Raw genomic sequence first — 112,770 nt, 5'->3', positions numbered from 1 at the left:
CCGGTTCCCCGCGTACGCCACCTCCATGGGCAGGGTCCTCCTTGCTGGCCTGCCGCCGGCCAAGCTGGATGCCTACTTGGAGAGCGCCGAACTCAAGCCCCTCACTCCGCGAACCGTCGCCAGCGCGCACGAGTTGCGGGCCGCCGTCGAGCGTGTCCGGAAGCAAGGCTGGTGCCTGCTGGACCAGGAGCTGGAACTCGGCCTGATGTCCATAGCGGCGCCGGTTCACAACCGCAATAACGGCGATACCGTCGCGGCGATCAACGTGTCCCTTCAGGCGCAAGCGGTCGCCGCGCAGCCGGAGGACTACCTGGATTCTGTGCGGGAGGCGGTTGTGGCCACTGCGGATGCGATCTCGCAGGACGTCTCCGCCAAGCACTGACCCAAGGCCGAACAAGAACCTGGGCCAGCGCCAAGCCCTACTGCTAGAACAGTGCGGTGTATGTGCCCCACCCAGGTGACAGATTCTTCCGTGGCTTCCAGCTTCCGGAGTTGAACGGGTAGATCAACAGATCGCCGCGTTGGTCCACTGCGTACAGATCATTCCAGCCATCGAAGTCAGAGTCTCCGGCACTGCCAATGAATTTCATTGACGACCAGCCAGTCCCAATGATCCGAGAGCCGAACCAGCCGCTTCCTCCATTGGATGAGTAGAGATGCAATTGACCGTTCTTATCCCGAGCCAAGACATCCGGATGCGAATCACCGTCGAAGTCTCCGGGGGAAAAGACTTTGTCGAAGACATTCCAGCCTTGTCCGACCTGACGTGGTGAAAGCCATCCGCCGCGGCCGTTCCCCGGGTAGAGAATCAGTTTTCCTGAAGCGTCCTTTGCCAGGATATCCATTCGCTTATCGCCATCGAAGTCTCCGGGGGCGATGAGTTCGGTCATGCCTTGCCAGCCCCACCCGACCACACTGGCCGTCAACCAGCCCCCGTTGCCATCCCCGGGATAGAGCCACAGTTCTCCGTTGGATTTACGCGCCAGGACGTCAGGAAGGCTGTCTCCGTTGAAGTCACCCGGCGTGATCAAGAGGTTGAAGGCTCCCCACCCCCAGCCGATATAGGGCTGGGACTCATGCCTGTACTTGGAGATCGTGTAGTGCTGGATGAGGTCGCCCCAACTTGTCCGCGCGATTAGGTTGTTCGTTGAGCCCCCGCCGAAGTTCCGCTTTGGGGTGGGGTTCGAGACCGCGGGAGAGACGTTCAATTCGGGGTAATCCATGGTTGGGGCGCCTATCAGGCCGACGAGCCTGCCGTTATGGCGGATCAATGCCACCGCACGAATGCTGCGCCCGGCGTCCGACGCCTGGATGGTGTACGTGGAGCCGGAACCGATGCGTTCATGTGCTTCGTTGTACCAGTCGAACGTGATAGTCGGCTTAGCCGCCGCGGGGAGACCAAAGACGGTTGATGGGTCGAGGCTCGCCTTCAAAGTTTCGCCGAACCAAGGGTTTCCCGTGACCTTCGGGACAGGTGCACCGGCTGGAGTGAATTGGGCCGTGGAGAGGGTCACCGGCCTGTAGCCGGGTTTCAAGGTTGTGTACCTGACGAGGAGCGATTTCCCCGGAAACCCGTAGGCCACTACCGGGCCAGGGTCGTCTGTCCATCCGCCCTGCAACCATCCGCCGATGAACGGTTCCACATAGAACTTCGGGACGGGCTCGGACCATTGTCCGGGGTCCCTCACGACGTCGACTGCGCCAACCGTGCTCATGTCGTAGGTTTCCATGACTTCGACCGTGGGCGGTGACAGGTTGGTTAGTGTTTTCAGCGGCCGCGCCGGATTGTCCACGGTGAAGTCCACGTTCTGTATCCGGGAATCCCCGCCGCCGTCACGGGGATAGACAGCACCTGTGTCCCTGGAGAAGTAGGTTTGCATAGTCGCCGTTGTTCCGTCGGGCTTCTCCCATAGGTAGGAGACGATCACGAATTTGAGCCGCTGATTGCCGGCGTAGTAGGTGCTGTCAACTGCAGCGGTGGCAACGGCCGTGAAGGGTCCTGTTGTCCCGGAGCCCTCCCACACCACTGACCGCAGCTCTGCCAGCGAGTCATCTTGGTACTGAAATTCGACCTTCTGCGCCGGCAATGTGAGGCTGAAAGTGACTTTCGCGGTATCGCCCGTTTTCAGCACATTAGTAGCCGAAGACCATTTCGCGGACACCAGATCCGGTCGCGGTGGGTTGGCGGTGCCCACTGCCAGAGCTGGCGTCGCCGGTGCGGTAAGCGCCGACGCCAGCGCAATGCCAAGGACCATTGCAATCGTTCTTAGCGCCCTCGGAAGCGAGGATGCGGGCGTGTTTGAGTGGCGACGCAAGAGTTCCCCCAAGTTGTACGTCTCGAAGTCGGCGAGATGAGCCGATCCGTTTGAGGATACAGCCACTTTGGCCTACCTCAGAAGGCCCCGCCCTACTTCCGGATCGCCGCCAGCCGGGTCTCCAAGATCCGGCGCACCAACGAGTCGGGCACCGGATTCTCCGATGAAAACCGCAGCGTCCCCGGCGACCACGAGTACCCGCCCAGCTCCTCGGACATCTCCGGCAGGATCTGCCCGCTGAACGGGTACAACGCCAGGTGCTTCTTGGTCTCCTGAACGCTGACGAAGCCCTTGCCGTCAACGAGCAGTGCCGGCATTCCGTAGCTGGTGCCTTCCTCAACATCCGGCGCCAACTCCCGGGCAATCTCCACAATCCGCTCCAAGACAGGACGGTTGGTGGCGCTGACGTTCTCCAGGTATTCCGTCACGGTTCCCATGGGCCAATGCTGCCCCACGCTCCGAGGGAAGGCCAGTAACTCAGCGCTCCGGAATCACCGCAATTCCCTGGATCTCGATCATGGCTTCCTTCTGCCACAGCCGCGTGACTCCGATGCCCGCCATGGCCGGGTACTGCGAGCCGGCCATCTCGCGCCAGATGCGCCCGATTTCGCGGCCGTTGGCCATGTAATCGTCCACGTCGGTGAGGTAGATGGTCACGTTGACCAGATCCTCGGGTTGGCCGCCGGCTTCGCGCAGCGTGGTGAGGACATTGGAAAACGCCTGTGTGAACTGCTCCACTATCCCGCCGGGCACGATGTTCATGTTTTTATCCAGCGCTGTCTGCCCGCCCAGGAACACGGTATTTCCGGCGAGCATGCCGTGGGCAAATCCGGACGGCTTGGGCAGCGATTCCGGGTTGATGGTCTTGTGGCTCATGGTGGTCCTCCTCGGTTGTGGCAGTTGCGAAAACTTTTGAAAAGCCCCTATGCAGATCATTCCCGCCCTGCTACGTTGAGCATATGTGACGATCGTAAAAAAGTCGACACATCGAATATCTCGAAGGGAACCCAGCGATGAAACTAGCCACCCTGCGCGTTTCGGGCGGACGTACGACGGCGGCACTCGCCACGGGCGAGGGCACTTACCGAACGCTTCCGGCCAGTGATGTGGGCGCACTCCTGGCCCAGGACAATTGGCGGTCCGTGGTGGAAGCAGCCGACGGAGAAACCATCAGCAACCCTGACTTCGCTCCGTTGCTCCCCAATGCCGGCAAGGTGATCTGCTGTGGCCTGAACTACGGTGACCACATTCAGGAGATGGGCCGGGATCTCCCCGAATACCCAACACTGTTCGCCAAGTACGCGGACACGTTGGTCGGCGCGAACGATCCTGTAGAAGTCCACGGGAGTGGGCGCGTCGACTGGGAAGCCGAGCTGGCCGTCGTCGTGGGTTCCGAGCTGTACCAAGCGGACGAGGACCAGGCGCGCGAGGCAATAGCCGGCTACACCGTTGCCAACGACGTCTCCATGCGCGACTGGCAAAACCGGACGCTGCAGTGGTTCCAGGGCAAGGCCTGGGACCGGACCACTCCGGTAGGCCCGGTGCTGGTCACCGCGGACGAGGCCGGGGAACACTTCCAGGTCAAGGGCTACGTCAACGGCGAGCTCGTCCAGAACGGAAACACCTGCACGCTCGTGTTCGGACCGGCGCAACTGCTGTCCTACATCTCGCAGTTCACCGTTCTTCGTCCGGGCGACCTCGTCCTCACGGGGACGCCCGGGGGAGTGGGCATGGGCATGACCCCGCCGCGCTTCCTGCAGGACGGCGACACGCTGGTCACCGAAATCGACGGGATCGGCCGGTTGGAAAACCGCTTCGCGATCCACGCACCCGTCCACGCCTAAGAACACAGCCCAAACAAGAGGAGAAACCCATGAGCCAGGCCACCACCGAATACCGCCTCGAAGGCGACAACTCCATCTACGCCCAGCCGGACGGCAAGGTAGTCCCTGTCGTCACCCGTGCCGGCGCAGAGGACACCAACACGGCCCAGTCCGGCGACTGCATCCGCGTCTCCGGCGTCAGCATCCAGCACACCCCGGCAACCAAGATTTGGTTCGGCCAGGTCTCAAACACTCCCGGCTACCGCTCGCTGCCGCACCACCACGGCGAAGCGGAAACCGGCGGCTACGTTCTCCGCGGCCACGGCCGGATCTACTTCGGTGAGAACTACTCCGAGTTCATCGACATGAAGGCCGGCGACTGGGTATTCGTGCCGCCGTTCATGCCGCACGTCGAGGCGAACATGTCTGTCACCGAGGAACTTGTCTGGCTGACCGCCCGCACGCCGGAGAACCTCGTGGTCAACCTCGAGGACGTCCCTGACGAGACCCTCGCCGACTACCGCCGGGCATAGCCATGATCACGGGAACCCTGACATCGGAGACCTTCCTCCGCGCTGTTGAGCTGACAAAGACCGAACCCCAGGTCTTCGACGAAGCGTATGAGGCCACTACCCAGTACGTTCCGTGGCCCAAGGCTTACGGTGGAGACATGGTGGCCCAGGCCGCAGCGGCGATGATGCGCTCGGTGGATGCCGACCGGCAGCTCCACTCGATGCACAGTTACTTCATGCGTCCGGTGGATATCGGCTCCACGGTCCGGTACGAGGTTGAGCGCCTGCGCGACGGTCGCGGCTACTCCACCCGCACGGTCCGGGGTTTCCAGAACGGCAAGCCCGTGTATGCCGCGATGGGGTCCTTCCATGTTCCCGAAGACGGGCCGGACTTCCAGCCTGAGGCGCCTGCCGCCGTCGAGCCTGAATCGCTGCGCTCCGCAGCAGAGGCGCTCACCGAAAGCGAAGGCCCGGCCGCTGATTACTGGGCAGCCGGCCGTAGTTTCGACATGCGGCATATTCCCGGGCCGGTATATGTGGAGCTGGAAGGCGGAACCGCCCCGCAGCAGGCAATCTGGGTCAAAGCCTTCGACACCCTGCCTGATGACACCAACCTCCAGCGCACGGCACTGGCCTACGTCTGCGACTACACCATCTTGGAACCACTGCTCCGGGTCAACGGCCTCAACTGGTCCAGCCCCGGCCTCGCCACCGCCAGCCTTGACCACTCCATGTGGTTCCACCGCGACGGCCGGGTGGACGACTGGGTGCTGTATGCCCAGGAAGCCATCTCAGGCCAGAGCAACCGCGGCCTCGCCATGGGCCGCTTCTTCGACCGTCAGGGACGGCTCCTGGCAACCGTCGCCCAAGAGGGCATGATCCGCGCCTGACACCCCCATCCCCAGCCCCAACGACGCACCACTGAAAGGAACGGCCATGAGCATGTTGCCATCGGCCCACGTGGACACGTTCACCCGAGACCACCTGCCGTCCACCGATACCTGGCCGGCGTTCGAATTCCCCCTCCCCGAACTGAACTACCCGGACCGGCTCAACGCCGCCGCCGTGCTGATCGACGACGCTGTCGCCCGGCACGGCGCCGACCGCCCCGCCCTCCGCACCCCGGACGGCGTTGTCTGGACGTACGGCGAGCTCCAGACCCGCTCCAACCAGGTGGCCCAGGTCCTCACCGAAGACCTTGGCGTCGTCCCCGGTAACCGCGTCCTGCTGCGGGGACCGAACAACCCGTGGATCGTGGCTGCCTGGCTCGGCGTACTGAAAGCCGGCGCCGTGGTGGTGACCACCATGCCCATGCTGCGCTCCACCGAGGTCTCCACGATCATCGAGCTGACAAAGCCCGTTGTGGCGATTTCCGACCACCGCTTCGTGGACGAGCTCGCGGTGGCCGCAGGTGATGACGTCACGGTCCTGACGTACGGAAAGAACGACGACGGCGACCTCACCGCCCGCTGCTCGCGCAAGAGCGGGGAGTTCACGCCAGTGGACACGTCCTCGGACGACGTTGCCCTGCTGGGGCCGACGTCCGGAACTACGGGCGTGCCCAAGGTGACCATGCACTTCCACCGCGACATCCTCGCCAATGCGGACACCTTTGCCCGGTACATTCTGGAGCCCACGGCGGATGACGTCTTCGCGGGATCTCCCCCGCTTGCCTTCACGTTCGGCCTGGGCGGACTGGTGGTCTTCCCCTTGAGGTTCGGCGCATCGGCCTTGCTGACCGAGAAGGCCGGACCCGTGGAACTCGCTGAGCGGGCAGCAGAGGCCGGAGCCACGGTGCTCTTCACCGCTCCGACGGCCTACCGGGCCATCCTCAAGGAGAAGCGCGGCGATCTGCTCAGCGGTCTTCGGATCGCCGTCTCCGCGGGCGAACACCTGTCCAAGGAAACGTGGGAGGCCGTCCACGAGGCTACCGGCCTGCGTCTGGTCAACGGCATCGGCGCCACCGAAATGCTGCACGTATTCATCTCAGCCGCGGGGGACGATATCCGTCCCGGCACCACGGGCAAGGCCGTGCCAGGCTACCGGGCCACCATCCTGGACCAGGACGGCAAGGAACTCGGCCCGGGACAGTCCGGCCGCCTCGCCGTCATTGGCCCCACGGGCTGCCGCTACCTCGATGATCCCCGGCAAGCCAACTATGTGGTGAACGGCTGGAACGTCACGGGAGACACCTTCTCCATGGACGAGGACGGCTACTTCACCTACCAGGCACGCTCGGACAACATGATCGTTTCCTCCGGATACAACATCGGCGGACCCGAAGTGGAAGCAGCCATCGACCAGCACCCCGACGTCGTGGAAAACGCGGTCATCGGCATCCCGGATGAGCAACGCGGAAGTATCGTGTGCGCGTTCGTGGTCCTGCGTGAAGGCGTCACAGGAGACGCGGCCAAGCGCAAGGAAATCCAGGACTTCGTGAAGCAAACCATCGCCCCGTACAAGTACCCGCGCGATGTCCGCTTCGTCACCGAACTTCCACGCAATCCCAGCGGCAAACTGCAGCACTTCAAGCTGCGCGACCGCGTCCTCGCAGAAGAACCAGAGACACAGGAACTTACCGCCGCCGGCCAAAGCCAGGCGTAGCGGGCCCGAGAAGGAGCAACACCATGAAGATCGCAATCGTCGGAGGCGGCCCGGGGGGCCTGTACTTCGCAGCACTGATGAAGCAGTTGGACCCATCCCACGACATCACCCTCTGGGAACGGAACGCCGCGAGCGACACCTTTGGGTTCGGCGTCGTGTTTTCCGATGAGACCCTCGGCGGCATCGGCAACGCCGACCCCGTAGTGGCCGACTACATGAGCCGCCGCTTCGCCCGCTGGTCCGACATCGACATCCACTTCCGCGGCGAAATGATCACGGTCGGAGGCCAGGGCTTCGCTGCCATGAGCCGCAAGGAATTGCTGGAACTCCTCCAGCGGCGATGCATCGAACTCGGCGTCGATGTCCGGTTCAGCACCATGGCACCGGCCATCGAGGAGCTGGAAGCCAACCACGATCTGGTCCTCGCAGCAGACGGCGTGAATTCCCAGATCCGCGCCAAGTACGCCGACGCGTTCGGCCCTGACCTGGATCCGCGCACCAACAAGTACATGTGGCTCGGAACGGACCAGGTGTTCGAGGCCTTCAAGTTCTTTGTGAAGGAAACCGAGTGGGGTGTCATGCAGATCCACGGCTACCCGTACTCGGACGAAGGCTCCACGTTCATCGTCGAAATGCATGAGGACGTGTGGCACGCGGCAGGGTTCGACGAGACCGCCAATGAGGTGTTCCCTCCGGGTGTCTCCGACGAGAAGGCCATCGCCAAGATCCGTGACATCTTCGCTGAGGAACTGGCCGGCTACGAGGTCCTCTCCAACAACTCCAAGTGGCTGAACTTCAACACCGTCCGCAACCAGAGCTGGCGCAAGGGCAACGTGGTCCTGCTGGGCGACGCCGCCCACACGGCACATTTCTCCATTGGCTCCGGCACCAAGCTGGCCATGGAAGACTCCCTGGCGTTGGCAGCCTGCCTGCACGAGCACCCCACGGTGGAGGCAGCCCTGGAAGCCTATGAAACCGAACGGCGTCCCGTGGTGGCCTCTACCCAGCGTGCCGCGCAGGCTTCCCTTGAATGGTTCGAGCGCATCGGCCAGTACAAGGACCAGGACCCCACACAGTTCGCGTTCAACCTGCTCACCCGCAGCCGCCGAATCACCCAGGAGAACCTCCGCCTGCGCGACCCTAAATTCGCGGACGCAGTGGACCGGAACTTCGCCGAATCCCAAGGCCTCACCGAGGTTGCTCCGGCCATGTTCCAGCCCTTCAGCATCGGGGAACTGGAACTCAAGAACCGCATCATCGTCTCGCCCATGGACATGTACTCCGCCACCGACGGCATCCCCGGCGACTTTCACAAAGTCCACCTGGGTTCCAAGGCCCTGGGTGGCGCCGGACTGGTGATGACGGAAATGGTGTGCGTCTCCGAAACGGGCCGCATCACCCCCGGCTGCAGCGGCCTCTACACGGACGAACAGCGGGACAGCTGGAAGGAAATCGTCGATTTCGTGCACTCCCGTTCCACCGCCAAAATCGGTGCACAGCTGGGTCACTCGGGCCGCAAGGGCTCCACCAAGCTCATGTGGGAAGGAATCGACCAGCCACTCGACTCCGGCAACTGGACCGCCGTCGGACCTTCCGCCCTTCCGTACGGCCCCGGAAACCAGACCCCGCAGGAACTGGACCGCGCCGGCATGGACGCCATCAAGGCCGAGTTCGTCGCAGCAACAAAGCGCGCGGAGCAGGCAGGCTTCGACCTCCTGGAAATCCACGCGGCCCACGGCTACCTGCTCTCCTCCTTCCTCTCGCCGGTTTCCAACCAGCGCACGGACGAATACGGCGGCAGCCTGGAGAACCGGCTGCGGTTCCCGCTGGAAGTCTTCGACGCCGTCCGTGCGGCTTGGCCTGCCAACAAGCCGGTGACGGTGCGCATCTCCGCGACGGACTGGATCGACGGCGGCAACACCTCGGATGACTCGGTCGCCATCGCCAAGGCGTTTGTTGAGCATGGTGCCGCCGGGCTTGATGTCTCTACCGGCCAGGTCGCCAATGAGGAGAAGCCCGCGTTCGGACGCAGCTACCAGACCCCGTTCGCGGACCGCATCCGCCAGGAAGTTGCCGCTCCGGCAGGCGTGGCAGTGATCGCCGTCGGCGCCATCTCAAGTTACGACGACGTGAACTCGATCCTGCTCGCCGGACGTGCCGACTTGATCGCCCTTGGCCGCACGCACCTGTACGATCCCCAGTGGACCCTGCACGCAGCCGCGGAGCAGGAATACCAAGGCCCCGGTGCCGACTGGATCCCCCAGTTCCGTGCCGGGCGCCGCAAGCCGCCAAGCTCCCGCACGGACGCCGTCCGCCCGCGGTTGTCCCTCCTGAAGGAGCCCGATGCCGAACCACTCAACGCCCACCTCCGCTGGACGCCTGCAGCAGCAGCGTCAGCCTCAGCTTCGGTGCTGGTGAAGTAGCCATGGCCGCCGCCTCCGTGAACACCTGGAACGTCCCCAAGCGGACCACCGGTGTGGTGCTGTTCTGCTGCTGGCTTGCCATCCTTGCGGAAGGATACGACGTCGGCGTGCTGGGTGCCGTGCTTCCCGCACTCGCCGAGTACAAGGAGTGGAACCTTTCGCCGCTGGCCCTGGGTGGCCTTGGCTCATATGCCTTGATTGGCATGCTGATTGGTGCCCTGTTCATCGGGACCCTCAGCGACCTCGTGGGCCGGAAGAAAATGCTGCTCGCCTCCATGGCGATCTTCACGCTCACTCAGGCAGGAGCCGCCTGGGCTCCGACGCCGGAAATCTTCGGAATCTTCCGACTCATCGGCGGGCTTGGCATGGGCGGTGTCATCCCGGTGGCCGCTGCCCTGACCATCGAATACTCGGCGCCGAACAAGCGCTCCTACAACTATGGGTTGATGTATTCGGGTTACTCGCTGGGCATTGTGGCCGCGGCGCTGGCGGCACTGTTCGTCCTGCCGCTGGGCGGGTGGCGCGCGGTCATCGCGATCGGCGCCGTCCCTGTCCTGCTGATCCCGGTCATCTGGAAGTTCCTGCCCGAATCCCTGGAATACCTGGAGTCAAAGGGTCGCCGGTCCGAAGCGGAAGCGTTGGCTTCCAAGCTGCGGATCAGCGACTACCGGCCCACGGTTGCTGCAGCTACGCCGGGCTCCAAAACCGCTCCGGCTGATCCGTGGTGGAAGACCATCACCACCATGTTCTCCCTGAAGTACCTCCGCTCCACCGTGTTCTTCTGGATCTCGCTGTTCTGTGGCCTGGTGCTGGTCTACGGCCTCAACACCTGGTTGCCCAGCATCATGAAGAAAGCAGGCTACGACCTCGGGTCCTCCCTGACCTTCCTCCTGGTCTTCAGCCTCGCGTCGGCCATCGGCGGCCTGATCCTGGGACGTGCAGCAGACAGGTACGGCAAGAAGCTCATCCTGGTGGTGTTCTACATCCTTGGCGGCCTGGGCATCATGCTGCTCGTCTTCCCGAACACCATGGTGGTCAACCTGCTGTTCGTGGCCTTCGCGGGCATCGGATCCATCTCCACTTCACTGGTCCTCACGGGCTACATCGCCGACTACTACCCGGCGAAGGTCCGCGGCACAGCCACGGGCTGGGCCCTCAGCTTCGCCCGGCTCGGTGCCATTTCCGGTCCGTTGATCGGTGGGTGGATTGCGGGGTCCAAGCTCCCGTTCGAGGCGAACTTCGCCATCTTTGCCGGAATCGCCGTGGTGGCCGCGGCCGCCGTCGCGCTCATTCCCAAGCCGCAGCCGGAGCAGCCGGTGGCGGCAGCGAGCACCGACCCGGAGGCCGAGGACGCCAACGTCCCGGCCCGGTAAGGAAGGGCAGGTCATGGAGTTTTCGGAAGCAAGCGTCACCCGGACGGTGGAATGGGTGGACACCGACGCCTCGGGCCACCAGCACAACTCGGCCGTCCTGCGCTGGGTGGAAGCCGCCGAAGCCGAGCTCTTCCGGAAACTCCAACTGCCGGATTACTTCCCCCACGCGCCGCGCGTCCAGCAGGTGGTCAACTACAAGTCAAAGCTGTGGTTCGGCCAGCGCGTCACCGCGACGGTCAGGGTCCACCAGCTCGGGCGGACGTCGCTCACGTTGGGGTTCGAGGTGGTGGGCCACCCGCTCGAAACCTCCGCGGACAAGAACTACGACGGCGGTACCGACGACGGCGGCACACCGGCAGGCAGCGTAGTGGCCGCTTTCGGGACGGTCACCACGGTCCACGTTCCCAACGGAACCACCGCATCACAGCCTTGGCCGGAACATCTGGTCAGGGCTGTGCAGGGCCCGGTTTCATCCCCGCGAGATGGCACTTAATGACAGTCCGGGAGCCCGGGATTGTCATTAAGTGCCATCTCGGCGGACGGACGCGCGTGGGACGTCGCCCCGCCACCCCCCAAGGTGCGGGTGCCGCCGTCGTGATCTTCCAGGACCCGGCTTGCCGGCAACTTATGATGAACATGATTGGCGCCTGGACTCCGGCGCGGAAATGAGGAAGTTTCTATGTTCGCCGTCCCGGCACCGCCCGTCCGTCACCAGCAGCTCCTGGTGACGATCTTCGGCCTCTACGGGCGGAATGCGGGTGACGCCCTGCCGGTCTCGGCGCTGATCTCCATGCTCGGGACGCTCGGCTACGACGCCCCCGGAGTGCGGTCCTCGGTGTCCCGGCTCAAGGCAAAAGGTGTGCTGAAGAGCGTCCGTGAAGGCGGCATTGCCAAGTACAAGATCGCTGAGTCGATCAGTGACGTGTTCCGTGAAGGTGACCGGCGGATCTTCGCGCCAGAGCAACCCGCGCCGGTGGACACCTGGGTGCTGGCAGTCTTCTCTGTCCCGGAATCGATGCGGAACAGGCGTCACCAGTTGCGCTCGGCGTTGTCCGGACTTGGCTTCGGCTCCGTGGCTTCCGGGGTGTGGATCGCCCCCGCCCACAAGCTCGAGCAGGCACGGGAACGACTCACGGCCAGCGGACTGATCGAATTCGTGGATTTGTTCCGCAGCGACTACGTGTTTGACGGTCCCATGCGTCCCAAGATCTCCGAATGGTGGGACCTCAAGGAACTCGATGGCCAGTTCACCGCGTTCCTTGAGCTGTACCGCGGAGCCGGGCAGTTGTGGGCCGACCGCGTGGGCGGCGACCCGGATGCTGCCTTGGCGCGCTCCACGGAAGAACTGCGGCGGGACGCTTTCCGGTACTACATTCCCATGCTCACCATGTGGCGCCGGTTCCCTTACCGCGACCCCAACCTTCCTTCGGACTACCTTCCGCCGGACTGGCACGGCCCGGAAGTGCGCAGGACTTTCCAGGCCGTGCACCGCCTCGCCGCCCCGCTTGCTGCGGAGTACGCGCACGAAATCATCGCCGGGGCAATGGATCCGGCAGTGGTTTAGTTTTCGGCCGGGGCGACGGCGATGAGTCCAAAGACTTCCCCTTGCAGGCCCTGCACGATCGCCATGCGGCCGAACGGGCTGTCACTGACGGGCATGAGGAGCTTTGCCCCGAGGTGTTCGGCCAGCGCCGCCGTGGCAGCGACGTCGTCGCTGGCGAACCAGGTCAGCCAGTAGTCCGGTGTTTCCCCGGGGAGGGCGCTGTCCAGCTGGATGCCGGCCACTTCGCGCGCGTCCTTTGGGCGCAGGCACGTGGAGTACACCATGTCATGTCCGTCGATGTCGTGGTAGCTGAAGCCGAAGACGTCAGCGTAAAACGAGCGGGCCGCGGAGTAATCGCGGGTGTGGAGCTCATTCCAGCACAGGGAACCGTGCTCATTGACGCGTTCCGCCCCGATATGGTTGCCGGCCTGCCAGATGCCGAAGACAGCGCCGCCGGAGTCGGCCGCGACAGCCATGCGGCCGGCATCCATGACATCGGAGGGCGGTACCAGAAGCTGGCCACCTGCTGCCTTGACCTGCGCTGCGGTGGCCCCGGCGTCGTCGGAGGACAGGAAGGTGGTCCACGACGGCGGCAGCGCGGCATCATCCTTGGGTCCCAAACCGGCCACCGCATGCCCGTCGAGGTGAGCCAGCAGGTAGCCTCCGGCGGCGTCGTCGGAGGTGTAGCCCCAGCCGAAGAGTCTGGAATAGAAGTCCCTGGCCGACTCAACGTCATCGATGGACAGATCGACCCACATGGGTGTGCCGGGGGGCCATTTGGAGATTTTGGTGGTCATTCGTGACTCCTCAGGGTAGGAATTCCGGGCGTTACCGCTTCCCCGGGCGCCCTATGCGCCGGACCCCGGGGAAGCAGCCACCCATCCTGTGTGCTTCAGCCCTGATTCGTGTCACGAACCGGGGATTTAGTTCCCCAAATCCTCCAGGACCGCCATGGCCGCGTTGTGGCCTCCCAGTCCACTGACCCCGCCGCCCCGGCGTGCCCCCGCCCCGCAGAGGAACACCCGCGGGTGGCCGGTGCCGACACCCCAGCGCTCGGCCGGCGTCTTCCGGGGTTCGTCGTCTTCAAGGAACGGCCACTGGAGCTTGGCGTGGAAGATGTTGCCGCCGGTCATATTCAGGGCGTGCTCAAGGTCCAGCGTGGTTTTCGCTTCGATGCACGGATTGCCGTCGGCGTCAGTGAGCAGGAGGTCCTCCACCGGTTCGGCCAGGACGGAGTTGAGCGAGGAGAGCACGGCGGCCTGGAGCTCGGCGCGCATCTGCTCGTTGTTCTCCTCAGTGACCAGCCGGCCCGGTGTGTGGAGGCCGAAAATGGTGAGGGTCTGTGCGCCGGACGCGGCAAGTTCCTTGGACAGGATGCTCGGGTCGGTCAGTGAATGGCAATAGATCTCGCAGGGCAGCGGTGAAGGAATCCGGCCCTCGGAGGCAGACCGATAGGCCGCCTCCAACTGGCCATGGCCCTCGTTGATGTGGAAGGTGCCGCCGAAAGCTGCTTCGGGTGGCACAGACGTATCCCGCAATCCGGGAAGCCGGCGCAGGAGCAGGTTCACCTTGATTTGCGCACCCTCGGGGCGTTCGCCCTGGATGCCCGAAGCGTCGCCCAGGAGACGGCCGAGCACCCACGGCGACACGTTGGCCAGCACGCGCTCGCCGTGGAACTCCTGAACGACCCCGCCACGCTGGAACCGGACTGTACCGCCGTCGGAAATGTCCGTGACCTCGGCGCCGGCCAAGAGGACGGCCCCGGCTTCCCGGGCCACGCGCTCCAACTCCCTGGACACCGAGCCCATGCCGCCCAGCGGAATGTCCCAGTCTCCCGTTTCATTCCCTATCACGTGGTAGAGGAAGCAGCGGTTGGCGTCCAGGGAGGGATCGTCGAGGGAAGTGAACGTGCCGATCAGGCCGTCGGTCGCCACGAGGCCACGCACCAGGTCGTGCGATAGGCGATTCGTGACAACGGTGCCCAAGGGATTTTCGATGAAGTCAGCCCACAGCTGGTCATCGCCGAGCAGTTCGCGTGCTTCCGAGCGGCTGGGCAGTGGCCGGCATACCGTGGGAAACAAGGCGCGGGCCAGTTTCTCGGTGTCGGCGTAGAAGCCTTGGAGGGCATCGAAGTCCGTGCCGGCGCCCACCCGGGCGAAGGAACTGCGGCTTGCCTGAGCGTCGTCGCCGTCAATCAACAGTCCCGTCTCCACGTTGAGCGGGTTGGGTGTGTAGGAGGAATACCTGCGCCTTGCGAGCTTGATGTCCAGCCCCAGCTCACGAATGATCTGCTCCGGCAGCAGGCTGACCAGGTAGGAGTAGCGGGACAGGCGGGCGTCCACACCCTTGAAGGCCCCGGCCGAAACCGCGGCGCCACCGAAGTGGTTGTCGCGTTCAAGCACAGCCACGCTTTTCCCGGCCTTGGCCAGATAGGCAGCTGCCGTGAGTCCGTTATGTCCGCCGCCCACAATGACAGCGTCGAAGTGTGTGTTATCCATGCCGAGAGACTAGCCATGGCGTGGCGCTGCTTACCGGAATTGCTCCGTGACGTAAGCAACCCTTGGTCTCGCGGCACCCGCCCGGCGGGCAAGCGTAAGGTGCCTGCCCGCCGTCGTGGTTGCTCAGATGGTTCTGGTCGCCTTGGCGAGGTTCTCGCGCAGTTCGACGGCGTTCTGCCGCACCACGTAGGCGGGCCGGTCGCGTTCGACCCGCCAGCTCTCCTCAAGTGGCCCGACGTTGACGGTGTCGAAACCGAACTCGTCGTAGAGCCGGGTCACCAGTTCAACGGCCTCCGGGAAGTCGCTTGCAGTAGCCAGTGCCCGGCGGTTAGCGGTGCCGGCGGGGCTTCCGTCGGTGGTGATGTCCGCGGCGCCGATGTGGTTGAAGCCCTTGGCCACCTTGGAGGTGGGGAGGTGCTTTTGGAGCAGCCCGGACGTGGTGGCCTCACCCTTGTCGAGTTCGGGGATGCGACCGTCGCGCTCCCAGTAGTAGTTATTGGTGTCGATGACGATTTTGCCTTCGAGGGGCTCCACCGGGACGTCCCGGTAGGCCTTGAGGGGTACGGTCACGACGGCGAAATCGCCTGCCGCTGCTGCTTCGGCCGCCGTCGTGGCCCGGGCGCGGGGCCCGAGTTCGGCAACGAGTGCCGCGAGGGTTTCCGGTCCGCGTGAATTGCTGATGACGACGTCGTATCCAAGTTCCACGGCCTTGCGTGCGACCTGGCTGCCAATGTGTCCTGCACCGATGATTCCGATTGTTGTCATATCTACGGCAACAGGAAGTTGCAGACGCGTATTTCCAGCGTTACGCAGTATGTCGGCCCGCCTTGGGTCCCGGACGTCAACCGGGAGTTATATACTAAGTAATCTTACTAAGCAGGCGATCATCACGTACGAGGAGGTTGGGAATGGCTGGTCACTTGGAGTTGGTTGATGCTCCCGATGGGGGCTACCGCGTGCTGATGGTAGACGGCGAGGACTCGCTGGTGGGGTTGTCCAGGCGCTATTCATCAAAGGACGAGGCGGTCCGTGCCGTGGAATCGCTTCGGGAAGTCGCGGGGACGGGGCTGCTGCGGCAAGGTTCGGCGGAGCGGTATGCGTTGCTGGAGTCCGAAGAGTTCATGATGGACCGGGCGCTGGCCGGGGCCGCGCCCTTGCGCGCCGAGGTCCGGTAGCCATGTCCGGGTCTGTGCAAGGAGGCAAGCGGGGCGTTCTCTTCGATGTTGACGGGACGCTCATCGATTCAAGCTACTTTCACGCGTTTGCGTGGTGGCAGGCGTTTCGGCGGGAGGGCCTGGACGTCCAGCTCTCCAACATCCACCGCTCGGTGGGCATGGGCGGTGACCGGCTGATCCAGCATCTGGTTCCTGACTGTACTGAGGAGATGCAGGAGGAACTCAAGAACGCCCATGGTGCAGTTTTCTCCACTTTTTGGCCGTCCTTGAGGCCGTTCGACTCGTCACGGGACCTGCTGGCAGCCTGCTCTGATGCGGGTCTGGCGGTGGGGTTGGCGTCATCGGCCCAGGAGCGCGACCTGGACGTCAGCCGGAGGCTTCTGGATGCCGGGACGTCCATCGATGCATGGACGAGTTCGGCTGACGCCAAGGAGAGCAAGCCGGCTCCCGACATCCTGGTGGCGTGCCTGGAGAAGCTTGGAGTGGATGCGCCCAATGTGGTGTTTGTCGGTGACGCGGTCTGGGATGTGAAGGCGGCTGCGGCGATCGACGTTCCCGCCATCGCGCTGACCTGCGGCGGAATCAGCGAGGCTGAACTGCGCGACGCCGGTGCCGCGGAAGTCTACGACAATCCGCGGCACCTGCTGGAGAACCTTGAGGGCAGTGCGATCGGACGCCTGGCCTCGGGAATTCCGCGGCCTTAGCGGCTGACTTCCTTGTTGCGGCCGCGCCCGCGAACCGCCCAGATGATCAGCGCGATGACGATGATTGCGGCAATTGCCGCAAGGATCCACGGGGTGACGTCAGTGCGCGTCTGTTCCTGGGGCTCCGACTCGCCCGTGCCCGGGTTGGCCGGTCCGCTGCTGGCCGGGTTGGGAGTTTCGGAGGTACCGGCTGAGGGGCCGGGGTTGGTTGGCGTGGCCGTTGACGGCCCGGAGGGATTGCTGGGGCCCTGGGATGGCGTGGGACTGGTTGCGGCAACATGTGCTTGAACAGTTGAGGGCGTGGCGGCAGTGGCGGCCGCGCCCGTGGACAGCAACGCTCCGCCGAAGAGTGTCAGGGCTGCGGTGGTCAGGGCTAATCTGCGAAGCATCGTTTCTCCTGGGGGTAGGCGTGTTCGTGCATCCTCATGATAGTAAGCATACTGATTAAATCGGTAAAAGTGTGGGTGCCGCGTGCACTGCGCACCCGGCACCCACTGGTGTGGCTAGCGGGTGAGCTTGGCGGAATCCGGTTCCAGGTCGCCGATATGGCCCGGCGCGTTGGCGGCCAGGACGCGCTGGACGAAAGCGCTGTACTCCTCCATGTAGTGGCGCAACAACCCGGCGGTCCCTTCGTCCTTAACGGTGCCGTCGTCGTCGTACGCGTCCGCGACAAAGCGGATGTACGCCTCCGGGGCGTTCAGCTGCGGGGCATCCAGGAAGCTGAGCACGCTCCGCATGGAGGACTGCATCACCGCAGTGCCGATGCCGCCCGGCGAGGCGCCGATGATTCCGGTGGGTTTGCGGGCGAACGAATTGGTGCCCCACGGCCTGGATCCCCAGTCGATGGCGTTCTTGAGGGCGCCCGGGATGGAGCGGTTGTATTCAGGCGAGACGAACAGGATGCCGTCCGACGCGGCGATCGCGTCCTTCAGCGCTTTGCCCGCAGGCGGGAAGTCGGCGTCGTAGTCGGAGCTGTACAGGGGGAGATCCTTGATTTCGATCTCATGGAATTCGAGTTCGGGCGGCGCCACGCTGATGAGCGCCTTGGAGAGGGTCCGATTGATGGAGGTACTGGAGAGGCTACCCACGAAATAACCGATCTTGAATGTATCCATGGCGGCATTCCTTCCCGACGGCACGGCCGTGACCGGCGCGTCGACGTGCGGAGGCTGGTTGCCCCCAGCTCACGTTCGACCCTAGTTGAGAAACGGGTCCGGCGCAGCCCCCCAAGTCCGCGCCGGACGTGTAGCTTGTCGGGGCTAAGCCGTGATGGCGAGGTCTTTTGCGTGCAGCGCGTGGCGCAGCGGCTTGCCGCGGGCCACGCGCAGCGCCTCCTCGATGGTGCTGGCCGCCATCCGCCCCAGCTCCGTGCCGAGCGAGCCCGCCAAGTGCGGCGTGAGGAGGACGTTGGGGTGCGTGTAGAAGGCGGATTCCGGCGGCAGTACCCAGGGCGTGGTCACGTCCAGGACCGCGTAAACGTCGCCTTGGTGGATGCGGTCCAGGAGCGCATCCTGGTCCACCAGCTCGCCCCGGGACGTGTTGATGAACGTGGCGCCGTCCTTCAGTTTCGCCACCAGCCCGGCATGGATGAGGTTCTCCGTGGAAGCTAACGACGGCGCGTGGAGGCTCACGACGTCGGAGCTCGCCACGAGCTCGTCCAGGCTGACGCGTTCGACGCCGAGTGCGGCCGCCGCGGCATCGTCCAGATAGGGGTCGGAGACAACGATGTCCAGGTCGTAGGGAGCCAGGAGCCGGATCACGTGGCGGCCGATCTTCGAGGCACCGATGATGCCCACGCGCTTGCCGTAGTTGCCCATGTCCGGGAACATCCGGTCCGGGTCCACCGCAGATTTCTCGGTGTGCAACTTCCGTGCCACTTGGAGCACCCGCTTGTTGGCGAGCAGGATCATGGCCACGGTGTACTCGGCCACGGGGATGGCGTTGACCTCGGCAGCGGTGCTGACTTGGATTCCGCGCTCCCAACAGGCATCGGTCACGTGGTGCTTGACGGTGCCGCCCGCGTGCAGGATGTACCGGAGGCGGGGTGCCGCTTGGAGGACGGCTTCATCAATGGTGGCGCAGTTCCAGCCGGTGATGAGGATGTCGGTCCGGGCCAGGATTTCCCGGGACCTCTGGCTTGCGAATTCTTCCATCGGCTCGGGGCTGAGCAGCAGCAGCTCTGGAGCCAGCCGGGCCAGCATGTGCGGGGGGAAGATCCGGGGCGCAACGGCTGGCCCCATGGCCAGGGCCACGTTCAGGGGTGTGTGGTTCACTTGACGCTCCCTGCTGTGAGGCCGGACTTCCAGAAGCGCTGCAGGAGGATGAAGGCCACGAGCAGCGGGAGGATGGACAGGAGCGAGCCGGTGATGACCATGGGCGTGAACTCCGGTTGCGGCACGGAATAGCCCTGCCAGATGGAGATGCCGACGCTGACAGGAAGGAGCCGCTGGTCCTGGAGCATCACCAAGGGGAGCATGAAGTTGTTCCAGACTCCGACGAACTGGAAGAGGGCGATGGTGATGTAGCCGGGCATCATCATCGGCAGTCCCAGGGAGAAGAAGGAGCGGATGGGACCCGCGCCGTCGACCCGCGCTGCCTCGAGGGTTTCGCCCGGGACGTAGGAGGCTGAATAGACGCGGGCCAGATAAACGCTGAACGGGTTGCACAGGACGGGGATCAGGATGGCCCAGATCGTGTTGGTGATGCCAAAGACCGAGGCCAGCATGTACATCGGCAGGACCGTAGCGGTGTTGGGGATCAGTACGCCTACCAGGACGAATCCGAACAGGGTGTCCTTGCCCCGGAATTGGAATTTATCGAAGGCGTAGCCGGCCATGACCGAGATGAGGCCGCCAAAAACTGCCCCAACGCCCGCGTACAGGACCGAGTTGGCCAGCCAACGGAAGAAGAGACCATTGTCCTGCTGAGCCACCGCCGCGATGTTGTCGAACAGGGAGAAGCTTCCGAAGGCGTAGGCACTGGTTCCGTAGAGGTCCGCCGCGTTCTTGGTGGAGGCGAAGACCAGCCACAGGACAGGAACCACCATGTAGGCGCAGCCGATGATGAGCAGGCCGTTGACGGTGAGCTTGCTGGCTAAGCCGCCGCCCGCCGTCGTGCGTTTGGTGCTGCTGCCGCGGCGCGGAGCGGGCGGGTTGGCACCGTTCCGTTGGCGTGGCCTGGAGATAGTGGTGGTACTCATGACTTGTTCATCCTCGAGCTCAAGCGTGTGACAAGAAGGGAAAGGACCGCGGCGAGGCCGGCGATGATGATGGAGGCGGCTGCGGCCTGGTTCAGGTTGTGCCGGATGAAGGCGGCGTCGTAGGCCCAAAGGTTGGGGACCCAGGTGCTGGTGACGGACGCAGTGGCCTTGGAAATGATGGACGGCTCGGTGAACAACTGCAGTGAGCCAATGATGGTGAAGAGCATGATCACGCTCAGGGCGGGCAGGATCAGCGGGAACTTGATGCTGAGGGCGGTCCGGATTTCCCCGGCCCCGTCCACCCGGGCAGCTTCCAGGATTTCCCGCGGGACGGCCTGCAGCGCCGTGAACAGGATGATGACGTTGTAGCCCGTCCACTCCCACACGGAGATGTTCACGATGGACGGCAGGACCAGGTGCGCATCCAGGAAGTTGAGCTGGATGCCGCCGCCCTGAAGCACTTGGACCAGCGGGCTGATGCCCGGCGTGTAGAGGTAGGCCCAGATGAGGGCGGCGATGACGCCTGGAACTGCGTGGGGCAGGAAGACCAGGAGCTGGAACATTTTGCGTGCCCGGGCTGCCGTCGCGTCCAGCAACAGGGCGAAGACAACCGCTCCGCCCACCATGCACGGAATGTAGATGAGACAGTACAGGGCCAGCCGGCCGAGCCCTTCCATGAAGGTCTCCGACTGGAAGACCTGCGCATAGTTTTCAAGCCCGACGAAGACGGTCCTGGGTTCGCTGAACCCCAGCCCGGACTTCTGCTGCGCGTGGAGGCTTAGCACCAGCGAGTAGGCAACGGGGGCGATCATTGCGAGGGAGAAGACTGCGAAGAAGGGAACCAGGAAGAGGGCAGCTGTGGGTCCGCCTGTTCCTGCCAGTGCGCGACCGCGGCGGCGCTGGATGGGGGCCTGAATGGCCATGGGATTCTCCTAGCTGGTCGGGAGCCTCCGGAAGCGGAGGCTCCCGACGAATGTGGCTACTCGGTAACTGAAAGGCCCGACTGCTTGAGGCCTGCAACGGTTGCGTCCTGGGCGGTATCCACCGCTTCGAGGATGGTGCCGCCCGTGGTGAGCTTTCCGTACGCGTCCTTAAGGGCCGTGTTGGTGGAATCCCAGTTGGGGCCCCACTGCCAGCCCGGGGTGATGGTTCCGTAGGCCTTGCTGAAGACGTCGTAGATGTCGTTGCCGAAGTAGCTGGCGTCGTAGGCCTTCTGTGCCACTGGAGTCAGGCCGGGGAAAGCCAGGAACGCCGAGCCGGTATTGCCGCGGGCTTTGATTGCTTCCGGGTTGGTGGTGAGGAATTCAACGAACTTCGCAGCGGCGGCAGGGTTCTTGCTGCTCTTGGTCACGTTGAAGCTGGAACCGCCATAGAACGCGCCGGCCTTCGAACCCCAATGGGGGAGTTCCGCGGCAACCCACTGGCCCTTTTGTCCGCTGGCTTCAGTGCGCTTCTGGATGCCCGTGGCGCTCCAATTGGCACCGACGACGCCGGCCACGGTACCGCTGGCGAGATCAAGGCTCCACTCGTCGCTGTAGGCCTGGCTGACCTTGACCAACTTCTCGTCGATCAGCTTTTGCCAGAACGTCGCTACTTTCTGTGTGGCCTGGTCATTGATGCCAACTTTCCAGCTGTCGCCTTCGGTTCCAAACCATTTGGCGCCGGCCTGCCAGGCGAGACCTGCGCTCGCGGCTACTTCATTCGGGTTGAAGGAAGCCAGGTAGGAGCCGGGTGCCGCCGCCTTGAGTTTCCTGCCCGCCTCTGCGAACTCATCCCAGGTCCGGGGAACGTCGACGCCGGCCTTGGCCAGCATGTCCTTCCGGTACCACATGATCATCGGGGCAGCGTCGTATGGAAGGCCGAAGGTCTTGTCGCCGAAGTGGACCAGGGCCTTGGTTTCGTCGGAAAGTTTGTCCACGGTGGACGACCTGTCGATCAGCCCGTCCAGCGGGACCACCTGCCCGTTGCTGACGAACTGCGGCAGCTGCGGGTACTCGATGGTGGAGACATCCGGTCCGTTGCCGGCGGTGATGGCGGTGGACAGCTTGGCGTAGCCGCCGTTGGCACCATTGGGGATGGTTTCGAACGTGACCTTGATCTTGTCCTGGCTGGCGTTGAATGCCTCGGCCACCTTGTCCATGCCGGCCAAAGAGGACCAGAAGGTGATGGAACCGCTCGGATCCTCGGTAGGGGTCGGGGCGGCTGCGGGCGTTGGGCCGGAACTGCAGGCGGCGAGCAAGAGCGTGCCGGCAGCCAAGCCAGCCACTCCCGCGAAGAGTTGGCGACGCTTCATGGTGTTCTCCTTTGAAACTGACGATGCGAGAGGAGGGGCTGCGGTGGGGACCGCAGTCAGTTCATCCATGTAAGCGGCTCAGTTCGAACATCTTCAACAGTTCAAACATTTTCAAACAATTAATCGGGTGCTTCGCGATGGAAGGAGTGAGGCAACTTACGGAGTATTGCCATGCATCCGGTCGACTCTTTTGTTTGAACGAACAAATTTGCTGGACCGGAATCATCTCCTGCTGCTAAGAATTTCGGACATGTCCAACCCCCAACACCTCAGAACAGGGAATTCCATGGAGACTTCGAACATCAGCAGGCGACTCATCCTGCAGGCAGGCGGAGCAGCGTCGCTCGCCGCAGCGCTCGGTCTTGCAGTCGGCCAATCCGCGTCGGCCACCTCTTCCACCGGCCCCGCCGGGAAGGCGCCAGAGATCCTGGACCTGGGTCCCGCCGTCGTACAGTTCTCCCTGATGAGCGGTCAATTGGTAGGGGACACCCTCTACATTGGTTCCCGGAACCTTGATCCCGTGCGGATCATCGCGTTCCACCTCCCCAGCGGCAAAGTGACCGGCCAGACAATCCTCAGCAACGGGCATTCGATCCAGGCCCTCGCTGCTGACACCTCAGGCCGGTACCTTTATGCCGGCGTGCTGCAGAAGGACGCCGGCACCAAACCCAACCTGTTCCGCTGGGACCTTACCCGGCCCGGGACGGCAGCAACCGCGCTGGGGAACATTGGAGACCGCGATGTGCGGGACATCAGTGTTGCCCCCAACGGACGCGTCTATGCCGTGGGCGGCGGCAGTCCCACGGCGCCGGCGCTTTGGGAGTACGACCCCGCCACGGACAAGATTGTGAGCCTGGGCATCCCCGATCCCGGTGCCACACTGGCCCGTGCCGTGGCAGCCACTGACGCGACGATCTTTTTCGGCGCCGGCAGCACCCTCAACGGTGGCGGCAATGCCAGCCGGGCCTGCCTGTTCGCCTATGACTACGCCTCCAAGTCGTTCAGGAACGTGACCCCGGCCGAGATGCTGGCTGATCCGAGCATCCGGGACCTGGGCATTGTGGGGGACAAGGTGATCGTCAGCTCCGCAGGTTCAGTGCAGGACTCCAAGATGGCCGCTCTCAGTGTGGCTGATCCGGGCTCCTATGTGCTGGCCGCCTCTCAAGGGAAGACTGCCAAGAGCTTCGCGGCCCTTGGCGATACTGTTTACTTCGCCAATGAGGCCGGCCTTTTGGCGTACAACCCTGGGTCCAACACGATCGCTGCAATGCCCTACGAGGGGCCGTCCCTTGGCGAAATCTGGGGTGTGGATGCCAGGGCCGGGAAGCTGCTGGTCACCTCAGGCTATGGCTTCGTCGCAGAGATTGATCCGGCGACCGGTGCCACGAAGACGACGGACCTCGGCGAGGCGGGCGCACCGTCAGACCCGCAAACCGTCATGGGAATCGCCGCCGGGGCGGGCTATGTCTACGTGGGCGGTAACGGCGTCATTTCCCGGCGGTCGCTCACGGACGGCCGGGTAGCCAACCTCACTGCACCAGGCGAAGCGAAGGACGCTGTGGTGGTGGACGGTGTCCTATACACCGGGCAGTACAGCGGTCAGGGCATCTGGAGCTACGATCCCGCCACCGGCAAGCCAATATCCCAGGTGGCGACGTTCCCCAAGGAACAAAACCGGCCCCTGGACGTCTGCTGGGATGAGATCAACAAGCTGGTCCTGGTCGCGGTGCAGGCCGACACCGAGGGCGGCGGTTCGTTCTGGACGTACGATCCAGCCACCCGGAAGTCCGCGATTTTCGTCAACCCGATCGACAAGGTCCAGTTGATCCGTGCCGTTGCCTCGCGCGAGGGCGTGGCCTATCTGGGCGGTGGAAATCCTGGGCTCGACGGACCGGGAACGGTGGTGGCGTTCGATCCCCTGGCAGGCAAGGAACTCTGGCGCCTGGATGCCGGGAACGGTGCTGGGATTTCTGCCTTGGCCGTGCAGGGCAAGCACCTGTACGGCGTCACGCGCAAGGGCGGCTTGTTCGTGATCGACCTGCCCAAGCGCCGGCTCATCCACCGCGCGGACATCACCTCAGTAAGCCACGGCTTTGCTGCGTTGGTCACCAACCGCGGCGTGGTTTACGGCGTCTCCAACACGGACGTCTTTCGGTTCGATCCCAAGACTTTCGCGGTGGCGACGGTCGTGGCGGATATCGACGGCGGGTGGTACAGCGGAGCGCACATAAACAACGACGAGGACGGTTACCTGTACACAATGCGTGGCCGTAACCTCGTGCGGATCGACGACCACCCGCGGAAGTAAGCGTGTTGTGGGGTCTGCCTCGGGAAATCGCGTTGAGCGGGCCTCGCAACGGCGGCTGTCATTCGCTCATTTATGCTTGTTTGAACTTCCGGATGTTCGAAGTTCAAGCCTGATGGAAAGAGAGTCGGCATGCTCAGCGGGGAACGCCACGAGAAGATTCTGCGTGAACTCGAAATCCGCGGAACCCTCACTGTGAACGATTTCGCCGCCAAGACCGGCCTCTCCACCATGACCATCCGCCGGGACCTGACGCAGCTGGCCGCCCAAGGCCTCCTTCGCCGGGTCCACGGCGGGGCGGTCAGGAATCCTGCCGAACGCCCAGGGGAAGCCGAATACCGCAGGTCCCGGCAGCCCCTGGCCACGCTCGGGCTGATCGTCCCGACCACGGGGTACTACTTTCCCGAGGTCATCCGCGGGGCCGAAGCTGCGGCCAGGATCCTCAACGCGCGGCTGATCCTGGGAGTCAGCAACTACTCGGTGGAGGACGAACACCGGCAACTTCAGCGCATGGTGGCCAACTCCGTGGATGGGATCCTGCTGGCTACAGCGGGGCCGCTGGACCCAGGTTCGCCAACGTTCGTGCTCTTGGCGGGGTTGAAGATTCCGGTGGTCCTGGTGGAGCGGACCAGCCGGGCGTTTGAATCGGTCATGTCGGATCACAGCTACGGTGCCGAACTGGCGATTGAACATTTGGCGGCACAAGGGCATCGCAGGATCGGCTTGGCCATCGCCAGGAGTGCCACCGCTCCCTGGCTGCGCGAGGCTCACGCCTTGATGGTCAGCCGCCTGGGCCTGGAATCAGACGCGCCCATCCTCGAATACGAGCGCCTTGGACCTGGCCTGAGCAACAACCAAGCCGAGATGACGCAGTTCCTGGAGGACTGCCGGCGGACAGGCACCACCGCCGCCCTGGTGCTCCCCGACGAGGAAGCCATCACGCTGATCCATATCGCCGAGGAATCCGGGATGGACGTGCCACACGACTTCGCAATCGTGGCCTACGACGACGAAGTGGCAGACCTCGCGCCCGTTCCCCTGACCTCCATCGCACCGCCCAAGAGGGACGTTGGCCATGCAGCCGTCACTATGTGCATGGAACGGCTGTCCGGTAAATCGGGCAACGCCCTCTCGCCGGCCATGCGCCGGGTGAACCTGGCGCCGAAGCTGATCGTCAGGGAATCGTCGGGGGCAGAGGACTAGGGATTTGGCGTAGCGCCAGACGCTGCCCAGCTCGGTGATGACACTATTGCTTTCTCAAAAAAGCTTTAGTGTATTGACACTAATACTTTCGCGAGAGAGCATTAGTGCGTGGAAGGAATCAAAGGACTCTCAACGGCAGAAGTCGCGGAACGTCTTGGAATAACCCAGGTGTCAGTGCGCCAACTCGTCGAATCCGGACAGCTCACTGTCACTGGGCGAGTGGGCCGGTCCATCCTCCTCGACACGGCCTCCTTCGAACGACTGTCCGCAATCGGCACGCGCCGAGGCCGGGCGTGGACAGCCAAGACAGCTTGGGCGGCGCTGGCGCTCTTGTCCGGGCAGAACCCCACGTGGATCTCATCGTCGGAGAAGTCCCGGCTAAAAAGCAGACTGCGACGTCTCGATGCGGCCGCTGTCTGCAGCCTCGCCAGGCACAAAGACCGCACTTTCCGGTATAGAGCGACACAGGAGGCTCTGGACCGCCTCGGCCATTACCTGATCGCCAGTGGGGCCGCCGCCATGCGTGACGAATCCACTGCCGAAACGTTCGGCATGGCCGGCGGAGGCGGCATCGCCGAAGGATACGTCATGGCCGGGGATGCCAAGGCGCTGGCTGATTCGTTGGGCCTTGTTGAGGACCAGTCCGGTAATGCCATCATCCATGAGGTCGAGCTGGTAGAGCCGTTTGCCGAAGGCCGGGCACCCGTCGCCGCCGTTGCCGTGGATCTGATGGGGTCCCTGGCCACCCGGGAGCGCAGCGCCGGTAAGCGCGTCATCGAGGAGATGCTTCATGCCTGAGCCTGAGCCTGACCTGGCCGTTGCGGCCGCGGCCAATGGTCGGGAAATGTGGGACGTCTCCGTACTGCCGGGAGGCGGGGGACCACCATGGCCGCAGTGTCTGGAGCTGGCCAGGACGCTGCCCTCCACCCAGTGGACGCTCGTGGGCGGCCTCATGGTCCAGCTCCACTCCGCGGCCGCCGGACTGTCCGTCTCCCGACCAACCGCCGACGTGGACATCGTGCTGCACATCGAGACCGGAGCGGCCACGACGTCGTCGGCGTCGGCAGCGCTCACCGGGCTGGGCTACACCTTGCAGAGGTCCATCGACCACGACGCTCCTGCGCACCGGTTCGTCCGCGGCAAGCAGCAGATCGACGTCATGATCGCTGATCACTTGCCGGAGGCTAAGGTTCCCACCATCGGTGGCCGCAAGCCCTTCCAAGTCTCCGGCGGCACGCAAGCGCTGAAGCGGACCGTCAATTGCCGGCTTGTCGGCGGCGACGGCGAGTCTGTCGTCATCAGCATCCCGAACGCGCTTGGTGCCCTGGTCTTGAAAGGTGCGGCCTACCGGGAGGACTCCCGCGACCGGGACCGGCACCTCGACGACGCCGTGGTCTTGTGCGCCACGATCAAGACGCCACTGACCACCGCGAAAGAGATGGGCGGTAGCGACCGGTCCCGCATTCTGCCGCTCCAGAGCGTGCTTGAGAATCCGGACCACCGCTCCTGGCAACTCCTTGACGATGCTGATCGGACAACCGCGATGGACGCGCTACGCATCCTTGCCAGCAACCCGCAGCAGCTCCTGCCGGCGAACAGGCTCAAAGAGCATTAGAGGAGGAGAAAAGCGATAACCGTGCCGTCGGCCTGTCAGCGCTGGGTCTGCAGCGCGGCGTCGAACGCCGTGGCTTCCACCCGCCCTCGGATGAAGAACAGCGATCCCAGTCCCACGACGATCACCACGATGTTGCCCAAGCCGGCGATCGCTGCCAGCGGACCGGAGGCAGCGTGTGCGGTCTGCAGGAAGATGCTGGGGTCGGTGCTGGCGTGCAGCAGGATGGGCGCAATCAAGCTGCCCGAGAGCCGCAGGGCCAGATACATGCAGATGCCAAATGCGAAGGTGTAGAGCAACTGGACGAGTGTGGCGAACAGTGACTGGCCCGAGAGCAGGTTGCCGGCGTGCAAGCCAGCGAAGACCGCTGCCGAGACAACGGCCACCACGATTTCCCGGTACCGGGCCTTCCTCAGGAGGTTGACGACGAAGCCACGTGTCAGCGTTTCTTCCGCGAAGCCGACGAAGAGACCGGCCAGAAGCCACGTCGCCACGACATCGAAGCCCACGGAGTCGTAGTCGATGGTGGCGAAGCGAAGGATGTTGAACGCCAAGACCGCAATAACCGCGATCCACATCCAGCCCCTGCCGCGGATGGGTTGGCGGGCAAAGAGCTCCTTAAGCCAAGCGACGGACCAGCCGAAGAGCACCAGCAGACCGCAGCCCACAAGGATCGGCAGCGCGTAGACAACAAGAATGAACGCCGCACTGTCCCGGTCCGGGAGTCCAGTCAGCAGCGGACCGAACGCCAGCGAACACAGGTTGTAGAGGACGAAGTACGCGACAGCGAGCAGCACAGCCCGCCACCATCCGCCCTTTTCCCAAAAAGACTTCCACCGTGACGTGCTTGTTTGCCCCATTCTTTGCCCCCTTGTAGGCGGTCCGTTCTGCTGGAACCGCTTCTGCGCCTAAGCTACCGCAACGCGCCCACGCCGGCACGGGCCAGCCGATGGTATTCGACGTGCTCAAGCAGAGATGCTGCTTCCTCGTCCACGATCACGGTGGCCCGCGGATGGAGCTGGACGATGGACCCGGGAACGGATGCGGACACCGGGCCCTCCAATGCGGCGGCGACTGCGGGTGCCTTGGCGGGGCCGAAGGCCAACAGAATGAGATGCCGGGCACGCTGGATGGTGCCCAAGCCCTGTGTGATGCAGTGGGTGGGCACGTGCGAAACGGAGTCGAAAAACCGTGCATTGTCGGCACGGGTCTGGGCAGCCAATGCCTTGATGCGTGTGGTGGAGCCCAGCGAGGATCCCGGCTCGTTGAAGGCAATGTGTCCGTTCGTGCCGATTCCGAGGATCTGGACGTCGATGCCACCCGCGGCGAGGATCGCGTGTTCGTACTCGTCACCGGCCTGCTCTACCTCCGGACCCGTCCCGCGCGGTGTTTTCACCAAGGAAGGCGTCAGCCCCAGCGGAACGACGACTTCGGAAGTGATGACGGAACGGTAGCTTTGCGGGTGGCCAGGCGGCACTCCGAGGTATTCATCAAGCGCGAAGCCGCGGACCTGGGAGACATCCAGTCCTTGGTCCCGGACAGCCGAGGCCAGGGCGGCGTAGGTGGAGAGCGGAGTTGAACCAGTCGCCAGCCCGAGCACCGCATCAGGCTTGCTTTCGAGGTGCCCAACAATGAGCGAGGCCGCAATGCTTCCTGCCTCGTTCTGGTCGCGGACAATGATGACTTCTGCCATAGGGTTTCTCCTCGGTGTTTGTGGGCGATGTCAGGTTTCTGGCTGCAGCGCCAGCAAACGGTTGGAACGGAATGAGACTGGCGAGTCTTTTCGGCTATGCCCGGATCAGCTGGCCTTCCGCATCGTCTGCATCGCCTGCTGGTCATCAATCCGGACCAGGTTCGGACCCCGCAGCGTATACAGGAACCCGTCCTCATCCGCGGTGATGTGCGGGCCGCTGTACCAGCCGCCGTTGATGCCGGGTACGACCACAGACACCGCGAAGCTCACCGGGTCGATGCGGAAGACGGTCGTATCGGAAACCCCGTACACCACCCCACGCGCCACCTGCAGGGCACCGAAGTCCGTGCAGACACTGCTGAGGTCGCCGCGATGGACCACGGTGCGGGTATCGAGATCTATGACGAACAGCCCTGCCGCACGCCGGGACATGCCATATAGGTATTTGCCATGGATGGCCATGGCGGCGATCCCTGTGCTTTGGCCAGGGTCGATCCGCCACAGCTCCTGGTTGGCCACCGGATCCCACGCCACCACGGTGCTGCGCGGTCCTGTGGAGTAGATGTTGTCTCCCCCGAGGTATGCCACACCGTCCTTGGTAGCCACCGCCCGGACCATCTGCAGGTTGTCGATGGGGTTTACCTTGGTGACCACTTGTGTGGTTGCCGGGTTGTAGGCGGCAAAGCATCCTCCGCCGCCGGTGTCATTCTGGGCACCGGCGATGACCAGCCCGTTGACCGCGTCCCAACAAACGTCGAGGGGCCGGTTCTGCCCTGCGGGGAGTGCCGCCACCTGATACGGCGGTTGGCCGGTGGTGGGGTCGAAGGCGTAGATTCCCCGGGAGTTGTACTGCCCCGTGAAGAGGACCCCACCCACCACCACGGCGTCCTTGGCTTCTCCGGTGGCGCGCAGGTAGCTCAGAGCGTTCGAAGCCAGTTGGTGCCGGGCGATCACGCCCGTCCCGCCCACGTAAACGTCACCCGCTCCTGCTGCCAGGCCCATGCACAGCTGCGGTCCGCCCGGAGCGCCGGCTGTGGTGAGGTCGTGTTTCACTGCGGTCCTGACCGCGGGGTCGATCTCGATCACGTCGTAGGAAGACACCGTCAGCGCCTTGCTTCCGTACACGTCCAGGCCCCACATCGCACCGACATCCTCGGTGAGGATTTGCGTGATCTTCTTCGTCGTCATGTTGTAGGCCCAGACCCCGGGTTCCTTCACGAAGAACACATCATTGCCCAACTGCCGGAACATGACACCGGTCTTGGGAATGACCGTGTACTTGGTGTGGTCGGCGAGATTGATCAGTACGGACTTTCCTGGACCCTTCACGCCAACGCCGAGCTGCCCATCCAGCACGCTGAGCGATGTCACCGAGACTCCGGAAGCGACCTCGGCCGGGAGGATGTTGGTGGACGTCTTGGTGGTGCGATCGAAGGCGAACAACCGCCCGGGACTGGACCCGTTGCCGCCCCCAAGCGTGCTGCCGGTCCCGAAGTACACGTAACCCGCCGTCGCCGCAATTGACTGGGCAATGGTGGCACCGGGATCGGGGACGCCCCAGCTGGACACCGCACCCGTTGCAGGATCGTATTCCCACAGGGAGGGTGCTTTGCTGGTGAGGCCGCCACCGGCTGCATACACCTTGCCATCTGGGGCAACGGCCAGAGCACGGATATCGCGGTCGCCTGTTTCGCCGACCCCCACTGCGGGTAACGTCGGCGTACTCAGGTCCCAGCGGTAGATGTTGGGTTTGCCATCGACGCCGTCGCGCAGCACTCCGGCGTACAAATACCGGCCGCTCGGATCGGCCGCCAGGGCCTGGATGCTGTAACCCGACCCGAGATCGGTCCTGGACGTCACACGTCCCGAGGGCAGGTGGAAGCCGATAATGCGCACCGGATCCAGGTTGCGTGAGCCGATGTAGACGGTGTCGCCAACCAGCAGTGAACTCATCAGCGAGAACTGCACGACGGCGGGGCCCAGGTCAGTGATTTGCGGACCTGCGCTGTTCGTAGGAACCGCATTGGCGGAACCTGCCGACATTGAAGCGAATGCGGTTGCCAATCCGGCAACTCCGCCGGCCTGCAGCAGTTGACGGCGGTTCATGGAAACGGACATGGAAGGTCTCCTCGTTGAGTATCCCGTTGGGGGTCCAGGGGCGGCAGCTTCCGAGACGTTCCGGATACGTTCAGGGCACCTGCCACCAGTGTTCCAGCGGTCCGCGTGCCAATTCCAGAATTCGAACATTTTCAAACCTCCCCATCCCTACCGGCGCCCTGCGCACCGCCATAGACTCATGCCATCCACGTTCTGGACGGTTCTGGAGAGGGGTGGCGTTGAGGGCAGGCATAGCGCGGGAGCGGATCGACGGTGAACGCCGCGTTGCCGCGACACCGGAAACCGTCAAGCAACTCGTCGGCCTTGGCCTCGAGGTCCAAATCGAGTCCGGTGCGGGACTTGCCTCCGGCCATGGCGACGCTGACTACCAGAAGGCGGGTGCCGCCGTCGTGCCTTCCTTGAACCTGTCCGAAGTGGACGTCTACTGCCACGTGCGTCCCATGGACCCGACGACGGCCGGAGCCCTCCGCCGGGGCGCGGTCACCGTGGGGTTGGGGTCGCCGTCGTCCGAGTTGCCTACTGTCCACGCGCTCGCCGCAGGCGGCATCACGTCCTTCGCCCTGGAACTGGTTCCGCGCATCTCCAGGGCGCAGTCCATGGATGCCCTGACGTCGCAGGCGCTGGTGGCCGGATACCGCTGCGTGCTCGAAGCTGCCATGCGACTGCCCCGGTTCTTCCCGCTCTACATGACGGCCGCCGGAACCATTCCTCCGGCACGCGTCCTGGTGCTGGGTGCGGGAGTGGCGGGTTTGCAGGCGATCGGCACTGCGAAACGGCTCGGTGCACGGGTGTCCGCCAACGACATCCGCCCGGCGTCCGCCGATGAGGTTGCGTCCATGGGCGGCACGTTCATCAAGCTGGATCTCGAGACGGCCGAAGCGTCCGGCGGGTACGCCCGCGAGCTCAGCGCCGACCGCGGCACCCTGCAGCGCGCCCTGCTCGCTCCCCACGTGGCGCAGGCTGACGTACTGATCACCACCGCGGCCGTCCCCGGAAGGCGGGCGCCGCTCCTGGTAACCCGCGAGATGGTCCAGGCCATGAAGCCCGGTTCCGTGGTGGTGGACCTGGCGGCGGAATCGGGCGGCAACGTTGAAGGCGTCGTTCCCGGGCAGGATCTCCACGTTCCTGCCGCCGACGGCCAGGGCACCGTCACGCTGGTTGGCCTCAAGGACCCGGCGTCCGCGATGCCCGCCGACGCGTCCCGGCTTTATGCCAAGAACGTCGCCAACCTCATCGCCCTGATGACGCAGGACGGCGTGGTGTCCCCCGACTTTTCGGATGAGGTGGTGGCGGGCACCTGCTTAACCCACGACGGCGTCATCCGCCACGCGCCCACGGCGGAGGCTGTAGCGGGACTCGCCGGGGAGACGTTGGGCAAGCCAGGTGAAGGAGTGCACTGATGGATGGTTTGAGCCTGCTCACGATCACCGTGCTGGCGGTATTCGTGGGTTTTGAAGTGGTTTCCAAGGTATCCAGCACGCTGCACACCCCGCTGATGTCCGGCGCCAACGCCATCCACGGCATCATTCTGGTGGGTGCCATCATCGTTGCCGGGCAGGCCGCGGAGCCGCTTGTCCTGGTGGTTGCACTCCTGGCAGTTGTCCTTGCCACGGCCAACCTCGTCGGTGGCTTCGTGGTGACCGACCGCATGCTGGAGATGTTCCGCGGACGGCAGCGGCCGCCGTCGAACGTTGAACGCGGCGAGCCTGCCGCAAAAGCCGCTGAGGAGCGTGGCCGGTGACGCTCCTGGACCCTCATTGGACCGCGCTTCTCTACTTGGCGGCCGCGGTGTGCTTCATCCTGGCGCTGAAGGGTCTGAGTTCGCCGAAGACGGCCAGGCGAGGCAATGTGATCGGGGCCTTCGGCGCTCTACTGGCGGTGGTCACCGTCTTCGTTTCCGTGCGGTTGGATAACGTGCCATGGATACTGGGGGCGATCGCGGTCGGGTCCGGCGTGGCGGCACCTGTGGCCCGGCGCGTGCAGATGACGCAAATGCCGCAACTGGTGGCGCTGTTCAACGGCGTTGGTGGTGGGGCTGCTGCGCTGGTCGCCCTGCTGGAGTTGGCGCACGCCGGCGACGAGTGGGTGCGGGTGGCAATTGTCTTCACCCTCCTGGTGGGCGCGGTGTCTTTCTCGGGTTCGGCGGTGACATTCGCCAAGCTGCAGGGCCTCATGACCACGCGACCGGTCACCTTCCCCGGCTTGCCCTGGCTGATGGCCGGGGTACTGGTGGCCGCCGTGGCGGCGTCGGTGGTGGTGGTCCTGAACGGCTCACTTCCGCTGGCCCTTGTTCTGCTGGTGTTGGGCCTGGTGGCCGGGGTCCTGTTGGTGCTTCCCGTGGGTGGGGCCGATGTGCCGATCGTCATCTCCCTGCTCAACGCGTTCACCGGCCTGGCGGTGGCGGCGTCCGGCCTGGTGCTGGGCAACGTGCTCCTGGTGGTGGCGGGCACGCTGGTTGGGGCTTCCGGAACAATCCTCACCCGGGCCATGGCCGCGGCCATGGGACGCAGCGTCGCCGGGATCCTTTTTGGTGCCTTCAAGGGAGGTTCGACGGCGGGGTCCACCGCTGTCAGCGAGCGGCCGGTCCGCTCGTCCAGTGCGGAAGACGTGGCGGTTCTCCTTGGCTACGCACAACGGGTGATCATCGTCCCCGGCTACGGACTGGCTGTGGCACAGGGCCAGCACACGGCCGCAGAACTCGCCCAAGCACTGGAATCGAGGGGTATCGAGGTGGACTTCGCCATCCATCCCGTGGCAGGACGCATGCCCGGCCACATGAACGTGTTGCTGGCCGAGGCCAATGTGCCCTACGAGTCGCTGAAGGAAATGGGCGACATCAACTCCGAGTTCAAGACCGCCGATGTCGCCCTGGTGGTGGGCGCGAACGATGTGGTGAACCCGGCAGCAAAGACCACGTCCGGCTCACCGATCTACGGCATGCCCATCCTGGAAGTTGCTGACGCCCGGCAGGTGGTGTTCCTCAAACGCTCCATGCGGCCGGGCTTCGCGGGGATCGAAAATGAGCTCCTGTACGAACCACAGACCACCCTGTTGTTCGGGGATGCCAAGGAATCGTTGACCAAGGTTCTGGGCGCGGTGAAGGGGTTGTAGTCTGCTCCGGTTTCCCGGTCAGTGCATGAAGCCGCTTGAATCCCGTTCGGTTTCATACTTGCCACAGCGCCGGCATCGCCTGTAACGCTCGCCATCCTCGGTGCTTTCGATGTGCCAGTCGTGGCTGAGATTCAGTTTGCAGAGCAGCATCTTGAGCATGGCGGACTCCGTTTCAGACGCGGCGGCCGGGCTCGATACGGCACCTCACCGCACCTCCAATTTTAGGATGCAAACCGCCCCGCGCGCAGGATCCCAGCCTGCTCCGCGCACCCTTCCCGGCCATCCGGCGTCGTTCTAAGCTGTTCCGTACGTGCGTTGCCATCCACCCAACAGGAGGTTGCCAAGTGACCGTGAAGCTCAACAAGAAGGCGTTCGACCACGCCAAACACCTGATCCGGGATGGCAAGGTAGCCAAAGACGAACGGGATGACTGGAGCGAGCACTCGCCTTCAACCAAGGACGAGAACGCGTTCCTGGACAAGCACGGCTTCGCTGACTACGGAAAGTGGTACCTCGGCGTCGACGATGAACACCCCGACGACCAAAAGGGGCACTATAAGTTTCCCATCGGTGATTTCAAGAAGATCCACCGCTGCGGAGTCATCTCAGCCGAAAGCCGGGCCGGACAATACGACTACGACGACATCCGCGACGCCCTCGGGAAGCTGTTGGAACAGATCGACGAGGAGTGAACGGCATGCAACAGGGAATGAATGCCGCGGCTCCCTTAGCGGATGCGGTCAGAGTCCAGGTCGTCGTCCAGGTTGCGGTCGGTGCGCGCGTTGGCAGCGCCTTCCTTGAGCAGGTCGCGGATTTCTGCCAGGAGAGCAGTGTCGGCCGGAAGCGGTTCTTCCTCCGGCTCCTCGGTGGCCAGGCGGTCCTTGACCATTGAATTGATCTTGTTCATGGGCGCCACAAAGATGAAGTAGACCACTGCGGCGGTGATCAGGAACGTCACCAGTGCCGTCAGCACAGCACCCAGGTTGACGAAGGTGGCCGGGTTGTCCTGCCAGATGCGGAAGCCCAGGCCATCCGCATTCACACCACCTGCTGCGGCGATCACGGGGTTGATGATGTTGTTGGTGAATGCGGTGACCAACGCGGTGAAGGCACTGCCGATAACGACGGCGATGGCCAGCTCGATCACGTTGCCGCGGAGTATGAAGTCCTTGAAACCCTTAAACATGTCATGTCCTCTGATTGGTGCGGGGCGTATGGCTCAAGCAGAGATCAAACTACCACTGCGGGGTTTCAAGAAGGTGCAGCGGGGCGAGAGAGCGATCGGAAAATGCGGCCGGGATGTGAGCGAGCATCGGCAGTGATGGATGCCCGCTCACATCCCGGCCCAATTTTGCGGATGCTCGCTCAGATCCTTTGCACGCCCTAACCGAACAGGGCCCGGGTGTGGTCGTTGAGGAAGATGCCGCGGGGGTCGAACTCACGGCGAACCTGGAGGAACGTGTCCAGCTCCGGGTAGAGGCGTTCCAGCCGGCTCCGGGTCATGAAGTGGATCTTGCCCCAGTGTGCCCTTGGTTCGAAGTCCTGGAGCACGGCGTCGGCGTCGCGGAAGAACTGCCAGTAGTCCGTCCCGGGCTTGGTGGTGAGCGTAATGACCGTGCTGTCGCGGCCCTGGAACTGTGACATGTAGGCATCGTCGGCCTTCACCCAGCGGACTTCCACGGGGTACTTCTGGTCAGGGTGCTTGGAGCGGATCAGGTCCTGGATGGCTTCCGTGGCCGCCAGCCCGTCCTCGCTGCGGACAAAGTATTCGAGCTCGTGGAACTGCGTGGTGAACCCACCCGGGTAGATCCGGTATGAACGGTCCAGGCGTGCGCCCTCGATGGTGGAGAGGCCCGACTCGTCCGGGACCGAAGCCACGTTGTACCGCTTGGTGTAGCTGCGGTCCGCCATATTGTGATCGGGTGAGCCTGGCAGGTCCAGAAGTTCGCACGAGTCTTCCCCGGGGCACCACAGGAAGGAGTAGTGCCGGTTGGAGTCGATGTCTTCCTGCCAGGTAGCTGCCGTTTCGGACCACGTGGGATAGGTGATTTCCTCCTGCAGGTAGTACTTGTCATCCACCTCGAGTTCGACCTCAAGGAAGATCCCCAAAGTCCCCAAAGCCACCTGGGCCGCACGGAGTTCGCGAAGCTGTCCGTCGCCGATCTCCACTATCTCGCCGTAGCCGTTGATCAGTTTCACCCAGCGCAGCTTTGACGAGAAGCTTCCAAGGTCCTTACCGGATCCGTGGGTGCTGGTGGCCAAGGCCCCGGCGATCTGCTGCTTGTCGATGTCGCCCTGGTTGCTGAGCGCGAGGCCCTGCTCCCAGAGCGGGTCGCCGAAAGCGTTGATGGTGGTTCCGGCCAAGGCCCGGGCACGGTGATTCAAGCGGTCCGTTCCGGTGATCCCGGTGAGCTTGGACATGTCCAGCAGGACGCCACCGGTCTGCACCAGGGGAGAGGACGAATGTCCCGAGCCAGCCGCCCGCACCGACAGGCCCTCGCGGATGGCGAACCGTACGGCGTCGAGAGTCTCCTGCTCATTCCTTGGCTGGACGGTGAAGGCGGGAGTCGAGGTTTGGTTGCCGCCCCAGTTGGTCCACGGGACCTCGGTCCGGAAAGGGGCCGACGGCGTGGCTGCAGGCGGTGCCGAGGGAACGATGGGGTTCACAGTGGTCATTTCACAAAGCTCCGTTGCTTCTCTGGTTTCGCGTAGTGGGGCTTACGCGCCGTGGTTAATCATGACGTGCTTGGTCCGGGAGTAGTCATCCAGGGCGTAGAGGGAGAGGTCACGGCCGTAGCCGGAACCCTTGAACCCGCCCCAGGGAACCTCGTTCGCCAGCACCAGGTGGGCGTTGACCCATACCGTGCCGAAGTCCAACTGCTTGGGGACGCGGAGTGAAAGGCTGGAATCCTTGGTCCACACGGAGGCGGAGAGGCCGTAAGGGCTCTCGTTGGCGCGGGTCACGGCTTCCTCGGTGCTGCTGAAGGTCTCAACAGTGACAACCGGACCGAAGATCTCGTGCGTCGCTATGGGCGCTCCCGCCGGAACACCGGTGATGACGGTCGGTTCGATGAAGAAGCCGGTCCCTTCAATGGCGGACCCACCAAGGGCGATGGTCAGTCCCGCGGAACGGGCTTCTGCCAGCGCTTCCTTGACGCGTTCGAAGTGCGGCCGGGAAATCATGGGGCCCATCTCCACCGTGTCCCCGGCATCCGGGGCACCCACCACCAGCGAACCCACCTCTTCAACCAGGTGTTGGGTGAATTCCTCGGCCACCGACTCGTGGACCAGCACACGGCAGGCTGCACCGCAGTCCTGGCCCGCGTTCCAGTACCCGGCGTTCCGGACGCCGGCAGCGGCAGCCCGGAGGTCGGCGTCGGGAAACACCACAACGGGAGCCTTGCCGCCCAGCTCAAGGTGGACGCGCTTGACGGATCGGGCTGCCGTTTCGGCAACTGCCTGGCCGCTGACGACGCTGCCGGTCAGGGCAACCAGGGCGATGTCGGGGTGTTCCGACAACCGCTGGCCCACTGTCCGGCCCTGCCCGGTCACGACATTGAGGATGCCGTCCGGGATGCGTCCGGCCAGGAGTTCGACGAGCTTCAGCGTGGAGAGCGGCGTCTGTTCCGAGGGCTTCATGACGATGCTGTTGCCAGCAGCCAGGATAGGCGCGATCTTCCAGGCGGCCATGAGGAGCGGGTAGTTCCACGGGGTGATGACGCCAACCACGCCCACCGGCTCACGAATGATCACGGAGGTGTGGTCTGTTGCGTAATCCCCGCCGGCCATGGAGGTCAGGGTTCGGGAAGCGCCGGCCATGAAGCGGAAAGTGTCGATGGTGCTGGTCACATCGTCCTCGGCAACCGCCAATGGCTTGCCTGTGTTGGCGGACTCGATGACTTCAAAGGCCTCGCGGTTGGCTTCGATGATGTTCGCTATGAGGTTCAGGACGTCCGCGCGCTCCTTAGGGGTGGTGGCACCCCAGGTTTTCTGGGCTTCGACGGCGGCTGCCACCGCGGCGTCCACATCGGCCGCGGTGCCCGCCTGGACAGAGGTGATGATTTCCTCGGTGGCGGGATTGACGACGTCGATCAGGTTGCCGGAAGCAGCGGCGGGAACGAAGGATCCATTCATGAAGTGCCCGATGGGCGGAAGGACCGCGGAGACATCGGAGGTGCCTTCGGCACGGTGGACGGTGAACGTCTCGGACTGGGTGGTGGTCATGATGCTTCGCTTTCAGATGAGGTCTGGTCAGATGAGGTCAGGGGTGAGGGAGCTGGATGGAAAGGGGGCGGCTTCTGTCTTCTTGCCGAACAGGCGGGCCGCAACGTAGTAAAGCGGTGCGACGACCACCAGGCCGACGATCCAGGAGATGTCCACACCGCCCATGGCCGCAGCCAGCGGCCCGGTGTAGATCGCGGTTGCCGAGAAGGGCACCTGGATCAGGGCGCCTGCTATGTACGAACCGATGGCGACCCAATTGAACCGCCCGTACACGCCGCCGTCGCGTTTGAAGAAGTCCTCTACGCGGTATTCGCCGTGCTGCAGCAGGTAGTAGTCCACCAGGTTGATGGCGGTCCAGGGGACCAGGACGTACATCAGGAAGGACAGGAAGTTGGTGTAGAAGAGGATGAAGTTGTCGCGGGCGAACAGGGCGATGGAGACAGCAAGGATAAAGAGCACGACGGCGGCCACGCTGCGGGTTTTCGCGCGGGGAAGCCAGGTGGGCTTGAAGGTCTGTCCGATGGTCAGTGCGCAGAGGACGCCGCAGTAGAGGTTCATGGCGTTGGAGGCTGCTACGCCCAGGCAGAAGATGCCGACGATGACCAGTGTCCAGGGTTGAAGGAGGGTGCCCAGGCTGCCGACGATCTCTACGTCGCCGGTGCTCATGGACACTGCCAAGGTGCCAACCAAGGCGCCCAGGAGCATGGGGAAGAGCGTACCCAGTACGCAGCCTGAGTAAGAAGCCCAGAAGGCCGGGGCGGACCCCGTGCCTTGCGGCATGTAGCGGGAATAGTCTGAAACGTAGGGCGCGTAAGCCAATTGCCACAGGGCCGAGACGGAGATGGTGCCCATGAAGCCCACCCAGTTGAAGTTGCCTTGCTCCAGGAAGTTGGCTGGAAGACCATGCACAAGGAGTATCCAGCCGAAAGCCAGCAGCAGCGCCAAGCCTGCCGCTACGCTCAAAATACGGGCGTAGGCGTGAATGAGCCGGTAGCCGAAGATCGTGGCGATGACGCTGACCACACCGATGATGATGATGCCCGCGTCAACGCTGATTCCCGGGCTGACGGCGGCCAACGCTTCGCCGCCGAACACCAGGTTGGCGGCGAAGAATCCCACGTACATGACCACCACGATCACCACGATCAACAGGGCGCCGAACGAACCGAACTGGCCGCGGGTCTGGATCATCTGGGCAACCCCGAGCTGGGGTCCTTGAGCAGAGTGCAGGGCCATGAAAATGCCGCCGAGCAGGTTGCCGATGATGATGCCGACGATCGCGGGGATGAAGCTCAAACCGAACACCGTGGTTGCGAGGCCGCCGGTCACGATGGTCATGATCATGATGTTGGAACCAAACCAGATGGTGAACAGGTCCCGGGCCTTGCCGTGGCGTTCGTTGAGGGGAATCGGCTGGATGGTCTTGTCCTCAAGCCGCGGAACCTCTGTTGCCTGTTTCGTGGATGACAGCGTACTCATGATGCGCTCCGGGACACCGATTCGAGTTCACGGATTTCGGAGGCCTTGCTCCGGTTGACCATCAGGGCGAGGAGGTCGAAGACCAGCGTGGCTGCGGCCACCGTGGTGATGTCTGCGTGGTCGTAGGCGGGAGCGACTTCCACCACGTCTGCTCCGACGATGTTGATGCCGTCCAAACCGCGGAGCAGGGCAAGGAGTTCGCGGGAGTGGAGCCCGCCCATCTCCGGGGTGCCGGTGCCGGGAGCGTAGGAAGGGTCCAGGACGTCGATGTCGATCGAGACATAGACAGGCGTGTCGCCAAGGCGTTCCTTGACCCGCTCGATCGCCGCCGGAACACCCATGACGTCCAGGTCCGAGCAGCGGATGATCTGGAAGCCGAACTCGTGGTCCCGGAGGAAGTCGTTGCGGTCATATACCGGTCCGCGGATACCCACATGCATCGACTTGTCCTCCACAAGCAGCCCCTCTTCGAAGGCGCGGCGGAAGATGGTGCCGTGCGTGATTGGCTGATCGAAGTACGTGTCCCACGTGTCCAGGTGGGCGTCGAAATGCAGGAGTGCGACCGGTCCATGGACCTTGTTCAGTGCCCGCAGCATCGGCAGGGCAATGGTGTGGTCGCCGCCGATGGATACCAAGCGCTTCGATTCGCTGATGAGCGGCAGCGCCTGTTCCTCGATCTCGCGGACAGCCCGGGTGATGTCGTAAGGGGTGCAGGCGATGTCGCCTGCATCAACAACCTGGGCTTCGTACACCGGCTCGACGTCGAGCTCCGGATGGTAGCCCGGGCGCAGGAGACGCGATGCCTCGCGAACCGCGGCAGGACCAAAACGGGCGCCGGGCCGGAAGGAGGTTCCGCCGTCGAACGGCACGCCGACAATGGCGATGTCATAGTCCGGAACGCGGTCGATCTGGGGGAGTCGGGCGAAGGTGCCGAGGCCGGCGTAGCGGGGAACCTTGGTTGCGTCTACGGGGCCGATGGGCTGGTGCGTGGTCATGGCTGAATCCTTCGAGTAGCTGGGTGCTCGCCGTTGAGCGGGAAGTGCATAACTCAATTCTTGGTGACCCCGATCACTGCGGATAGCGGTACATTGACTACAAATGGTCGGGGCGTTTAGACAAACGTCTAAACGCCCCGAAACAAGACCCAGGAGTCATCATCCATGGCCATCACCGTCGCCGAACTCGTCGCCGAGCCGCAGCTCGCGCTGACCCTTCTGGCCGGCGCGGACGGAACAGGCAACCGCATCACCTGGGCACACACCTCAGACCTCCCGCGCTTGTGGGAGTGGGTCACCGGCGGGGAGCTCATGATGACCAACGGGCTCTCCATCCCGGCTGATCCGGAGGGGCAGGTGGCGCTCGCAGAGGCCTTGGTGGACGCGGGTGCCAGTGCGTTGGCGATTGGCGAGAAGATGCACGCGCCGCCGCTGACGGAGGAATTCCTGCAGGCCTGCGACCGGCTTCCCCTGCCCCTGATCAACATCCCGTACCCGCTCCCGTTCATCGCCATTGCGCGGTCCGTGGCCGAGTCGTCGCTGCTTGAGGAATCGCGGCGGCTTCGGCAGACGGCCCGGGTGTACGACCTCCTCCGCACGGCCGGCGCCTCGGAGGACCACTGGCAAAGCCTGGTGCTGCGGCTCGCCACGGAGCTGGATTCGGAGCTGTTCGTGGTGGACCGCCGTTGCCTCCATCCATGGCACCCCGAGGGGCAGTCCCTGCCGGAATTCCTTGTGGAGGAATGGTCGCCGCACCCGGGCCAGGTCTCGGTTGCGGGCAAGAACTTCCAGTGGCACCGGATCCGCGGCCGGCACGTCCTCACCATGGACATTCCCACCCATGCCAACGCGCTGCTGGTGGTGCTGCCGGGCAGTGAACTGCACCCTGACGCCGTCGTGCTCCTGCATGCCGCGACCGTGCTGGGACTGCAGTTGGCCCGGATTGTCCTCTCGCTCGAAGGCCGCCACCGGCTGGCCGGTGAGTTCCTTTTGCAGGCGCTTGACGGGCGCCTTGGCACGGCCGAAATGGAACGGCGGCTGGAGGCTTTCGAGGTACCTCCGCAACGCTTCGTGGTCGCCTCGATGTCGGCGGACGACGCCGACAGGCTGGCAAGCGTGCACATCGAACTCTGGCGGCATGGGACATCGGCCGCTTCACTGAGGCGGAACGACCGGCTCCACGTGGTGGTCGCGGCGGACTTGGCGGACGAGTTGCTGATCCACTGTGCGGGCTTGGGAACCACCATCGGTGTGAGCTCCGCATCCGCGGTGGGCGGGCTTCAACAGGCCTTGCAGGAGTCGTTGTGGGCGCTGGGTTCGGCCAAGGCGAACAAACTGGGGCTCGCCCGGTACGCCCAAGGGCCAAGCTGGCTGGGTTTGACCGGATTCGAGGAAGGAAGCGCATTGGTCCAGCGGCTCCTGGGCCCGGTTTTCGAATACGAGCAGCGCCAGGACGGTGACCTCATGGTCACGCTGAAAACCTATCTCAACTCACAACGCTCGTGGCAAAAGACGGCTTCCGCCCTCTTCACGCACCGGCAAACCATCATCTACCGGATCCGGAAAATCGGTGAGCTTACAGGCCTGGATATGGGTGAAACCTCAACGCTGGCGCAGCTCTGGCTGGCCTTGCAAATCCACGAGGCGATGCACGGTTAGGCCCTTATTCAAACCCAGCGGGAAACGTCCGCCTTGCCATTGTCAGCGACCAGCCGCTATGGTGTGAAGCGTGTCACCGAGGTGGCGCACACGCTTTTGATCTGCGGCGGGAGAGTCCTGCCGGGTACATCCAGTCAGGCGCCGTAGGAGCAAATCCTCCCCAGGAATCTCTCAGGCCCATGTACCGCCGCGGCGAGGCAACTCTGGAAAGCAGTCCGGGCAACCGGGCTCACCGACGGTGCAAGTGGACCTTGCCAAGAACACAGTCCACGGAATCTCTCAGGTCCAATACAGAGCGGGGAGGAACCCATATTCACCATGGCGCTCAGCGGGCGCCTGAATCCTGGAGTTCCTCTTGACTGTTAAATCCTCCCCAACCGCTTTCGCGGACCGGCATATCGGCGCCCGTCGCCAGGCCGATGTTGAGACCATGCTCAAGGCCATCGGCTACGACTCCGTCGATGGCTTGGTTGACGTGGCCGTTCCCGATTCCATCCGCCAGTCATCGCCGCTCGCCCTGCAAAAGGCGCTGAGCGAGACCCAGGTCCTGGCCGAACTCCGCAAGCTCGCGGCGAAGAACAAAACCGCCGTCCAGATGATCGGCCAGGGCTACTACGACACCATCACGCCCCCGGTCATCCGCCGCAACATCCTCGAATCCCCGGCCTGGTACACCGCTTACACGCCCTACCAGCCGGAGATTTCCCAGGGCCGCCTCGAAGCGCTCCTGAACTTCCAAACCATGGTCCAGGACCTCACGGGCCTGCCCATCGCCAACGCTTCCCTCCTTGATGAAGCCACCGCAGTGGCCGAGGCCGTGCTGCTCATGCGCCGCGCCAACAAAGCTGTGAAGGACGGCAAGACCGTCCTCGACGCCGACCTCCTCCCGCAGACCATCGCGATCGTGAAAGGCCGCGCCGAGGCACTCGGCTTCGAGGTTGAGGTCGCCGACCTTTCCGCAGGACTGCCCGACGGCGACATCAACGGCATCGTCCTCCAGCAGCCTGGCGTTTCGGGCCGGGTCTTCAACCACGCCCCCGTGATCGCTGCGGCGAAGGAACGCGGTGCCTTGGTCACTGTGGCTGCCGATCTGCTGGCACTCACGCTCATCACGCCCCCGGGCGAACAAGGTGCGGACATCGCCGTCGGAACCGCCCAGCGCTTCGGTGTCCCGCTGTTCTTCGGCGGCCCGCACGCCGCGTACATGGCTGTCCGCACCGGTATGGAGCGCACGCTTCCGGGCCGCATCGTCGGTGTCTCCAAGGACAACGCCGGCGTGCCCGCGTACCGCCTCGCCCTGCAGACCCGCGAGCAGCACATCCGCCGCGAAAAGGCCACGTCCAACATCTGCACGGCACAAGCCCTGCTCGCGATCGTTGCCTCGATGTACGCCGTCTACCACGGCCCCGAGGGCCTCAAGTCGATCGCCGAGACCGTCCACGGCAACGCCCGCGTGCTTGCTACCGCCCTGCAGAAGGCAGGCCGTGAACTCGTCTCCGACTCCTTCTTCGACACCCTCACCGTCAGCGTTCCCGGCAAGGCGGACAAGGTGATCGGCGCGGCCGAGGCACGTGGTATCAACCTCCGCTACATCGACGCTGACACCGTGGGCGTTTCCGTTGATGAAACCACGACGCCGGAAGTCCTCTCCGCAGTCGCCGTCGCCTTCGGTGCCGGTCCGGTAGGGGACGCAGCCGGGTTCGAGTTGCCGTCCGACGTAGTCCGCACTTCCGACTTCCTGCAGCACCCGGTGTTCAACACGCACCGTTCCGAGACCCAGCTGTTGCGCTATATCCGCAAGCTGTCCGACCGGGACCTCGCGCTGGACCGGACCATGATTCCGTTGGGTTCGTGCACCATGAAGCTGAATGCCACGGCTGAGATGGAGGCTATCTCTTGGCCGGAGTTCGCTTCGATCCACCCGTTCGCCCCGGATTCCCAGACCGAGGGCTGGCGTGAGCTGATCTCCGGTCTGGAAGCCGATCTCACCGAAATCACCGGCTACGACCAGGTGTCCATCCAGCCGAACGCCGGTTCCCAGGGTGAGCTTGCAGGCTTGCTCGCGATCCGCGGCTACCACCTGTCGCGCGGGGATGACCAGCGCAACGTCTGCTTGATTCCGGCTTCCGCCCACGGCACCAACGCCGCTTCGGCAGTGCTGGCCGGCATGAAGGTGGTCGTGGTGGCTACCGCTGCCGATGGCACGATTGACCACGCTGACCTGGCTGCGAAGATCGAGGCCAACCGCGACGTTCTCTCGGCCATCATGATCACCTACCCGTCCACCCACGGTGTTTACGACGCTGACGTTCGCGAGGTTTGCGACGCGGTCCACGAGGCCGGCGGACAGGTGTACGTGGATGGTGCCAACCTCAACGCGCTCGTTGGCTTGGCACAGCCGGGCAAGTTCGGCGGGGACGTGTCCCACCTGAACCTGCACAAGACTTTCTGCATCCCGCACGGCGGTGGCGGACCCGGTGTTGGTCCCGTTGCTGCGAAGGCGCACCTGGCCCCGTTCATGCCCGGTGATGCCAACAATGCTTCCTCCGAGGGTGGTGTGGCCATCTCGGCTTCGCGCTTCGGCTCGGCCGGTGTGCTCCCGATTTCCTGGGCCTACGTGAAGCTCATGGGCGGCGAAGGGCTGACCGAGGCCACCAAGTCGGCACTGCTGGCCGCGAACTACGTGGCTTCCCGCCTGGACGAGCACTTCCCGGTCCTCTACACGGGCGAAGGTGGACTCGTGGCCCACGAGTGCATCCTGGACCTGCGCGAACTGACGGCACGCACCGGTGTCACGGCCGAGGACGTGGCCAAACGCCTCATCGACTTCGGCTTCCATGCCCCGACCTTGGCGTTCCCGGTTGCCGGCACTCTCATGGTGGAGCCGACGGAGTCCGAGGACCTCGCCGAGATCGACCGCTTCATCGAGGCCATGATCACCATCCGCGCCGAGATCGAGCAGGTTGCTGCCGGTGATTTCTCCGTGGAGAACTCCCCGCTTCGCAACGCACCGCACACGGCAGCCGCCGTCGTGAGTTCCGCTTGGGAGCGCGACTACCCGCGTGAGCAGGCCGTCTTCCCGGTGCCGAGCCTCAAGCAGGACAAATACTTCCCGCCGGTGGGCCGGATTGACGGTGCGGCGGGTGACCGGAACCTGGTCTGCTCCTGCCCTCCGATCGAAGACTTTCAGAACTAAGGAACCCGACTATGTCTGAGAACTACACCGCTCTCTTCGAGCAGCACAAGAAAGCCGGCGCCTCCTTCACGGACTTCGGTGGCTGGCAGATGCCCCTCAAGTACACCTCCGAACTCGCCGAGCACCACGCAGTCCGTAACGCCGCTGGCCTGTTCGATCTCTCCCACATGGGCGAAGTCTGGGTGACAGGACCGGAAGCTGCCGCGTTCCTGGACTACGCCTTGGTGGGCAAGTTGTCCGCGATCGCTGACGGGAAGGCGAAGTACTCGTTGATCTGCGATTCCGACGGCGGGATCATCGACGACCTGATCACGTACCGTCGTGGTCCGGAGAAGTTCCTCGTGGTGCCGAACGCCGGCAATGCCAAGATGGTTGCAGCGGCCCTGTCCGAGCGCGCTGCCGGGTTCGACGTTGTTGTTGAGGACGCTTCCGCTGAGACGTCCCTCATCGCGGTCCAGGGCCCTCTTGCTGAAACGATCCTGTTGCGCCTGGTTCCGGCCGAGCAGCACTCACTGGTCACGGAACTGAAGTACTACGCAGCCGTTGAGGTCTCGATTGCCGGAGAGGAACTGTTGCTCGCACGTACCGGATACACGGGCGAGGACGGCTTCGAGATCTACGTGCCGAACGCGGACGCACCTGCACTCTGGGAGGCGCTGCTCGAAGCCGGCGAAGGCCACGGACTCATCCCCGCAGGCCTGGCCGCCCGTGACTCCCTCCGCTTGGAAGCCGGGATGCCGCTCTACGGCAACGAACTCTCCCGGCACGTCAACGCCTACGCAGCCGGGCTCGGTCCCGTGGTGGCGCTGTCCAAGGAGGGTGACTTCGTGGGCAAGGAAGCACTGGCTGCCATCAAGGCTGCCGGTGTTGGAACCACGATCGGGCAAAAACTCGTCGGCCTCAAAGGCACCGGACGTCGCGCGGCCCGCGGTCATTACCCGGTCCTCAAGGATGGTTCCCTGATCGGAGAGGTGACCTCCGGCCAGCCGAGTCCCACGCTCGGTTACCCGGTCGCGTTGGCGTATGTCGACGTCGAGCATTCCGCCCCGGGCACCACCGTTGACGTCGACCTCCGCGGAAAGGCGGAGCCGTTCGAAGTCGTCGCGCTGCCTTTCTACAAGCGCCAAAAGTAGTCACGAGAGAAGGATCTGATATGAGCAAAGTTGTTGCCGAGCTGAAGTACTCGGCTGAGCATGAATGGGTTGCTGCAGATGGCGACGGGCCGGTGGGTATTGGAATCTCCGCCGTTGCTGCGGACGCCCTGGGTGACATCGTGTACGTGGACCTGCCCGAGGTCGGCTCCACGGTGACCGCGGGGGAGACCTGCGGCGAGGTGGAGTCCACCAAGTCCGTCTCCGACCTGTACTCACCCGTGACCGGTGAGGTGACCGAGATCAATGACGCCGTGGTCGACGATCCGGCACTCATCAACAACGACCCCTACGGTGCCGGCTGGCTGTTCAAAGTCGCCGCCACTGAAGAAGGCCCGCTGATGACGGCCGAGGAATACGCAGCAGCCAACGGAGGCGAACTGTGAACCCGGTATCAGTGAGTGAGTTCGAGCAGGTTGTATCGGCGTCGCTGGATGCCGACCTCGCCTCCCTGGACCCCGAGATCGCGGCAAAGATCGACGACGAACTCGGCCGCCAGCGCGGTGGCCTGGAAATGATCGCCTCCGAGAACCACACCGCCGTTGCCGTAATGCAGGCCCAGGGTTCGGTGCTGACCAACAAGTACGCCGAGGGCTACCCGGGCAAGCGCTACTACGGCGGCTGCGAGCACGTTGACGTGATCGAACAGCTCGCGATCGACCGCATCAAATCGCTGTTCGGCGCCGACTACGCCAACGTCCAGCCGCACTCCGGTGCGCAGGCCAACGCCTCCGTGATGCACGCGCTCATCAAGCCGGGCGACACCATCATGGGCCTGAACCTGGCTCACGGCGGCCACCTCACGCACGGCATGCGGATCAACTTCTCCGGCAAGCTGTACAACGTGGTCCCGTACGGCGTCCGCGAGGACACCCACACCGTGGACATGGCCGAGGTGGAGGCGCTGGCGCAGCAGCACAAGCCTGCTTTGATTGTGGCCGGCTGGTCCGCTTATGCGCGGCAGCTGGACTTCGCCGAGTTCCGCCGGATCGCCGACTCAGTTGGCGCGTACCTGATGGTGGACATGGCGCACTTCGCGGGCCTCGTGGCCGCGGGCCTGCACCCCTCGCCCGTCCCGCACGCCCACGTCACCACGTCCACCACGCACAAGACCCTCGCCGGTCCGCGCGGCGGCATCATCCTCTCCAACGACGCCGACATCGCCAAGAAGATTAACTCCGCGGTGTTCCCGGGCCAGCAGGGCGGACCCCTGGAGCACGTGATCGCGGGCAAGGCCGTAGCGTTCAAGATCGCCGCGTCCGAGGAATTCCGTGAGCGCCAGTCGCGCGTCCTGGCGGGCGCACGGATCCTCGCCGAGCGGTTGGTCCAGCCCGACGTCGCAGCGGCGGGCATCTCCGTGGTCTCCGGCGGCACCGACGTGCACCTGGTCCTCGTGGACCTGCGCGACTGCGAACTCGACGGCCAGCAAGCCGAAGACCGCCTCGCCGCGATCGACATCACCGTCAACCGCAACGCCGTTCCGTTCGACCCCCGCCCACCGATGGTCACCTCCGGCCTGCGCATCGGCACCCCGGCGCTTGCGACGCGCGGCTTCAGCGAAGCAGCCTTCCGCGAGGTTGCGGACATCATCGCCGAAGCGTTGATCGCCGACGCCGACGCGGACCTCACGGGGCTGCGTCACCGCGTCGAGACCCTCGCCGAAGCACACCCGCTTTACCCGGAGGTCGCGAACCTCGGCTAAGCCTCGAGGAGTTCGCCCGGCGGGCCTGACGTCCTCTGCGGGCTCGGTTGCGGCCTGGCGGCCGTTGGGGCCGGCATCCTCCGCGTGCTCGGTCGCGAAGACGCCCGCTGGGCGGACGTGACGCTCCCTTAGACGCACGCTTCCGGATGTCGGCCCCAAAGGGCCAAGGGTTGGCTCCTCCGGGTTGGGGACAGGACTCGCGGCTCGTTTGTTTTGAGAAATGGGACCACCTGCCGAGGGTGGGCTCATATTGATCTACCCGGGTGGGGTATTTGCTGGGAACGGATGCCCCACGTCAATACCGGGTTTGGAGGTTTGGTACTGGACCTCCGCGGGGGCTGGGCTGCCTTGGCTCAGGAATTGGCCCAGCCCCCATCTACTTGTTTTGTTTCACTCCTCCCGGGAAGGGACCCAGCCATGGCTGTTGGTGTTTTCGATCTGTTCTCCGTGGGCATTGGCCCGTCGAGCTCGCATACTGTGGGGCCGATGCGTGCCGGGGCGGTGTTCGCCCGGGAGCTCAAAGAGTCCGGAGTCCTCGACTCCGTGGCGGGGTTGCGGGTGGATCTTTACGGTTCCCTGGCTGCGACCGGAAAAGGGCATGGCACGTTCACCGCGACCCTGCTGGGCCTTGAGGGCTTCGAGCCTGAGTTGATCCTCCCCGACGAGGTGGAGGAGCGTCTGGCTTCGATCGCTGAGACCGGCAAGCTCAACCTCGCCGGTGGTGTCCAGTTGCCGTATGCGGTGGAGGATATGGTGTTGCATCCGTTGACGGTGTTGCCGCGGCATACGAACGGGATGAAGTTCGCTGTTTCTGATGCTGAGGGGAACGTGCTGAGGGAGGCGACGTTTTTCTCGGTGGGTGGTGGGTTCATTGTCCGTGAGGGTGAGGAGGACACGGCGCGGGCTGAGTTGGAGGAGTCCAAGGCTGAGTTGCCGTTGCCGTTCCGGACGGCGGCGGAGTTGTTGGGGCGGTGCTCGTCGAAGGGTTTGCGGATCAGCGACATCATGTTGATCAATGAGCGGGCGTCCCGGTCGGAGGAGGAGATCCGGGAGGGGCTCTTGCATATCTGGTCTGTGATGGAGGCCTGCGTTGAGACCAGTCTGAAGCGTGAGGGTGTGCTGCCGGGCGGTTTGCGGGTGAAGCGTCGTGCGCCTGATTGGTTGGAGCGGTTGTTGAAGGAGGACAAGGACCGCATTGATCCGAAGTATTGGCAGGAGTGGGTGAACCTGATCGCCCTGGCCGTGAACGAGGAGAACGCTTCCGGTGGGCGGGTGGTGACGGCTCCGACCAATGGTGCGGCGGGGATTATCCCGGCTGTGCTGTATTACGCGTTGCATTACGCCCCGGGCATGGATCAGGCCAGCCAGTCGGACCGGGATGATGTGGTGGTGCGGTTCTTGCTTGCTGCTGGTGCGGTGGGTGTGTTGTACAAGGAGCAGGCTTCGATTTCCGGTGCTGAGGTGGGGTGCCAGGGTGAGGTGGGGTCGGCGTCGTCGATGGCTGCTGCGGGGTTGGCTGAGGTGATGGGTGGTTCCCCGGCTCAGGTGGAGAACGCGGCGGAGATCGCGATGGAACATAACCTGGGGCTGACGTGTGATCCGATCGGCGGGTTGGTGCAGATTCCGTGTATTGAGCGGAACGCGATTGCTGCGGCGAAGGCGATCAATGCCGCGAAGATGGCGTTGTGGGGTGATGGCACGCACCGGGTGTCCCTGGACGAGGTCATCGTCACGATGCGCGAGACCGGCAAGGACATGTCCCACAAGTACAAGGAAACCGCGATGGGCGGCCTGGCCGTCAACGTCGTCGAATGCTGAAAACCACATCCGGAATGAAGACGAAGGAAAACCATGACCCTGGCACCTGAAGGCCGCAAGCTGCTGCGCGTCGAAGCCCGCAATGCACAAACCCCTGTTGAGCGTAAGCCGGAGTGGATCAAGGCGAAGGTCCAGATGGGGCCGGAGTTTGTCGGGTTGAAGAACCTGGTGAAGAAGGAAGGCCTGCACACGGTGTGTGAGGAGGCCGGGTGCCCGAACATTTTCGAGTGCTGGGAAGACAAGGAAGCGACGTTCCTGATCGGCGGGTCCGAGTGCACCCGGCGCTGTGATTTCTGCCAGATCGATACCGGCAGGCCCTCCCCGCTGGACCGGTTCGAACCCACCAAGGTGGCCCGGTCCGTGCAGGCCATGCAACTGCGCTATGCGACCGTGACCGGGGTGGCCCGTGACGACCTCGAGGACGAGGGCGTGTGGCTGTATGCCGAAACGGTCCGCAAGATCCATGAACTGAACCCCGGCACAGGGGTGGAGTTGCTGATCCCGGATTTCTCCGGCAAACCCGAACACATCGCCGCGATCTGCGACTCCAAGCCCGAGGTGTTCGCCCACAACGTGGAGACCGTGCCCCGTATTTTCAAGCGCATCCGGCCCGCGTTCCGCTACGAACGCTCCCTGGATGTCATCACGCAGGGCCGGGACCTGGGCATGGTGACCAAGTCCAACCTGATCCTGGGCATGGGCGAAACCCGCGAGGAAATCTCCGAAGCCCTGCGGGACCTGCACGCCGCCGGGTGTGACCTGATCACGATCACCCAGTACCTGCGCCCGTCCGAACGGCACCTGCCCGTGGACCGGTGGGTCAAGCCCCAGGAATTCGTGGACCTGCAGCACGAGGCCGAGGAGATCGGCTTCCTCGGCGTCATGTCCGGTCCGCTGGTGCGTTCCTCCTACCGCGCCGGCCGGCTCTGGGCCACCGCGATGCGCAAAAAGGGCTGGGCCATCCCCGAAGCCCTGGCCCACATCGAGTCCTCCGGCACCACCCGCCAGGAAGCCTCCACCATCCTCGCCGCCCACAGCTAGGCCATGGCCGGCGCACGGCCGGAACTGTGCAGGCCACCCGGCCCGGAAATGAGGGTGGGGACAAATACTACGACGGCGGTCCGCCCACCTCCCACGGTGGGCGGACCGCCGTCGTCATGGGGAAGAAGCGCGGGCCCGTGAAGCAGCCTCGCCACGTTCGAACACCAGCGCATTTTTGGCTCAAGACGGCCACAATGTTGACGCACCCCCTCCAAGCCCGCCGTCCACATTCCGGACAACAAGCCCAAAAGCCGGAAATGGACGCAGAAAAACTGAGTACCGCTCCAGGAGCCCCCAACGAGGACCGGGGCATCGGTGTCCAGCATCCCCCGATCCCAGTACTGGCGCGGAAATCCACCTTGCGCAGAAGCCGCACCAGGAGTCCCCCCGCTGGCCTTCACCAGCAAGGAACCAAGTAGTCCCCTTCCGGAAAACTGAGTACTTAAAGCGAATCAGGACGTATTCCTGAACGGTCGGTCGGCGCAAAAAATGGCGTACTTCCAAGGGTGGCGAGGGGGTGGCGGCAGCCAGAAATATTGGGGCATCGCTTCATCCGACAAACCCGATCGGATGCTGGGGGTGCGAGTCGGCTCCCCGGGGACGCACAACAACAGAGGAGTCAAAATGCAGAAGCTTTCCAGGAAGAGCCGTATCACCGCCGCCGTCGCAGGTGTGGCATTGGTAGCAGTCGGCGGCGGCGCGGCCTACGCCTACTGGACCACCACGGGTTCGGGCAATGGCACGGCCACCAACTCGTCCGGTGGCGGCACGGTAACCCTGCACGCCGCATTCGACGCCGGGCTTGCCCCGGGCAACCAGGTTCCGGTGGCCTACACGGCCGACAACGCGACCACGTCCGGCACGGTGGTAGGAGAGCTGAGCGCCACCGTCAGCACCAACAACGCCGGCTGCCTCCCGTCCTGGTTCACCGTGACCGCGGTGACCGGCAACAACCACGTTGCGGCCAACACCAGCGGTGTGTCCGTGGGCTCCGGCATCCTGACGTTCAACGACAGCGCCACCGAGAACCAGGATGCCTGCAAGTCCGCTGTCGTGACCGTCAACGTCACCAGCAAGTAAAACTCCGGCAGCCGGGCCCACCCATCTGGGAGGTGGACCCGGCTTCCGCATCCCGCTCACGAGCCCATCAGGAGAGCTTTCATGGATCACCGGTCTCAGCGAAAAACACCCGTCTTCCGCGTCGGGGCACCTGTCCGCGCCCTCCTGCTGGCCTTGGTGGTGGCGTTCATTCCCGTCACGGCGCTGGCTGCGAGCGGTGGCCAGGGCACGCCGTCGAAAGCTCCCAAGGGAATCACGGTGTCATTGACGCCGTCCAGCCGCACCGTGGACCAAGGACAGGCGGCCACGTATATGGTCATTGCGACGTCCACGGGCGGCTTTTCGGGCCCGGTTACGTTCGCAGCCGCGGGCCTTCCGGCGGGCACGACGGCGGCATGGTCGCCGTCGTCGGTATCCTTGCCTGCGGGCGGAACCGCCCAGGTGACCCTGACATTGGGCACCGAACCGACCACTGCCGTTGCCAAAACCAACTTCACCGTCACCGGCTCCAGCGGCACCGTCAAGTCCAATGCGGCTCCGGGGCAGTTGCAGGTGCTGGAAGTGAAGCGGAGCTTCGGGATTTCGGGCTCCGTGGCCGGGGTCCTTGCTCCCGGCACGTCGCGGCCGATCGATCTTCACCTCACCAACACCAGCAACAAGGGCTTCGGAGTCACCAACCTGACGGTAGCCATCAGCCAGGTGGTCCGGACACAGACAGCAGTGGCAGCGAACCTTCCGTGCACCGTATCGGACTACCAGCTCACGCAGTACTCCGGCACCTACCCGCTGTCCATCCCGGTGGGAACCAGTTCGTTGTCCGGGTTGGGTGTTCCACAGGCCGCATGGCCGCACGTAAAGATGCTGGACACCCTGCAGCTGCAGGACGGATGCAAAGGCGCGACCATCCACTTCACGTACTCCGGCACTGGACAGGCGGACTGACATGACCACGGCAACCAGATCACGGCGGAGCAGCAGCACTGTCCGCAAGGGGCGCGTGGCCCGGACTGCGGCCACCACGGTCGCATTGTGCCTATTGGGAGGCATGGGGTCGGCCTACGCCTACTGGGCAACGGCAGGCGCCGGAAGCGGCAGCGCCACCAACGGAACCATGCAGGACGTCACGGTGGACGCGCTCGTCCCGGGCGATACCCTGCAGACCTCCTTGGTCCCCGGCGGCACGGCCGACGTCATTGTCCGGGCCGGCAACCCCAACCCGCATCCTGTCACCGTCCATGCCCTGGGCACCAGCGGAGCCGTGACGGCTGACGCCGCCCACCCGGGCTGCTCGCCCACGGACGTCACTTTCACCCCACCGGCCGGTTTCCAGGAGCCGGTGGTCATTCCCGCGAACACCTCCATCCTGCTGACCCTCCCCGGAGCGGCCAGCATGGGCGCGTCGTCACCGTCCGCCTGCCAGGGAGCCCGGTTTGCTGTCCCCGTCACATTGGAGGTGCGCAAGTGAGCCGGCATCGTCAGGAAGGCCCGCCGTCCACTGGCCTGGTGCGGCGTTGCGCCGTGATCGTTATGGGCGTTCTCCTTCTTTCATGGGGTGGCCCGGCGGCCAGTGCTTTCTGGAGCTCGGTGGCAAGCAACTTCGGGGCGGCCGCAGCCGACACCGTCGGCCAGGGCGCCACTCCCAGTACCAGCGTTTCGGGCAGCACCGTCAGTGTCACGTGGGAGGCCGGCACGACGGCGGCAGGCAGGTCCGTGACCGGCTACAGCATCGCCCGCTACAGTGCAGCTACCGGGGGCACCGCGATTGCTGCCGGAGGAACCTGCAGCGGAACGGTTGCTGGATTGGGTTGCTCCGAGACGGTCCCCTCCGGGACCTGGTACTACACAGTGACGCCGTTGCTATCGTCCTGGAAGGGTGCCGAAAGCAACCGGGGCGCGGCGGCTGCCATCGATTCCACCCCGCCTGCTGCTCCTGCAATTACTGCGCCGACCTACGTCAACCAGGCCAATGTGGGGAATGTGCCCGTGAGCGGAACAGCCGAGGCCGGGTCCACGGTGGTCCTGACCGTCACCGACTCGGGCACGCAGTCATCCAGCCAGACCCTCACCGCGAACGCGGCGGGCGCTTGGACGGCAGCGCCGCTGAACCTTACGGCCTTCAACGCCGGAACCATCACGTACTCGGCCCGGGCCACTGATGCGGCCGGAAACACGGGTGCTGCAGGCACAGCAACGTCCACCAAGGACGTCATCACACCGGCGGTGGGCTCGGTCCGGCTGAACAACGGCGGAGCCACGGCCGGCAAGGTGGAGCGGGGCGACTCGGTCACCATCACCTTCTCCGAACCGCTCAACCCGGCCACGATCTGCAGTGCCTGGACCAACGGCCCCGGTATCCAGACGCAGAACGGCAACGGCAACAACCAGGTGGTAGTGAACATCAGCGCCAACGATGTCCTCACGGTCACCGGCGCGGGCTGCCCCACACTCCGGGTTGGTTCCGTGGCCCTGGGTGCGGACTACACCTCGGTGCCGCTCACCTTCATGGGCAACAACACCAACGCATCCAGCCTGCAGTGGAACCACGACCAAAGGACGCTGACCATCACCCTGGGAGCCGGTACGGCGGGAGCGGCCACGATCACGTCCACCACCGTCTCCCCGTCCTACACCCCGGCAGCCGGAGTGACGGACGCAGCCGGAAACGCCTTGCCAACCACGCAGACAGCAGGCCTGGCCTCACGGTTCTGACCTGGAGCCCGAACCCGGAAGTGCCCTTCATCCACCGTGATGAGGGGCACTTTTGGCGCCCGAACCCTGAGTAGCCCAGCGGGCCGGGCGTAACCTTGGAAGCGGACGCCAGTGCCGCCGTCGTACTTTTGATCCTGCGACGGAAGGCGAGCCGCCCCTTGAAGGCTGTCACGGAAATGTTCACGATGGGTCCCGGAAACAAGGACCACCATCCCGCTCTCCGTTGCGCTGTAGGTGTGTTCGTTCCGCTGATTACCCTGACGTTGATGGGGCGGCTGGATCTGGCGGTGTTCGCGTCGTTCGGTGCCTTCACGGGAATCTATGGGCGCAACGAGCCACACAGCGTCCGGTTCAGGAGTCAGCTGCGTGCCGGCGGCTTGATGCTGCTGGTGATTCTGTTGGCTACGGTGACCGCACGTGTGGCGGGTGCACTGGGCATCGACGGCATGGCCTACTCCTGGCTCCTGACGGCGGCCACCACCCTGGTCGCGGGGCTGTGTTCCGTGGTGGTGGCAGCGTGGCGGCTGAGGCCGGGAGGCTCACTGTTCCACATCTTCGCTTTCGCCGCGATCGCGTCCATCCCCTCGCAGCCCTCGCTATGGGAGGCGATGCTGGTCTCAGTCCTCACTACCGGCTTCTGCCTGCTCGTGGGCATGTCGTCGCGTGTGGTGAAGAGCCATCGCACACCCTGGAAGCGTCCCCCGCCGATCCGGCATACGGCTCCCGAGCGGCGTGCCATGTGGCTGGAGGGCGGCGGCTACCTGGTGGCGGCTGGCCTTGCCGGGACCATTGCAACCCTGGTGGGCGAGCGGCTGGGCTTCGGGCATACGTACTGGGCGATGGTGGCCGCTGTGGTGCCGCTGGTGGGGCATTCCACCCGGCATCGGGTGAGCCGCGGCATCCAGAGAATCGCAGGAACCGTGGTGGGGCTGGTGTTGCTTGCCGGCATCCTGTGGCTCAACCCGGCTCCCTGGGCCATGGTGCTGGTGATTGCGGTGTGCCAGTTCGGAGCCGAGATGTTCATCGCCAGGCAGTACATGGTGGCGCAGATCTTCGTCACGCCCCTTGCTTTGGTGGCCACACTGCTGGCTGCGCCGGTAGACCCGGGGCTTTTGCTTCGGGACCGCATCGTGGAAACGGTCATCGGTGCTTCAGTGGGCGTCGCGGTGGTGGTTGCCCCCGCTGTCTGGCGCAGGGTGCGCGGATCGTCCGCCTAGGGCGGCGGTTTGAGTGCAGGGACCTGTTGCGCCTAAAATCAATTGCTTAGACAGTCAAGATATATGTCTATCAAGGGGTTGGTGATGAGCAACAGAAGCGCGACGCTGGGTTATTGGTACGGCACGGCCGACCGTCCGCAGGCCGATGCTGTCGACGTCCTCAACGAACTCAGGGATTACCGGGCCGCCGAGGCTGCGATGCGCAGACGGACCCGGACTGCCATGGGCATGGGGGAAACGGACCTGATTGCCCTTCGGTATTTGCTGGAGGCCGAAAGGGCCGGCAAGGACATGGGGCCCAAGGAACTCGCTGTCAGGCTGGGCGTCACCTCGGCCTCGATGACCTCCCTGGTGGATCGGCTGGTGAAGTCGGGGTACGTGACCAGGGAGCCCCATCCGACGGACCGTCGCGCCTTGATCCTGCGCTCTACTCCTGGCGCAGACCAGGAGGTGCGGAACACGCTGCGTGACATGCATCAGCGCATGATGGAAGTCGCGGAGTCGCTGTCGGGGGAGGAGGCAGCCCTGGTGGCCGCTTTCCTGCGCCGCATGCGGGCCGCCATTGATGAGATCGGCAGCTGAAGAGATCCTCATTGGACATTAATGCTAAGTAAGCATATAACTAGATTGCCAAGCTACTTAGGAATCTAGCCAGTGGGAGTACCGATGACAGCAGTGCTGCGTGAGCCGAATTCCTCACCGGAAGTCCAGGAAGTCCAGAATACCCAAACCGTTCCGTCGACGGATGCCGGGGATGCTCCGGAGGGTGACGTTCCGCTTCTGGACGAATCAACCATCGAAGAAGAAGCCGCGCCCGGAGGCGATCTGGCTGCTGCTGTCGATGAGGCCGTCGAGGGGGTGGCAAGGAGCGAGGAGGTTGCTCTTGGAGATGGTGTTGCGCTTGCTGGCGAGGTTGCCCTTGCAGATGGTGTTGCTCTTGCCGGAAAGATTCTGGAAACCGCCGGGACGGCGTTGGGCACGGTCGACGCCGGGGAGCTGGCCGTCGTCGAAAAGCTCGCCACCGGCCCTGTCCACTGCGGCTCCAACATGGCAGTTTCGGCGGGTCCGGCTTTCGAATCCATGCAGTGGGTTACGGTAGAGCCAGTGTGGCCGGAATGGGCATGCGACTGCGGTTTCCGCATGGACATGGACGCAGTGGACCCTGTCAGCAGCGTATGGCTTGCCGCAGTGCGGCGGCAAAGCCTTCAGCGGGAGCTCACAGTTGCCCAGAACACGCTTGAACTGGCTTTCAGGAAGGCTGTCGACGCCGGCGTCGAGCCTCAGGAACTGGCCAGGCTGGCGGGAATACCGGCCCACGAAGCTGAAACCCTCGTCCGGTGACGCTCGCGGATCCCGGGCTAAGCGAGCCGGCGCACCGTCCGGATCCTGAATCCGGGCACCCGGTACTGAACGGCAGGTACCGCCTCGGCCGGCACCTGGGCGGTGGATCCGAAGCCCATGTGCACGAAGCCCTGGACCTGCGCACCTCGAACCTTGTTGCCGTGAAGGTTTTCCGCGCCAAAGATCCCAGCGACGACGCCCCGTATCGGCGGGAGCTGGAGATCCACAGCCGGCTTAAGCACCGGAACGTCGTCCGGATCCGGGATGGGGGCCGTGCCGTCCTTGATCAAGGGAGCGGTGAGGCACGCAACTTCCTGGTAATGGAGCTGGTGGACGGTCAAGACCTCAGGAGCATTACCCACGCCGGTCCGGTGTCCTCACTGCGGACGGCCGCATGGATGACGGACATCGCCAGTGCACTGGCCCACGTCCACCGGAGGGGCGTCATCCACAACGACGTGAAGCCCGGCAATATCCTGGTGGACTTCAGCAGGACTCACGACGGCGAGGCGAGACTGACCGACTTCGGCATCGCCCTGAGTTCGCGCCATCAAGCGCCCGGCTCCTCGTCCGGAACTCCGCATTACCTGAGTCCGGAGGAAGTTGCCGGCGAACCGGCGACGGCGGCCAGCGACATCTACTCCTTAGGCTTGGTGGCGCTCGAATGCCTCACCGGGACCAAAGCATTCCCCGGGCCGCCCCTTGAATCGATGGTTGCCCGGACGCTGACTGAACCAAGGATCCCGGGCACTGTTTTACGGCGCTGGTCCATGGTGTTGCACGCAATGACGGATCCAAGCCCGGAAGCGCGGCCGACTGCGCGAGAAGCCACCAGGATGCTCCGCCGGATCAACCGGTAGCCGGTCACAAATCCCCCGTAACTCCCCAAATGGGGGACCCCTCGTCGGCTCGGATACGCTGCATTCGATCTACGCCGCATCCGCATGCTTGGGGGTAACCAATGACGCTCTCCTCTGCCCGGGACACCACCGGCCACCCGCAGCCTGGCCGACCGCAGTCTGGCAGGCCGCAGCGTGACCGGCCGCTGTCTGGCAGGCCGCAGCGTGACCGGCCGCTGTCTGGCAGGCCGCAGCGTGACCGGCCGCTGTCTGGCAGGCCGCAGCGTGACCGGCCGCAGGAGCGTGGTGCCCTGGGTACCATCCTGGGTGCGTTCAGCGTGGTCGCGCTGGTGGGGGGATTGTCGCTGGCCCTCACCAAGCTGGCGGCCGCTTCGCCCGGTTGGGGTCCCGCTTACGACGGCTGGGCCGCAGCAGCCGCCGGCCAACCCCTCGCCGCCTTGCGTTGGTTCCTTGGCGACATGTCCGAGCCGCTCTTCTTCAAATCTGAACTCGCGGCAATCGGCCTGCTGGCCGGGGCCGTCGTGGCATGGTGGTGCGGACGGCGACGCCGCGGACTCCGGAAGGGGCTCGAGGCCGGCAGCGACCACTGGGGCGGATTGAGCTACGGTACCGGCCTCTGGCCCTGGGTCCTGGCTTCGGGGATGCTGAGCCTGCTCTTGTCCAACCTTGCGTTCAGCAGAATGCTCGACGGCGGATGGCAGCCCACGTTTGTGCCCCTGGTTTGTGTGGCCCCCGCCATGGTCCTGATGTACGGACGCGGGTGGTTGACCTGCCTCACCGCGGCGGTCCTTGGGGTATTGACCACCACGCCCTTGGCCCTGCTGTTCATTCCCGCGGTCTCTGTTCCGCTCGGTCTTCCTGCCGTGGTCGCCAACGTCCTGGCCATGGCAGCGGGATCGGTGGTGGCGTTTGCGATCGCCCGCAGGCTGCCTTGGCTTGTCCTGCGGAAGCAGGACCCGGCACCGGAAGCCGGCCCACCGCCGTCGGGCACCAACCAGCTGCGCGCCGGCAACCAGCTGCGCGCCGGCAACCAGCTGCCCTCCGGTAACCAAGTGCGCGCCGGCGACCAAGTGCGCGCCGGCAAGCAAGTGCGCGTCGACGCGAGCTGGGCGGCGCAGAGGGTCCTGAAGGACTTCACCGAGACACACTTCTACGCCAACGGAATCGCGGGATTGGGGTTGATCGCCGGGGTCTCGATCGCGTTCGTGCTGAATCCGGCGCTCCCGGCGTACGGCTCGGGACTGCTGCCGCACATCCTGTTCGCCCAGGCCCTCACCTCTGCGCTGGGCATCGTGCTCTGGCGCGGCTGGTACCGGGGCGGCGGGTGGGCGGCGACCTACGCGTCAGTCGTGTCGGTTGCCCCGGCGGCAGTCCTCGCCTGCAATGGCTCGTGGCAGGGCATCGTCGGCGGGGCCGTGCTGGGAGCGGTACTCGCGCCACCTATTGCGCGCGTGGTGTCGGCACGCCTTCCAGAGGGATTCCACCCGGTGATCGGGAACACCGCTGCCATGGCCATCGCGACGGCGGTCACCGTCCCGCTGCTCGGATTGTTGCCGTCCTGAGAGCCTCCGCACTTCGCCACTGGGTCTTGAGAATTTCCTGAGCAACAGTTGAGGGTTTGCAGGACCGGTTCTTGATGCTGCCCCGGCACAGTAATTCCTGTCAGCCGGACAGGCTGGATGAAACGGCCGGCCCGCAGTGGTGGCCTCTCGGAAGGACAGGATCCACATGGCCATCAGCCTGAAGACCACCAGCGGCAAGATCCTCGCGTCGGTCGCACTCGTAGGCACCGCGGCCGCCGTCGCCGGCATGGGCACCTACGGTGCCTTCACGTCGTCGACGTCGGCAAACCAGGCAGTCACGGCCGGCACCGTCACCATCGCGCTGGGATCCGGCACCTCCAACACGCTCAGCGTTCCGGTGGCCGGGCTGCTCCCCGGGGACAAGGTGGAAAAGCTGGTCACCCTGGGAAACACCGGCAACTCCGACCTCAACGCCATCACACTGACGACGTCGGCCGGCGCCACTGGCTCCCTCCTCACCACCGACGTAACGCACGGACTGCAGCTCACCATTGAAAACTGCAGCGTTCCCTGGACGGGCACCGCCGCACCCTACGCCTGCAACGGCAACAAGACCACCGTGATGGCCTCCGCTCCCGTGATCACCGCCAACAAGGTCCTGAACAACCTGACCTCACTGGCATCCTCCAAGACGGACAACCTGAAGGTCACCACCTCGTTCCCCGCCACTGCCCCCGATACCTTCCAAGGCGCCGCCAGCACCATCGCCTTCAGCTTCACCGGAACCCAGCGCACCGAAACCGTCAAGTAGCTGCACCACCACAGGCTCCGTCGGGCCTGGTCGGGCCTCCCCCCTGCCTGACCAGGTCCGCCGGTGAAACCGTGAATCCACCAATCGCGGATTTCCATCCGACTATCGCAGAACCTAAACACCGCAGAACCCGACCATCGCAGAACACCGCCATCACAAGAGGAAGGAACGCAGGACATTGAGCGCATTGACAAGCTTGGACCACCCCGGCCTCCGTGACAGGCGTTCCACCGGGGAATCAACTGGCGCTACCCCCAAGACCGCCGCTGTGAAGCAGTCCGCAGCGGCACCCAAAGCAGCCATGAAGCGGGGCGGTATCCACCGCATTGCAGGTGCAATCTTCAGGATCGTGGCCGCGTGCATGCTGGTAGTGGCGGCGCTGATGTTCGTGTTCCTCGCGATAGGTCCCAGGGTCCTCGGCTATCAGACGTCCACCATGCTGACCGGGTCCATGGCCCCGCTGATCAACCCCGGCGACGTTGTGGTCACCGTCCCCACCAGCATCAGCGATCTCCAGGTGGGAGACGTCATCACCTACCACATTCCCGTGGAGGACCAGCGGGTGGAAACCCATCGGATCACGGCCATCACCCCTGCTGCAGACGGACAGGTGGCAGTGCAAACAAAGGGCGACGCGAACAACGGCGTCGACCCGTGGATCGCCACACTGCAGGGCGAAACCGTGGACAAACACGTGGCCACGATTCCCTACGTCGGTTCGGCCATTCGTGCACTGCGCGAGCCCGTCGTCCTGAATGCCCTCATGTACGGAGCGCCCGCTGTCCTGGTGGTCGGGATGCTTGCCTCCATATGGGGCACGAAGCCGGACGGGACGCCCGGGGCCAGCGGGGCGCGCAGGGCCAGCGAGATGCCCGGACCCAGCGGGACGCCCGGGACTACCACGGATGGGACGCCTGGAACCACCGGTCGGGAGGTGAGCGGCGATGTCTGAATTCCCTTGCGATCATCCGGCCCCCGGCACCATGGGTCCTGCCGGCAGTCCCGCCGAAACACCTGTTTTCGAGGACCGTCGACTTCAACATCTGGCGGACGAGCTCGGTGATGCCCAACCAGTCCTGCGCCTGTGCTCCATGTACCTCTCCATGTTGCCCGGCCGCATCTCGAACATCTGCAGCGGGCTGGACGAAGGTGATGAAGAGGCAACCATGACCGCCGTCCTGAGCCTGAAGGTTTCATCAGCCATGGTGGGCGCGGTGGAAACCGAACATCAGTGCCGTGAGCTTGAGCTGATGATCAGGGCCCATCACCTGGACTTCGTGGCCAAGGCACTGCCCGCACTCCAGAGCTACAGCGAGCGATGCGTAGCCGCCGGCCCGCAGTTGCTGGGCAGGGCGTGGGAAACCTTGGCACATGGAATTCCGCTGATTCCGGGTCAGGCAGCAAACCCACGGCCGGCCGGGGGGATCTAGTCCCCCTGGCCGCCCTGGGCTCCAGTCGTCGTGCCGGCGGTTACCGTTCTCCCGCCGGCACGGCATCCATATCTGTCTTGATGTGGTGGGGTACCAACAGCAGTGCAGCCACCGCCAGGACCCCGGCCCCGGCGAAGACGTAGAACCCGGCGGGGTAGGCGATGTTCGCGGCAACCAAGGTGCCGGTCACCGCGGGACCCACAATGGCACCAAGCCTGCCCACGCCGGCGGCGAATCCGAGGGCGGTTCCCCGCAGCCTGGCCGGGAACAGCTGGCTCACCCACGCGTAGACCAGCACCTGCGAACTGAACACGAAAATGCCCGTGACGAACACGGCGGCGTTGAGCAGCAGTTCATTTTGGATCTTGACGCTGAGGACCGCCAGGAACACCGCTGACAGGCCGAACCACATCAAAACGATCTTCTTGGTACCGTGCCGGTCGGCCAGGATACCGGCGAGGACCAGGCCCGCCACGGCCCCCAGGTTCAGGACAAGCAGCAGGGTCAGGCCCGTGCTGACGGTGTACCCGGCGGCGGCCATCAGCTGCGGCAACCAGGTGTTGAGTCCGTAGACGAGCAGCAGTCCCATGAAGGACGCGATACCGATGCCCACGGCAACCAACGGGTATGGCTTTTGAAGCAGGTCGCGGAAGCCGGTCTTCGGCGCCGCTGTGGTGCCGTCTAAATGCCCGACGGCGGCACCCGCCTTGGGCTCCCGACCCGCCGCTGAAGGGGCTGCTTCCGTCAGGGACTCGGGGAGCTTGGCCCACAGGAACGGCAGGAGCACCAGCCCCGCCACGCCACCAATGATGAACATCAGCCGCCAGTTGGGAACGATGACGATGGCCAGGAGGGCGGTAGCGACAGCGCCCACGTGGTAGCCGGTCATGGTCCTGGTGGTGGACTTCCCTGCCGACCCTGCCGGCGCATAGTCGTTCATGTAGGCGAGGGCGGCGGGAAGGCATGCTCCCAGGCCGAGCCCGGCCAACATTCGCAGGACCGAAAAAACTGCGACGTTGGGTGCGAAGGCGATGGCGATCGTGAACAGGGAGAAACCGGCCACACATGCGATCAGCAGTTTGCGGCGGCCGAACTTGTCCGAAAGGGGTGCGATGAACAATGCCCCGAGGCCGACGCCGACCAAGGAGATGGTGGCTGCGAAGGTGGCACCTACAGCATCGAATCCCAGGTCGCCGGTCTTGATGAGCGTAGGGATGACAGTGCCCAGGACCACGAGGTCGAAGCCGTCAAGGACCATGGCCAGCCAGCAGAGCCAGACGGGCCATTGGGAGCGGCGGGAAGATGACATCGTTGGCATAGCGTCCTCGGTAAGTGTGATGAGCGGTCGACCCGCCAGAACGGCCGGTCAGTTATGAGAGTTCTATCACCCGGACTTGTTGCGCAGCACACGTTCTACCATTGAATGGAAGGCGCTCGCCTATCGTGAGTCAAGCGGGGTGCTGCTCGAGGCACTGGCCGGACGTGGGTCCGCGTCACGAAGCTCACGAGCGCGCAGGCAAGGAGGCAACGTGGCCAATTCGATATCGGGGGATTCGGTGGTGGACCGCGTGGTCAGGGTCCTTCAGGCATTCCCGGAAGGCGTGACAACGCTGCAGCTGACCGAGTTGGCCGAACGATCCGCGCTGCCGTTGTCGTCTGCCCATAGGTTGGTGCGGCAACTTTCACATCATGGGCTGCTGGATCTGGGGGCAGGAGGCAGCGTGCGGCTGGGGCTCCGGCTATGGGAACTCGTCAACAGGAACTCGCCCACATTGGCCCTTCGCCAGGCGGCCATGCCGTTCATGGAGGACATCCAGCAGGTCCTGAACCAGAACGTGAACCTCGCTGTTCTTGAAGGATGGGAGGCGCTTTTCGTCGAACGCCTTTCCCGCCGCGGTTCGGTTGCGAACAGGGCGAAGATTGCCGGACGGATGCCGGTCCACATATCCTCGGCGGGGCTCGCGTTGATGTCCAACCAGCCCCGTGAACTGCAGGCGGAGTACCTCAAGCAGTTCCAGGATCCGACCGGAAAGGTGAGTGTCGACGTCGTACGTCACTTGCTTGCCGAAGCCGCCCAACAGGGGTACGCGCAGCTTGCAGGCGTGGTGGATCCTGACACGTGGGGGATTGCGGTGCCGGTGATGAACGGCAAGCGGAAAACCGTTGCCGCGCTTGGCGTGGTTGTTCCCTTGGCCGAGGTGCGGCTGCAGGCGCTGGTTCCGGCGCTTCAGACCGCTGCCCGTGGTATCGGACGGTTGCTGGCCGACTGAAGGATTCCGTTGAATGGAATCCCTGTAACGTCGGTCACGGCGTCTGGTCCACACTGATTCCAGACTCAGCCCGCTGCTTCGGCGGGGCGCAAAGAAGCGAGGAACTCATGGCCAGTACAACCATCACCACCCAGGTCGCCATCATGGGCGCAGGTCCGGCAGGCCTCATGCTGTCACACCTGCTGGCCAAACAGGGCATCGAATCCGTGGTCGTGGAAATCCGAAGCCGCCAGCAGATCAGCGAAACGGTCCGCGCAGGCATCCTCGAACACGGAACGGTCAACCTGCTGGTCGATTCCGGAGTGTCCGACCGTGTACTCCGGGAGGGAGACCGGCACGACGGTATCGAGCTTCGCTTCAACGGCGAAAGTCATCGCATCAATTTCAAGGAACTTGTGGGCGAGTCCGTGTGGCTCTACCCGCAGACCGACGTGTTCATGGACCTGGCCGCGCGGCGTGAGGCCGACGGCGGCGACGTCCGGTACAACGTCACGGACACCAGCGTGCATGATCTTGAAGGTAAGCCCAAGCTGTGGTTTACCGACGCAGACGGTCAGGAATTCGAGGTTCAGGCGGACTTCCTGGTCGGCGCCGACGGGTCCCGCAGCCACTGCCGGTTCCAGATCCCCGAAGCGAACCGGAAGTGGTACTTCCACGAGTATCCGTTCGCCTGGTTCGGTATTCTCGCCGAGGCGCCCCGTAGCGCCGACGAGCTTATCTACGCTAATTCCGCCGACGGGTTCGCACTGATCTCCCAGCGCACCGAAACGGTGCAGCGCATGTACTTCCAGTGCGACCCGAAGGAAAACGTCGACGACTGGGATGACGAACGCATCTGGTCGGAATTCCGCAAACGCGTGAACGGCAACGGGTTCGAGCTCAAGGAAGGGCCGGTCATCGAGAAGATGGTACTGCCGTTCCGCAGTTTCGTGCACACCCCGATGCGGCACGGCAACCTCTTCCTCGCCGGCGATGCCGCGCACACCGTGCCGCCTACCGGGGCCAAGGGGCTGAACCTTGCAGTCCACGACGTCAAGGTGCTGTTCGAAGGCCTGGAGTCTTACTATGCCAGCGGGTCCACGTTGCTCCTGGACACCTACAGTGACCGTGCCTTGGACCGCGTCTGGAAGGCCCAGCATTTTTCCTACTGGATGACGTCCATGTTGCACACCGTCCCTGGTGCCGATGATTTCGACCGTGCCCGCCAACTCGGTGAGTTGCACTCGGTGGTCACGTCTGAGCATGGCAAGGCATACCTCGCCGAGGCCTACACGGGCTGGCCGGGCTCTCGGTAGGTTCGGCGGTTGCTGGCCTGATGGTTGGCGACAAGTCCGGCGGCTGGTTTAGTCCCCCGGTTCGTGTTGAGTCTGGTGGCTGTTCCCGGCCCGATGCTCTTCCTGGCCCGATGCTCTTCCTGGCCCGATGCTCTTCCTGGCCCGATGCTCTTCGTGTGGTGGCTACGACCGCAATGCTTTAGGCCGACTCGGGTTCGCGTCCTGATTTCGTGGCCCATTGGAGAGGCGCTCGACAGCCGCGGTCACCCTCTGGTGACCGCTGGCTGTCGGGCGCTTCTGTGTTGTCCTGGCGCGTCTGATTCATGCGTCTGTTTCAGAGAGCAGGTCTTAGGAGTCAATCTGGCCTGCCGCGTTCGGGCGGCGGTCCGCTGTTCGTGGTCGGGATCTCCTTCACCGGCACCTGCCGTGTGCGGTTTGTGGGTGTGTGGTTTGTAGGTGAGTCGTGGGTGGCGTGTTTTGTGTGGGTGGTTGTGTGGTGGTGGTTTCGGCGTGGGGTTTGTTGGGGGTCGATGTGTGGCGGTGGGGTAAACCATGGGGTGCCGTTCCGGGTGGTGATTTTCCATTGTTCTTTGTGGATGAGGTGGTGGTGGTGTGAGCAGAGAAGGGTGCCGTTGTTGGTGCTGGTGGGTCCGCCGTGTGACCAGTAGGTGATGTGGTGGGCTTCGCACCAGGGGGCGGGGATGGTGCAGTCGGGGAAGGCGCAGCCTTGATCACGGGCGGTGATGGCTTTGCGGATGTGGGGTGGGAAGATCCGGGTGGTGCGGCCGATGTCGAGGATTTGTCCGTCGGTTCCGAGCAGGACGGGCAGGATGTCGGCGTCGCAGGCGATTTTGCGGATGGTGTTGGGGTGTAGTGGTCCGGTGAAGGTCGCGGTTCCGGTGGAGAGGTGTTTTTGGGTGGGCTTGGTGGCGGGGTGGAGCTGGTTGAAGAGTTCATGGGCGTCGATGGTGATGGTGAGTTGGGGTTTGAGGCCGCCGTTGGCTGGTAGATGGGTGGTTTTGAGGGCCAGTGCGCAGGCGGCGACGAGGCCGTCGAGGAGCTTTTGCGCGCGGGAGCGGCGGTCCAGTTCCGGGGCGGCCCCGGGTGTGGGGCTGGTGGGTTGCTTGTGGCTGGTGGGTGTTCGGTGGGGTGGGGTGCCGGGGTGGGCCAAGGATTTGTGCTCGATGACGGCCGTGGTGGCCGGGGCGGGTTTGCTGGCAGCGGGGTAGGTCTCTGCGACTGCTGAGGGGGCAGTGTCGGCGGTGGTGTCGGCGGCTGGATAGGTGCCGGTGTCTTGGGCGTTGAGGCAGGCGGGGCCGGGTGCGTTCGATGTGGTGGTGCTGTTGCTGGGCGTGGTGCCGGGAGTTTCTGGGGTGGGGCCGGGTGCGTTCGATGTGGTGGTGCTGTTGCTTGGCGTGGCGCCGGGAGTTTCTGGGGTGGGGCCGGGTGCGTTCGATGTGGTGGTGCCGTTGCTGGGCGTGGTGGGGGTTAGACGGGGGTTGGTGGCGGCGTTCATGGCTGTTGCGAGGGTTTCGTATTGTTCGGCGGTGGCGAAGATTTCGATGTGGTGTAGTCCGTGGCGGGGTTTGCGGATGAACGCGCCTTGGTGGTGGCGGAGGGCTTCTTCGGTGGGTTCGGGGCCGTCCTGATCGATGCGGTCGCTCCAGCGGCGGGCTATTTTGGCGACGAAGTCGGGGTCGGATTCTGTGGCGGTGGTGGTGAGGGCGTGTTCCATGGCGGCCAAGGTCTGGGGATGGGCGGCGTGCCGGACCTGGTCCAGGGCGGTGGTGATGATTGTTGCTGACCGGGATGGTATTTGGGCGGTGGCCAGGGCGTGGGCGAGCTCTTCGTGTCGGGCGGGGGTTGGCTGGCCGGTGATTGTTGTTCCGGGGAGGGTGTCGTGGGCCAAGGCAAGGCGGCGCCGGGCTTCGCGGATCTCGATCCGCAGCCGGGCGCGAAGGAATTCGGCGGTGTTGCGGTATCCGTCATCGAGTACGGACCTGTTCTGCCAAGCCAGCTCGGCCGAGGTGCTCCCTTCCCCGGCGGTGGTGCGTGCTTCTTTCGGGGCCGGGATGGTTCCGGTTTGGTCGGCAGGGTCCTGGCCTGGGGTGCCTGGGGTGTCGGGGGCGTTGCCGGTGTCGAGGGTGTTGTCGGTTTCGGTCCAACCGGTCCGCCATCCCGGCCCCGCACCCGCCCCCGCACCCGCGCCGGCGGTTTCGGCAGCGAAAGCGGTGGTGGTGTGTGGGGTGTGTTTGGCTGCCTCGCGGGTTCGTTCGACTGCTTGGGCTGCAACTATCTGGAGGTATCCAATGGTCCGGGCGAGGTCTTCGACCCGGCCGGCGAAGTCAGCGGCCTCTTGGACATCGAACAGCCGTGCCGCCGAACCGGCCGCGCTCCGCAGGGCTTCGAGGGCGGCGGCGCCCTCTTCCAACGCCTCCTCCACTTCGCCACCGGCGGGAGCGGGTGTGGGGACGGCAAGGGCGGATGTTCCTGCCCGAAGGGCCGCGACCTGTCCGTTGATTCCCATGAACCAACCCTCCCAACCCGCCGCCGCTATGTAACCACCCAACATCCCGTATGTGGAAAACCACCGCACCGGCGGAACGGACACCGCGAAACCCGGTGAAGGGATGTCCGGGAGGAGCACCGGCGGAACGGACACCGCGAAACCCGGTGAAGGGATGTCCGGGAGGAACGCCGGTGAACCCGTCGGGATGTGCGAGGGGAACGCCGGTGAACCCGTCGGGATATGTGAGAGGAATGCCGGTGAACCCGTCGGGATATGTGAGCGGAACGCCGGTGAACCCGTTTGGATGTGCGAGCGGATCGCCGGAAAACCGTCGGGATATGTGAGCGGAACGCCGGTAAACCCGGTGGGACGTGAGAGGGAAACACAAACCCGATTTTTGCCTTCCCTCTTGCCAACTAAACGCTAAGCATGCTTACGATATTACCAATCCGTGATGCAGAACGATCGATTCCACGATCCCACTCCGCTCCCGGATCCTGAGACCGGTGAAGCAGGCCGCCGGACATGAAAAGCACCACACATCGAATTCCAAGGAGACGCCATGCTCGCCAGCACCACGGTTCCCGTGCAGCGCGAGGAGGTCCGTCTGGAGCGTGAGCCCATTACGGACGCCAACGCCGGTGATGCACGTTCGGGCCCGGACCTGACCGAGAGTGAGCACGAGGTGACCCTCCACGAGGAGCGTCCGGTGGTGGAAAAGGAAACCGTTCCGGTGGAGCGGGTCCGGTTGGAGAAGGACACGGTCACGGAGAACGTCCCCGTCAACGAGGAAGTCCGCAAGGAACGCATCGAAACGGACGGCACCGACGAGACCCGTCGGCTCTAGCCCTCACTAGCCCCTCCAGGGCTGACGGAGTCCAAAGCCAAGGGGTGTCAGCCCCGGGATTTCCGCCGCCGGTGGGGTCAATACCAGTAGGGTCAGCGCCCGACGGCGGGAGGTCGCCGTCGGGCGTTTGGCCCACCACCTGCTGCTACCGCAGCAAGGCCGCAGATCGGATGGCCATGAACAAGGAACAGGACACGGAGCAGGGCTCACCTACCACACAGCAGATGAGCACCGTGGGCCAGCGCCGCCGCGAGGCTGAGCGCAAACTCGACCAGCACCTGGAGGAGGCCCGGCACAAAGCGGAGTCCGCCCATCCTGACGAGCAGACGACCGAGTCGTAAGTCACCGACTGGTTTCCGGCCGCTTCTCCGGGGCCGGATGACTCGTGCCCGGGCCGCTCTCCATGGCGTCCTTGGGCAGTTGGCCGGATCCCCGTTCGGGATGCTTGGGCCGCTGCAATGGAGTGTCGCTGCCGTGGGCTTCGCCGTGGTGGAGTTGCAGTGCGCAGTGGATCAGCGGGAAGTGGCTGAAGGCCTGCGGTGTGTTGCCCAATTGTCGTTGGGAGACCGGATCCCATTCCTCGCTGAGCAGGCCGACGTCGTTCCGGAGTGACAGCAGGCGCTCGAACAGTGCGGTGGCTTGGTCCCCGCGGCCCAGTCCCAGCAAAGCATCCACCAGCCAGAACGAGCACGCCAGGAATACGCCTTCATGCCCGGTCAGTCCGTCGTGACCTGACTCTGTCCGGTACCTCAGCACGAGGCCATCTTCCGTGAGCCGCTCCTGGATGGCCTGCACGGTACCCGCAACCCTGAGATGGCGGTGCGGCAGGAAGCCGACGCGGGGAACCAGCAGCAAGCTGGCGTCGAGTTCCCTGCTGCCGTAGGACTGGACGAATGAGTTGAGTTCCTCGTCGAAACCGTTCCTCATCACATCAGCGTGGATCCCGCTCCGCAGCGCTGCCCAACGGTCGTCCGGTCCAGGCAAGCCAGAGGTCCTGACCGCCTTGACCATGCGGTCTGCCGCAACCCAGGCCATGACCTTGGAGTGCGTGAAGTGGCGGCGCGGTCCGCGCATCTCCCATAGTCCGTTGTCGGGCTTGTCCCAGGCGCCTTCGAGGTACTCCATCAACGCGACCTGGATGTCCCACGAGGTATCCACGGTGCCCGGCGGTGACGCAGCCCGGGTCAGTGACAGTCCGTCCAGGACTTCACCCCACACGTCCAGCTGGAGTTGGGGTGCGGCGGCGTTGCCGGTGCGGACCGGCCGGGAGTTTTCGTAGCCGGACAGCCAGGGGATGTCCGCTTCCGGAAGCCGGCGGGAGCCGTCCAGGCCGTAGACGATCTGCAGCTCGGAGGGGTCGCCGGCGATGGCGCGGAGCAACCATTCGCGCCAAGCTGCGGCTTCTTCCGTGTATCCGGCCGCAAGGAGCGATTGCAGCGTCAGCGTGGCGTCACGGAGCCAGCAGAAGCGGTAATCCCAGTTCCGGGACCCGCCAAGTTGTTCGGGCAGGGAGGTTGTTGCCGCAGCCACGATCCCGCCGGTGGGAGCGTACGTCAGCGCCTTTAGCGTGATCAGCGACCGCTCCACGGGGTCCTTGTACTTGCCCTCCATCTCGCTCCTGGCGATCCATTCGCGCCAGAACGAATCGGTGGCGTCGAACGCCTTGAAGGGGTCGATGCGCCGCGGCTCGGGTTCGTGGCTCGGAGCCCAGCGAAGCACGAAGGGGATGCGGTCTCCCGCTCGCACGGTGAACTCGCTGACGGTGTGTTTGTTTTCTCCCCGCAAGGGGGCCGGTGTGGTGAGGTAGGCGGAGTCGGGTCCCGCCACTGCGCTGATGCCGTGTTTGCTGTGGCGGACCCAGGGCACCACCCGGCCGTAGTCGAAGCGAAGCACCACCTCGCCGCGCATGGCCACCTCGCCGGACAGCCCTTCCACGATCCTCACAAGGTCCACGGCGTCGTCGCGGACGGGCATGAAGTCGGTGACGCGTACTGCGCCGCCGTCAACTTCCCATTCGGTTTCCAGGATGAGCGTGTCCGGCCGGTACCGGCGTCTGGTGCAGTTGCCCGGGGCGCCGGCGGGTGCGATCAGCCAGCGGCCGGCTTCGCTTGTGTCCAGCAGTGCGGCGAAACATGCGGGGGAATCGAAACGCGGAAGGCACATCCAGTCGATGGACCCGTTACGGCCCACCAAAGCCGCGGTGTTCAGGTCCCCGATGATTGCGTAGTCCTCAATCCTGGGCAAGGCATCAGATCCTTCCGTCGGCGTCCTGGCTACGCCCGACGCTACTCCTTACGGGCACGGCCTGAAAGAACCGGCCCGACGTAAGGCGGACAATGCAAGGCACAAAGCTCTGGTGCCCCCACATTCTCCGTCAGTATGCTTACCATATCGGCAGTGTCCGGGTTCTTCCGTTCTCCGGACGCCGACCACGAGAGGAGCACGACCATGAGGATAGGTTCTTCCATAGCCCTGATCGCGATCGGTGCGATCCTGGCCTTCGCTCTTGCCCCGGGACTCATTCCCTTTGTTGATCAAGTTCTTATTGGCTACATACTGATAGTGGCCGGAGTCATCGGCCTCATCGTTTCCATCATCCTGAGCACCCGGACCCGGCGTACGGACACGGTCGTGGAGCGCCGCGGCGCGCCGGACACGATCGTCGAACGCCGCACCGATATCTAACAGAAAATCAGCCAGGCACCCTGGCGACAAAGCGCACGACGGCGGGAGGTCGCCGTCGTGCGCTTTCTTGCGTTAAGGCGGGGTGCTGCGCGGCTGCCACTCAGGCAAGCGACAGCGAGAACGACAGGACGAATCCCGCTGCCGTGCTCAACGCCACCGCCGGGCCGCCGTGTTCGTAGGCTTCCGGCATCAGCGTGTCGGCCAGGGAGGCAATGACGGCGCCGGCGGCGAAAGCGAGCGGCAGGGAGATGGTCTGCGGATCCGCGGAAGACAATGGTCCTGCGCCCAGCATCACCGCGGCCACAAGGAGGACGGCGCAGACGGTCCACAGCAGCATGGTGGCGCCGGCGGGCTTGCCTTGGCTGCGCATGGAGGAAGCGCCCACCAGGGCCTCGGGCAGGTTGGATACGAAGATTGCGGCTAGGAGGGCAAGGCCGCCGGAGCCTTCCTGCAGGGAGATGCCCAGGGCCACATTTTCCGGGACGCCGTCCAAGGTTACTGCCGCCAGCAGGGCCATGCCGGCGGCGCCGCGCGTCGAGGCGGAGGTAGCGCGCTTGTCGGAGGCGGCGGCGTTGGTGTCGAGCTTGGGGCTGCCTTGGATTTCGTCGGCAGGTTTGGTCTTGTTGCCCGCCTGCGCCCAGCGGTCCAGCAGTGCACTCAGGACGGTGAAAACCACGGCTCCGGCGGCGAGACCCAGCGCCGCCCTGAGGATGCCGCCCTGTTCGTAGGCATCTTCAAAGAGTTCAAAGGCAAGGGCCGTGATCAGGGAGCCGGCAGCGAAGGACAAGAGGATGGCGAGAAGCCGCTTGGGCAGTTCGAACCGCACGCCGACCAGGGCGCCGATCACCAGGGCGCTGGAGGCAATCAATCCAAACCACAATGCTGCCATCACACGGCCAGTATAGAAGTAAGGAGCCTGATCTTTACATGTCCCGGGGACGCGGGTTCCCGGCGTAGGCTGCTGCCATGGAGAAGTCGTTCGACATTGAACTTGTCAACCAGGATGAATACGTGGTCCGCTGGGCGTCGGAGGGGCAGACCGGGGAATCGGTCTTCCGGGTCACCCCTGATTTCCTGGGGGAGTCCGGGATGGAAGGCCATGACGGGCAACGGATCGTCGAGGAAACGTCCCACTACCTGGCTGAGCGGCAGCCCGTCATCGACTTTCCCCAAACGGTGGATCTTGAAGAGATCGCGGCGGCGTACCCGGACTTCGTGCTGGCACTGAAGACAGCGTTGGAAAAGCGCTAAGACCGTTACTGCGGCTGATCGAGCCCGGAGTTGGTCAGTACTGCAGGTTGGTCAGTACTGCAGGTGGACCTCGAACTCCCCGGGGTCCCTGCCGGTCAGCTGCGACAACGCGTTGACGACGGCCGTTTCAGCATCTTCCAGGCGTGCCGCGTGCACCACCAGGCCAGGGTATTGGGCTACTTGGAGTTCGAACCAGCAGTCGGCCGCCAGTGACACCACCGCTGTCACCGTGGTGACAGCGCCCGTGGGTGGCTCCTTGTCCCCGGCGGAATCGGCCCCGGCGGAATCGGCCTCTGGGGACCCGGCCTCGCGGGATCCAGCTCCCGGGGATCCGGCCAAGCTGGATCCAGACCTGGGGGATCCGGCCAAGCTGGATCCAGACCTGGGGGATCCGGCCAAGCTGGATCCGGTCAAGCGGGATTGGCGGGCGGCGGTGAGAGGCATGCTGACCTCCAAGGCATGGAGCGTTGGGGCCAACTTCTTGACTGCGTCGAGCATACGCAAAGTGGCATGGCCCATGTCAATAACCTGGGTGCTGTGGCGAGCCTGGGCCACCCGCTGCGGCCTGCCGCCCAGGGTTACCCGCTGCGTCCAGGCTGTGCCACCCGCCCGGCGAGCCTGGGCCACCCGCTGCGGCCTGCCGCCCAGGGTTACCCGCCGCGGCCAGCCACCTTCGCTGGCCTGTCCGTTGAGGAAGTCAGGCGTCCACAGGGGACGTCAGAAGCTCGCCGTTGAAGTATTCCAGGCGCCATCCATCGTCCACATGGTGGTGCGCCAGATTCAGCACGGCATTCTGCACACTGTCCAAGGTCCGTCCGATCGCTTTGCTGAGGGCCAGCCTGATCAGGGTCCCGTGTGCCACCACCAGCACACGCTGTCCGGGGAACTCCCTGGCCAGTTCGTGGAGTGCTGCGATGCCGCGGTTGGCAGCGTCTTCGTCGCTCTCGCCGCCGCGGAATCCGCCGTCGATACGGAGGGCTTCCAGTTCCGGCCCTGCCTGCAGCCCCTCTGCTTCCCCGAAGCTCCGTTCGGTCAACGCGGGTACCCGCCGCGCTACCTTCAGCCCAAGGCCTTCGGCGATGAGGTCGGCTGTCTCTGCGGCCCGGCTCAACGGCGAGGAAACGATCGTGTCCCATTCATAGCCGGAAAGGATGCCCACGGCATCCCGGGCCTGTCCGCGGCCAATCTCGTTGAGCGGAATGTCCGTGGCGCCCTGCAGCCGTCGCTCTGCGTTCCAGTCAGTCTGGCCGTGGCGGACGAGGGCGAAGGTGGTAAGGGTCATGATGTCCATTCTGCCCTGACTGCCGGCAACAACCTGAACCCATGGCTTGTGTGACCCGGGAAGCCTATAGTGAAAGAGTCAGAGCTGATGCAGTCCGGCAACGATTACTAATCCCGAGGTTGCCATGATTCGCCACGATCTGCCCCAATTCATCCATGAGTCCCTGGTGTATGAGGAAGACACCACTGAAGGCCTGGATTTCGACACCCTGTACGGCCTCTACATCAGTTGGTGCCACCTGCAAGGAAGCACTCCCGTGTCCGAGCGTGCCCTTGGCGCCGCGCTCAGGAAGCAGCGGTTCCACCGTGTCCGCCACTCCAGGAACCAGTCCTACGCCGGTCTGCACATGGTAGGCCCGGCTGCGCGCGACTACGTTATGCACTGCGACACGTGCTGGTCCGCCGAGTCACTGGATGACCTGCAGGACGTCACGGAGGACCGCGGGCTCCTGCTCCGATAATCCCTCCACGGAAGAATGCAACTTGTCCTGCGCAGAAGTGGAGCATCGGTGCTTTGTGTGCTGGGATGAAGCACGGGGAACTTCTTTCCTGCGCAGGCCAACAATCACGGAGTGGAGCAGTCATGGATACTGAACTGCCGCTGCCTGGCGAACTGGCTGCGGTTTTTGCCTGGGCGAACGGCATGCTCCTCAGCGAGGAAACAGTCGACGCCGCACTGAACCTCATCACCGAAGCCGCCGTACTGGCTGCTGACGATGCCTCCGGCGCGGGTGTTTCCCTGATCGAGCCGGACGGCTACCGCAGCAGCACTGCTTCCACCAACGATCTCGTGGCGCAAGCCGACGCCCTGCAGTATGAGATGGGCCAGGGTCCATGCCTGACGGCGTGGGCCGCTGGACGGCCCGTCATTGTGGAGGATGTCCGGCTGGACAGCCGATGGCCCGAATGGGGTGCTGCCGCTTTCGATCTTGGCCTGCGCTCCTGCATCAGTGTTCCGCTGGTCTCCGGCGGCCTGGCCTTCGGTGCCATCAAGATCTACTGGGAGAACCCCCAACTCGCGTCGCCGCGTCTGGTCCGCCTCCTGGAGACCCTGGCCGCACAGGCGGCCATCTTCCTGGTCAACATCCAGACCCGGGACAGGGTTTCCTCGATGAGCGAGCAGCTTAAAGCAGCCTTGCTGCAGCGCAATGTGGTCGGTACTGCCAAGGGAATCATCATGGCCAGCCATGGCCTCGATGAAGGTGAAGCCACCTGCATCTCATTACAAGGTCCACCAGGGAGGGCCGGACGTTGCGGGACATCGCACAGGAAGTCATTGATGGCCTGTCTGGACATGACTCCTGACCGGGGGTGAATCGATGGCCGTCCCTGGAGACGAGGACGAACAGCGCGGAACGTTCAGGGCTGCCTTCGAGGCGGCAGGAATCAAGATCGACCATGTGTGGATGCAGTATTTCAGCATCGGCGGGATGTCGGGCCTGGTTGAAGTCCAGGCCTATGTCTACGGCGCCCTCACCCTTCCACCGCTGGAGCGTGATCTGCTTGCGCACGCGTTGAACGAGTCGCTTGACGCCATGGGGGTGGACGGCCGAAGGGCCAGTTACAGCCGTGAAGTCTTTAAGGACAGCGGCGACGATCCGCACCTGGAGTGACTCTCTCCGCCACGGAAATCGGACCCCTGTCGGGGACCGATGACATTAAGGGCTTTCTGGACGGCACTACCCGCTATGCGGCTGTCACCTTGAGCCGTGCCACGGGCTCGCGGATCGAATGCGCCGTGACGCTTCATCGCCGCAAGCGCGCCATCACCATCGCGGGCAGCAGCGACGACGCGATACTCCTGGATGGGATTGAGCAGGCCATCGGGGAAGGCCCGCGCCTGGAGGCACTTCGCATTAACTCACCTGTGCTTCTGAACGATATCGAGGATGACAGCCGCTGGCCGCGTTACGTCAAGAACCTGCGCGCTGCCGGAGCGCGGAGCGTCCTGGGCATTCCCCTCCAGTTGGGGGAGGACGCCTCTGCCGCCCTGAACTTCTTTGCCTTGGGACCCGGCCTCTTCACGGATGAGGCCGTGGAGGAAGCCAGGGTCTTTGGTGACATGGCAGGACAGGCGCTGCGCCTTGCCCTCCGCATCGCGGCCGCGGAGTTGCTGGCCCAGGACCTCAGGGCAGCCATGGAGCGCCGTACGGCCATCGACCTGGCGTGCGGCATCATCATGTCCCAGAACTCGTGCACGCAGGAGGCCGCCTTCGGCTACCTGCTGAAAGCCTCGCAGCACCGGAACCAAAAGCTCCACGACATCGCCGCGGAAATCATCACCGGGCGGATCGACGGCTCGGTAGCCACCAACTTTGAGGACTGAACGTACGACGGCGGCAGGTCGCCGTCGTACGTTTTCCTGCGGTGGGTGCCGCCCGCGGCGGAGTTGACGGGCCAAGGTGACCACCCAGTAACATTCAGCAGCCCCACATTGCCTTCCCCGGCGAGTAGTAAGTATCCTGATGACTTATCTGGTGATCCGGATGATGCTGTTTTGACGCAGGGATGCTCAAGTCGCAGCGGTTGGCCCCCAATCCAGCCGCGCGGCAACGTGAAAGTTTGATCGACGGCGTTACCTGGAAGCAAAGAACAGTGGTTGGGTTCAGGAGCACCCGGGTAAGCCTGAAGGGCGTGACAATTCGTGGGCGACAATCAACAGACCGTGGACCTCAACGGCCCCGGCTGCAGTGACGGCGACACCATCGGTGACCGTTACCGGCTGGGACCCGTCCTGGGGCGGGGAGCGATGTCCACCGTTTACCGGGCGCAGGATCTGCTGCTCGGCAGGGACGTGGCCATCAAGCTCTTCTTGCCTGGTTCCGGCGACGAATCCTTCCGAACGCGGCAGGAAACGGAAATGCGGCTCCTGGCCGCTTTCGACCACCCGGGGCTCGTAGCGGCTTTCGACGCAGGCGTCGATACCCGCAACGATGAAGAGCGGGCCTACCTGGTGATGGAGTTGGCCGAGGGTCGTGACCTCCGGGCCGTGTTGTCCGAAGGGCCACTGACAGTGCCCGAAACCACCCGCATCGGCGTGAAGCTTGCCGGCGCGTTGGCGCAGGTCCATGGGCATGGGGTGATCCACCGAGACATCAAACCCGCCAACATCCTGGTCTCGGAGGAATCCGGTGAGGCCCAGTCCGTGAAGCTGGCGGACTTCGGCGTGGCCCTGGTGATGGACGACAACCGCCTTACAGCCACGGGCTTCACTGTGGGCACGGCCCAATACCTCAGTCCGGAGCAGGCCCAAGGGCTGCACCTGACTCCGGCCAGCGACATCTACTCCCTGGGCCTGGTGCTCCTGGAATGCATCACCGGCAGGGCTGAATACCCGGGCACTCCGGTTGAAACCGCGTCGGCCCGGCTGCACAGGGCACCCGAGGTTCCTGAGGGCCTGCCCGGTGGACTCACGGCCCTGCTCCGCGCCATGACGGATATGGACCCTGGCTTGCGCCCCGCCGCGGGGGACGTCGAAGAGATGCTGACCAATGGCGGCAGTTACGCAACCTCCGGCACCGCGATCCTTCCTGCCTTCGAGGCGGTGCCGGGTGGCTCGGCTGTCGCCTTCGAGACGCTGCCTGGTGGTTCGGCGGGGCGGGTGCATGCCGAACCCGTCCACGCTTCGCATCCTCCGCAGACCCGCAGGGCACGCCGGCGCAGGCCTGACAGGCAGACCGGAACCCTGGCCGTCCTTGGTGCGGTGGGAAAGCGCCACCCCAGGGTGGTGGGCGGAGTTGCCGCTGCGGCTGTGACCATCCCGGTGGCACTGGCCCTCCTGAGCCAGGGAGTCGTCGCTTCCGGAACGCCCGACCAGTCCACGGAGCCCGCCGGATCCGACGTCTCGATCGCCGAGCCCCTCCATAACGTCCCCGCGGCCCCCGACCCTGTGCCGTCCGCCGAGGTTGTTCCTGCTGCGGAGGTTGCCAGCATCCCGGAACCCGCGTCGGTTCCCGTCCAGGTCCCGGCGCAGCAGGTTCAGGTGCCTGTCCAGGAGGCCGTGCCGGGCGGCACCGGAGGAAAACCCGCAGCCGTGAAGAGTGGAGGCAAGAGCGAGACGAAGCCGGGTGGCGGAAAACCTGAAGGCGCCAAGGGCGGCGGCCGCGACTGACCTGCGAGGTATAGTCGCAGGATCTGCAGGGGAAAATCCTAAGGAGCCTGATCTTGAGGCAATCTTGAGGTTTTCTTCCGGAATTCTTGAGCCGCGGCTGACACCTTAAAGGTGTCTCGCATCAGCCGAAGGCATGCTGGGTGGTCTGTTTGGCAGTAGGCAGGCCACCCACACTTTTGTCTCCTGCCCGGGATAGCCGCCCCGCGGGTGGCGTTCAGAAGACCCGCAGAAGCTAGCTCCCGGCCGGGAAACTGATTGCCACAGTGGTTCCACCGCCCGGGGTTTCCCGGAGCATCAGTTCGCCGCCGTGTGCTTTCGCGATGCTGCTGCACGTGGCCAGTCCCAAGCCGCTGCCCGGCCCGTCTCCCGGACGGCGCAGGCGTACCAGGGGCTCCAGGACCTTGGCACGATCCTCCGGGTCGATCCCCTTCCCGTTGTCGGCCACGTAGATCGTTGCTCCGTGATAGTTCGAGACACCACTGACCCGGATCCGCAGGTCCCGCTCCGGACTGCGGTAATTCATGGCATTGGTCAGCAGGTTCTGGAGGAGGGTCCGCAATTGGCCGCGGTCTGCATGGAGGAACACATCATCCACTTCGACGAGCCCGTCCTCCTCGATGCCCAGGTCACGGATGACGTCGTCCGTTGCTTCCTTGAGCGACACCCGCACCGGGTGGATACCCCCGCCCACCCGCGAGTAGCTGAGGACATCTTCCAACATGGCCAGCATGCGGCGTCCTGAAGCCCCAATGCGTTCCAGGTACTTGGCAGGCGTACTCCCCGGTTGGATATCGGGATCGTCCTCCACCATTTCCACATAGCCAAGGATGGTGGTCAGCGGGATGCGGAGATCATGGCTGACCCGGCCGGCGAATCCCGCGAGCTTGGCATTGCTGTCCTTGAGCTCGGCATAGGTCCGGTCCAGCTGGACCGTGCGGTGCTGCAGTTCCAGGAGCTCAACAACCTGCTTGGCCAGGATCTCAAGCATGCTGACCTGCTGGGGCAACAGCTCCTGCGGCTTGTCAGAGAAAACGCACAGGGTGCCGGGGACGAATCCCGAGTCGGTCTGCAGCGGCACTGAGGCGTAGAAGCGCACCTTGCCGATGTCGCCCGTCACAAAGGGGTTGTCGGCAAAGCGCGGGTCCTGGGAGGCATCGGGAACCACCGTCTTTTCACGGGACAGGAAAACCTTGGCGCACATGGAGTCGTCGCGTGAGCACACCCCGGGATCAACTCCCCAGGCGCCGATCTGGTGCTGGTACTCCGCGCTGATGATGTTGACGACGCCAAAAGGCGCGCCACAGAGTTCGGTGGCCAGCCGTACCAGGTTTTGGAGGGCACTGAGGACGGCGGAATTGGGAAGAAGGTTGGATTCAAGCGACGGGTCCAGCCCGTATTCGCGCAGTTCCAGGTCGCGGCTGACATCGTCCGCGAAAGTTAGTTGCCCTCTTGCACCCGACATGTGAGTAAAGTCCCCCCCAGCTTCATAAGGATTCCCTGCCGATGATACCCGCCGGCAGCCGATGTCTCTGGTTAGGTGAGCAGGATCCGAGAAGCGCCGCAGGACGGCTGGTCCTAGGCTGAAGACCACATCGGATTCCCACCAAAGGAGCACCATGCCATACACCGTCAATTTCCAGGAGGTCTCCACCGTTGGCCTGGAGTCTTCGCCAGTGGCCGGGGCCTTGGCCGGACTGCGGGCCAACGAGGCCCGCTACTTCAAGAACAAGTACGACCACGAGTTCACGGTGGTACCTGCAGAGGAGGCTCCGGAGATCGTCGACTACGTGAACAGGGTGCTCAAGGAGCGGGACCTTGTCATGGAATCCCGCCCCCTGGAAGTTACGTCCTTCGACGTGGAGGGCACCCGTTGGACCTACGTGTTCTACGAATCCGGCTTGTCGATCAATGTCCTGTACGGACTCGAGCCCGGCAGCAAGCGTGCCGTGGGGTTCAAGCTCTCCCAGGGCATGGAGGTCCCGGCAGAACTGGCCGGAACCTTCAAGTTTGCCCGTCAAAAGTCCAAGCTGGCCGGGGAAATCCGCGGCTCATTCTTCGTGATCAAAGGTGAGTACAACTAGTCCGCTCTTGGCAGCAGGCAGGGGCTGCCCGTCACTGCTGCCGTTGGGGGTTGTCCGCACCGCGTGCAAAGCCGGGCGTGGTCCGGAGCGCATTGACTGCCCTGTCCGCGATGATCTGCGCATCGGTGCCGGAATCCAGGATTGTGTTCCTTACCGATCCGGGATCAACGAGGACTGTTGTCACGTCCAGGCCATCGGTGGTCCGGGTGGTCAACAGGGCGTCCACCTGCGCTTCGAAGCAGGACTCACTCGATGTGGCATGGACATCTTTCGCCACCACGTGGTTGGTGGAGACCATGTTGCCGGCTCCGTCCGTGAGCCTGATGATGACGGGAGTCGCCCCCGGCGGCCGGGTGCTGTCCGCGTCGATGACCAACGAGAAGTGGTTGGCGAGGACTGAGTTGTCGCTGCCGTGGACGGTGAGCAACCCGTGGGTGTCGTCCAGGCCGTTGTCGATGCCGAAGAAGGGTGTCCACGGCTCGTGGTCCCGCAGGAAATGGTTGGTGGCCACGAGGTTTTCGGAGCTGTTGGCCGCCAGGACCACCATCCCGGGGTAGAACGAGTGCAGGCGGTTGTTGGTCACGCTGGACCGGGTGACGCCGGAAAGATGGACGCTGTCGGCACCCCGGGGAAAGACGTTGTTGGCAGTGACCAGGAGCCCGCCGTGGTTCTCCGCGTAGATGGAGTGGCCCTTGAAACCTGCTCCGATCAGGTTGTCGGTGATCTTGGAGGCCTGCCCCCAGCTGCGCAGTTCGATGCAGTTTCCACATTCGGCAATGAAGTTGTCGTGGATGGAGAGCGCATCGGCTTTGTGGATGGTCAGCGCGTGTTCCAGGTAGATGAATCCCATGCCGTTGATGCGGAAGGAATCGTTGGCACTGGCAACATGGATACCGGTTTTGCCGTTGACATAGGTGTTCTCCGGCGGCAAGGAAGAGCCGTCTGCGCTGAAGTGCAGGCCGTCGATGCAGAAATTGGTGAATTCGACGGAGCTGATCCGCGGGCTGCCGCTCCGTTCGACGTAAAAGGCGGCTCCCTGGGCTTCCGCCGCTCCGTCGCCGGCGGGAAGGTCCACCAGGATCCTGCTGCCCCCGGGCCACAGCTCGTGCAGATCAGGCCATTCCTCGCCCGGGACGTTGAACCGGATGCTCGATGACGTGAAACCATGGCCCGCGCCTTGGATGGTGAGGAAGCTGATGTCAATCAGCACCTGTGTCTTCAGGCGATAGTCGCCGGGCGGAAGATGGATCACCGCCCCCGGCTTGCCGCCGTCGTTGACGTCCGTAGCGTTTTGCCGTTGCTTGATGTCGGCGATGATGCTGTTGATGACGTGGCCAACGTCCTCGAAGGGGTTGCCCACGGGCCACGTGGTGACGTCGTAGTAGTTGCTGCCGGACATGGTGTGGATTCCCTCTGGGTAACGGGCCTGGAAAGCGGGGCTCAGGCTGTGGGCTTGGTGTGTCATGGTAGTCCCCTCCTTTAAGTAAGCGTCCAAACGGTGAGTTTGAGCAGCGTTGCCGGGCCTCCACCGACCGTGAGCCAGTTCTCCACGCTGTGGGCGTCCGGGAAAACAAGGTCGGTCAGGACCACCCTGCCGTCCTGGGCAAAGACTTCCACTGAGCACTGGTCTGCAACGATCAGCAGCTTGAGCACACCACGGTCCAGTGCGACGGGCGCTGACTCAACGGACGGGAACTTGGGGTGGAAACCGGTGTTGCCCGACTGCCGGCGGTCCAGGGTGAGCCTCGATGTCGCTGTGTCATAGCGCAGGACCGTGCCCTGCGTCTGATCGGTGCTGCCGAAGAGCAGGAATTCGGCGCCTTCAGCTCCGGCGAGGTGCATGGATGCCTCGATCGCGTAGGCACTGCCCGGTTCGACGTCCGGCAACCTGAGTGATGAGTCCCGCAGCTCAAAGGGGCCCGGGTCCATGAGCTGCCCCGCGCCGGACTGTGCGGGAAGGACAGGCTGCTGGACCAACCGCGCCGAGCCATCGACGGTGATAAGCCGAAGTTCCCGGGGCAACGTCATGGACGAACGCCACGGCGATGTGGGCAGCTCGTTCGCGTAGTCCCAGTTGTTCATCCAGCCCATGATGATCCGCCGGGTGTCCGGGACATTGCTGAAGGAGACCGAGGCGTAGCAGTCCCGCCCCCAGTCCAGCCACAAGCTCCGCTGCAGCGCGTCCGCCCGTGCGGCAGGGTCGGCAATGGCTGAAACTCCGGAAGGCGCCGCAAGGGAAGCTGCGTCCGGAACGAAGCTGGCGCCGTCGAAATGGCCCACGAAGTACTGGCCGCCGGATCCACCCGCCACTGCGCCGGGGTTCACGTTGACGATCAGCACCCACGTGATGCGGTCCGGATTACCGTCCACGGGAAGGGGAAACAGGTCAGGGCACTCCCACTCACCGGCGTCCGCATTGGCGGGGCCAAAGTCGCTGAGGAATTCCCAGGTTTTGAGGTCGTCTGAACGGTAGAGGACCACCTTTTGCTGCTGGGCTTCGACGGCGACCATCACCCAGTACGCGTCAAAGTCACCCTGGTACCGGAACACCTTGGGATCGCGGAAATGCGCTGAATTCCGGGCCAAGACGGGATTCCCAAGGTACTTCTCCCACGTCATGCCGCCGTCGGTGCTGTAGGCCAGGGACTGGGCCTGCGTGCCGTGGTGCGCCGACGCCTCCTTAAAAGCGCTCGTGTACACGGCAACCAGCGGAGGCGTCTCCGAAGAGCCAAAGCCGGACGTATTGCCGTGGTCCACCACTACGCTGCCGGAGAAAATGTCCTCGGTGTCGTCACCGGCGATCGCCACAGGGTGTTCCGTCCAATGCAGCAGGTCGCGGGACGTGGCGTGGCCCCAGGACATGTTGCCCCAAACGCTGCCGTAGGGGTTGTTCTGGAAGAAGAGGTGGTACTCACCATCGTGGAAAACCAGGCCGTTGGGGTCATTCAGCCATGTGTCCCTTGCCGTGAAGTGGATGGCGGGCCGGAATCTGGCGGTGGCCTCCGGGGTGGTTTCCGCGCCCGGGACTGTTTCCGGGCGCGCGGCATCAAGGCTGCTGGACATGGGGGCGTTCCTTTGGAGACGTTGAGGTTGGTAATGGGGCGTTAGCGAGGTGCTGCAACGGAATCGCGGCGGACCAGGGGACAGCCCAGGATGGTCGGGTGGAGCGTCAGGAGGGACAGGTCTGTCTTTCCCTCGATGGCGTCAATCAGGTGCTCGGTAGCCCAGGCACCCATCTCGTAGTGGGGGAGGGCCACAGTGGTGAGGCCCGGGAAGAGGTTGGCGGCGATCAGTTCCTGGTCATCGAAGCCGACCACCGACAGATCGGCCGGAATGGACAGTCCCAGTTCTGCGGCGGCACGGTAGGCGCCCATCGCCATGCGGTCGTTGTAGCAGAACAATGCCGTAGGCCGGTCCTCGCGGGACAGGATCCGGCGGGCTGCTTCATAGCCGCCCTGCACCTCGGAGACCTCCGACTCCACAGGTGCGCCGCCGCCGTCGAGCCCTGCTTCGGTGAGCATGGCCCGGAAAGCCTGGAGGCGCTCGCGGGTGGCCGGAACGTCGTCGGTGTTGTTGATGAAGCCCACCTTGGTGTGGCCCGCCTCCAGCAAAGCGCCGACGGCGGCACGCGCACCTCCCGCCTCATCGGGGATCACGGCCGTGATGTTCCCTCCCGTGGCCACCGAGTCCACCAGGACGGACGGTACGCTGCCAAGGTTCGATGGCAGGTCCACATTCCGGTGATACATGGTGGCGTAGAGGATGCCGTCCACCCGCCGCTCCAGCAACGCCTGCACATCAGCTTGCCGGGATTCGAGGCTGGCCGAGCCCGGCGTGTTGATGATCATGAGGTTGTAACCCCGGGCCTTGGCGGCCTCGTCCGCACCGAGGATGATCCGGCCTGCGTGGGGCGTGGTGGCGATTTCTTCGCTGACCAGCCCCAGCATGCCGGTCCTTTGGGTTCGCAGTGCCTGGGCAAGGCGGTTGGGTCCGTAGCCGAGCTGCTCGGCCGCGGACCGGACCTTGTCCCTGGTTTCGGGGCTGACCCGGGCATAGGAGACCTCGTTGAGGACGTGCGAGACAGTCGTGACGGAGACACCGGCGGCGACGGCCACGTCCTTGATACCGATGTTCTTGTTGCTCATCTTCTCTGCCACGTCCTTATGGTTTGTGATGCCCGGGTGGGGCTATCAGTAGGCTACTTCGTTGTCGGTGTGCTGGCCGTGCAGGAGTCAGCCCTTGACCGCGCCAAGCGTCATGCCCGCCACGATCTTCCGTTGCAGCAGCAGGGTCAACAGGATGACCGGGATCGAGTACACGGCCGCGAGGGCCGTCATGGAACCCCAGTCGAGCCCGAACTGCGTTTGGAAGTTGGCGATCACCACGGGCGTGGTCTGCGAACGGATGGCGGTCATGAGCAGTGCGAACAGGAACTCGTTCCATGACGCCAGGAAGGCGAAGATCGCCGTCACCGCAATGCCGCCCGAGACCACCGGGATCACCACCCGCCAGAGGGCGCCCAACCGGCTGCAGCCATCCACGGTGGCCGCTTCTTCCAGGTCCCGCGGGACGGCTTCGAAGAAGCTGGACATCAGCCAGATGGACAGGGGCAGCGAGATGGTAGTGTGCGCGATCGACAAGGCAATGGGCGTGTCGGCCAAGCCCACCGACGCCATCATGGACGCCAGCGGGATACCGATCGCCACCGGCGGAACCATACGGGTCACCAGGGCGGCCATGATGAACACCCGGCCACTCGGTGTCTTGTAGCGGGTGATGCCGTAGGCCGCAGGTATGGCCAGGACCAAGGACAGCAACGTGCTGATCACGGCCGTCTGGATGCTGTTGATGAACGACGCCACCACCCCGCCCCGGCCCAGCGCGTTCACGTAGTTCTCCAGCGTCCATTCCTTGGGCAGGATGGTCGGAGGGACGGCGATGGTGTCGATCGGCGTCTTGAACGAGGTAAACAGCAGGTACAGGAACGGGAAGCCGTACAGCACCATGGCCGCGGCCAACAGGATCCACAGGATGGTCCGGGTGCTGCGGCGGCCTGCTTCCAGGCCTTCCCGGTTGACCCCGCGCCGCCTGCGCGGCGGTTGCGCATTGGAGACGTTCGACGCCGGCAGCCCGGGCCCGGTGTTTACGGCGGTTTCGCGGGGGTGCTTCGCCGCGGCGACCCGTGTGGCGATTCCGTTGCCGCGCTGCGGTGGGACAGAAGCAGGACCCCGCCTGCCGCCGTCGTACGTGGACTCTGCGGTGCTCATCAGCTGTCCTTTCCTGGCCGCCAAATGGTGGCCACCGCGAAGAAGGCGACGGCGAGCATCGCGAGGAGGTAGATGGTGCCCATGGCGCTCGCCAGGCCCGGATCGCCGAAGCGGATCATGGTGCGGTAGATCAGCAGGCTCATGGTCTCGGAGGCCGACTGCGGGCCGCCGTTGGTCTGGATGAGGATGGTGTCGAAGGCCCTCGCGGCGTCGATTCCACGGACCACCAGCGCCACGGCGATCACAGGCCGCAGGAGCGGGATGATGATCCGGAACAGGAGTGCCGGGGCTCGGGCACCGTCAAGGCGGGCTGCCTCGATCAGGTCGCCGGGGATGTTCTGGAGGCCCGCGAAGAGCACCAGGCACATGAAGGACGTAGTGAGCCAGATATCCGGGATGGCCACCGAGAACAGCACGATGCTTGGGTCGGACAGCCAGCCGATCTGGTTCGGGTCCGAGAGGATCCCCGCCTGGTGGAGGAGGGTTCCGATGAGTCCGAAGTTGTCGATCATCAGGAACTTCCAGAGCAGGCCGGCCACGATCGGGGCGATCATCAGCGGGTACAGGAAGACGGTCCGCCAGATCTGGGACTTCTTGCCCAAAGCGGTGAAAAGCAACGCCATGCCGAGCCCGAGCGCGAACTCGAGGGTCACTACCACCACCGTGTAGGCGAGGGTCCGCCAGCCCGCGCTGGTGAAGGCTTCGGACGTGAAAGCCGTGACGTAGTTCTGGAAGCCCACGAAGTCGCGGGGACCGCCGGCGATGGGCGAGATCTTGAAGAAGCTGTCAGCCACCAGGCGGAACAGCGGGTAGGCGACGAAAACGGCCAGGAACAGGGCCGCAGGCGTCATCAGGAAGAGGGCAAAGCGGCGATCGGAGATACGCACGGTTTTCTTTTCTGCTGGGTTGTTTTCTGCTGGGTGTTTCTCTGTGTGGTGCCGCGGCCGGCACTGCTTTGGGGTTCCGGCGGTGCCGGCCGCGGAGTCTTACTTCAGGAGGTCCTGGATCTGCTTCTTGGCATCTGCCAGGAGGGCCGAGGTGTCTCCGCCGGCCACTGCCTTCTGCAGCAGCGGGACCAGGACGGTGTCAACGATTTGCTGCCATTTGGCTGTCGCCGGACGGGTTGCCGTGGCAGGGGCGTTCAGGGTCTCGATCAGCGGCTTGAAGCTCTCGTAGCCGGGCTGGTCCTGGTACTTCTCGAAGGCACTGATCCTGGACGCCAGACCGAGCTTGGAGTCGATGCCCATGCTGTTGTGGTCGTAGGCGCACTTCACGAACTTCTTGGCAGCCTCGGTGTTCTTGGTCGCCTTGGGAACTGACAGGTACCACGGTCCCGGAACACCCGCGACGCCGGCGCTGCCGCCAACCATCGCTGCGGCACCCACTTTTCCTGCAACCGGGGAATCGGCGGGGATCTGGCGGTAGGCGTGGGCCCAGAAGCGCGTCATGGCTGTCTTGCCCTGGTTGAACAGGTTCTGCGCTGCTGCCCAGTCGACCTGTGCTGCACCGCTCGGGGCGGACTTAGTGAGGCTTACGTAGAAGTCCAGGGCTTCCTTGTGGGCGGCATTGTCGATGACTACGTTGTTGTCCTTGTCCAACACCATGGGGGACCCGGCCTGGAGCACGTGGGCCAGCCATTCGGTTTCCACGGCACCCTTGACGTCCGTGCCGAACATGCCGTCCTTGGTGAAGAATTCGGAGATGTCCTGGTACTGCTTCCAGGTCTTGGGGGCCGCCAATTCGTAGCCGTACTTGGCTTGGAAGTCAGCCTTGTTCTTGGCGTCCTCGAACAGGTCCTTGCGGTACAGGATGATCTCGGCATTGGTCCAGGCCGGCATGCCGATGAAGTGGCCGTCCACGTTGGCTTCCTTCACCAGGGCCGGGAAGATGTCCTTCTTGGCCTCGTCGGTGAAGAGCTCGTCGATGGGCTGGACGGCGTCCTTGAAGCTGGGGAGCCACACGGAGTCCAGGGCGGCCACGTCAAAGGAGACGTTGCCGGAGGAGAACTCGCTGGAGAGGCGGTTGAACATGCCGTCGTAAGGGAGTTCGACAAAGTTGACCTCGACGCCGGCGTCTTTCTTGCATTGCTCGGCTACGCCGGTGAGCTCGGCATGGCCGCCGGCTTCCACCAGGACATTGATCGAACTTGAGCCGCCGGATCCACTGGAGGATGGTGCGGGGCCGCCAGCGCCACAACCGGTGGCAACGAGTGCGACGGCGGTGCACAGCCCGCCAAGGGTGACGAGCTTGGAGATGGTCTTTCGAGTGGACATCGCTGTCGACTCACTTTCTCTTGAACGGAAATTGCAGAGAGATGGTGGGGATTGCTTTTGGCTTTGAAAAATCGTTTTGCCAAAACGACTTGGCAACGACATTAGGGCCGGCTGGGCAGACGTGTCAACGGTGTTCGCAGAAAATTTTCGACCCCTTGACGGAGGGGATTTTCTGGTTCTAAAGTGATCGGCGCTAGACGGCAAATCGTTTTGGCGCGGATTGGCTGATTTGGCATTTGTTTGGCATGTGGTCCGGCCTGCGTGGGGCGCACCCGTACCCTGGGATGACCGACGTGGGCCGCACCCGTTTGCGCCGATCGCACCCGTCATCCTGGGTGCATAGGGCGGCAAAGGGTGCAGTGCACTCCACGAAGGGGTGCTTGGGGCGGCAAAGGGTGCGCTGCACTCCAGGAAGGGGTGCGCCTGGCGGAAGCGGGTGCGCCTGCAACTTTGGCTGCGCGTCCGTTTGCGCCGATCGCACCCGTACCCCGGGATGACCGACGTGGGCCGCACCCGTGTGCGCCGATCGCACCGTACCCCGGGATGACCGACGTAGGCCGCACCCGTGTGCGCCGATCGCACCCATAATCCTGGGTGCGTGGGGCGGGAAAGGGCGCAGTGCATTCCACGAAGGGGTGCATGGGGCGGCAAAGGGTGCGGTGCATTCCACGAAGCGGTGCGTGGGGCGGGAAAGGGTGCGCTGCGTTCCACGAAGGGGTGCGCCTACACCACGTAATCCGACCCGGCGAACAGGAAGAAGGCCAAAGAGGACAAGACGCACACCGCGGGTTTCCGCCCTGGTGACAGCCGCCGTCGTGCGTTCCGCCCGGACCGTCAGGCAGTAAAGGCGAGGTCCTCCACCCGCACCGGGAACCGCAGAGGTTCGCCCCGTGCCAGGCGGAGTGCTTCGGCCACGGCACTCGACGCCATCCTCTCCAGTTCATTGCCCAACGACCCTGCTACGTGCGGTGTCAGCAGGACATTGGGGTGGGTGTAGAACGCCGAATCCGAGGGGAGCACCCATGGTGTGGTGACATCCAGGATTGCGTACAGGTCCCCGCTCTGAATCCGGGCCAGCAGTGCATCCTGGTCCACCAACTCGCCGCGGGCTGTGTTGATGAAAGTGGCCCCGGGACGCAACCGCCGGATCAGCTCCGCATCGATCAGGTTCCTGGTGGACGGCAACGACGGCGCGTGGAGGCTCACGATGTCTGACGTCGCCACGAGCTGGTCCAGGCTCACGCGTTCGACGCCGAGAGCACCGGCCTCAGCCTCGGTGAGGTACGGATCCGCCACCACGATGTCCAGCTCGTAGTCGCGCAGGAGCCGGATGACATGCCGGCCAATCCTGGAGGCACCGATGATCCCAACGCGCTTGCGGTAGTTGCCCATGTCCGGGAAAAGCTGTTCCGGGAGGACCTCCGCGTGGGTGGTGTGCAGCACGCGGGCAATCTGGAGGACGCGCTTGTTGGCCAGGACGATCATGGCCACTGTGTACTCGGCAACGGGGATGGCGTTGGCATCCGCGGCCGAGCTGACCTGGATGCCGCGCTCCCAGCACGCGGCACCGATGTGGTGTTTCACGCTTCCGGCGGCGTGAAGGACGTATTTAAGCTGTGGCGCGTGATCCAGGACGTCATCATCGATCATCGGGCAGCCCCAGCCGGTGAGGAGGATGTCGGTTTCCCGCAGGACAGCTTGCGCCCGCTGGGTGCGGAAATCCTGGAGGGGGTCCCGGCTCAGGAGGGTGAGCGAGGGCTCCAGCGGATCCAGGCTGCGGGCCGGGAAGACGGCGCGTGCCGTTTGGGCCGGCATGGCCAGGGCCACTTTCAGTGTCACTTGACGCTCCCTGCGGTGAGGCCGGATTTCCAGAAGCGTTGCAGCATGATGAAAGCTACCAACAGCGGAATGACCGAGAGCAGCGAGCCGGTGATCACCATGGGCGTGAACTCCGGTTGCGGGACGGAGTACCCCTGCCAGATGGAGATGCCGACGCTGACAGGAAGCAGTTGCTGGTCCTGCAACATGACGAGCGGGAGCATGAAGTTGTTCCAGACGCCGACGAACTGGAAGAGCGCGATGGTGATGTAGCCGGGCATCATCATCGGCAGTCCCAGGGAGAAGAAGGAGCGGATCGGCCCGGCGCCATCCACCCTGGCTGCTTCCAGGGTTTCCGCCGGAACGTACGCCGCCGAGTAGACCCTTGCCAGGTACACGCCGAACGGGTTGCACAGGACCGGGATCAGGATGGCCCAGATGGTGTTGGTGATCCCGAAGACCGAGGCCAGGAGGTACATCGGCAGCACGGTTGCTGTGTTGGGGATCAGGACGCCCACCAGGACCACCCCAAAGAATGAGTCCTTGCCGCGGAACTGGAATTTGTCGAACGCATACCCGGCCATGACCGAGATCAGCCCGCCGAAAACAGCCCCGAACGCTGCATAGAACATCGAGTTGGCCATCCAGCGGAGGAACATGCCGCCGTCCTGGGTGATGACAGCGCTGACGTTGTCGAAGAACGCTGGCTGCCCGAAGGCGTAGGCAGCCGTCGCGTAGAGGTCGGAGGCGTTCTTGGTGGAGGCAAAGAACAACCACAGAACAGGGAGGACCATGTAAGCGCACCCGAGGAGCAGGAGCGCGTTGACGGTAAAGGCACTGGCGAACGCGCCCGGACGGACCTTGTGGGTCCGGAGCCGGCCGGTCCTGCCGCTGCGGTGCGGTCCGCGCGGACCAACTGTGCTTCCGGAGACGGGTATGCCCGTGGGGCGGGTAGGAGTGGAGGTGCTCATGCCTTGTTCATCCTTGAGCTGAAGCGGGTCACGGCCCAGGACAGCACGGCGGCCATGAGCGCGATGATGATGGAGGCTGCTGCGGCCTGGTTCAGGTTGTGCCGGTTGAACGCGGCATCATAGGCCCACATATTGGGCACCCAGGTGCTGGTGACGGAGGCCGTGGCCTTGGAGATGATGGACGGCTCGGTGAACAGCTGCAGGGTTCCGATGATGGTGAACAGCATGATCACGCTCAGCGCCGGCAGGATTAGTGGCAGCTTGATGGACAAGGCAGCCCGGATTTCCCCGGCCCCGTCCACCCGGGCGGCTTCCAGGATTTCGCGGGGCACGGCCTGGAGTGCGGTGAAAAGGATGATCACGTTGTATCCCGTCCACTCCCATACGGCGATATTCACAATGGACGGCAGGATCATGTGGTTGTCCAGGAAATTCAAGGAGATACCGCCGCCCTCCAGGACCGAGACGATCGGGCTGACGCCGGGGGTGTAGAGGTAGGCCCAGATGAGGGCCGCAATGACTCCCGGCACGGCGTGGGGGAGGAACACCAGGAGCTGGAACAGCTTCCTGGCCCGCGCGACGGCGGAATCCAGCAGGAGCGCGAAGGCCAGGGCGCCGCCCACCATGCACGGGATGTACAGCAGGCAGTACAGCGCGAGCCTGCCGATGCCGCCCACGAAACTCTCGGACTGAAGGACCTGAAGGTAGTTCTCCAGGCCAACGAACGTGGTCTTTGCCTCGCCGAAGCCCAGGCCCGACTTCTGCTGGGCGTAAAAGCTGAGGACGATCGAGTAGACCACCGGTGCCACCATGGCCAGGGTGAACACGCTGAAGAAGGGAACCAGGAACAGGGCTGCGGTCCGGCCGCCCGTTCCGGCCATGGCCCGCGATGCAGGGGGCGCTTTGGTGTGTGCCATTGTTTATCTCCTCGCCGGCGGGGCGGCTTCCCCGGAAGTGGGGAAGCCACCTTGCCGCGCGGGCCTACTCCTTGACGGAGAGGCCGTTCTGCTTGAGTCCGGCCACCGTGGCGGTTTGCGCGGTTTGCACGGCGTTGACGACTTTTCCGCCGGTGGTCAGCTTGGCGTAGGCGTCCTTGAGGGCGGTGTTGGTGATGTCCCAGTTGGGACCCCACTGCCACCCCGGAACGATCGTGGAATAGGCCTTGTCGAAGACCTCGTAAATATCGTTTCCGAAGAAGCCGGCGTCGAATGCTTCCTGCGCCACGGGCGTGAGTCCGGGGAAGGCCAGGTACGCCGACCCGGTGTTACCCCTGGCCTTGATCGCATCAGGGCTGGTGGCCAGGTACTCGATGAACTTCGCGGCAGCGGCGGGGTTCTTGCTGCTCTTGGTGATATTGAAGCTGGATCCACCGTAGAAGGCGTCTGCCGGGGTGCCCCAGTGGGGAACTTCCGCTGCGATCCACTGGCCTTTCTGGCCGCTGGCTTCGGTCCGCTTTTGGATGCCGGTGGCGCTCCAATTGGCTCCCAGGACACCCACGACGGCGCCACTTGCCAAATCTGCCGACCATTCGTCACTGAAGGACTGCTGGACCTTGACGATCTTCTGGTCGATCAGCTTCTGCCAATACGCGCCGACCTTCCGGGTGGCTTCGTCGTTGATGCCAACCTTCCAGCTGTCGCCCTCGGTACCGAACCACTTGGCGCCGGCCTGCCAGGACAAAGCGGCCGTGAGGGTTGCCTCGTTGGGGTTGAAGCTGGCCAAATGGGCTTCCGGCGCGACGGCCTTGATCTTGCGGCCCGCCTCCTCGAACTCCTCCCAGGTGGAGGGAACTCCGACGCCGGCCTTGTCCAGCATGTCTTTCCGGTACCACATGATCATGGGGGCCGCGTCGTAGGGGAGTGCGTAGGTCTGGTCGCCCAGCTGCACCAGGGACCTTGTTCCATCGGTCAGCTTGTCCACGGTCGCAGACTTGTCGATCAGGCCATCCAGCGGCTGGAGTTGGCCGTTGCTGACAAATTGCGGAAGCTGGGCGTACTCGATCGTGGCGACGTCCGGGCCGTTGCCGGCTGTGATGGCGGTTGACAGCTTGGCATAGCCGCCTGCCGCCCCGTTCGGCACTGTTTCGAATGTGACCTTGATCTTGTCCTGGCTGGCGTTGAAGGCCTCGGCGACCTTGTCCATCCCGGCCAACGAGGACCAGAACGTGATGTTTCCGGACGGGTCCTGTGTTGGGGTGGGTGCGGCGGCCGGGGTGCTGCCGCATCCGGTTACCAAGGCGGCACTGGCCATCAGGCTGGCCGCCCCAAGCAGAAGCTGGCGACGCTTCATTCTGTTCTCCTTTGAAGTTCACGATGCGAAGTCGTGGTGTGCTCTAGGCACGTTGTGACTGAGCACCATGCAATACCCAAAAGTGAACATGAGCAATGAAGTAAACAGAAGTGAACAACCCGGCGCGGCTCGCTGAGCTGACGCTCGATGGCAACCTGGAGCACAAACAGCCAGCTCGCGGGCTAGGGTTCCGTCGAGTCCCTGACCACAAGTGCGGGTGACAGGTTGACGCGCTGGAGGGCGCTGGTGCTGCCGCGGCGGACCCCCAACCTGTTGAGGCACATCACCAAAGCCTGGTGGCCGACGTCGTACTTTGGTGGTGCCACCGCTGTGAGGGGAACGGCCCCCAAAGCCGCAATTTCGTCGTCGTAGGCCACAATGGCGAGCTTGCCAGGAACGGGAAGGTCCCGCTCCTGGCACACGCTGGCGAACTGGAGGGCGTCTTCATCCGTATGGACCAGCGCCGCGGTGACACCGGAGGCGGCGCACCAGTCGAGGATGCCGCCCACCATCAACCGATGGGCCTGCGGATCGTTTTGGGCGCGCGTCATGGTGCGCACTATGGAATCGTCGCGCGGCTTGCCTGCCCGCTCCAAGGCGAGGTGGAAACCTTCGATCAGCGGCGGGGCCGTGGGGCTGTTTTCCCGCAGGCACAAGGCGATCCGCTGGTGGCCGAGCCCGAGGAGGTGGTTGACCGCGATCTCGGCGCCGCGGACGTGGTCGCTCCGGACTGCTTCCAAGCGGCCATGGTCCAGCGCGTTGTCGATGGACCGCTCCACCACCACCACGGGAACCTCCGCCTGGGCCAGCAGTTCCAGCGTCTCCGTGCCGGCCAGGGACGTTGCACTGGGCGTGATGAGGATGCCGTCCACGCCGTGGTCGTACAAGCGTCGCAACTGCCGCTGCTCCTCTGCCTCCGAATAGTTGGAGACGCCCAGGACCAGGCGGACGCCCGCCTCCTGCGCTGCGGCCTCGGCACCGCGGATCACCCCGGGGAAGTAGTACGACGCCGATGGCACGATCATCCCGATCGTCGCCAACGGCCTCCTTCCGCCGGGCCGCCACGAGGTTTTGCGGACGGCCCCGGCGCCGGGGGAGGGCGCCCAGTTGGAAAGCGCGGCGCTGGAGGGCGCCCCGGCGGGAAGCGCGCCGCTGGAGGGTGCCCCGCTGGAGATGGCCCGGCCACCCGGGGGAACTGCTCCGCCATGGACCCGCTCCAGCAGCCCCTGTTCGGCCAGCAGGGCCAGGTCCCGCCGCACTGTCATGCCGGACGTCCCCAGCTTGGCGGCGAATTCGGCGGCATTGACGGACCCGTACAGGGCCAGTTCCCGCAGGATGAGCTGTTGGCGGTCCTCGGACAACATTGGTGGCCTCCGCAGCGATCGTTCACTTGTGTTCAGTTGTTCATTATTGCCTACAACCGGACGGAGTGCTGGGGAGGCGCCGCGCCTAGCCGTCCGTGCCCGGGGCCGGCGTCGTTGGTCCTGCTCCGGCCGGAGCCTGGGAAGGAGACGGGGCGGGAGTGATGGCTGGCGGGGCACTCACTGAAGGGGCTGGCTGGGGTTGTGCCGGTGACGGCACGGCCGTGGATGCGGGGACAGCAGGCGCGGGCGAGGCCGACGCCGCAGGCGAGGCCGGCGCAGCAGACGAGGGTTGGGGCGGAAGTGCTGTACCGGTTCCCGGTCCCTGTGAAGGGGCCTGTGATGGCGTCGTGTGCGGATTGGTTGGCGAGGCAGTGCCGTCGGATGCAGGTGTTCCGCCAGCGCCGGGGTCGGACCGGATGAGCTGCGCGATCCGGTCCTTGTAAGCGGAGAGGCGGGACTGCAGCTCGGACAAGGGAACGTTGCGGAGGTTCCGTCCGAATTCGGCGATCTCCTGCCACAGGGCCTCTAGCGTGGACATGCCTTCCGGGCTGAGCGGGCCGTCCAGGGTCAGCACCAGTTGACTGGCCAGCGCGTACGTGACGCAGGAAAGGCAGCCGTAGTTGGCCGCGGCGGACAGGTTCCGGGGCACCACCACATCGGCCTGCCCCAGGACCAGCACCACTTGGAAGCCCACCGCAATGGCAGCACATCCGGCGCAGGACGCGAAGGCATACGCTTCGTTGGTTGTGTCCACAGCTTTTGTGCCGTCCGCCCAGACCAGGGCGAAGGCCACGTCGTAGACAACAGAGCCGTCCGTGGTATTGACGGCCAGTGCCTGGTTGCCGTCCGCTTCTGGCGCCTGCGGTTTGTCGAAAGGGAAAACCCACGACGGCGGCACGCGGCTTTCGGCGCCGGCACCCGGGCCGGGGGACACGCTGCCGGTCTGTGCCGTGCCGGTCCGGGGTACCAGGACCAGGCTGAGCTGGGGGTTGTCGCGTGTAGGCAACGACAGCCCCTCCGGCCACAGGGTCACTGTCTGGCCGGGCCTGCCCTCTGACAACCCGGCCGGGCCGGCAGCAGACGAGATGGCGGGAGCGGCGTCCAGGAGTGTTCCGCGCTCATAGGGCCTCACTGGCGTATAGGTGCCTGGAGCCGGCCACCATGCCCAGGCAAGTCCGGCAGCTACTGCTGCGACAGCCACCAGTGCCACGGCGCGTTGGCCTGCCTTCCCCCGGGTTTTGCGCCACAAGCCTCGAAGGAACTGGCGCAGCAGGCGCACCAGCATGTAGCTGATTCCCGCAATGGGCAGGGCGATGGCCAAGAGCGCGAGCACCTGCGCACCAGCACCGGCGAGGTCGCCGTTGGCCGCGCGTTCGGCCAGTGAAGCATAGTGGCCCGTGGCGCTTGCCCACGCAGTTCCTAGCAGCCGGGGCAGGGCAACAACCAGCAGCAGGAGGCTGATGACCAGGAGGGGCACTGTCACCAGCACCCACACGCTGACCACGGCCCGGGCCCACGGCTTCAGCGCTTGTGCCTCCGGGTTTTTCCTGTGCCTGGGAAGCAATGCCAGGAGCGTGGGCTTGATGCGGTGGAAGAGGTCCGGAACCCCGGTGGCATCAGCCAAAATGTGGTAACCGTCGAACCTGAGCAGCGGCAGGAGCTGACGCACCATCTGCAGTACCTGGGTGACAATCACCAGCAACCACGCGTCGTCGTGGGTCAGGAACCACACTGCCATGATGCCCACGGCGGTGATGGCATTGAAATAAAGGCCGCCCAGGTCCGTCCGCAGGCGGCCGCCGCGGCCCAGCCGGTAGGAATCGGTCACGTCCGTAAAGAAGGCGGGCCACACCAGGTACAACCCGGCCCCCATCCTCCCTGGAGCGGCCCCGCCACGGGCGGCGGCGGCAGCGTGGCCGAACTCGTGGAACCCGGCGGAGAGGATGGTTACGCAGAACACCAGCAGCAGGAGTCCCGGATTGTCAAAGGCGTTGTGTGTTGCCGAGGCGAGTCCCTTGACCATCAGAACCCACCAGCATGCGGCCAGGAAGGCTGCCGTGACGGCGAAGACGATGAAGGGATGGAACAGGATGGCGAAGGGTGCGGTCAACCGCCGCGTCATGGACGGGTCGGTCACGGTGAAGCGGAACCGCATGCCCAGCAGGGGGTCGGCCCGCTTCAACCCGGGCTGGGAGCCGTCGGCCAACTGGAGCAGCCCCAGGGGCAGAAGGTGGGAGGCCATCAGGGCGGCAACATTTCCTGCGGTGACGTGTTTGCCGAACCGGGGCGTCACCTCCGCGGCGATCTCATCCAGCGTCCGGGTGCCGTTGGAAGCCTCGAGCACCATGAACAGCAAACTGGTCAGTTGCAGGACCTGGCCGTCAGCGCGCCGGACCAGCGACGGCGGTTCGCGGTAGCCCGAACCCTTCGTCTCACCCAGCAACTGCACACCATCGGCCAGGACGGGCAGCTCCGGCACATTCGCCAGGTCAGGCTGTTGTTTTTCGGGCAGCGCATTTTCTCCGGGCAGCGCGGAGGTGTGCGGCGGGCCGCCCGTGGTGGACGGCCCGCCGTCGGCGATCCTCATGGGCTACTGCTGCAGGTCGGACTGCTGGTTGGCGTTGGCTGTCGCTTCGCCTTCGATGTTTTGGTTGATGATGGCGTCCTGCTGCGACACGGCAGTGGCGCTGCTGTCGATGGAGCCGATGTTGGCCGCCACGGCTGCGTCGATCGGCGCTGCCACGTTCGCGTTTGCGGCGACAGCACCGTTGATCGGCGCGGCGATATCCGCATCGGCGTCCAGGTCCACGTTGACGTTCAGCAGGTCGCCGTCCAGGGCTGCTGTTGGGTCGGTGGGGAGGGCGCCGAGGTCAGTGGCCCCGTCGGTGTCGCCAGCCGGGGCAGCGGCGTCGTCACCGGTTGGCGCGGCGGTGGTCCCGCCGTCGATCGTGTCATTGCCTTGGTCGATCGCGCTGTCCTGGGCTGATTCAGCTGCGGCGTCGGCGGCGATGTTCTGGTCAATAAGGACACCCTGATCGGACAGCGCCTGGGCCTCGGAACCGAAGGAAAGGATGTTTGCTGCGGCAGCGGCATCGATGGGTGCCGCGACGTTGGCGTTGGCCGCTACAGCGAGGTCGATCGGCGCGGCGGCGTCGATGGCGAGGTCGAGATCCGCGTTCAGGTCCAACACGGACGCTACCTCCTTGTCTGGGAGGGCGGTGCTTTGCTGCTGCAGCAATTCGTCGTCGGTCAGCGGGGGCAGATCCTGTTCGTTACTCACGTTCAGCTCCTCTCCGGCACCGGCCGGCCCTCCCCCCTCGGGCGGACTCCACGCCGGTGCGCCTCATGCGACTGAATAGTAAGCATATTGATCATTTATTGGAAAGCGGCGTTACGGCGTGACTGTTTCCGCCTCCTGGTCCGCCTGTCGGTCCCCGCTGCGGGCATCCCGACGGCGGTGCGCGGGGCGCGAATCCGGGGCCGCATCCTCCTTCATGGCTTTCTTCGGAATTTTAGTTAGAATTCCGTATAACTAGCTAAACAAGCTAGATGTCACCATAAGAGGAGTGATCATGACAGCAGTACTGAGTGGAGAAGCGCTACAGCAGTCAGAAACCGGCTCCTTGGTTGAAACCCGGACCCCGGACCATCGGCCCGTGGTGCTTCCGGGACTGGGAAGATCCGAACTGCTGGGCGCGGTCTGGACCGCATCGGCCCGGCTCGAGAGCCTTCAATGGGAGGTCGATGCAGCACAGAACGACATGAACCAGGCGCTTACTGCAGCAGCAGCTGCGGGGGCTCAACTGCCGGACCTCGCTGTCGCCTCAGGGATGAGTTTCGCGGACATCGAGCAACTGCTGGCCTGAACCAAACCCCTGCCGGTCATTGGCCCCAGGCGCGACCCCCGGACAGTCCAGAAGCGTGGCTGTGGGCCGGGGCGCCTTCAACGAGGAATACGGGACCGGCAGTACCTGGCGCGCAGGCTGCACCAGGCCTCCCCTTCAACCTTCCCGAAGCGCACTACGATCACGCGGGGCTGGAATCTTGAGCCAATCTTGAGATGACCCGGCGTGCTTCTTGAGGACCCCCACCCATGGTTGAACTAACAGCCAACCGTGCTGATGGGAAGCTCCGGGAAGGACCGCCGAAATGCCCGACCAGATCACTGACATGTCCGCCACGGGCGCAGCCCGCATGGCTCCCGAATCGTTCGGTGCCGACAAGGCCCTCAGGGCCGGCGAGCAGTCTGCCCAGTCGCGCCCCGGGACGTCCATCCGCGAGCAGTTCAACCCGCTGGGCGGTGGACTCGGCAGCATCTGGCCCCAGTCGGTCTGCGGGTACTAGTCCGCGGACATTAGGTCGCGGGGTAGTTGCCCGTAGGTACAGACCCGTCGGTACTGACCCGTCGGCAGCGCCGACCGCCGCACCTTTTGCAACACCCTGCGTGGCCTTCCCCTGTTCCAAAGTGGCACCATGGATCGCAGCCACAAACTGTCAGGAGGCTTGCCATTAAGGAAGAGATCAAGAAGGCCGCCGATGTGGCCGAAGAAGCCTCAAACTCGAAGATCCTGGAGATCGCGGCGCGCGCCGGGTATGCCGTCAGCGGCATCCTTCACGCGTTGATTGGCGGCATTGCCCTTCAACTGGCCTTCGGGAACAGCGGAGAAGCCGATGTCAGCGGAGCTGTCGCCCAACTCGCCCTGCAGCCTCTGGGTCCCTTGTTGCTGTGGGCCTGCTTCGGAGCCTGTGCTGCGCTGGCCCTCTGGCAACTGGGGAACGCCGTCCTAGGCCACCGCAGGGAATCCGACAACAAACCCGGGAAGCGATTTTCCGCGGCCGGGCAGGGGGTCCTCTTCGCGGCGCTCGCAGCCACCATCATGTCCTTCGTCGTCGGGCAGGGAAGCAGCAGCCGTGAGTCGACCAGTGACTTTACGCTGGCGCTCATCAAGAACCCCTTCGGAGTGGCACTCCTCCTTGGCATCGGTGTCGGAGTCATGGTGACAGGTGTGGTTTTCGCCGTCCGCGGTTTCAGGCGGACTTTCACCAAGGATCTCGTCTTGTCCTCCCACAAACCTGTTAGAAAGTTCCAGGTGGTGGTAGGGGTCGTGGGATACGTGGCCAAAGGCTTGGCGCTGCTCTTGGTGGGCTTGTTGGTTTTCGTCGCCACGATCCGCGCCGAGCCTGAGCAATCCACAGGCCTGGACGGAAGCCTGCGTGCCCTCAAGGAACAGCCGTATGGGCCCTACCTCCTTGCCGCAGTGGCCGTGGGACTGATCGCCTACGGTTTGTTCCTCATGGTGAAGGCGAAAACGCTCCGGACCTAGCGGGAACGGGTTTGGGAGGAACCCCCGCGGGGTACAGCTTGTGACGAGACGACCTTGCACGCCGTTGCGGCTGTGCGCGGCAGTAAGTGGGCAGGGTCGCGGCAACCAGACTTCCGGGAAGGGCAGAACCGTGAATCAAGCCAAGCCAAACAAGCCTGGGCAGCAGACCAATCCTGGCCGGCACTCCGGTGCCGAACAGTCCGGCCAGCGCCTTGATGCCCCACCTGCGGATCCCCGCACCGGGTACCATTCGGATGAATTCCCCCAACAGGAACAGGAACAGCCCGGCCTGACCAAGCCCCTCGAACCCCAGCCGGACCACGGCGAAGCCAGCTACGTGGGCCATGGGCGGCTTCAAGGCAAGACGGCACTTATCACCGGCGGTGACTCCGGGATTGGTGCCGCCGTGGCTATCGCCTACGCCCGTGAAGGCGCCAACGTGGCCATCAGCTATCTTCCGGAAGAGGAAGAAGATGCACAATCGACGGCGGAGTGGGTCCGCGAGTGCGGCGCCCAGGCTCTGTTGCTTCCCGGTGATGCCAGGGATCAAGGTTTCGCTGCCGACATCGTGGAACGAACGGTCCGGGAGCTCGGCGGGCTGAACATCGTGGTCCTGAACGCGGCCTACCAAAAGAACCGCGAAGGCCTGGAAACCATCCCCACGGACGAGTTCGACCGGGTCTTCAAAACCAATCTCTATTCCCTCATCTGGACGGCCCAGGCGGCCATACCCCATCTCCGCCCGGGTGCCTCGATCATCGTCACCGCCTCCATCCAGGCCTTCAATCCCTCGCCGCAGCTCGTGGATTACGCGATGACCAAGGCCGCCCAGGTCGCCTTCACCAAGGCCATGGCCCAGGAACTGGGGCCGAAGGGAATCCGGGTGAACGCAGTGGCCCCGGGACCTGTTTGGACCCCGCTCATTCCCGCTACCGAATGGCCGGACAAGCTCCCCACCTTCGGGCAGGACACGCCCTTGGGCCGTGCAGGCCAGCCCGCCGAGCTGGCTCCCGCCTACGTGCTCCTGGCATCCGATGAAAGCTCGTACATTTCCGGAGCCGTCCTTCCCGTCACGGGCGGTAAGGGCCTCTAGGGCCTCCTTCACCAGAATCCGACGCCGAACCCAAGGAAGTTGCCCAGCTTATGATCGCGGTACTCGTCATCGACATGCAGAATGCCTTCTTCGAGGAGCCGGTGCTGCAGCGGCGCCAGGAAGAAGTGGTAGCGGCCTGCAATTCCCTTACCAGCGCAGCCCGGGAGGCCGGGGCGAAGGTCCTGCTGGTGGGAACTGAGCATGAGCGCGACAAATCCACGTGGAGCCTGAACATGCTGGACGATGACCAGGGGTTCATCTTCCGGGGGAGCGATCAGGCCAGGTTCGTCCCGGGCTTGGTGACAGCCGACATACCCCAGATGGTCAAGACCAGGGACAGCGCGTTCATGGGCACCGACCTGGGGATGCGGTTGCGGAACTGGGAGGTGGAAACCGTCATCCTGGCGGGCGTCTCGGCGCACAACTGCATTGCCCAGACTGCGGCGGACGCCTTCGCCCATAACCTCCGCCTCATCTACGCTGCAGAGGCCATCGCGACGGAGAACCCGGAGGCTGCCGAGGCTGTCCTCCGGGTTCTGACCCGCGAGTACCGGCAACGGGTTTTGCCGCTGGACGAGATCAAGGCACTGTTCGGCTCCGGCCCTGCCGGCGCGGGCGCGTAAGCCCGCCAGCGGTCAGCGCCTGAGCCTGCGGCGGTCAGCGCCTGAGCCTGCGGCGGTCAGCGCCTGAGCCTGCGGCGGTCAGCGCCTAAGCCTTCCGGCGCCAGTACAACCCCGGGCGTCAGCCCTGACAAAAAGTCCTGCGCCTTGTGCCCAATAAGGAGCCGGGGCCGGACGCCGGAAACCCGGAGCTGCAATGTGCGGCTCCGGGTTCCTGGTTTTTCACTTGTTCGAAGGTCCTGGTTCAGGACTCCCGCATCTCACGGGCCGCTTGAACCGGATGCCTCCTCATCGGGCTCGGACGAGAAGGGCCTGTCCTCCGGGGTATCTTCGGTGTTGCGCTCATCGAGTTCTGCGTCCGCTGAGGGGACCGTCTTCTCGGCGTAGTCGCCTGCCGTGTAATCCCCGCCGGCGTCGTCCTTCAGCGCTTCAGGTGACACACCCGCGTCTCCGTAATCGCCGTTGTCGTACTGGCCTTCGCGTTCGCTCTTCGTGGGGTCGGGAACTCCGTGGTCAGCCATGGTGTGTCCGGCGGCGACCGGTGACCATGCCCCAGATCAGCAGCACGAGGATGGAGCCGCCGATTGCGAGGAGCCACGTCCTGATGGCAAAGAACTCGGTCAAACCTTCACCAAAGATGAGACCGCCGATCCAACCACCCAGCAAGGCGCCGACGACGCCGAGAAGGAGGGTGACCAGCCAACCGCCACCCTGGCGGCCGGGAAGAATAAGCTTTGCGATGGCTCCAGCCAAAAGGCCGAGCAGAAGAAAACCAAAGAAACCCATTTTTGCTCCTACTTTCTTGTTGATGGAAATTCCATGAACTCGGTGAAGCGGTTCAGCTCATCGGGTGTCCGCTACATGGGTAGGGTCACTCACGCCGGGCCGAATTCGGCTCGGCTGCACAATTGGGGATTTAGAACGGATAAACAATCCCGATGAATTTTTCATTAATGCAGCGAAGCATTGCTGCCGGCCTGTTCCGACCGCAGTGCTACATCAGTAACGCTAGCCGGTCCCCGGGCCAACAGCAAGTAACCTGACTATTTTTTGGTCACAGGCGTGCCGACCCGTTCCCGGGCGCTCCGCTCCGCTACTTGTTGCCGAAGACATCCTTTGCGGCGTCTTTGACCTTCTCGCCGGCCTGCTTGGTGTTTGCCGAGGCCTGATCGCCTACGCCCTCTGCCTGGAGATCCCTGTCTCCGGTAGCCTCGCCGGTCTTTTCCTTCGCCTTGCCGCCAAGGTTTTCAGCGGCATTCTTGATCTTGTCATCCAGTCCCATGGTTTTCACTCCTCGGGTAGCGATGTAGTTGTTGCCTGCGGGTTTCCGCTGGTTGGCAATAAAGTTTAGTCCAATATTTCAATTGAGCAAATTCAGATTAACCGGATGCTCATTACGGACAGCGTGACACCGTGTTCCAGCGGGACTAGTGTCGTAGGTAAATACACCTCGAAAGGAGTTGGTCCTGTGAAAGGGAAAGCATTCTTCGCTGTTGGCGTCGCTGTGGGATACGTATGGGGTTCCAAGTCCTGGCCGCAGGTGTACAGGCGGATCCGCGGAGGCGCGGAGAAGGTCTGGAAGACCCCTGAGGTCCAGGAAAACGTGCACCAGGCGGCGGGGACCGTGCAGGAGTCCGTGCCGGACATCCTGGACAACCTTTACGCTGCCGGCAAGAAGCTGCTGGAAAAGGTCGAGACCGCCCTGCCGGGCGTCCTTGATTCCAAGAGCGGGCAGAAGGCCGAGTCGGGGGACAAGCGGCCTACGGTGTCGACGGTCAAGGGTGATGTGGTGTCTGATCCAGCTCTTGACGTCACCACGGGAAGCGACTGGACGGACGAAGGCGGTGCTGCGCCCGAGGGGCCGGCCACCAATACCAAGCCACGGCCCTGAGCTTGTCCGGCCCCGGACTCGGGGCGTTACTTCCCCGATGGTGGTTGGACCAGCACGACGCCGGGTGGCCCGCGGAACCGGGCCACCCGGCGTCGTACTTTTACCGGTTATCCACTCAGGCTTGTTGGTCCACTGCGGCGAGCAGCGCCTGGCCCAATTCGGCGGGCTTGGTGAACTGCGGCCAGTGTCCGGTGGGCAGGTCCACGAGTTCGACATTGCGGATCCTGGCCAACTCCTCGGTGAAGGGGTGGCCGGCGTCCATCATCTGGTTGAGCATGGACGTTGGGAACTCGCAGGCGATGATTGTGGCCGGAACGTCGTAGCGCCGGACGTCGTGGAGGTGCTGTTGCTCGTAGGCAACACCCTTGGGCTGGGGAATCGCCCGCGCGCGGAACTTTTCCCGCAGCTCCTCCGTCAGGTCCACGAGGTCCGCCTCCTCGAAACCGTCCCAAGGCGGCAGGGGGATGTCGTCGCCTTCGTGCGGCAGCTCGTCGTTAACGACACCGCCTTCGCCCAGCGGTCCACTGTCCACGTAGATCGCGCGGGCAATCCGGTCGGGCCGGGCGTCTGCGACGCCGTGGATGATGGCACCGCCGCCCGAGTGTCCTACCAGGACCACCTTGCCCTCCACTGAGTCCACCTTGTTGATCACGGCGTCGATGTGCGTCCGCAGGCCGATGCCGGCGCGGGGCGTGTCTGCTGATTCCAGTCCCGGCAAGGTCAGCGGATGAACCGTGTGCCCGGCCGCCACGAGCGCCGGTGTTACCTCCTCCCAGGATGAAGCGTCCAACCAGAATCCAGGTACCAGGATGATGTCCATGCCCCGACCCTACGGGAGCCCCCTGACAAGATGTAAGGCCCAACTGGCTGGTCCGGGCGCACATAACAACCGCTACTGACAGTCAGTTGGGAAAGGGGGTTGACGCAGGCCACATTCTGGATCATAGTTTTCGTATACGATTTCGTACTTGATAGCTGAGTCGATCAGATAACCAATGCAGGAGGAAGCGGTCGTGACAGTGGAGTTCCGGACGCAGGAGTTGGGCCAGGATGTGCTGGACCGGACGCGCAAGGTGATTGCGGTCCACATCAATTACCCCAGCCGCGCTGCCCAACGTGGGCGTACTCCGGCCCAGCCGTCGTACTTCCTGAAGCCCTCGTCCTCGTTGGCGCTGGGCTCCGCGGATGCCCCGGGTGTGGTTGAGCGTCCGGCCGGTTGCGAGCTGCTCGGTTATGAGGGCGAGATCGCTTTGGTCATTGGCAAGGCTGCCCGCCGGGTTGGTTTGGAGGATGCGTGGAGCCACGTTGAATGGGTCACCGCGTCCAATGATCTTGGTGTGTACGACCTCCGGTACGCGGACAAGGGCTCGAACGTCCGGTCCAAGGGCGGCGACGGTTTCACCCCGGTGGGCCCGGCACTGATCCCGGCCGACGCCGTCGACCCTGCCGCCTTGCGGATCCGGACCTGGCATAACGGCGAACTCGTCCAGGATGACACCACCGAGGACCTGCTCTTCCCGTTCGCGCAGCTCGTCGCGGACCTCTCCCAGCTCCTGACGCTGGAGGAGGGCGACATCATCCTGACCGGCACCCCGGCCGGCGCCTCGGTCGCGAAGCCCGGTGACGTCGTCGCAATCGAGGTCACCGGCGGTGAGTTCAGCACCGGCCGCCTCACCACCAAAGTGACGGAAGGTACGACGCCGTTCGCGGACTTTGGTGCCTTGCCCAAGACTGATGACACGCAGCGGGAAGAGGCGTACGGTTCACGGGAAGCTGCCGGTCTGGCGCCGGTTTCGGCGGGATTGTCGCCGGAGCTGAAAGCCAAGCTCGAATCGGTCGCGACGGCCACCTTGTCTTCGCAGCTCCGTAAGCGTGGATTGAACAACGTCAGCATCGACGGTTTGCAGGCCACCCGCCCGGACCGGAAAGTGGTGGGCCTGGCCCGGACCCTGCGCTACGTTCCCAACCGTGAGGACCTCTTCAAGGCCCACGGCGGCGGCTTCAACGCCCAAAAACGAGCCATCGATTCGGTCAACGAAGGCGAAATCCTGGTCATGGAAGCCCGCGGTGAGAAGGGCACCGGCACGGTCGGTGACATCCTGGCCCTCCGCGCCCAAGTGCGCGGTGCCGCGGCGATCATCACCGACGGCGGCGTCCGGGACTTCTCGGCCGTGGCGGATCTGGAAATGCCCACGTACTTCGCCAACCCGCACCCGGCAGTGCTCGGCCGCCGGCACATCCCGTGGGACACGGACATCACCATCGCCTGCGGCGGAGCGACCGTGCAACCGGGAGACATCATCGTGGCCGACTCCGACGGCATCCTGGTGATCCCGCCGGCCATCGCCGAGGAACTCGTGGACGACTGCATCACCCAGGAAAAGGAAGAGATGTTCATCTTCCAGATGGTCCAGGAAGGCAACAGCGTTGACGGTCTCTACCCGATGAACACCGAATGGCAGGCCCGCTACAAGAAATGGGAAGCCACGGAAGGAGCCCACGGTGACTGAAACCGCCGTCGGAAGCAAGTCCCAGCAAGCCTATGACGCCGTCAAGGCGAGGATTGTCGAGGGCACCTACACGCCGGGATACCGGCTGGTGCTCGCGAAGATCGCCGAGGACCTGGGCTTCAGCGTGGTCCCCGTCCGGGAGGCGATCCGCCGCCTCGAGGCCGAGGGCCTGGTGAAGTTCGAACGCAACGTCGGTGCCACGGTTTCCGGGATCGACCCCACCGAGTACCTGTACACCATGCAGACCCTGAGCATCGTGGAGGGGGCGGCCACAGCGCTGTCCGCCCCGCTGATTGATGCCCGTGCCATAGAACGCGCGCGTGCAGTCAACGCAGAGATGCGCGAATGCCTGGAACACTTCGATCCCGTACGTTTCACCGCGTTGAACCAGGACTTCCACAGCGTCCTGTTTGAACACTGCCCCAACCCGCACATCCTTGACCTCGTCCATCGCGGCTGGAACCGGCTGGCGTCCCTGCGTTCGTCCACGTTCCGCTTCGTTCCCGGCCGCGCCCAGGAATCCGTGCGCGAACACGAAGCCCTGCTCCAGCTCATCGAGTCTGGAGCAGACGCCGACACCATCGAAAAAGCAGCCCGCCAACACCGCGCCGCCACCCTGGACGCCTACCTCGCCACAGCCAACAACCAGGCCTAAAGCCGCCTCACCAGTTAGGACTTCAACGATGACGACCTCCGTAGAAACCGCCAAGCATTACGTCCCCGAGGATCTGCCCACGCACATCCAGCACTACATCAACGGCGAGTTCGTTGACTCGGTTTCGGGCAAGACGTTCGACGTCCTGGACCCGGTCTCCAACCAGAACTACGCCACCGCCGCCGCCGGGCAGAAGGAAGACATCGACCTCGCTGTCGCTGCAGCACGCGAAGCGTTCGTGAACGGTCCTTGGCCGAAGATGAAGCCCCGCGAGCGTGCCCGGGTGCTGAACAAGATCGCCGACGCCGTCGAGGCGCAGGAAGCCCGCCTGGCCGAACTCGAGACGTTCGATACCGGCCTGCCGATCACCCAGGCCAAGGGCCAGGCCCTCCGCGCTGCCGAGAACTTCCGCTTCTTCGCGGACCTGATCGTCGCCCAGTTCGACGACGCCATGAAGGTCCCGGGCTCGCAGATCAACTACGTCAACCGGAAGCCGATCGGCGTCGCAGGGTTGATTACCCCGTGGAACACCCCGTTCATGCTCGAGTCCTGGAAGCTGGCCCCGGCCCTGGCCACCGGTAACACCGTGGTCCTTAAGCCGGCCGAGTTCACGCCGCTCTCCGCTTCGCTCTGGGCCACGATCTTCAAGGACGCAGGGCTGCCCGATGGCGTGTTCAACCTGGTCAACGGCTTGGGCGAAGAGGCCGGCGATGCGCTGGTGAAGCACCCTGATGTTCCGCTGATTTCCTTTACCGGCGAGACCACCACGGGCCAGACGATTTTCCGCAACGCAGCCGCCAACCTCAAGGGCCTCTCCATGGAGCTCGGAGGCAAGTCCCCGTGCGTCGTGTTCGCCGACGCCGACCTGGACGCCGCCGTGGATTCGGCCCTGTTCGGTGTCTTCTCCCTCAATGGCGAACGCTGCACGGCAGGTTCCCGCATCCTCGTGGAACGCGCGATCTACGACGAATTCTGCGAAAAGTACGCCGCCCGGGCAAAGAACATCGTGGTGGGCGACCCCCACGATCCCAAGACCCAGGTTGGGGCACTGGTCCATCCCGAGCACTACGCCAAAGTCGCTTCCTACGTGGAGATCGGCAAGTCCGAAGGCAAGCTCCTGGCCGGCGGTGGCCGACCCGACCACCTCCCCGAAGGCAACTACATCGCACCCACGGTGTTTGCCGACGTCGCACCTGACGCGCGGATCTTCCAGGAGGAAATCTTCGGTCCCGTCGTGGCCATCACCCCGTTCGAGAACGACGACGAAGCCCTCGCCTTGGCGAACAACACCAAGTACGGCCTGGCGGCCTACATCTGGACGCAGAACCTGACCCGGGCCCACAACTTCTCCCAGAACGTCGAGGCCGGGATGGTGTGGCTCAACAGCCACAACGTCCGCGACCTCCGCACCCCGTTCGGTGGTGTCAAGGCTTCCGGGCTGGGTCACGAGGGCGGCTACCGCTCCATCGACTTCTACACCGACCAGCAGGCCGTCCACATCACCCTCGGCTCAGTCCACACCCCCAAATTCGGCGCCTAGCACCCAACTAGGTCGCATTAGTGCGCGTTTTGAGCCCTCAAAACGGCATCAGCTGCGACCCAGTTGGGTTCCCACAAGAACCCTTTCAACGAAGAGAGACCATCATGAGTAACTTCACCGGCCCTATCCCGACCCCGTCTGTTCCTGCTCCGGACATTGTCCGTTGTGCGTACATGGACATCGTGGTCACCGACTTGGCCAAGTCCCGCGAGTTCTACGTCGATGTCCTCGGGCTGCACGTCACCGAAGAGGACGAGAACGCGATCTACCTGCGCTCCTTGGAGGAGTTCATCCACCACAACCTGGTGCTGCGCAAGGGCCCGGTCGCGGCCGTCGCCGCGTTCGCGTACCGGGTGAAGTCCCCGGCCGAGGTGGACGCCGCCGAGGCCTACTACCGTGAACTCGGCTGCCGGGTGGAACGCCGCAAGGAAGGCTTCACCAAGGGCGTGGGCGACTCCGTCCGGGTCGAGGACCCGCTGGGCTTCCCGTACGAGTTCTTCTACGACGTGGAGCACGTCGAGCGCCTCACCCAGCGCTATGACCTCTACTCCGCCGGTGAACTGGTCCGCCTGGACCACTTCAACCAGGTCACCCCCGACGTCCCGCGCGGCCGGAAGTACCTGGAGGACCTCGGCTTCCGCGTCTCCGAGGACATCAAGGATTCCGACGGCGTCACGTACGCCGCATGGATGCACCGTAAGCAGACCGTGCACGACACTGCCCTGACCGGCGGCAACGGACCCCGCATGCACCACGTCGCGTTCGCCACGCACGAGAAGCACAACATCATCCAGATCTGCGACAAGATGGGCGCCCTGCGCATCAGCGACCGCATCGAACGCGGACCCGGACGCCACGGTGTGTCCAACGCGTTCTACCTCTACATCCTGGACCCGGACGGGCACCGCATCGAGATCTACACCCAGGACTACTACACCGGCGACCCGGACAACCCCACCATCACCTGGGACGTGCACGATAACCAGCGCCGCGACTGGTGGGGCAACCCCGTGGTCCCGTCCTGGTACACCGAGGCCTCCCTCGTCCTGGACCTCGACGGCAACCCCCAGCCGGTGATCGAGCGCGAAGAGAAGTCCGAAATGGCTGTCACCGTCGGCGCAGACGGCTTCTCCTACACCCGGCCGACCGAAGGCACGGCCGCTGAAGGATTCAAGCTGGGAGCGCAGGTCTAAGCCATGTTGGACGCGAAGACGATTGAAGCCATTGCCGACGAGCTCGTTGAGGCCGGCCGTAACCGCAAGCCGGTGCCGCGCCTGACTGCCCGGTACCCGGAGATGACGGTGGAGGACTCCTACGCCGTGCAGCAGTTGTGGCGGCAACGCAACGAGGAAGCCGGGCGCACGTTGGTGGGGCGGAAGATCGGACTCACGTCCAAGGCCATGCAGGCCGCCACGGGCATTACCGAGCCGGACTACGGGGCCATCTTCGATGACATGGTCTTCGAAACCGGATGTTCCGTGGAGTGGGACAAGTACACCCACCCGCGGGTCGAGGTGGAACTCGCGTTCGTGCTCAAGGAGGGGCTGAAGGGCCCTGGCTGCACCATTTTCGATGTCCTCAACGCCACCGACTACGTGGTTCCGGCCCTCGAGATCCTGGACTCCAGGATCGAAATGGAGGGCCGGACCATCGTGGACACCATCTCGGACAACGCCGCGATGGGTGCCATGGTCATCGGAGGCCGGCCCGTGAAACCCGACGCCGTGGACCTCCGCTGGGTCTCGGCCATCCTTTACAAGAACCAGACCGTCGAGGAAACCGGAGTCGCCGCAGGGGTCCTGGACCACCCCGCCAACGGCGTGCACTGGCTGGCCAACAAGATCGCCGCGCACGGGGACTCGATGAAAGCCGGCGACATCATCCTGGCAGGCTCTTTCACCCGGCCCCTGTGGGTCTACAAGGGCGATACCGTCCACGCCGACTACGGACCGTTGGGAGTCGTGACATGCCACTTCAACTAGACCCCACGTTCTACCAGTCACTGGACCAAACGGGCAGGCCTCTGGCCGGCATGTGGGTGTGCTCCGGCAGCCCCCTCGTGGCAGAAATCTGCGCCGGGGCCGGCCTCGACTGGATCCTGGTCGACGCCGAACACAGCCCCAATGGCCTCGAATCGATCCTCGCCCAACTCCAGGCCATCCACGGCTACCCCGTCCAGGTCATGGTCCGGCCCCCGGTCAACGACACCGTGGTCATCAAGCAATACCTCGATCTCGGAGTGCAGAACCTGCTCATCCCCATGGTCAACTCAGGCACCGAAGCGGCCGCGGCTGTGGCTGCCGTGAGGTATCCGCCCCACGGCGTGCGCGGGGTCGGGTCCGCGCTGGCCCGCGCCTCGCGCTGGAACCGGGTACCGGACTATCTCGCCGAAGCAGCCGGGACCGTGAGCGTCACCGTCCAGATCGAATCCGCCGCAGCAGTGGACGCCGTCGAGGAGATCCTGGCCGTCGACGGCGTGGACGGCATCTTCCTCGGCCCCTCAGACCTCGCCGCATCCATGGGCCTGCTGGGACAGCAGGAACACCCGCAAGTGCGTGACGCCGTCGAACACTGCATCAAGGCCGCCACCGCGGCAGGCAAGCCAGCCGGCGTCAACGCCTTCAACCCCGACACCGCCCGCGCATACCTCGACGCCGGAACCTCCTTCGTGCTGGTCGGTGCCGATGTGGCGATGCTCGCGCGGGGGTCTGAAGCCCTTGCATCGCAGTTCGTCCGGCCGTCGGAAGGTGCGGTAAAAGCCAGCTACTGATCTGCGAAAAAGGGACTGTTTTGTCCGCCGCCAAAGGGGTACAACAGTGGTATCAACCTGCGGATTCGGACCCTTTGGGAGCTGTGATGTCGATCCGTCCAGTGCCTCACCCCACGTTTTATGCCGTGCTGGAAAACGAGGCCCGACCCCTGGTGGGCATGTGGGTTTGTTCAGGAAGTCCGCTGGTGGCGGAAATCTGTGCCGGGTCAGGGCTGGACTGGTTGCTGATCGACGCCGAGCACAGTCCCAACGGCATTGAGTCCATCCTGGGGCAGTTGCACAGCGTCAGCGGCTACCCCGTGCAGGTCATGGTCCGGCCGCCGGTCAACGATCCCGTGGTCATCAAGCAGTACCTGGACCTTGGCGTGCAGAACCTGCTGGTGCCCATGGTGAACTCGGCACTGGAGGCAGAAGAAGCGGTGGCCGCCGTCCGGTACCCGCCGCTGGGAATCAGGGGGGTGGGTTCGGCCTTGGCCCGGGCGTCGCGCTGGAACCGCATCCCGGACTACCTTGCCCAGGCCGGTGACACCGTCAGCGTCACGGTCCAGGTGGAGTCCGAGGCCTCGGCAGCCGTGGTGGAGGACATCCTGGCAGTGGATGGCGTGGACGGCATCTTCCTGGGTCCGTCGGACCTGGCCGCTTCCATGGGTCTGCTGGGACAGCAGGAACACGCTTTGGTGCGTGCCGTCGTCGAGCATTGCCTGGCCGCCGCCCAGGTGGCCGGCAAGCCTGCCGGTGTGAACGCCTTCAACGAGGACATCGCGCGGGCCTATCTCGACGCCGGTGCCTCCTTTGCGCTGGTGGGTGCGGACGTTGCGGTGCTGGCCAGGGCCTCGGACGCGTTTGCCGAGCGGTACATCCACTCCAAGCGACCTGTGCGTTCGGCCGACGAACCGGTGGCCGAAACCCTGGACCGCGCCGGCTGACCTGGCCCGCGCCGGCTGACCTGGACCGCGCCGGCGCCCCCAACTAGGTCGCAGTTGTGCGCGTTTTCACGGCTCTAAACGTGCACAAATGCGACCTAGTTGGGTGTTGCGGGGGTGTCCTTCCGGGCCATGTACCACTCCGTGAATTCGCGGGCACGGCCGTCCTCGGCGAACCGGATGACCCACAGATTGTCATAGGTGGGCTGGCCATTGAGGTAGGTGGTGAGTCCCTGCACGAAAGCGGTGTCCCCGTCCCGGCCCAGGAGCGTCCATTCAAACGTCCAGTCCCCGGATGCGTCCGAGGAATCGCCGGACCACTCCTTCACGATTGCCTCGTGTCCGTGCCAGGCCTCCTGGTCATGGGGCCGGGTGTTGTAGACGGCGTCCTCGGTGAAGAGGGCCTTGATGTCGCCGGGCTGGTTTGAGTTCCA

General features: G+C 64.4%; 107 protein-coding genes, 1 pseudogene and 1 riboswitch (2 of these 109 cut by a window edge). Of the genes and pseudogenes, 63 read left to right on the top strand and 45 right to left on the bottom strand.

Annotated features, from left to right (window positions below; all coding sequences use genetic code 11):
• Positions 1 to 382, top strand: the 3' end of a protein-coding gene (locus ACSVIE_RS04790) for an IclR family transcriptional regulator domain-containing protein (protein ID WP_442423168.1). Its footprint begins 416 nt before the window's first position; 382 of the gene's 798 nt are visible here — the last part of the coding sequence; its start codon lies off the left edge, out of view; its stop codon occupies positions 380 to 382.
• Positions 383 to 425: 43 nt separating this feature from the next.
• On the opposite strand, the gene ACSVIE_RS04785 is transcribed toward ACSVIE_RS04790, so the two are convergent.
• From ACSVIE_RS04785 to ACSVIE_RS04775, 3 genes are all read right to left on the bottom strand, one after another.
• Positions 426 to 2,255: an FG-GAP repeat domain-containing protein gene (locus ACSVIE_RS04785; RefSeq protein WP_442423167.1), complete on the bottom strand. Its 1,830-nt coding sequence runs from the start codon at positions 2,253 to 2,255 to the stop codon at positions 426 to 428.
• A 152-nt stretch (positions 2,256 to 2,407) separates the two neighbouring features.
• Positions 2,408 to 2,752, bottom strand: a complete 345-nt coding sequence (locus ACSVIE_RS04780) for an iron chaperone (RefSeq protein ID WP_426004829.1) — start codon at positions 2,750 to 2,752, stop codon at positions 2,408 to 2,410.
• A 40-nt stretch (positions 2,753 to 2,792) separates the two neighbouring features.
• Positions 2,793 to 3,191 (bottom strand): RidA family protein, encoded by a 399-nt coding sequence (locus ACSVIE_RS04775; RefSeq protein WP_216927234.1) that lies wholly within the window; start codon positions 3,189 to 3,191, stop codon positions 2,793 to 2,795.
• 137 nt (positions 3,192 to 3,328) lie between these two features.
• Here ACSVIE_RS04775 and ACSVIE_RS04770 point away from each other — a divergent pair, with 137 nt between their 5' ends.
• The 8 genes from ACSVIE_RS04770 to ACSVIE_RS04735 all read left to right on the top strand — a co-directional run bounded on the left by ACSVIE_RS04770 (position 3,329) and on the right by ACSVIE_RS04735 (position 12,614).
• Entirely contained in the window at positions 3,329 to 4,159 is an 831-nt protein-coding gene (locus ACSVIE_RS04770) for a fumarylacetoacetate hydrolase family protein (protein WP_442423166.1), read from the top strand.
• Positions 4,160 to 4,188: 29 nt separating this feature from the next.
• Entirely contained in the window at positions 4,189 to 4,671 is a 483-nt protein-coding gene (locus ACSVIE_RS04765; RefSeq protein WP_144660639.1) for a cupin domain-containing protein, read from the top strand.
• Positions 4,672 to 4,673: 2 nt separating this feature from the next.
• Positions 4,674 to 5,540 (top strand): acyl-CoA thioesterase, encoded by an 867-nt coding sequence (locus tag ACSVIE_RS04760; protein WP_442423165.1) that lies wholly within the window; start codon positions 4,674 to 4,676, stop codon positions 5,538 to 5,540.
• Between the two features lie 46 nt (positions 5,541 to 5,586).
• On the top strand, positions 5,587 to 7,254 hold the full coding sequence (locus tag ACSVIE_RS04755; RefSeq protein ID WP_442423164.1) for an AMP-binding protein: 1,668 nt from the start codon (positions 5,587 to 5,589) through the stop codon (positions 7,252 to 7,254).
• 23 nt (positions 7,255 to 7,277) lie between these two features.
• On the top strand, positions 7,278 to 9,677 hold the full coding sequence (locus tag ACSVIE_RS04750) for a bifunctional salicylyl-CoA 5-hydroxylase/oxidoreductase (protein WP_442423163.1): 2,400 nt from the start codon (positions 7,278 to 7,280) through the stop codon (positions 9,675 to 9,677).
• Positions 9,678 to 9,679: 2 nt separating this feature from the next.
• Positions 9,680 to 11,050: an MFS transporter gene (locus ACSVIE_RS04745; RefSeq protein WP_442423162.1), complete on the top strand. Its 1,371-nt coding sequence runs from the start codon at positions 9,680 to 9,682 to the stop codon at positions 11,048 to 11,050.
• Positions 11,051 to 11,063: 13 nt separating this feature from the next.
• Entirely contained in the window at positions 11,064 to 11,543 is a 480-nt protein-coding gene (locus tag ACSVIE_RS04740; protein ID WP_442423161.1) for an acyl-CoA thioesterase, read from the top strand.
• 186 nt (positions 11,544 to 11,729) lie between these two features.
• The gene (locus ACSVIE_RS04735) at positions 11,730 to 12,614 is read left to right on the top strand and encodes a PaaX family transcriptional regulator C-terminal domain-containing protein (RefSeq protein ID WP_426004818.1); all 885 of its coding nucleotides are present in this window, start codon (positions 11,730 to 11,732) and stop codon (positions 12,612 to 12,614) included.
• Here ACSVIE_RS04735 and ACSVIE_RS04730 read toward each other — a convergent pair.
• From ACSVIE_RS04730 to ACSVIE_RS04720, 3 genes are all read right to left on the bottom strand, one after another.
• Positions 12,611 to 13,390, bottom strand: a complete 780-nt coding sequence (locus ACSVIE_RS04730) for a VOC family protein (protein WP_442423160.1) — start codon at positions 13,388 to 13,390, stop codon at positions 12,611 to 12,613. The two genes, ACSVIE_RS04735 and ACSVIE_RS04730, sit on opposite strands and share 4 nt — an antisense overlap.
• A 126-nt stretch (positions 13,391 to 13,516) precedes the next feature.
• On the bottom strand, positions 13,517 to 15,091 hold the full coding sequence (locus tag ACSVIE_RS04725; protein ID WP_442423159.1) for a phytoene desaturase family protein: 1,575 nt from the start codon (positions 15,089 to 15,091) through the stop codon (positions 13,517 to 13,519).
• A gap of 123 nt (positions 15,092 to 15,214) precedes the next feature.
• The gene (locus ACSVIE_RS04720; RefSeq protein ID WP_442423158.1) at positions 15,215 to 15,856 is read right to left on the bottom strand and encodes an NADPH-dependent F420 reductase; all 642 of its coding nucleotides are present in this window, start codon (positions 15,854 to 15,856) and stop codon (positions 15,215 to 15,217) included.
• 143 nt (positions 15,857 to 15,999) lie between these two features.
• On the opposite strand from ACSVIE_RS04720, the gene ACSVIE_RS04715 reads away from it, so the two are divergent.
• A complete protein-coding gene (locus ACSVIE_RS04715; protein WP_426004814.1) occupies positions 16,000 to 16,266 on the top strand; it encodes a hypothetical protein in 267 nt (88 codons plus the stop codon).
• A gap of 2 nt (positions 16,267 to 16,268) precedes the next feature.
• Positions 16,269 to 16,970, top strand: a complete 702-nt coding sequence (locus ACSVIE_RS04710) for an HAD family hydrolase (RefSeq protein ID WP_426004813.1) — start codon at positions 16,269 to 16,271, stop codon at positions 16,968 to 16,970.
• Here the strand turns inward: ACSVIE_RS04710 and ACSVIE_RS04705 are convergent.
• The 6 genes from ACSVIE_RS04705 to ACSVIE_RS04680 all read right to left on the bottom strand — a co-directional run bounded on the left by ACSVIE_RS04705 (position 16,967) and on the right by ACSVIE_RS04680 (position 22,462).
• Complete coding sequence (locus tag ACSVIE_RS04705; protein WP_426004812.1) at positions 16,967 to 17,359, bottom strand: hypothetical protein; 393 nt, start codon at positions 17,357 to 17,359, stop codon at positions 16,967 to 16,969. The two genes, ACSVIE_RS04710 and ACSVIE_RS04705, sit on opposite strands and share 4 nt — an antisense overlap.
• A gap of 114 nt (positions 17,360 to 17,473) precedes the next feature.
• On the bottom strand, positions 17,474 to 18,085 hold the full coding sequence (locus tag ACSVIE_RS04700; protein WP_426004811.1) for an NADPH-dependent FMN reductase: 612 nt from the start codon (positions 18,083 to 18,085) through the stop codon (positions 17,474 to 17,476).
• Positions 18,086 to 18,229: 144 nt separating this feature from the next.
• Positions 18,230 to 19,243: a hydroxyacid dehydrogenase gene (locus ACSVIE_RS04695; RefSeq protein WP_442423157.1), complete on the bottom strand. Its 1,014-nt coding sequence runs from the start codon at positions 19,241 to 19,243 to the stop codon at positions 18,230 to 18,232.
• Positions 19,240 to 20,169 (bottom strand): carbohydrate ABC transporter permease, encoded by a 930-nt coding sequence (locus tag ACSVIE_RS04690; RefSeq protein ID WP_442423156.1) that lies wholly within the window; start codon positions 20,167 to 20,169, stop codon positions 19,240 to 19,242. The genes ACSVIE_RS04695 and ACSVIE_RS04690 overlap by 4 nt, the downstream gene beginning before the upstream one ends.
• The gene (locus tag ACSVIE_RS04685; RefSeq protein ID WP_442423155.1) at positions 20,166 to 21,092 is read right to left on the bottom strand and encodes a carbohydrate ABC transporter permease; all 927 of its coding nucleotides are present in this window, start codon (positions 21,090 to 21,092) and stop codon (positions 20,166 to 20,168) included. Before ACSVIE_RS04685 ends, ACSVIE_RS04690 begins: the two co-directional genes overlap by 4 nt.
• 56 nt (positions 21,093 to 21,148) lie before the next feature.
• On the bottom strand, positions 21,149 to 22,462 hold the full coding sequence (locus ACSVIE_RS04680; protein WP_442423154.1) for an ABC transporter substrate-binding protein: 1,314 nt from the start codon (positions 22,460 to 22,462) through the stop codon (positions 21,149 to 21,151).
• Between the two features lie 286 nt (positions 22,463 to 22,748).
• Between ACSVIE_RS04680 and ACSVIE_RS04675 the strand changes: the two genes are divergently transcribed.
• The 4 genes from ACSVIE_RS04675 to ACSVIE_RS04660 all read left to right on the top strand — a co-directional run bounded on the left by ACSVIE_RS04675 (position 22,749) and on the right by ACSVIE_RS04660 (position 27,585).
• The gene (locus ACSVIE_RS04675) at positions 22,749 to 24,770 is read left to right on the top strand and encodes an outer membrane protein assembly factor BamB family protein (RefSeq protein ID WP_442423153.1); all 2,022 of its coding nucleotides are present in this window, start codon (positions 22,749 to 22,751) and stop codon (positions 24,768 to 24,770) included.
• Between the two features lie 129 nt (positions 24,771 to 24,899).
• Positions 24,900 to 25,970, top strand: a complete 1,071-nt coding sequence (locus ACSVIE_RS04670) for a substrate-binding domain-containing protein (RefSeq protein WP_442423152.1) — start codon at positions 24,900 to 24,902, stop codon at positions 25,968 to 25,970.
• A 108-nt stretch (positions 25,971 to 26,078) separates the two neighbouring features.
• Positions 26,079 to 26,768 (top strand): helix-turn-helix domain-containing protein, encoded by a 690-nt coding sequence (locus tag ACSVIE_RS04665; RefSeq protein WP_442423151.1) that lies wholly within the window; start codon positions 26,079 to 26,081, stop codon positions 26,766 to 26,768.
• The gene (locus ACSVIE_RS04660) at positions 26,761 to 27,585 is read left to right on the top strand and encodes a hypothetical protein (protein WP_442423150.1); all 825 of its coding nucleotides are present in this window, start codon (positions 26,761 to 26,763) and stop codon (positions 27,583 to 27,585) included. Before ACSVIE_RS04665 ends, ACSVIE_RS04660 begins: the two co-directional genes overlap by 8 nt.
• Positions 27,586 to 27,620: 35 nt before the next feature.
• Here the strand turns inward: ACSVIE_RS04660 and ACSVIE_RS04655 are convergent, their stop codons facing one another.
• The 3 genes from ACSVIE_RS04655 to ACSVIE_RS04645 all read right to left on the bottom strand — a co-directional run bounded on the left by ACSVIE_RS04655 (position 27,621) and on the right by ACSVIE_RS04645 (position 31,393).
• Entirely contained in the window at positions 27,621 to 28,442 is an 822-nt protein-coding gene (locus tag ACSVIE_RS04655; RefSeq protein ID WP_442423149.1) for a CPBP family glutamic-type intramembrane protease, read from the bottom strand.
• A 53-nt stretch (positions 28,443 to 28,495) separates the two neighbouring features.
• Positions 28,496 to 29,275, bottom strand: a complete 780-nt coding sequence (locus tag ACSVIE_RS04650) for a glucosamine-6-phosphate deaminase (RefSeq protein WP_442423148.1) — start codon at positions 29,273 to 29,275, stop codon at positions 28,496 to 28,498.
• 105 nt (positions 29,276 to 29,380) lie between these two features.
• The gene (locus ACSVIE_RS04645) at positions 29,381 to 31,393 is read right to left on the bottom strand and encodes a hypothetical protein (protein ID WP_442423147.1); all 2,013 of its coding nucleotides are present in this window, start codon (positions 31,391 to 31,393) and stop codon (positions 29,381 to 29,383) included.
• A 218-nt stretch (positions 31,394 to 31,611) separates the two neighbouring features.
• On the opposite strand from ACSVIE_RS04645, the gene ACSVIE_RS04640 reads away from it, so the two are divergent.
• The 4 genes from ACSVIE_RS04640 to ACSVIE_RS04625 all read left to right on the top strand — a co-directional run bounded on the left by ACSVIE_RS04640 (position 31,612) and on the right by ACSVIE_RS04625 (position 35,196).
• On the top strand, positions 31,612 to 32,793 hold the full coding sequence (locus tag ACSVIE_RS04640) for a Re/Si-specific NAD(P)(+) transhydrogenase subunit alpha (RefSeq protein ID WP_426007623.1): 1,182 nt from the start codon (positions 31,612 to 31,614) through the stop codon (positions 32,791 to 32,793).
• Positions 32,793 to 33,134 carry an NAD(P) transhydrogenase subunit alpha gene (locus ACSVIE_RS04635; protein ID WP_426004805.1) on the top strand — a complete coding sequence of 114 codons (342 nt, stop codon included), beginning with the start codon at positions 32,793 to 32,795 and terminating at the stop codon, positions 33,132 to 33,134. The genes ACSVIE_RS04640 and ACSVIE_RS04635 overlap by 1 nt, the downstream gene beginning before the upstream one ends.
• Positions 33,131 to 34,504 (top strand): NAD(P)(+) transhydrogenase (Re/Si-specific) subunit beta, encoded by a 1,374-nt coding sequence (locus tag ACSVIE_RS04630; protein WP_426004804.1) that lies wholly within the window; start codon positions 33,131 to 33,133, stop codon positions 34,502 to 34,504. The genes ACSVIE_RS04635 and ACSVIE_RS04630 overlap by 4 nt, the downstream gene beginning before the upstream one ends.
• A 344-nt stretch (positions 34,505 to 34,848) precedes the next feature.
• Positions 34,849 to 35,196: a hypothetical protein gene (locus tag ACSVIE_RS04625; RefSeq protein ID WP_426004803.1), complete on the top strand. Its 348-nt coding sequence runs from the start codon at positions 34,849 to 34,851 to the stop codon at positions 35,194 to 35,196.
• A gap of 35 nt (positions 35,197 to 35,231) precedes the next feature.
• On the opposite strand, the gene mscL is transcribed toward ACSVIE_RS04625, so the two are convergent.
• The 5 genes from mscL to speB all read right to left on the bottom strand — a co-directional run bounded on the left by mscL (position 35,232) and on the right by speB (position 41,202).
• Entirely contained in the window at positions 35,232 to 35,690 is a 459-nt protein-coding gene (mscL, locus tag ACSVIE_RS04620; protein WP_426004801.1) for a large conductance mechanosensitive channel protein MscL, read from the bottom strand.
• 197 nt (positions 35,691 to 35,887) lie between these two features.
• Positions 35,888 to 37,180 (bottom strand): D-arabinono-1,4-lactone oxidase, encoded by a 1,293-nt coding sequence (locus ACSVIE_RS04615; RefSeq protein ID WP_442423146.1) that lies wholly within the window; start codon positions 37,178 to 37,180, stop codon positions 35,888 to 35,890.
• A gap of 42 nt (positions 37,181 to 37,222) precedes the next feature.
• Positions 37,223 to 38,728 carry an aldehyde dehydrogenase family protein gene (locus ACSVIE_RS04610; protein WP_426004798.1) on the bottom strand — a complete coding sequence of 502 codons (1,506 nt, stop codon included), beginning with the start codon at positions 38,726 to 38,728 and terminating at the stop codon, positions 37,223 to 37,225.
• 27 nt (positions 38,729 to 38,755) lie between these two features.
• Positions 38,756 to 40,207 (bottom strand): purine-cytosine permease family protein, encoded by a 1,452-nt coding sequence (locus ACSVIE_RS04605; protein ID WP_426004797.1) that lies wholly within the window; start codon positions 40,205 to 40,207, stop codon positions 38,756 to 38,758.
• Positions 40,204 to 41,202 (bottom strand): agmatinase, encoded by a 999-nt coding sequence (speB, locus tag ACSVIE_RS04600; protein ID WP_426004795.1) that lies wholly within the window; start codon positions 41,200 to 41,202, stop codon positions 40,204 to 40,206. The genes ACSVIE_RS04605 and speB overlap by 4 nt, the downstream gene beginning before the upstream one ends.
• 165 nt (positions 41,203 to 41,367) lie before the next feature.
• On the opposite strand from speB, the gene ACSVIE_RS04595 reads away from it, so the two are divergent.
• The 19 genes from ACSVIE_RS04595 to ACSVIE_RS04505 all read left to right on the top strand — a co-directional run bounded on the left by ACSVIE_RS04595 (position 41,368) and on the right by ACSVIE_RS04505 (position 62,719).
• Positions 41,368 to 42,861, top strand: a complete 1,494-nt coding sequence (locus ACSVIE_RS04595) for a PucR family transcriptional regulator (protein WP_426004793.1) — start codon at positions 41,368 to 41,370, stop codon at positions 42,859 to 42,861.
• 97 nt (positions 42,862 to 42,958) lie between these two features.
• A riboswitch (glycine riboswitch) is annotated at positions 42,959 to 43,058 on the top strand.
• Positions 43,059 to 43,216: 158 nt separating this feature from the next.
• Entirely contained in the window at positions 43,217 to 46,057 is a 2,841-nt protein-coding gene (gcvP, locus tag ACSVIE_RS04590) for an aminomethyl-transferring glycine dehydrogenase (protein ID WP_442423145.1), read from the top strand.
• Positions 46,058 to 46,068: 11 nt separating this feature from the next.
• Positions 46,069 to 47,190 carry a glycine cleavage system aminomethyltransferase GcvT gene (gcvT, locus tag ACSVIE_RS04585; protein WP_442423144.1) on the top strand — a complete coding sequence of 374 codons (1,122 nt, stop codon included), beginning with the start codon at positions 46,069 to 46,071 and terminating at the stop codon, positions 47,188 to 47,190.
• A gap of 20 nt (positions 47,191 to 47,210) precedes the next feature.
• Positions 47,211 to 47,594: a glycine cleavage system protein GcvH gene (gene gcvH, locus ACSVIE_RS04580; protein ID WP_442423143.1), complete on the top strand. Its 384-nt coding sequence runs from the start codon at positions 47,211 to 47,213 to the stop codon at positions 47,592 to 47,594.
• Entirely contained in the window at positions 47,591 to 48,910 is a 1,320-nt protein-coding gene (gene glyA, locus ACSVIE_RS04575; RefSeq protein WP_442423142.1) for a serine hydroxymethyltransferase, read from the top strand. The genes gcvH and glyA overlap by 4 nt, the downstream gene beginning before the upstream one ends.
• A 417-nt stretch (positions 48,911 to 49,327) precedes the next feature.
• Positions 49,328 to 50,728 (top strand): L-serine ammonia-lyase, encoded by a 1,401-nt coding sequence (locus tag ACSVIE_RS04570; protein WP_442423141.1) that lies wholly within the window; start codon positions 49,328 to 49,330, stop codon positions 50,726 to 50,728.
• 33 nt (positions 50,729 to 50,761) lie between these two features.
• Positions 50,762 to 51,769, top strand: coding sequence for a lipoyl synthase (lipA, locus tag ACSVIE_RS04565; protein ID WP_442423140.1), 1,008 nt, complete (start codon positions 50,762 to 50,764; stop codon positions 51,767 to 51,769).
• A 624-nt stretch (positions 51,770 to 52,393) separates the two neighbouring features.
• Positions 52,394 to 52,849, top strand: coding sequence for a hypothetical protein (locus ACSVIE_RS04560; RefSeq protein ID WP_426004785.1), 456 nt, complete (start codon positions 52,394 to 52,396; stop codon positions 52,847 to 52,849).
• Between the two features lie 81 nt (positions 52,850 to 52,930).
• Entirely contained in the window at positions 52,931 to 53,770 is an 840-nt protein-coding gene (locus ACSVIE_RS04555; RefSeq protein ID WP_442423139.1) for a COG1470 family protein, read from the top strand.
• Position 53,771: 1 nt separating this feature from the next.
• Complete coding sequence (locus ACSVIE_RS04550) at positions 53,772 to 54,293, top strand: hypothetical protein (RefSeq protein WP_442423138.1); 522 nt, start codon at positions 53,772 to 53,774, stop codon at positions 54,291 to 54,293.
• The gene (locus tag ACSVIE_RS04545) at positions 54,290 to 55,537 is read left to right on the top strand and encodes a hypothetical protein (protein ID WP_442423137.1); all 1,248 of its coding nucleotides are present in this window, start codon (positions 54,290 to 54,292) and stop codon (positions 55,535 to 55,537) included. The genes ACSVIE_RS04550 and ACSVIE_RS04545 overlap by 4 nt, the downstream gene beginning before the upstream one ends.
• A gap of 158 nt (positions 55,538 to 55,695) precedes the next feature.
• Entirely contained in the window at positions 55,696 to 56,754 is a 1,059-nt protein-coding gene (locus ACSVIE_RS04540; RefSeq protein WP_442423136.1) for an FUSC family protein, read from the top strand.
• Positions 56,755 to 56,838: 84 nt separating this feature from the next.
• Positions 56,839 to 57,336, top strand: coding sequence for a MarR family winged helix-turn-helix transcriptional regulator (locus ACSVIE_RS04535; protein ID WP_442423135.1), 498 nt, complete (start codon positions 56,839 to 56,841; stop codon positions 57,334 to 57,336).
• Between the two features lie 84 nt (positions 57,337 to 57,420).
• The gene (locus ACSVIE_RS04530) at positions 57,421 to 58,095 is read left to right on the top strand and encodes a hypothetical protein (protein ID WP_442423134.1); all 675 of its coding nucleotides are present in this window, start codon (positions 57,421 to 57,423) and stop codon (positions 58,093 to 58,095) included.
• A complete protein-coding gene (locus ACSVIE_RS04525; protein ID WP_442423133.1) occupies positions 58,092 to 58,955 on the top strand; it encodes a serine/threonine-protein kinase in 864 nt (287 codons plus the stop codon). The genes ACSVIE_RS04530 and ACSVIE_RS04525 overlap by 4 nt, the downstream gene beginning before the upstream one ends.
• Before the next feature lie 101 nt (positions 58,956 to 59,056).
• The gene (locus ACSVIE_RS04520) at positions 59,057 to 60,517 is read left to right on the top strand and encodes a hypothetical protein (protein WP_442423132.1); all 1,461 of its coding nucleotides are present in this window, start codon (positions 59,057 to 59,059) and stop codon (positions 60,515 to 60,517) included.
• A gap of 166 nt (positions 60,518 to 60,683) precedes the next feature.
• Positions 60,684 to 61,289, top strand: a complete 606-nt coding sequence (locus tag ACSVIE_RS04515; RefSeq protein ID WP_426004777.1) for a TasA family protein — start codon at positions 60,684 to 60,686, stop codon at positions 61,287 to 61,289.
• A gap of 178 nt (positions 61,290 to 61,467) precedes the next feature.
• Positions 61,468 to 62,241 carry a signal peptidase I gene (locus ACSVIE_RS04510; RefSeq protein WP_442423131.1) on the top strand — a complete coding sequence of 258 codons (774 nt, stop codon included), beginning with the start codon at positions 61,468 to 61,470 and terminating at the stop codon, positions 62,239 to 62,241.
• Complete coding sequence (locus ACSVIE_RS04505; protein ID WP_442423130.1) at positions 62,234 to 62,719, top strand: Hpt domain-containing protein; 486 nt, start codon at positions 62,234 to 62,236, stop codon at positions 62,717 to 62,719. The genes ACSVIE_RS04510 and ACSVIE_RS04505 overlap by 8 nt, the downstream gene beginning before the upstream one ends.
• 40 nt (positions 62,720 to 62,759) lie before the next feature.
• Here the strand turns inward: ACSVIE_RS04505 and ACSVIE_RS04500 are convergent, their stop codons facing one another.
• The gene (locus ACSVIE_RS04500; protein ID WP_442423129.1) at positions 62,760 to 64,037 is read right to left on the bottom strand and encodes an MFS transporter; all 1,278 of its coding nucleotides are present in this window, start codon (positions 64,035 to 64,037) and stop codon (positions 62,760 to 62,762) included.
• Positions 64,038 to 64,248: 211 nt separating this feature from the next.
• Here ACSVIE_RS04500 and ACSVIE_RS04495 point away from each other — a divergent pair, with 211 nt between their 5' ends.
• Both ACSVIE_RS04495 and ACSVIE_RS04490 read left to right on the top strand, forming a co-directional pair.
• Positions 64,249 to 64,989, top strand: a complete 741-nt coding sequence (locus ACSVIE_RS04495; RefSeq protein ID WP_442423128.1) for an IclR family transcriptional regulator — start codon at positions 64,249 to 64,251, stop codon at positions 64,987 to 64,989.
• Positions 64,990 to 65,096: 107 nt separating this feature from the next.
• Positions 65,097 to 66,284 carry a 4-hydroxybenzoate 3-monooxygenase gene (locus ACSVIE_RS04490; protein ID WP_442423127.1) on the top strand — a complete coding sequence of 396 codons (1,188 nt, stop codon included), beginning with the start codon at positions 65,097 to 65,099 and terminating at the stop codon, positions 66,282 to 66,284.
• 334 nt (positions 66,285 to 66,618) lie between these two features.
• On the opposite strand, the gene ACSVIE_RS04485 is transcribed toward ACSVIE_RS04490, so the two are convergent.
• The gene (locus ACSVIE_RS04485; protein WP_442423126.1) at positions 66,619 to 68,790 is read right to left on the bottom strand and encodes a DUF222 domain-containing protein; all 2,172 of its coding nucleotides are present in this window, start codon (positions 68,788 to 68,790) and stop codon (positions 66,619 to 66,621) included.
• A gap of 553 nt (positions 68,791 to 69,343) precedes the next feature.
• Between ACSVIE_RS04485 and ACSVIE_RS04480 the strand changes: the two are divergent.
• Positions 69,344 to 69,619 (top strand): annotated as a pseudogene (locus ACSVIE_RS04480) (YsnF/AvaK domain-containing protein); the annotation flags it as partial.
• 176 nt (positions 69,620 to 69,795) lie between these two features.
• Positions 69,796 to 69,960, top strand: coding sequence for a hypothetical protein (locus ACSVIE_RS04475; RefSeq protein WP_442423125.1), 165 nt, complete (start codon positions 69,796 to 69,798; stop codon positions 69,958 to 69,960).
• Position 69,961: 1 nt separating this feature from the next.
• Here the strand turns inward: ACSVIE_RS04475 and ACSVIE_RS04470 are convergent, their stop codons facing one another.
• Positions 69,962 to 71,863: a glycoside hydrolase family 15 protein gene (locus ACSVIE_RS04470; RefSeq protein WP_442423124.1), complete on the bottom strand. Its 1,902-nt coding sequence runs from the start codon at positions 71,861 to 71,863 to the stop codon at positions 69,962 to 69,964.
• A gap of 204 nt (positions 71,864 to 72,067) precedes the next feature.
• Here ACSVIE_RS04470 and ACSVIE_RS04465 point away from each other — a divergent pair, with 204 nt between their 5' ends.
• Positions 72,068 to 72,304 (top strand): DUF6458 family protein, encoded by a 237-nt coding sequence (locus tag ACSVIE_RS04465; RefSeq protein ID WP_426004765.1) that lies wholly within the window; start codon positions 72,068 to 72,070, stop codon positions 72,302 to 72,304.
• A 100-nt stretch (positions 72,305 to 72,404) separates the two neighbouring features.
• On the opposite strand, the gene ACSVIE_RS04460 is transcribed toward ACSVIE_RS04465, so the two are convergent.
• Positions 72,405 to 73,193 (bottom strand): ZIP family metal transporter, encoded by a 789-nt coding sequence (locus tag ACSVIE_RS04460; protein WP_442423243.1) that lies wholly within the window; start codon positions 73,191 to 73,193, stop codon positions 72,405 to 72,407.
• 77 nt (positions 73,194 to 73,270) lie between these two features.
• On the opposite strand from ACSVIE_RS04460, the gene ACSVIE_RS04455 reads away from it, so the two are divergent.
• Positions 73,271 to 73,555, top strand: a complete 285-nt coding sequence (locus ACSVIE_RS04455; RefSeq protein ID WP_442423123.1) for a hypothetical protein — start codon at positions 73,271 to 73,273, stop codon at positions 73,553 to 73,555.
• A 51-nt stretch (positions 73,556 to 73,606) separates the two neighbouring features.
• Here the strand turns inward: ACSVIE_RS04455 and ACSVIE_RS04450 are convergent, their stop codons facing one another.
• Together ACSVIE_RS04450 and ACSVIE_RS04445 are read right to left on the bottom strand one after the other, a co-directional pair.
• Positions 73,607 to 73,894, bottom strand: a complete 288-nt coding sequence (locus ACSVIE_RS04450; RefSeq protein WP_442423122.1) for a hypothetical protein — start codon at positions 73,892 to 73,894, stop codon at positions 73,607 to 73,609.
• Positions 73,895 to 74,252: 358 nt separating this feature from the next.
• Complete coding sequence (locus ACSVIE_RS04445) at positions 74,253 to 74,846, bottom strand: histidine phosphatase family protein (protein WP_426004760.1); 594 nt, start codon at positions 74,844 to 74,846, stop codon at positions 74,253 to 74,255.
• 115 nt (positions 74,847 to 74,961) lie between these two features.
• Between ACSVIE_RS04445 and ACSVIE_RS04440 the strand changes: the two genes are divergently transcribed.
• The 5 genes from ACSVIE_RS04440 (at position 74,962) to ACSVIE_RS04420 (ending at position 78,947) form a co-directional block, all read left to right on the top strand.
• Entirely contained in the window at positions 74,962 to 75,297 is a 336-nt protein-coding gene (locus ACSVIE_RS04440) for a hypothetical protein (protein ID WP_426004759.1), read from the top strand.
• A 122-nt stretch (positions 75,298 to 75,419) separates the two neighbouring features.
• Positions 75,420 to 76,151 (top strand): GAF and ANTAR domain-containing protein, encoded by a 732-nt coding sequence (locus ACSVIE_RS04435; protein ID WP_442423121.1) that lies wholly within the window; start codon positions 75,420 to 75,422, stop codon positions 76,149 to 76,151.
• A 4-nt stretch (positions 76,152 to 76,155) separates the two neighbouring features.
• Positions 76,156 to 76,449 (top strand): hypothetical protein, encoded by a 294-nt coding sequence (locus ACSVIE_RS04430; RefSeq protein WP_442423120.1) that lies wholly within the window; start codon positions 76,156 to 76,158, stop codon positions 76,447 to 76,449.
• Complete coding sequence (locus ACSVIE_RS04425; RefSeq protein ID WP_442423119.1) at positions 76,446 to 77,162, top strand: GAF and ANTAR domain-containing protein; 717 nt, start codon at positions 76,446 to 76,448, stop codon at positions 77,160 to 77,162. The genes ACSVIE_RS04430 and ACSVIE_RS04425 overlap by 4 nt, the downstream gene beginning before the upstream one ends.
• A gap of 318 nt (positions 77,163 to 77,480) precedes the next feature.
• Positions 77,481 to 78,947, top strand: a complete 1,467-nt coding sequence (locus ACSVIE_RS04420; RefSeq protein WP_442423118.1) for a serine/threonine-protein kinase — start codon at positions 77,481 to 77,483, stop codon at positions 78,945 to 78,947.
• Between the two features lie 232 nt (positions 78,948 to 79,179).
• On the opposite strand, the gene ACSVIE_RS04415 is transcribed toward ACSVIE_RS04420, so the two are convergent.
• Positions 79,180 to 80,409 carry a GAF domain-containing sensor histidine kinase gene (locus ACSVIE_RS04415; protein WP_426004753.1) on the bottom strand — a complete coding sequence of 410 codons (1,230 nt, stop codon included), beginning with the start codon at positions 80,407 to 80,409 and terminating at the stop codon, positions 79,180 to 79,182.
• A 154-nt stretch (positions 80,410 to 80,563) separates the two neighbouring features.
• On the opposite strand from ACSVIE_RS04415, the gene ACSVIE_RS04410 reads away from it, so the two are divergent.
• Positions 80,564 to 81,028 carry a phage tail protein gene (locus ACSVIE_RS04410; protein WP_426004752.1) on the top strand — a complete coding sequence of 155 codons (465 nt, stop codon included), beginning with the start codon at positions 80,564 to 80,566 and terminating at the stop codon, positions 81,026 to 81,028.
• Positions 81,029 to 81,059: 31 nt separating this feature from the next.
• Here the strand turns inward: ACSVIE_RS04410 and ACSVIE_RS04405 are convergent, their stop codons facing one another.
• The 13 genes from ACSVIE_RS04405 to ACSVIE_RS04345 all read right to left on the bottom strand — a co-directional run bounded on the left by ACSVIE_RS04405 (position 81,060) and on the right by ACSVIE_RS04345 (position 98,290).
• Positions 81,060 to 82,427 carry a NosD domain-containing protein gene (locus tag ACSVIE_RS04405; RefSeq protein WP_426007620.1) on the bottom strand — a complete coding sequence of 456 codons (1,368 nt, stop codon included), beginning with the start codon at positions 82,425 to 82,427 and terminating at the stop codon, positions 81,060 to 81,062.
• An 80-nt stretch (positions 82,428 to 82,507) separates the two neighbouring features.
• Positions 82,508 to 84,091: a glycoside hydrolase family 32 protein gene (locus ACSVIE_RS04400; RefSeq protein ID WP_442423117.1), complete on the bottom strand. Its 1,584-nt coding sequence runs from the start codon at positions 84,089 to 84,091 to the stop codon at positions 82,508 to 82,510.
• A gap of 41 nt (positions 84,092 to 84,132) precedes the next feature.
• Positions 84,133 to 85,173 (bottom strand): LacI family DNA-binding transcriptional regulator, encoded by a 1,041-nt coding sequence (locus ACSVIE_RS04395; protein ID WP_426007619.1) that lies wholly within the window; start codon positions 85,171 to 85,173, stop codon positions 84,133 to 84,135.
• An 87-nt stretch (positions 85,174 to 85,260) separates the two neighbouring features.
• A complete protein-coding gene (locus ACSVIE_RS04390) occupies positions 85,261 to 86,295 on the bottom strand; it encodes a carbohydrate ABC transporter permease (protein WP_426004749.1) in 1,035 nt (344 codons plus the stop codon).
• Positions 86,295 to 87,182 (bottom strand): carbohydrate ABC transporter permease, encoded by an 888-nt coding sequence (locus tag ACSVIE_RS04385; protein ID WP_426004747.1) that lies wholly within the window; start codon positions 87,180 to 87,182, stop codon positions 86,295 to 86,297. Before ACSVIE_RS04385 ends, ACSVIE_RS04390 begins: the two co-directional genes overlap by 1 nt.
• A gap of 99 nt (positions 87,183 to 87,281) precedes the next feature.
• Positions 87,282 to 88,568, bottom strand: a complete 1,287-nt coding sequence (locus tag ACSVIE_RS04380) for an ABC transporter substrate-binding protein (RefSeq protein WP_442423116.1) — start codon at positions 88,566 to 88,568, stop codon at positions 87,282 to 87,284.
• 834 nt (positions 88,569 to 89,402) lie between these two features.
• Positions 89,403 to 90,407, bottom strand: a complete 1,005-nt coding sequence (locus ACSVIE_RS04375) for a hydroxyacid dehydrogenase (protein ID WP_442423115.1) — start codon at positions 90,405 to 90,407, stop codon at positions 89,403 to 89,405.
• Positions 90,404 to 91,357 carry a carbohydrate ABC transporter permease gene (locus ACSVIE_RS04370; protein ID WP_426004743.1) on the bottom strand — a complete coding sequence of 318 codons (954 nt, stop codon included), beginning with the start codon at positions 91,355 to 91,357 and terminating at the stop codon, positions 90,404 to 90,406. The genes ACSVIE_RS04375 and ACSVIE_RS04370 overlap by 4 nt, the downstream gene beginning before the upstream one ends.
• Positions 91,354 to 92,274, bottom strand: a complete 921-nt coding sequence (locus ACSVIE_RS04365; protein ID WP_426004742.1) for a carbohydrate ABC transporter permease — start codon at positions 92,272 to 92,274, stop codon at positions 91,354 to 91,356. Before ACSVIE_RS04365 ends, ACSVIE_RS04370 begins: the two co-directional genes overlap by 4 nt.
• A 64-nt stretch (positions 92,275 to 92,338) precedes the next feature.
• Positions 92,339 to 93,646 carry an ABC transporter substrate-binding protein gene (locus ACSVIE_RS04360; protein WP_426004740.1) on the bottom strand — a complete coding sequence of 436 codons (1,308 nt, stop codon included), beginning with the start codon at positions 93,644 to 93,646 and terminating at the stop codon, positions 92,339 to 92,341.
• 182 nt (positions 93,647 to 93,828) lie between these two features.
• Positions 93,829 to 95,010, bottom strand: coding sequence for a substrate-binding domain-containing protein (locus ACSVIE_RS04355; RefSeq protein WP_426004739.1), 1,182 nt, complete (start codon positions 95,008 to 95,010; stop codon positions 93,829 to 93,831).
• Positions 95,011 to 95,095: 85 nt separating this feature from the next.
• Entirely contained in the window at positions 95,096 to 97,597 is a 2,502-nt protein-coding gene (locus ACSVIE_RS04350) for a hypothetical protein (protein ID WP_442423114.1), read from the bottom strand.
• A gap of 3 nt (positions 97,598 to 97,600) precedes the next feature.
• A complete protein-coding gene (locus tag ACSVIE_RS04345; protein WP_426004736.1) occupies positions 97,601 to 98,290 on the bottom strand; it encodes a peptidoglycan-binding protein in 690 nt (229 codons plus the stop codon).
• Between the two features lie 292 nt (positions 98,291 to 98,582).
• Between ACSVIE_RS04345 and ACSVIE_RS04340 the strand changes: the two genes are divergently transcribed.
• The 5 genes from ACSVIE_RS04340 to ACSVIE_RS04320 all read left to right on the top strand — a co-directional run bounded on the left by ACSVIE_RS04340 (position 98,583) and on the right by ACSVIE_RS04320 (position 102,050).
• Positions 98,583 to 98,876 carry a hypothetical protein gene (locus ACSVIE_RS04340; protein WP_426004735.1) on the top strand — a complete coding sequence of 98 codons (294 nt, stop codon included), beginning with the start codon at positions 98,583 to 98,585 and terminating at the stop codon, positions 98,874 to 98,876.
• Positions 98,877 to 99,159: 283 nt separating this feature from the next.
• Positions 99,160 to 99,354, top strand: a complete 195-nt coding sequence (locus tag ACSVIE_RS04335; RefSeq protein WP_442423113.1) for a hypothetical protein — start codon at positions 99,160 to 99,162, stop codon at positions 99,352 to 99,354.
• Positions 99,355 to 99,530: 176 nt separating this feature from the next.
• Positions 99,531 to 100,334, top strand: a complete 804-nt coding sequence (locus ACSVIE_RS04330; protein ID WP_442423242.1) for a DUF1206 domain-containing protein — start codon at positions 99,531 to 99,533, stop codon at positions 100,332 to 100,334.
• 130 nt (positions 100,335 to 100,464) lie between these two features.
• Entirely contained in the window at positions 100,465 to 101,427 is a 963-nt protein-coding gene (locus ACSVIE_RS04325; RefSeq protein WP_426004732.1) for an SDR family oxidoreductase, read from the top strand.
• A gap of 50 nt (positions 101,428 to 101,477) precedes the next feature.
• On the top strand, positions 101,478 to 102,050 hold the full coding sequence (locus ACSVIE_RS04320; RefSeq protein WP_442423112.1) for a cysteine hydrolase family protein: 573 nt from the start codon (positions 101,478 to 101,480) through the stop codon (positions 102,048 to 102,050).
• 257 nt (positions 102,051 to 102,307) lie between these two features.
• Here ACSVIE_RS04320 and ACSVIE_RS04315 read toward each other — a convergent pair whose 3' ends face one another.
• The 3 genes from ACSVIE_RS04315 to ACSVIE_RS04305 form a co-directional block, all read right to left on the bottom strand.
• A complete protein-coding gene (locus ACSVIE_RS04315) occupies positions 102,308 to 102,568 on the bottom strand; it encodes a hypothetical protein (protein WP_426004730.1) in 261 nt (86 codons plus the stop codon).
• On the bottom strand, positions 102,561 to 102,833 hold the full coding sequence (locus ACSVIE_RS04310) for a GlsB/YeaQ/YmgE family stress response membrane protein (protein WP_426004729.1): 273 nt from the start codon (positions 102,831 to 102,833) through the stop codon (positions 102,561 to 102,563). Before ACSVIE_RS04310 ends, ACSVIE_RS04315 begins: the two co-directional genes overlap by 8 nt.
• A 307-nt stretch (positions 102,834 to 103,140) precedes the next feature.
• On the bottom strand, positions 103,141 to 103,329 hold the full coding sequence (locus tag ACSVIE_RS04305) for a CsbD family protein (protein ID WP_426004728.1): 189 nt from the start codon (positions 103,327 to 103,329) through the stop codon (positions 103,141 to 103,143).
• A 186-nt stretch (positions 103,330 to 103,515) separates the two neighbouring features.
• On the opposite strand from ACSVIE_RS04305, the gene ACSVIE_RS04300 reads away from it, so the two are divergent.
• Positions 103,516 to 103,938 carry a hypothetical protein gene (locus ACSVIE_RS04300; protein WP_426004727.1) on the top strand — a complete coding sequence of 141 codons (423 nt, stop codon included), beginning with the start codon at positions 103,516 to 103,518 and terminating at the stop codon, positions 103,936 to 103,938.
• Between the two features lie 115 nt (positions 103,939 to 104,053).
• Here the strand turns inward: ACSVIE_RS04300 and ACSVIE_RS04295 are convergent, their stop codons facing one another.
• Complete coding sequence (locus ACSVIE_RS04295; RefSeq protein ID WP_442423111.1) at positions 104,054 to 104,758, bottom strand: alpha/beta fold hydrolase; 705 nt, start codon at positions 104,756 to 104,758, stop codon at positions 104,054 to 104,056.
• Positions 104,759 to 104,951: 193 nt separating this feature from the next.
• Here ACSVIE_RS04295 and ACSVIE_RS04290 point away from each other — a divergent pair, with 193 nt between their 5' ends.
• The 7 genes from ACSVIE_RS04290 (at position 104,952) to ACSVIE_RS04260 (ending at position 112,339) form a co-directional block, all read left to right on the top strand.
• Positions 104,952 to 106,448, top strand: a complete 1,497-nt coding sequence (locus ACSVIE_RS04290) for a fumarylacetoacetate hydrolase family protein (RefSeq protein WP_442423110.1) — start codon at positions 104,952 to 104,954, stop codon at positions 106,446 to 106,448.
• Entirely contained in the window at positions 106,441 to 107,103 is a 663-nt protein-coding gene (locus ACSVIE_RS04285) for a GntR family transcriptional regulator (protein ID WP_426004724.1), read from the top strand. The genes ACSVIE_RS04290 and ACSVIE_RS04285 overlap by 8 nt, the downstream gene beginning before the upstream one ends.
• A gap of 28 nt (positions 107,104 to 107,131) precedes the next feature.
• Positions 107,132 to 108,643: a 5-carboxymethyl-2-hydroxymuconate semialdehyde dehydrogenase gene (gene hpaE, locus ACSVIE_RS04280; RefSeq protein WP_426004723.1), complete on the top strand. Its 1,512-nt coding sequence runs from the start codon at positions 107,132 to 107,134 to the stop codon at positions 108,641 to 108,643.
• A 104-nt stretch (positions 108,644 to 108,747) separates the two neighbouring features.
• A complete protein-coding gene (gene hpaD, locus ACSVIE_RS04275) occupies positions 108,748 to 109,836 on the top strand; it encodes a 3,4-dihydroxyphenylacetate 2,3-dioxygenase (protein ID WP_442423109.1) in 1,089 nt (362 codons plus the stop codon).
• Between the two features lie 3 nt (positions 109,837 to 109,839).
• A complete protein-coding gene (gene hpaH, locus ACSVIE_RS04270; RefSeq protein WP_442423108.1) occupies positions 109,840 to 110,625 on the top strand; it encodes a 2-oxo-hept-4-ene-1,7-dioate hydratase in 786 nt (261 codons plus the stop codon).
• Complete coding sequence (locus ACSVIE_RS04265) at positions 110,610 to 111,413, top strand: HpcH/HpaI aldolase family protein (RefSeq protein WP_442423107.1); 804 nt, start codon at positions 110,610 to 110,612, stop codon at positions 111,411 to 111,413. The genes hpaH and ACSVIE_RS04265 overlap by 16 nt, the downstream gene beginning before the upstream one ends.
• Before the next feature lie 86 nt (positions 111,414 to 111,499).
• Positions 111,500 to 112,339: an HpcH/HpaI aldolase family protein gene (locus ACSVIE_RS04260; protein WP_442423106.1), complete on the top strand. Its 840-nt coding sequence runs from the start codon at positions 111,500 to 111,502 to the stop codon at positions 112,337 to 112,339.
• A gap of 95 nt (positions 112,340 to 112,434) precedes the next feature.
• Here ACSVIE_RS04260 and ACSVIE_RS04255 read toward each other — a convergent pair whose 3' ends face one another.
• Positions 112,435 to 112,770: the 3' portion of a nuclear transport factor 2 family protein gene (locus ACSVIE_RS04255; RefSeq protein WP_442423105.1), read on the bottom strand. It continues 42 nt past the right edge of the window; 336 of the gene's 378 nt are visible here — the last part of the coding sequence; its start codon lies off the right edge, out of view; it ends in the stop codon at positions 112,435 to 112,437.

Source organism: Paenarthrobacter sp. NCHU4564, assembly GCF_052156435.1.
In the GTDB taxonomy this organism is placed as follows: Bacteria; Actinomycetota; Actinomycetes; order Actinomycetales; family Micrococcaceae; genus Arthrobacter.
The sequence above is the reverse complement of the archived record's forward strand: the minus strand, read 5'-3'. Positions and strand labels throughout refer to the sequence as shown.

Coding starts and splice junctions, on each gene's coding strand:
- ACSVIE_RS04775 (WP_216927234.1), bottom strand. CDS start 3,191: ATGAGCCACAAGACCATCAACCCGGAATCGCTGCCCAAGCCGTCCGGA.
- ACSVIE_RS04730 (WP_442423160.1), bottom strand. CDS start 13,390: ATGACCACCAAAATCTCCAAATGGCCCCCCGGCACACCCATGTGGGTC.
- ACSVIE_RS04560 (WP_426004785.1), top strand. CDS start 52,394: ATGCAGAAGCTTTCCAGGAAGAGCCGTATCACCGCCGCCGTCGCAGGT.
- ACSVIE_RS04700 (WP_426004811.1), bottom strand. CDS start 18,085: ATGGATACATTCAAGATCGGTTATTTCGTGGGTAGCCTCTCCAGTACC.
- ACSVIE_RS04440 (WP_426004759.1), top strand. CDS start 74,962: ATGATTCGCCACGATCTGCCCCAATTCATCCATGAGTCCCTGGTGTAT.
- hpaD (WP_442423109.1), top strand. CDS start 108,748: ATGAGTAACTTCACCGGCCCTATCCCGACCCCGTCTGTTCCTGCTCCG.
- ACSVIE_RS04460 (WP_442423243.1), bottom strand. CDS start 73,193: ATGGCAGCATTGTGGTTTGGATTGATTGCCTCCAGCGCCCTGGTGATC.
- ACSVIE_RS04770 (WP_442423166.1), top strand. CDS start 3,329: ATGAAACTAGCCACCCTGCGCGTTTCGGGCGGACGTACGACGGCGGCA.
- ACSVIE_RS04655 (WP_442423149.1), bottom strand. CDS start 28,442: ATGGGGCAAACAAGCACGTCACGGTGGAAGTCTTTTTGGGAAAAGGGC.
- ACSVIE_RS04455 (WP_442423123.1), top strand. CDS start 73,271: ATGGAGAAGTCGTTCGACATTGAACTTGTCAACCAGGATGAATACGTG.
- ACSVIE_RS04315 (WP_426004730.1), bottom strand. CDS start 102,568: ATGGCTGACCACGGAGTTCCCGACCCCACGAAGAGCGAACGCGAAGGC.
- ACSVIE_RS04355 (WP_426004739.1), bottom strand. CDS start 95,010: ATGTTGTCCGAGGACCGCCAACAGCTCATCCTGCGGGAACTGGCCCTG.
- hpaH (WP_442423108.1), top strand. CDS start 109,840: ATGTTGGACGCGAAGACGATTGAAGCCATTGCCGACGAGCTCGTTGAG.
- ACSVIE_RS04650 (WP_442423148.1), bottom strand. CDS start 29,275: ATGGCAGAAGTCATCATTGTCCGCGACCAGAACGAGGCAGGAAGCATT.
- ACSVIE_RS04705 (WP_426004812.1), bottom strand. CDS start 17,359: ATGCTTCGCAGATTAGCCCTGACCACCGCAGCCCTGACACTCTTCGGC.
- ACSVIE_RS04755 (WP_442423164.1), top strand. CDS start 5,587: ATGAGCATGTTGCCATCGGCCCACGTGGACACGTTCACCCGAGACCAC.
- ACSVIE_RS04475 (WP_442423125.1), top strand. CDS start 69,796: ATGAACAAGGAACAGGACACGGAGCAGGGCTCACCTACCACACAGCAG.
- ACSVIE_RS04615 (WP_442423146.1), bottom strand. CDS start 37,180: ATGACCACTGTGAACCCCATCGTTCCCTCGGCACCGCCTGCAGCCACG.
- ACSVIE_RS04635 (WP_426004805.1), top strand. CDS start 32,793: ATGGATGGTTTGAGCCTGCTCACGATCACCGTGCTGGCGGTATTCGTG.
- ACSVIE_RS04750 (WP_442423163.1), top strand. CDS start 7,278: ATGAAGATCGCAATCGTCGGAGGCGGCCCGGGGGGCCTGTACTTCGCA.
- ACSVIE_RS04670 (WP_442423152.1), top strand. CDS start 24,900: ATGCTCAGCGGGGAACGCCACGAGAAGATTCTGCGTGAACTCGAAATC.
- ACSVIE_RS04550 (WP_442423138.1), top strand. CDS start 53,772: ATGACCACGGCAACCAGATCACGGCGGAGCAGCAGCACTGTCCGCAAG.
- ACSVIE_RS04690 (WP_442423156.1), bottom strand. CDS start 20,169: ATGAGTACCACCACTATCTCCAGGCCACGCCAACGGAACGGTGCCAAC.
- ACSVIE_RS04710 (WP_426004813.1), top strand. CDS start 16,269: ATGTCCGGGTCTGTGCAAGGAGGCAAGCGGGGCGTTCTCTTCGATGTT.
- ACSVIE_RS04435 (WP_442423121.1), top strand. CDS start 75,420: ATGGATACTGAACTGCCGCTGCCTGGCGAACTGGCTGCGGTTTTTGCC.
- speB (WP_426004795.1), bottom strand. CDS start 41,202: ATGACCACGCACCAGCCCATCGGCCCCGTAGACGCAACCAAGGTTCCC.
- ACSVIE_RS04260 (WP_442423106.1), top strand. CDS start 111,500: ATGTCGATCCGTCCAGTGCCTCACCCCACGTTTTATGCCGTGCTGGAA.
- ACSVIE_RS04265 (WP_442423107.1), top strand. CDS start 110,610: ATGCCACTTCAACTAGACCCCACGTTCTACCAGTCACTGGACCAAACG.
- ACSVIE_RS04395 (WP_426007619.1), bottom strand. CDS start 85,173: ATGAGCAACAAGAACATCGGTATCAAGGACGTGGCCGTCGCCGCCGGT.
- mscL (WP_426004801.1), bottom strand. CDS start 35,690: ATGTTTAAGGGTTTCAAGGACTTCATACTCCGCGGCAACGTGATCGAG.
- ACSVIE_RS04305 (WP_426004728.1), bottom strand. CDS start 103,329: ATGGGACTGGATGACAAGATCAAGAATGCCGCTGAAAACCTTGGCGGC.
- ACSVIE_RS04365 (WP_426004742.1), bottom strand. CDS start 92,274: ATGGCACACACCAAAGCGCCCCCTGCATCGCGGGCCATGGCCGGAACG.
- ACSVIE_RS04390 (WP_426004749.1), bottom strand. CDS start 86,295: ATGAGCACCGCAGAGTCCACGTACGACGGCGGCAGGCGGGGTCCTGCT.
- gcvH (WP_442423143.1), top strand. CDS start 47,211: ATGAGCAAAGTTGTTGCCGAGCTGAAGTACTCGGCTGAGCATGAATGG.
- ACSVIE_RS04335 (WP_442423113.1), top strand. CDS start 99,160: ATGCCCGACCAGATCACTGACATGTCCGCCACGGGCGCAGCCCGCATG.
- ACSVIE_RS04715 (WP_426004814.1), top strand. CDS start 16,000: ATGGCTGGTCACTTGGAGTTGGTTGATGCTCCCGATGGGGGCTACCGC.
- ACSVIE_RS04380 (WP_442423116.1), bottom strand. CDS start 88,568: ATGTCCACTCGAAAGACCATCTCCAAGCTCGTCACCCTTGGCGGGCTG.
- ACSVIE_RS04405 (WP_426007620.1), bottom strand. CDS start 82,427: ATGTCCGGCAGCAACTACTACGACGTCACCACGTGGCCCGTGGGCAAC.
- ACSVIE_RS04410 (WP_426004752.1), top strand. CDS start 80,564: ATGCCATACACCGTCAATTTCCAGGAGGTCTCCACCGTTGGCCTGGAG.
- ACSVIE_RS04415 (WP_426004753.1), bottom strand. CDS start 80,409: ATGTCGGGTGCAAGAGGGCAACTAACTTTCGCGGACGATGTCAGCCGC.
- ACSVIE_RS04680 (WP_442423154.1), bottom strand. CDS start 22,462: ATGAAGCGTCGCCAACTCTTCGCGGGAGTGGCTGGCTTGGCTGCCGGC.
- ACSVIE_RS04685 (WP_442423155.1), bottom strand. CDS start 21,092: ATGGCCATTCAGGCCCCCATCCAGCGCCGCCGCGGTCGCGCACTGGCA.
- ACSVIE_RS04370 (WP_426004743.1), bottom strand. CDS start 91,357: ATGAGCACCTCCACTCCTACCCGCCCCACGGGCATACCCGTCTCCGGA.
- ACSVIE_RS04490 (WP_442423127.1), top strand. CDS start 65,097: ATGGCCAGTACAACCATCACCACCCAGGTCGCCATCATGGGCGCAGGT.
- ACSVIE_RS04350 (WP_442423114.1), bottom strand. CDS start 97,597: ATGAGGATCGCCGACGGCGGGCCGTCCACCACGGGCGGCCCGCCGCAC.
- ACSVIE_RS04515 (WP_426004777.1), top strand. CDS start 60,684: ATGGCCATCAGCCTGAAGACCACCAGCGGCAAGATCCTCGCGTCGGTC.
- ACSVIE_RS04725 (WP_442423159.1), bottom strand. CDS start 15,091: ATGGATAACACACACTTCGACGCTGTCATTGTGGGCGGCGGACATAAC.
- ACSVIE_RS04535 (WP_442423135.1), top strand. CDS start 56,839: ATGAGCAACAGAAGCGCGACGCTGGGTTATTGGTACGGCACGGCCGAC.
- ACSVIE_RS04595 (WP_426004793.1), top strand. CDS start 41,368: ATGGCCATCACCGTCGCCGAACTCGTCGCCGAGCCGCAGCTCGCGCTG.
- gcvT (WP_442423144.1), top strand. CDS start 46,069: ATGTCTGAGAACTACACCGCTCTCTTCGAGCAGCACAAGAAAGCCGGC.
- hpaE (WP_426004723.1), top strand. CDS start 107,132: ATGACGACCTCCGTAGAAACCGCCAAGCATTACGTCCCCGAGGATCTG.
- ACSVIE_RS04645 (WP_442423147.1), bottom strand. CDS start 31,393: ATGTCCGTTTCCATGAACCGCCGTCAACTGCTGCAGGCCGGCGGAGTT.
- ACSVIE_RS04360 (WP_426004740.1), bottom strand. CDS start 93,646: ATGAAGCGTCGCCAGCTTCTGCTTGGGGCGGCCAGCCTGATGGCCAGT.
- ACSVIE_RS04445 (WP_426004760.1), bottom strand. CDS start 74,846: ATGGACATCATGACCCTTACCACCTTCGCCCTCGTCCGCCACGGCCAG.
- ACSVIE_RS04570 (WP_442423141.1), top strand. CDS start 49,328: ATGGCTGTTGGTGTTTTCGATCTGTTCTCCGTGGGCATTGGCCCGTCG.
- ACSVIE_RS04530 (WP_442423134.1), top strand. CDS start 57,421: ATGACAGCAGTGCTGCGTGAGCCGAATTCCTCACCGGAAGTCCAGGAA.
- ACSVIE_RS04320 (WP_442423112.1), top strand. CDS start 101,478: ATGATCGCGGTACTCGTCATCGACATGCAGAATGCCTTCTTCGAGGAG.
- ACSVIE_RS04485 (WP_442423126.1), bottom strand. CDS start 68,790: ATGGGAATCAACGGACAGGTCGCGGCCCTTCGGGCAGGAACATCCGCC.
- ACSVIE_RS04520 (WP_442423132.1), top strand. CDS start 59,057: ATGACGCTCTCCTCTGCCCGGGACACCACCGGCCACCCGCAGCCTGGC.
- ACSVIE_RS04505 (WP_442423130.1), top strand. CDS start 62,234: ATGTCTGAATTCCCTTGCGATCATCCGGCCCCCGGCACCATGGGTCCT.
- ACSVIE_RS04765 (WP_144660639.1), top strand. CDS start 4,189: ATGAGCCAGGCCACCACCGAATACCGCCTCGAAGGCGACAACTCCATC.
- ACSVIE_RS04785 (WP_442423167.1), bottom strand. CDS start 2,255: ATGGTCCTTGGCATTGCGCTGGCGTCGGCGCTTACCGCACCGGCGACG.
- ACSVIE_RS04310 (WP_426004729.1), bottom strand. CDS start 102,833: ATGGGTTTCTTTGGTTTTCTTCTGCTCGGCCTTTTGGCTGGAGCCATC.
- ACSVIE_RS04780 (WP_426004829.1), bottom strand. CDS start 2,752: ATGGGAACCGTGACGGAATACCTGGAGAACGTCAGCGCCACCAACCGT.
- ACSVIE_RS04430 (WP_442423120.1), top strand. CDS start 76,156: ATGGCCGTCCCTGGAGACGAGGACGAACAGCGCGGAACGTTCAGGGCT.
- ACSVIE_RS04660 (WP_442423150.1), top strand. CDS start 26,761: ATGCCTGAGCCTGAGCCTGACCTGGCCGTTGCGGCCGCGGCCAATGGT.
- ACSVIE_RS04605 (WP_426004797.1), bottom strand. CDS start 40,207: ATGAGTACGCTGTCATCCACGAAACAGGCAACAGAGGTTCCGCGGCTT.
- ACSVIE_RS04465 (WP_426004765.1), top strand. CDS start 72,068: ATGAGGATAGGTTCTTCCATAGCCCTGATCGCGATCGGTGCGATCCTG.
- ACSVIE_RS04400 (WP_442423117.1), bottom strand. CDS start 84,091: ATGTCCAGCAGCCTTGATGCCGCGCGCCCGGAAACAGTCCCGGGCGCG.
- ACSVIE_RS04295 (WP_442423111.1), bottom strand. CDS start 104,758: ATGGACATCATCCTGGTACCTGGATTCTGGTTGGACGCTTCATCCTGG.
- ACSVIE_RS04760 (WP_442423165.1), top strand. CDS start 4,674: ATGATCACGGGAACCCTGACATCGGAGACCTTCCTCCGCGCTGTTGAG.
- ACSVIE_RS04735 (WP_426004818.1), top strand. CDS start 11,730: ATGTTCGCCGTCCCGGCACCGCCCGTCCGTCACCAGCAGCTCCTGGTG.
- ACSVIE_RS04555 (WP_442423139.1), top strand. CDS start 52,931: ATGGATCACCGGTCTCAGCGAAAAACACCCGTCTTCCGCGTCGGGGCA.
- ACSVIE_RS04610 (WP_426004798.1), bottom strand. CDS start 38,728: ATGACCACCACCCAGTCCGAGACGTTCACCGTCCACCGTGCCGAAGGC.
- ACSVIE_RS04740 (WP_442423161.1), top strand. CDS start 11,064: ATGGAGTTTTCGGAAGCAAGCGTCACCCGGACGGTGGAATGGGTGGAC.
- ACSVIE_RS04340 (WP_426004735.1), top strand. CDS start 98,583: ATGACAGCAGTACTGAGTGGAGAAGCGCTACAGCAGTCAGAAACCGGC.
- lipA (WP_442423140.1), top strand. CDS start 50,762: ATGACCCTGGCACCTGAAGGCCGCAAGCTGCTGCGCGTCGAAGCCCGC.
- ACSVIE_RS04745 (WP_442423162.1), top strand. CDS start 9,680: ATGGCCGCCGCCTCCGTGAACACCTGGAACGTCCCCAAGCGGACCACC.
- ACSVIE_RS04675 (WP_442423153.1), top strand. CDS start 22,749: ATGGAGACTTCGAACATCAGCAGGCGACTCATCCTGCAGGCAGGCGGA.
- ACSVIE_RS04720 (WP_442423158.1), bottom strand. CDS start 15,856: ATGACAACAATCGGAATCATCGGTGCAGGACACATTGGCAGCCAGGTC.
- ACSVIE_RS04500 (WP_442423129.1), bottom strand. CDS start 64,037: ATGCCAACGATGTCATCTTCCCGCCGCTCCCAATGGCCCGTCTGGCTC.